Annotated in this window: 117 protein-coding genes and 11 pseudogenes (1 of these 128 running past the window's edge); 65 read left to right on the forward strand and 63 right to left on the reverse strand. The window is 59.1% G+C overall.

Features of this window, described 5'->3' with window-relative positions; translation table 11 throughout:
- Positions 1–305 (reverse strand): MarR family transcriptional regulator (locus CUR85_RS18680; protein WP_280323132.1); only part of this gene is annotated, 305 nt, incomplete at its 3' end.
- Positions 306–548: 243 nt separating this feature from the next.
- On the opposite strand from CUR85_RS18680, the gene CUR85_RS20460 reads away from it, so the two are divergent.
- The 4 genes and pseudogenes from CUR85_RS20460 to CUR85_RS18700 all read left to right on the forward strand — a co-directional run bounded on the left by CUR85_RS20460 (position 549) and on the right by CUR85_RS18700 (position 4,687).
- Positions 549–2,276 carry a cytochrome c peroxidase gene (locus CUR85_RS20460; protein WP_280323133.1) on the forward strand — a complete coding sequence of 576 codons (1,728 nt, stop codon included), beginning with the start codon at positions 549–551 and terminating at the stop codon, positions 2,274–2,276.
- On the forward strand, positions 2,276–3,151 hold the full coding sequence (locus tag CUR85_RS18690) for a phosphate/phosphite/phosphonate ABC transporter substrate-binding protein (RefSeq protein WP_067264393.1): 876 nt from the start codon (positions 2,276–2,278) through the stop codon (positions 3,149–3,151). The genes CUR85_RS20460 and CUR85_RS18690 overlap by 1 nt, the downstream gene beginning before the upstream one ends.
- Before the next feature lie 2 nt (positions 3,152–3,153).
- Positions 3,154–3,930, forward strand: a complete 777-nt coding sequence (locus CUR85_RS18695) for a phosphonate ABC transporter ATP-binding protein (RefSeq protein ID WP_280323207.1) — start codon at positions 3,154–3,156, stop codon at positions 3,928–3,930.
- A 269-nt stretch (positions 3,931–4,199) separates the two neighbouring features.
- Positions 4,200–4,687, forward strand: a pseudogene (locus tag CUR85_RS18700) (PhnE/PtxC family ABC transporter permease).
- A 3-nt stretch (positions 4,688–4,690) separates the two neighbouring features.
- Here CUR85_RS18700 and CUR85_RS18705 read toward each other — a convergent pair.
- The 6 genes and pseudogenes from CUR85_RS18705 to CUR85_RS18735 all read right to left on the reverse strand — a co-directional run bounded on the left by CUR85_RS18705 (position 4,691) and on the right by CUR85_RS18735 (position 9,567).
- Complete coding sequence (locus CUR85_RS18705; RefSeq protein WP_067264398.1) at positions 4,691–5,200, reverse strand: L,D-transpeptidase family protein; 510 nt, start codon at positions 5,198–5,200, stop codon at positions 4,691–4,693.
- A 66-nt stretch (positions 5,201–5,266) separates the two neighbouring features.
- Entirely contained in the window at positions 5,267–5,560 is a 294-nt protein-coding gene (locus tag CUR85_RS20675; RefSeq protein ID WP_280323134.1) for a hypothetical protein, read from the reverse strand.
- Complete coding sequence (locus tag CUR85_RS20680) at positions 5,560–6,429, reverse strand: heavy metal translocating P-type ATPase (protein WP_280323136.1); 870 nt, start codon at positions 6,427–6,429, stop codon at positions 5,560–5,562. The genes CUR85_RS20675 and CUR85_RS20680 overlap by 1 nt, the downstream gene beginning before the upstream one ends.
- Positions 6,405–7,661, reverse strand: a pseudogene (locus tag CUR85_RS20685) (heavy metal translocating P-type ATPase); the annotation flags it as partial. The gene CUR85_RS20680 and the pseudogene CUR85_RS20685, both read right to left, overlap by 25 nt.
- 517 nt (positions 7,662–8,178) lie before the next feature.
- Positions 8,179–8,832 (reverse strand): annotated as a pseudogene (locus CUR85_RS18730) (L,D-transpeptidase); the annotation flags it as partial.
- Positions 8,833–9,237: 405 nt separating this feature from the next.
- A complete protein-coding gene (locus tag CUR85_RS18735; RefSeq protein WP_231886347.1) occupies positions 9,238–9,567 on the reverse strand; it encodes an ArsR/SmtB family transcription factor in 330 nt (109 codons plus the stop codon).
- Between the two features lie 72 nt (positions 9,568–9,639).
- Between CUR85_RS18735 and CUR85_RS18740 the strand changes: the two genes are divergently transcribed.
- From CUR85_RS18740 to CUR85_RS18750, 3 genes are all read left to right on the forward strand, one after another.
- Positions 9,640–10,488: a cation efflux transmembrane domain-containing protein gene (locus tag CUR85_RS18740; RefSeq protein ID WP_067264414.1), complete on the forward strand. Its 849-nt coding sequence runs from the start codon at positions 9,640–9,642 to the stop codon at positions 10,486–10,488.
- Positions 10,485–10,985 (forward strand): signal peptidase II, encoded by a 501-nt coding sequence (gene lspA, locus CUR85_RS18745; RefSeq protein ID WP_035714444.1) that lies wholly within the window; start codon positions 10,485–10,487, stop codon positions 10,983–10,985. Before CUR85_RS18740 ends, lspA begins: the two co-directional genes overlap by 4 nt.
- A 144-nt stretch (positions 10,986–11,129) precedes the next feature.
- The gene (locus CUR85_RS18750) at positions 11,130–12,236 is read left to right on the forward strand and encodes a cytochrome P450 (protein ID WP_280323137.1); all 1,107 of its coding nucleotides are present in this window, start codon (positions 11,130–11,132) and stop codon (positions 12,234–12,236) included.
- Here the strand turns inward: CUR85_RS18750 and CUR85_RS18755 are convergent.
- From CUR85_RS18755 to CUR85_RS18795, 9 genes and pseudogenes are all read right to left on the reverse strand, one after another.
- Positions 12,220–12,879 carry a cation diffusion facilitator family transporter gene (locus CUR85_RS18755; protein WP_280323138.1) on the reverse strand — a complete coding sequence of 220 codons (660 nt, stop codon included), beginning with the start codon at positions 12,877–12,879 and terminating at the stop codon, positions 12,220–12,222. The genes CUR85_RS18750 and CUR85_RS18755 overlap by 17 nt on opposite strands.
- Positions 12,880–12,990: 111 nt before the next feature.
- The gene (locus tag CUR85_RS18760; protein ID WP_067631010.1) at positions 12,991–13,605 is read right to left on the reverse strand and encodes a class I SAM-dependent methyltransferase; all 615 of its coding nucleotides are present in this window, start codon (positions 13,603–13,605) and stop codon (positions 12,991–12,993) included.
- Between the two features lie 4 nt (positions 13,606–13,609).
- Positions 13,610–14,311 carry a cytochrome c biogenesis CcdA family protein gene (locus CUR85_RS18765; RefSeq protein WP_348348220.1) on the reverse strand — a complete coding sequence of 234 codons (702 nt, stop codon included), beginning with the start codon at positions 14,309–14,311 and terminating at the stop codon, positions 13,610–13,612.
- A gap of 115 nt (positions 14,312–14,426) precedes the next feature.
- Complete coding sequence (locus CUR85_RS18770; protein WP_067631003.1) at positions 14,427–14,948, reverse strand: TlpA family protein disulfide reductase; 522 nt, start codon at positions 14,946–14,948, stop codon at positions 14,427–14,429.
- Entirely contained in the window at positions 14,945–15,472 is a 528-nt protein-coding gene (locus CUR85_RS18775) for a DsbE family thiol:disulfide interchange protein (protein ID WP_067631000.1), read from the reverse strand. The genes CUR85_RS18770 and CUR85_RS18775 overlap by 4 nt, the downstream gene beginning before the upstream one ends.
- A gap of 364 nt (positions 15,473–15,836) precedes the next feature.
- On the reverse strand, positions 15,837–16,532 hold the full coding sequence (locus CUR85_RS18780) for a hypothetical protein (protein ID WP_276155423.1): 696 nt from the start codon (positions 16,530–16,532) through the stop codon (positions 15,837–15,839).
- Positions 16,533–16,637: 105 nt separating this feature from the next.
- Positions 16,638–17,638: pseudogene (locus tag CUR85_RS18785) on the reverse strand (IS30 family transposase).
- Positions 17,639–17,739: 101 nt separating this feature from the next.
- Positions 17,740–18,732 (reverse strand): IS30 family transposase, encoded by a 993-nt coding sequence (locus tag CUR85_RS18790; protein WP_067629841.1) that lies wholly within the window; start codon positions 18,730–18,732, stop codon positions 17,740–17,742.
- A 258-nt stretch (positions 18,733–18,990) separates the two neighbouring features.
- Positions 18,991–19,359, reverse strand: coding sequence for a winged helix-turn-helix transcriptional regulator (locus tag CUR85_RS18795; RefSeq protein WP_240312930.1), 369 nt, complete (start codon positions 19,357–19,359; stop codon positions 18,991–18,993).
- 137 nt (positions 19,360–19,496) lie between these two features.
- Between CUR85_RS18795 and CUR85_RS18800 the strand changes: the two genes are divergently transcribed.
- The 5 genes from CUR85_RS18800 (at position 19,497) to CUR85_RS18820 (ending at position 23,118) form a co-directional block, all read left to right on the forward strand.
- Positions 19,497–19,901, forward strand: coding sequence for a hypothetical protein (locus CUR85_RS18800; protein ID WP_280323141.1), 405 nt, complete (start codon positions 19,497–19,499; stop codon positions 19,899–19,901).
- A gap of 128 nt (positions 19,902–20,029) precedes the next feature.
- Positions 20,030–20,788 carry a DODA-type extradiol aromatic ring-opening family dioxygenase gene (locus tag CUR85_RS18805; RefSeq protein ID WP_280323143.1) on the forward strand — a complete coding sequence of 253 codons (759 nt, stop codon included), beginning with the start codon at positions 20,030–20,032 and terminating at the stop codon, positions 20,786–20,788.
- Between the two features lie 56 nt (positions 20,789–20,844).
- Positions 20,845–21,744, forward strand: coding sequence for an SDR family oxidoreductase (locus CUR85_RS18810; RefSeq protein WP_280323144.1), 900 nt, complete (start codon positions 20,845–20,847; stop codon positions 21,742–21,744).
- Between the two features lie 10 nt (positions 21,745–21,754).
- The gene (locus CUR85_RS18815; protein ID WP_280323145.1) at positions 21,755–22,390 is read left to right on the forward strand and encodes a glutathione S-transferase family protein; all 636 of its coding nucleotides are present in this window, start codon (positions 21,755–21,757) and stop codon (positions 22,388–22,390) included.
- A 239-nt stretch (positions 22,391–22,629) separates the two neighbouring features.
- Entirely contained in the window at positions 22,630–23,118 is a 489-nt protein-coding gene (locus CUR85_RS18820) for a luciferase domain-containing protein (protein WP_280323146.1), read from the forward strand.
- On the opposite strand, the gene CUR85_RS18825 is transcribed toward CUR85_RS18820, so the two are convergent.
- The 5 genes from CUR85_RS18825 to CUR85_RS18845 form a co-directional block, all read right to left on the reverse strand.
- Entirely contained in the window at positions 23,003–23,398 is a 396-nt protein-coding gene (locus CUR85_RS18825) for a CoA transferase (protein WP_280323147.1), read from the reverse strand. The two genes, CUR85_RS18820 and CUR85_RS18825, sit on opposite strands and share 116 nt — an antisense overlap.
- A gap of 178 nt (positions 23,399–23,576) precedes the next feature.
- Positions 23,577–25,751, reverse strand: a complete 2,175-nt coding sequence (locus CUR85_RS18830; RefSeq protein WP_168610332.1) for a xanthine dehydrogenase family protein molybdopterin-binding subunit — start codon at positions 25,749–25,751, stop codon at positions 23,577–23,579.
- A 1-nt stretch (position 25,752) separates the two neighbouring features.
- Positions 25,753–26,211, reverse strand: coding sequence for a (2Fe-2S)-binding protein (locus tag CUR85_RS18835; protein ID WP_168610331.1), 459 nt, complete (start codon positions 26,209–26,211; stop codon positions 25,753–25,755).
- An 18-nt stretch (positions 26,212–26,229) separates the two neighbouring features.
- On the reverse strand, positions 26,230–26,862 hold the full coding sequence (locus CUR85_RS18840) for a glutathione S-transferase family protein (protein WP_280323149.1): 633 nt from the start codon (positions 26,860–26,862) through the stop codon (positions 26,230–26,232).
- Positions 26,863–27,218: 356 nt separating this feature from the next.
- Entirely contained in the window at positions 27,219–28,178 is a 960-nt protein-coding gene (locus tag CUR85_RS18845) for an MBL fold metallo-hydrolase (RefSeq protein WP_280323150.1), read from the reverse strand.
- A 101-nt stretch (positions 28,179–28,279) separates the two neighbouring features.
- Here CUR85_RS18845 and CUR85_RS18850 point away from each other — a divergent pair, with 101 nt between their 5' ends.
- From CUR85_RS18850 to CUR85_RS18860, 4 genes and pseudogenes are all read left to right on the forward strand, one after another.
- Positions 28,280–28,771 carry a MarR family winged helix-turn-helix transcriptional regulator gene (locus CUR85_RS18850; RefSeq protein ID WP_280323151.1) on the forward strand — a complete coding sequence of 164 codons (492 nt, stop codon included), beginning with the start codon at positions 28,280–28,282 and terminating at the stop codon, positions 28,769–28,771.
- 125 nt (positions 28,772–28,896) lie between these two features.
- A complete protein-coding gene (locus tag CUR85_RS18855) occupies positions 28,897–29,565 on the forward strand; it encodes a cupin domain-containing protein (RefSeq protein WP_216338372.1) in 669 nt (222 codons plus the stop codon).
- Positions 29,566–29,606: 41 nt separating this feature from the next.
- Positions 29,607–29,846 (forward strand): annotated as a pseudogene (locus CUR85_RS20470) (NAD(P)-binding protein); the annotation flags it as partial.
- 15 nt (positions 29,847–29,861) lie between these two features.
- The gene (locus tag CUR85_RS18860; protein ID WP_343245501.1) at positions 29,862–30,662 is read left to right on the forward strand and encodes a flavin monoamine oxidase family protein; all 801 of its coding nucleotides are present in this window, start codon (positions 29,862–29,864) and stop codon (positions 30,660–30,662) included.
- Positions 30,663–30,695: 33 nt separating this feature from the next.
- Here the strand turns inward: CUR85_RS18860 and CUR85_RS18865 are convergent, their stop codons facing one another.
- A complete protein-coding gene (locus tag CUR85_RS18865; protein WP_254693865.1) occupies positions 30,696–31,466 on the reverse strand; it encodes an efflux RND transporter permease subunit in 771 nt (256 codons plus the stop codon).
- Positions 31,467–31,699: 233 nt separating this feature from the next.
- A pseudogene (locus CUR85_RS18870) lies at positions 31,700–32,701 on the reverse strand (sulfatase); the annotation flags it as partial.
- A 129-nt stretch (positions 32,702–32,830) separates the two neighbouring features.
- Between CUR85_RS18870 and CUR85_RS18875 the strand changes: the two are divergent.
- The 11 genes from CUR85_RS18875 to CUR85_RS18920 all read left to right on the forward strand — a co-directional run bounded on the left by CUR85_RS18875 (position 32,831) and on the right by CUR85_RS18920 (position 43,576).
- Positions 32,831–33,712, forward strand: a complete 882-nt coding sequence (locus CUR85_RS18875; RefSeq protein WP_280323152.1) for a LysR family transcriptional regulator — start codon at positions 32,831–32,833, stop codon at positions 33,710–33,712.
- 278 nt (positions 33,713–33,990) lie between these two features.
- Positions 33,991–34,101 carry a CoA transferase gene (locus tag CUR85_RS20660; protein WP_366142360.1) on the forward strand — a complete coding sequence of 37 codons (111 nt, stop codon included), beginning with the start codon at positions 33,991–33,993 and terminating at the stop codon, positions 34,099–34,101.
- A gap of 254 nt (positions 34,102–34,355) precedes the next feature.
- Entirely contained in the window at positions 34,356–35,168 is an 813-nt protein-coding gene (locus CUR85_RS18880; RefSeq protein ID WP_280323153.1) for a patatin-like phospholipase family protein, read from the forward strand.
- An 11-nt stretch (positions 35,169–35,179) separates the two neighbouring features.
- Complete coding sequence (locus CUR85_RS18885) at positions 35,180–35,509, forward strand: hypothetical protein (RefSeq protein ID WP_280323154.1); 330 nt, start codon at positions 35,180–35,182, stop codon at positions 35,507–35,509.
- Between the two features lie 63 nt (positions 35,510–35,572).
- Positions 35,573–36,235 (forward strand): plasmid pRiA4b ORF-3 family protein, encoded by a 663-nt coding sequence (locus CUR85_RS18890; protein WP_114865613.1) that lies wholly within the window; start codon positions 35,573–35,575, stop codon positions 36,233–36,235.
- A gap of 116 nt (positions 36,236–36,351) precedes the next feature.
- The gene (locus CUR85_RS18895; RefSeq protein WP_114865614.1) at positions 36,352–36,933 is read left to right on the forward strand and encodes a recombinase family protein; all 582 of its coding nucleotides are present in this window, start codon (positions 36,352–36,354) and stop codon (positions 36,931–36,933) included.
- A gap of 23 nt (positions 36,934–36,956) precedes the next feature.
- Positions 36,957–38,342 carry an ISKra4 family transposase gene (locus CUR85_RS18900; protein WP_280323155.1) on the forward strand — a complete coding sequence of 462 codons (1,386 nt, stop codon included), beginning with the start codon at positions 36,957–36,959 and terminating at the stop codon, positions 38,340–38,342.
- A gap of 375 nt (positions 38,343–38,717) precedes the next feature.
- Positions 38,718–39,419, forward strand: a complete 702-nt coding sequence (locus tag CUR85_RS18905; RefSeq protein ID WP_065331824.1) for an IS6 family transposase — start codon at positions 38,718–38,720, stop codon at positions 39,417–39,419.
- An 843-nt stretch (positions 39,420–40,262) separates the two neighbouring features.
- The gene (locus CUR85_RS18910; RefSeq protein WP_009827245.1) at positions 40,263–42,248 is read left to right on the forward strand and encodes a multicopper oxidase domain-containing protein; all 1,986 of its coding nucleotides are present in this window, start codon (positions 40,263–40,265) and stop codon (positions 42,246–42,248) included.
- A 26-nt stretch (positions 42,249–42,274) separates the two neighbouring features.
- The gene (locus CUR85_RS18915; protein WP_065335300.1) at positions 42,275–42,994 is read left to right on the forward strand and encodes a copper resistance protein B; all 720 of its coding nucleotides are present in this window, start codon (positions 42,275–42,277) and stop codon (positions 42,992–42,994) included.
- 84 nt (positions 42,995–43,078) lie between these two features.
- Positions 43,079–43,576, forward strand: a complete 498-nt coding sequence (locus tag CUR85_RS18920) for a cupredoxin domain-containing protein (RefSeq protein ID WP_009827247.1) — start codon at positions 43,079–43,081, stop codon at positions 43,574–43,576.
- Positions 43,577–43,953: 377 nt separating this feature from the next.
- Here CUR85_RS18920 and CUR85_RS18925 read toward each other — a convergent pair whose 3' ends face one another.
- Positions 43,954–44,655 carry an IS6 family transposase gene (locus CUR85_RS18925; RefSeq protein ID WP_065331824.1) on the reverse strand — a complete coding sequence of 234 codons (702 nt, stop codon included), beginning with the start codon at positions 44,653–44,655 and terminating at the stop codon, positions 43,954–43,956.
- Positions 44,656–45,008: 353 nt separating this feature from the next.
- On the opposite strand from CUR85_RS18925, the gene CUR85_RS18930 reads away from it, so the two are divergent.
- Positions 45,009–47,099 carry a protein-disulfide reductase DsbD family protein gene (locus tag CUR85_RS18930; RefSeq protein ID WP_394377334.1) on the forward strand — a complete coding sequence of 697 codons (2,091 nt, stop codon included), beginning with the start codon at positions 45,009–45,011 and terminating at the stop codon, positions 47,097–47,099.
- Positions 47,100–47,101: 2 nt separating this feature from the next.
- On the opposite strand, the pseudogene CUR85_RS18935 reads toward CUR85_RS18930, so the two are convergent.
- From CUR85_RS18935 to CUR85_RS18950, 4 genes and pseudogenes are all read right to left on the reverse strand, one after another.
- Positions 47,102–47,822: pseudogene (locus CUR85_RS18935) on the reverse strand (MauE/DoxX family redox-associated membrane protein).
- Between the two features lie 68 nt (positions 47,823–47,890).
- Positions 47,891–48,841: a DUF305 domain-containing protein gene (locus tag CUR85_RS18940; protein WP_050686576.1), complete on the reverse strand. Its 951-nt coding sequence runs from the start codon at positions 48,839–48,841 to the stop codon at positions 47,891–47,893.
- A 119-nt stretch (positions 48,842–48,960) separates the two neighbouring features.
- Entirely contained in the window at positions 48,961–49,350 is a 390-nt protein-coding gene (gene cueR, locus CUR85_RS18945; RefSeq protein ID WP_005619161.1) for a Cu(I)-responsive transcriptional regulator, read from the reverse strand.
- A 9-nt stretch (positions 49,351–49,359) separates the two neighbouring features.
- On the reverse strand, positions 49,360–51,870 hold the full coding sequence (locus CUR85_RS18950) for a heavy metal translocating P-type ATPase (RefSeq protein WP_280323156.1): 2,511 nt from the start codon (positions 51,868–51,870) through the stop codon (positions 49,360–49,362).
- A 149-nt stretch (positions 51,871–52,019) separates the two neighbouring features.
- Here CUR85_RS18950 and CUR85_RS18955 point away from each other — a divergent pair, with 149 nt between their 5' ends.
- Positions 52,020–52,214 carry a heavy-metal-associated domain-containing protein gene (locus CUR85_RS18955; RefSeq protein WP_037953528.1) on the forward strand — a complete coding sequence of 65 codons (195 nt, stop codon included), beginning with the start codon at positions 52,020–52,022 and terminating at the stop codon, positions 52,212–52,214.
- Between the two features lie 8 nt (positions 52,215–52,222).
- On the opposite strand, the gene CUR85_RS18960 is transcribed toward CUR85_RS18955, so the two are convergent.
- The 10 genes and pseudogenes from CUR85_RS18960 to CUR85_RS19005 all read right to left on the reverse strand — a co-directional run bounded on the left by CUR85_RS18960 (position 52,223) and on the right by CUR85_RS19005 (position 60,264).
- Entirely contained in the window at positions 52,223–52,942 is a 720-nt protein-coding gene (locus CUR85_RS18960; protein WP_067264438.1) for a DsbA family protein, read from the reverse strand.
- Positions 52,942–53,436 carry a c-type cytochrome gene (locus CUR85_RS18965; protein ID WP_005619169.1) on the reverse strand — a complete coding sequence of 165 codons (495 nt, stop codon included), beginning with the start codon at positions 53,434–53,436 and terminating at the stop codon, positions 52,942–52,944. The genes CUR85_RS18960 and CUR85_RS18965 overlap by 1 nt, the downstream gene beginning before the upstream one ends.
- Positions 53,433–54,821 carry a multicopper oxidase family protein gene (locus CUR85_RS18970; protein WP_050686572.1) on the reverse strand — a complete coding sequence of 463 codons (1,389 nt, stop codon included), beginning with the start codon at positions 54,819–54,821 and terminating at the stop codon, positions 53,433–53,435. Before CUR85_RS18970 ends, CUR85_RS18965 begins: the two co-directional genes overlap by 4 nt.
- A 16-nt stretch (positions 54,822–54,837) precedes the next feature.
- Positions 54,838–55,728, reverse strand: a complete 891-nt coding sequence (locus CUR85_RS18975; protein ID WP_067264441.1) for a c-type cytochrome — start codon at positions 55,726–55,728, stop codon at positions 54,838–54,840.
- Positions 55,729–55,732: 4 nt separating this feature from the next.
- Positions 55,733–56,332 (reverse strand): c-type cytochrome, encoded by a 600-nt coding sequence (locus CUR85_RS18980; RefSeq protein WP_009824484.1) that lies wholly within the window; start codon positions 56,330–56,332, stop codon positions 55,733–55,735.
- A gap of 5 nt (positions 56,333–56,337) precedes the next feature.
- Entirely contained in the window at positions 56,338–56,796 is a 459-nt protein-coding gene (locus tag CUR85_RS18985; protein WP_005619178.1) for a c-type cytochrome, read from the reverse strand.
- Positions 56,796–57,367 (reverse strand): annotated as a pseudogene (locus tag CUR85_RS18990) (L,D-transpeptidase). The gene CUR85_RS18985 and the pseudogene CUR85_RS18990 overlap by 1 nt, the downstream one beginning before the upstream one ends.
- Positions 57,368–57,495: 128 nt before the next feature.
- The gene (locus CUR85_RS18995) at positions 57,496–58,089 is read right to left on the reverse strand and encodes a L,D-transpeptidase (protein ID WP_005619183.1); all 594 of its coding nucleotides are present in this window, start codon (positions 58,087–58,089) and stop codon (positions 57,496–57,498) included.
- Between the two features lie 17 nt (positions 58,090–58,106).
- Positions 58,107–59,549, reverse strand: a complete 1,443-nt coding sequence (locus tag CUR85_RS19000) for an ATP-binding protein (protein WP_050672446.1) — start codon at positions 59,547–59,549, stop codon at positions 58,107–58,109.
- Positions 59,452–60,264 (reverse strand): response regulator, encoded by an 813-nt coding sequence (locus CUR85_RS19005; protein ID WP_280323157.1) that lies wholly within the window; start codon positions 60,262–60,264, stop codon positions 59,452–59,454. Before CUR85_RS19005 ends, CUR85_RS19000 begins: the two co-directional genes overlap by 98 nt.
- 125 nt (positions 60,265–60,389) lie before the next feature.
- On the opposite strand from CUR85_RS19005, the gene CUR85_RS19010 reads away from it, so the two are divergent.
- The 3 genes from CUR85_RS19010 (at position 60,390) to CUR85_RS19020 (ending at position 61,907) form a co-directional block, all read left to right on the forward strand.
- Positions 60,390–60,836 (forward strand): DUF411 domain-containing protein, encoded by a 447-nt coding sequence (locus CUR85_RS19010; RefSeq protein WP_043847208.1) that lies wholly within the window; start codon positions 60,390–60,392, stop codon positions 60,834–60,836.
- 1 nt (position 60,837) lies between these two features.
- Complete coding sequence (locus CUR85_RS19015; protein WP_240094385.1) at positions 60,838–61,476, forward strand: hypothetical protein; 639 nt, start codon at positions 60,838–60,840, stop codon at positions 61,474–61,476.
- A gap of 119 nt (positions 61,477–61,595) precedes the next feature.
- Complete coding sequence (locus tag CUR85_RS19020) at positions 61,596–61,907, forward strand: DUF2933 domain-containing protein (protein ID WP_037953520.1); 312 nt, start codon at positions 61,596–61,598, stop codon at positions 61,905–61,907.
- A 280-nt stretch (positions 61,908–62,187) separates the two neighbouring features.
- Here CUR85_RS19020 and CUR85_RS19025 read toward each other — a convergent pair whose 3' ends face one another.
- The 5 genes and pseudogenes from CUR85_RS19025 to CUR85_RS19045 form a co-directional block, all read right to left on the reverse strand.
- Positions 62,188–63,072, reverse strand: coding sequence for a tetratricopeptide repeat protein (locus tag CUR85_RS19025; RefSeq protein ID WP_280323158.1), 885 nt, complete (start codon positions 63,070–63,072; stop codon positions 62,188–62,190).
- On the reverse strand, positions 63,072–63,344 hold the full coding sequence (ccmI, locus tag CUR85_RS19030; protein ID WP_280323159.1) for a c-type cytochrome biogenesis protein CcmI: 273 nt from the start codon (positions 63,342–63,344) through the stop codon (positions 63,072–63,074). Before ccmI ends, CUR85_RS19025 begins: the two co-directional genes overlap by 1 nt.
- Positions 63,341–63,811, reverse strand: a complete 471-nt coding sequence (locus CUR85_RS19035) for a cytochrome c-type biogenesis protein (RefSeq protein ID WP_009824475.1) — start codon at positions 63,809–63,811, stop codon at positions 63,341–63,343. Before CUR85_RS19035 ends, ccmI begins: the two co-directional genes overlap by 4 nt.
- Positions 63,808–64,374, reverse strand: coding sequence for a DsbE family thiol:disulfide interchange protein (locus CUR85_RS19040; RefSeq protein WP_009824474.1), 567 nt, complete (start codon positions 64,372–64,374; stop codon positions 63,808–63,810). The genes CUR85_RS19035 and CUR85_RS19040 overlap by 4 nt, the downstream gene beginning before the upstream one ends.
- A gap of 2 nt (positions 64,375–64,376) precedes the next feature.
- A pseudogene (locus tag CUR85_RS19045) lies at positions 64,377–66,376 on the reverse strand (heme lyase CcmF/NrfE family subunit).
- Between the two features lie 196 nt (positions 66,377–66,572).
- On the opposite strand from CUR85_RS19045, the gene CUR85_RS19050 reads away from it, so the two are divergent.
- From CUR85_RS19050 to CUR85_RS19085, 8 genes are all read left to right on the forward strand, one after another.
- On the forward strand, positions 66,573–67,118 hold the full coding sequence (locus CUR85_RS19050; RefSeq protein WP_043847211.1) for an EF-hand domain-containing protein: 546 nt from the start codon (positions 66,573–66,575) through the stop codon (positions 67,116–67,118).
- Positions 67,119–67,157: 39 nt separating this feature from the next.
- Positions 67,158–67,625: a rhodanese-like domain-containing protein gene (locus CUR85_RS19055; RefSeq protein WP_043847215.1), complete on the forward strand. Its 468-nt coding sequence runs from the start codon at positions 67,158–67,160 to the stop codon at positions 67,623–67,625.
- Position 67,626: 1 nt separating this feature from the next.
- Entirely contained in the window at positions 67,627–69,078 is a 1,452-nt protein-coding gene (locus CUR85_RS19060; protein WP_043847217.1) for a multicopper oxidase family protein, read from the forward strand.
- Between the two features lie 70 nt (positions 69,079–69,148).
- Positions 69,149–69,292, forward strand: a complete 144-nt coding sequence (locus CUR85_RS19065) for a hypothetical protein (RefSeq protein ID WP_009824469.1) — start codon at positions 69,149–69,151, stop codon at positions 69,290–69,292.
- A 73-nt stretch (positions 69,293–69,365) separates the two neighbouring features.
- Positions 69,366–69,956, forward strand: coding sequence for a TVP38/TMEM64 family protein (locus tag CUR85_RS19070; RefSeq protein WP_227512171.1), 591 nt, complete (start codon positions 69,366–69,368; stop codon positions 69,954–69,956).
- Positions 69,957–70,037: 81 nt separating this feature from the next.
- Positions 70,038–70,595: a ubiquinol-cytochrome c reductase iron-sulfur subunit gene (petA, locus tag CUR85_RS19075; RefSeq protein ID WP_009824465.1), complete on the forward strand. Its 558-nt coding sequence runs from the start codon at positions 70,038–70,040 to the stop codon at positions 70,593–70,595.
- Between the two features lie 122 nt (positions 70,596–70,717).
- Complete coding sequence (locus CUR85_RS19080; protein ID WP_043847221.1) at positions 70,718–73,063, forward strand: heavy metal translocating P-type ATPase; 2,346 nt, start codon at positions 70,718–70,720, stop codon at positions 73,061–73,063.
- A gap of 85 nt (positions 73,064–73,148) precedes the next feature.
- The gene (locus CUR85_RS19085; RefSeq protein WP_276153439.1) at positions 73,149–74,021 is read left to right on the forward strand and encodes a cation diffusion facilitator family transporter; all 873 of its coding nucleotides are present in this window, start codon (positions 73,149–73,151) and stop codon (positions 74,019–74,021) included.
- A gap of 117 nt (positions 74,022–74,138) precedes the next feature.
- Here the strand turns inward: CUR85_RS19085 and CUR85_RS19090 are convergent, their stop codons facing one another.
- The gene (locus tag CUR85_RS19090; RefSeq protein ID WP_280323160.1) at positions 74,139–74,780 is read right to left on the reverse strand and encodes a Crp/Fnr family transcriptional regulator; all 642 of its coding nucleotides are present in this window, start codon (positions 74,778–74,780) and stop codon (positions 74,139–74,141) included.
- A gap of 137 nt (positions 74,781–74,917) precedes the next feature.
- Between CUR85_RS19090 and CUR85_RS19095 the strand changes: the two genes are divergently transcribed.
- Positions 74,918–75,301: a hypothetical protein gene (locus CUR85_RS19095; RefSeq protein ID WP_009824461.1), complete on the forward strand. Its 384-nt coding sequence runs from the start codon at positions 74,918–74,920 to the stop codon at positions 75,299–75,301.
- A 113-nt stretch (positions 75,302–75,414) separates the two neighbouring features.
- On the opposite strand, the gene lgt is transcribed toward CUR85_RS19095, so the two are convergent.
- Positions 75,415–76,299 (reverse strand): prolipoprotein diacylglyceryl transferase, encoded by an 885-nt coding sequence (lgt, locus tag CUR85_RS19100; RefSeq protein WP_280323161.1) that lies wholly within the window; start codon positions 76,297–76,299, stop codon positions 75,415–75,417.
- 393 nt (positions 76,300–76,692) lie between these two features.
- On the opposite strand from lgt, the gene CUR85_RS19105 reads away from it, so the two are divergent.
- The 7 genes and pseudogenes from CUR85_RS19105 (at position 76,693) to CUR85_RS19135 (ending at position 80,716) form a co-directional block, all read left to right on the forward strand.
- Positions 76,693–77,424, forward strand: a complete 732-nt coding sequence (locus CUR85_RS19105; protein ID WP_236629003.1) for a DUF3047 domain-containing protein — start codon at positions 76,693–76,695, stop codon at positions 77,422–77,424.
- 327 nt (positions 77,425–77,751) lie between these two features.
- Positions 77,752–77,805: pseudogene (locus tag CUR85_RS19110) on the forward strand (hypothetical protein); the annotation flags it as partial.
- A gap of 52 nt (positions 77,806–77,857) precedes the next feature.
- The gene (locus tag CUR85_RS19115) at positions 77,858–77,971 is read left to right on the forward strand and encodes a multicopper oxidase domain-containing protein (RefSeq protein WP_233152357.1); all 114 of its coding nucleotides are present in this window, start codon (positions 77,858–77,860) and stop codon (positions 77,969–77,971) included.
- Positions 77,972–77,997: 26 nt separating this feature from the next.
- On the forward strand, positions 77,998–78,549 hold the full coding sequence (locus CUR85_RS19120) for a hypothetical protein (RefSeq protein ID WP_280323211.1): 552 nt from the start codon (positions 77,998–78,000) through the stop codon (positions 78,547–78,549).
- A complete protein-coding gene (locus CUR85_RS19125) occupies positions 78,546–78,836 on the forward strand; it encodes a multicopper oxidase domain-containing protein (protein WP_280323162.1) in 291 nt (96 codons plus the stop codon). The genes CUR85_RS19120 and CUR85_RS19125 overlap by 4 nt, the downstream gene beginning before the upstream one ends.
- Positions 78,837–79,005: 169 nt before the next feature.
- Positions 79,006–80,250, forward strand: coding sequence for a sialidase family protein (locus CUR85_RS19130; RefSeq protein ID WP_093743753.1), 1,245 nt, complete (start codon positions 79,006–79,008; stop codon positions 80,248–80,250).
- Positions 80,251–80,446: 196 nt separating this feature from the next.
- Positions 80,447–80,716, forward strand: coding sequence for a hypothetical protein (locus CUR85_RS19135; protein ID WP_167356449.1), 270 nt, complete (start codon positions 80,447–80,449; stop codon positions 80,714–80,716).
- Between the two features lie 505 nt (positions 80,717–81,221).
- On the opposite strand, the gene merA (CUR85_RS19140) is transcribed toward CUR85_RS19135, so the two are convergent.
- Genes merA (CUR85_RS19140) through CUR85_RS19160 form a run of 5 tightly spaced genes read right to left on the reverse strand, consistent with a single transcriptional unit; the run spans position 81,222 to position 85,269 of the window.
- On the reverse strand, positions 81,222–82,673 hold the full coding sequence (gene merA / locus CUR85_RS19140; protein WP_280323163.1) for a mercury(II) reductase: 1,452 nt from the start codon (positions 82,671–82,673) through the stop codon (positions 81,222–81,224).
- Positions 82,674–82,732: 59 nt separating this feature from the next.
- Complete coding sequence (locus tag CUR85_RS19145) at positions 82,733–84,082, reverse strand: dihydrolipoyl dehydrogenase family protein (protein WP_280323164.1); 1,350 nt, start codon at positions 84,080–84,082, stop codon at positions 82,733–82,735.
- Positions 84,066–84,506: a mercury resistance system transport protein MerF gene (gene merF, locus CUR85_RS19150; RefSeq protein ID WP_280323165.1), complete on the reverse strand. Its 441-nt coding sequence runs from the start codon at positions 84,504–84,506 to the stop codon at positions 84,066–84,068. The genes CUR85_RS19145 and merF (CUR85_RS19150) overlap by 17 nt, the downstream gene beginning before the upstream one ends.
- Positions 84,507–84,543: 37 nt before the next feature.
- Complete coding sequence (locus CUR85_RS19155) at positions 84,544–84,849, reverse strand: heavy-metal-associated domain-containing protein (protein WP_093743749.1); 306 nt, start codon at positions 84,847–84,849, stop codon at positions 84,544–84,546.
- 12 nt (positions 84,850–84,861) lie between these two features.
- Positions 84,862–85,269, reverse strand: a complete 408-nt coding sequence (locus tag CUR85_RS19160) for a mercuric transporter MerT family protein (protein WP_208597590.1) — start codon at positions 85,267–85,269, stop codon at positions 84,862–84,864.
- 96 nt (positions 85,270–85,365) lie between these two features.
- On the opposite strand from CUR85_RS19160, the gene CUR85_RS19165 reads away from it, so the two are divergent.
- Entirely contained in the window at positions 85,366–85,767 is a 402-nt protein-coding gene (locus CUR85_RS19165; RefSeq protein WP_093743748.1) for a MerR family transcriptional regulator, read from the forward strand.
- A gap of 69 nt (positions 85,768–85,836) precedes the next feature.
- Here CUR85_RS19165 and CUR85_RS19170 read toward each other — a convergent pair whose 3' ends face one another.
- Positions 85,837–86,829, reverse strand: a complete 993-nt coding sequence (locus tag CUR85_RS19170; protein ID WP_093743747.1) for an arsenic resistance protein — start codon at positions 86,827–86,829, stop codon at positions 85,837–85,839.
- 298 nt (positions 86,830–87,127) lie between these two features.
- Entirely contained in the window at positions 87,128–88,195 is a 1,068-nt protein-coding gene (locus CUR85_RS19175) for a hypothetical protein (protein ID WP_093743746.1), read from the reverse strand.
- Positions 88,196–88,421: 226 nt separating this feature from the next.
- On the opposite strand from CUR85_RS19175, the gene CUR85_RS19180 reads away from it, so the two are divergent.
- Positions 88,422–89,318 carry a recombinase family protein gene (locus CUR85_RS19180; protein ID WP_057796634.1) on the forward strand — a complete coding sequence of 299 codons (897 nt, stop codon included), beginning with the start codon at positions 88,422–88,424 and terminating at the stop codon, positions 89,316–89,318.
- Here the strand turns inward: CUR85_RS19180 and CUR85_RS19185 are convergent.
- Together CUR85_RS19185 and CUR85_RS19190 are read right to left on the reverse strand one after the other, a co-directional pair.
- On the reverse strand, positions 89,302–89,697 hold the full coding sequence (locus CUR85_RS19185; protein WP_280323166.1) for a PIN domain-containing protein: 396 nt from the start codon (positions 89,695–89,697) through the stop codon (positions 89,302–89,304). The genes CUR85_RS19180 and CUR85_RS19185 overlap by 17 nt on opposite strands.
- On the reverse strand, positions 89,687–89,914 hold the full coding sequence (locus tag CUR85_RS19190; protein ID WP_009815510.1) for an AbrB/MazE/SpoVT family DNA-binding domain-containing protein: 228 nt from the start codon (positions 89,912–89,914) through the stop codon (positions 89,687–89,689). The genes CUR85_RS19185 and CUR85_RS19190 overlap by 11 nt, the downstream gene beginning before the upstream one ends.
- A gap of 313 nt (positions 89,915–90,227) precedes the next feature.
- On the opposite strand from CUR85_RS19190, the gene repA reads away from it, so the two are divergent.
- The 3 genes from repA to repC all read left to right on the forward strand — a co-directional run bounded on the left by repA (position 90,228) and on the right by repC (position 93,841).
- Positions 90,228–91,415, forward strand: a complete 1,188-nt coding sequence (gene repA / locus CUR85_RS19195; RefSeq protein ID WP_027263652.1) for a plasmid partitioning protein RepA — start codon at positions 90,228–90,230, stop codon at positions 91,413–91,415.
- Positions 91,412–92,428: a plasmid partitioning protein RepB gene (repB, locus tag CUR85_RS19200; protein ID WP_280323167.1), complete on the forward strand. Its 1,017-nt coding sequence runs from the start codon at positions 91,412–91,414 to the stop codon at positions 92,426–92,428. Before repA ends, repB begins: the two co-directional genes overlap by 4 nt.
- A 177-nt stretch (positions 92,429–92,605) precedes the next feature.
- Positions 92,606–93,841: a plasmid replication protein RepC gene (gene repC / locus CUR85_RS19205; RefSeq protein ID WP_057796632.1), complete on the forward strand. Its 1,236-nt coding sequence runs from the start codon at positions 92,606–92,608 to the stop codon at positions 93,839–93,841.
- A 131-nt stretch (positions 93,842–93,972) separates the two neighbouring features.
- Here repC and CUR85_RS19210 read toward each other — a convergent pair whose 3' ends face one another.
- On the reverse strand, positions 93,973–95,175 hold the full coding sequence (locus tag CUR85_RS19210; protein WP_057796631.1) for a Fic family protein: 1,203 nt from the start codon (positions 95,173–95,175) through the stop codon (positions 93,973–93,975).
- An 89-nt stretch (positions 95,176–95,264) separates the two neighbouring features.
- Here CUR85_RS19210 and CUR85_RS19215 point away from each other — a divergent pair, with 89 nt between their 5' ends.
- From CUR85_RS19215 to CUR85_RS19225, 3 genes are all read left to right on the forward strand, one after another.
- Positions 95,265–95,390, forward strand: coding sequence for a hypothetical protein (locus CUR85_RS19215; RefSeq protein ID WP_268793849.1), 126 nt, complete (start codon positions 95,265–95,267; stop codon positions 95,388–95,390).
- Between the two features lie 62 nt (positions 95,391–95,452).
- Positions 95,453–95,938, forward strand: a complete 486-nt coding sequence (locus CUR85_RS19220; RefSeq protein ID WP_057796630.1) for a hypothetical protein — start codon at positions 95,453–95,455, stop codon at positions 95,936–95,938.
- Positions 95,939–95,979: 41 nt separating this feature from the next.
- Entirely contained in the window at positions 95,980–96,918 is a 939-nt protein-coding gene (locus CUR85_RS19225; RefSeq protein WP_057796629.1) for an ArdC family protein, read from the forward strand.
- A gap of 213 nt (positions 96,919–97,131) precedes the next feature.
- Here the strand turns inward: CUR85_RS19225 and CUR85_RS19230 are convergent, their stop codons facing one another.
- Genes CUR85_RS19230 through CUR85_RS19265 form a run of 8 tightly spaced genes read right to left on the reverse strand, consistent with a single transcriptional unit; the run spans position 97,132 to position 101,846 of the window.
- A complete protein-coding gene (locus tag CUR85_RS19230) occupies positions 97,132–97,458 on the reverse strand; it encodes a YnfA family protein (RefSeq protein ID WP_040546036.1) in 327 nt (108 codons plus the stop codon).
- 56 nt (positions 97,459–97,514) lie between these two features.
- On the reverse strand, positions 97,515–98,867 hold the full coding sequence (locus tag CUR85_RS19235) for a dihydrolipoyl dehydrogenase family protein (RefSeq protein WP_017467591.1): 1,353 nt from the start codon (positions 98,865–98,867) through the stop codon (positions 97,515–97,517).
- A 22-nt stretch (positions 98,868–98,889) separates the two neighbouring features.
- Positions 98,890–100,320, reverse strand: a complete 1,431-nt coding sequence (gene merA / locus CUR85_RS19240) for a mercury(II) reductase (RefSeq protein WP_057796628.1) — start codon at positions 100,318–100,320, stop codon at positions 98,890–98,892.
- A 1-nt stretch (position 100,321) separates the two neighbouring features.
- Positions 100,322–100,459 carry a hypothetical protein gene (locus CUR85_RS19245; protein WP_007803572.1) on the reverse strand — a complete coding sequence of 46 codons (138 nt, stop codon included), beginning with the start codon at positions 100,457–100,459 and terminating at the stop codon, positions 100,322–100,324.
- Positions 100,456–100,842: a mercury resistance system transport protein MerF gene (merF, locus tag CUR85_RS19250; RefSeq protein WP_280323168.1), complete on the reverse strand. Its 387-nt coding sequence runs from the start codon at positions 100,840–100,842 to the stop codon at positions 100,456–100,458. The genes CUR85_RS19245 and merF (CUR85_RS19250) overlap by 4 nt, the downstream gene beginning before the upstream one ends.
- Positions 100,839–101,090, reverse strand: a complete 252-nt coding sequence (locus CUR85_RS19255; RefSeq protein ID WP_072629817.1) for a hypothetical protein — start codon at positions 101,088–101,090, stop codon at positions 100,839–100,841. Before CUR85_RS19255 ends, merF (CUR85_RS19250) begins: the two co-directional genes overlap by 4 nt.
- Before the next feature lie 30 nt (positions 101,091–101,120).
- Positions 101,121–101,423 carry a heavy-metal-associated domain-containing protein gene (locus CUR85_RS19260; RefSeq protein ID WP_040545980.1) on the reverse strand — a complete coding sequence of 101 codons (303 nt, stop codon included), beginning with the start codon at positions 101,421–101,423 and terminating at the stop codon, positions 101,121–101,123.
- 15 nt (positions 101,424–101,438) lie between these two features.
- Positions 101,439–101,846: a mercuric transporter MerT family protein gene (locus tag CUR85_RS19265; protein WP_007803565.1), complete on the reverse strand. Its 408-nt coding sequence runs from the start codon at positions 101,844–101,846 to the stop codon at positions 101,439–101,441.
- Positions 101,847–101,922: 76 nt separating this feature from the next.
- Between CUR85_RS19265 and CUR85_RS19270 the strand changes: the two genes are divergently transcribed.
- The 9 genes and pseudogenes from CUR85_RS19270 to CUR85_RS19310 all read left to right on the forward strand — a co-directional run.
- Positions 101,923–102,336, forward strand: coding sequence for a MerR family transcriptional regulator (locus CUR85_RS19270; protein WP_153218054.1), 414 nt, complete (start codon positions 101,923–101,925; stop codon positions 102,334–102,336).
- Positions 102,337–102,518: 182 nt separating this feature from the next.
- The gene (locus CUR85_RS19275) at positions 102,519–102,908 is read left to right on the forward strand and encodes a DUF3768 domain-containing protein (protein ID WP_057796627.1); all 390 of its coding nucleotides are present in this window, start codon (positions 102,519–102,521) and stop codon (positions 102,906–102,908) included.
- A 156-nt stretch (positions 102,909–103,064) separates the two neighbouring features.
- Entirely contained in the window at positions 103,065–105,047 is a 1,983-nt protein-coding gene (locus CUR85_RS19280) for a ParB/RepB/Spo0J family partition protein (protein ID WP_280323169.1), read from the forward strand.
- 76 nt (positions 105,048–105,123) lie between these two features.
- Positions 105,124–105,716, forward strand: a pseudogene (locus CUR85_RS19285) (regulator).
- Positions 105,716–106,372, forward strand: coding sequence for a DUF6927 domain-containing protein (locus tag CUR85_RS19290; RefSeq protein WP_280323170.1), 657 nt, complete (start codon positions 105,716–105,718; stop codon positions 106,370–106,372). The pseudogene CUR85_RS19285 and the gene CUR85_RS19290 overlap by 1 nt, the downstream one beginning before the upstream one ends.
- Before the next feature lie 104 nt (positions 106,373–106,476).
- A complete protein-coding gene (locus CUR85_RS19295) occupies positions 106,477–106,776 on the forward strand; it encodes a type II toxin-antitoxin system RelB/DinJ family antitoxin (RefSeq protein ID WP_044353023.1) in 300 nt (99 codons plus the stop codon).
- Positions 106,763–107,038: a type II toxin-antitoxin system RelE/ParE family toxin gene (locus CUR85_RS19300; RefSeq protein ID WP_071974127.1), complete on the forward strand. Its 276-nt coding sequence runs from the start codon at positions 106,763–106,765 to the stop codon at positions 107,036–107,038. Before CUR85_RS19295 ends, CUR85_RS19300 begins: the two co-directional genes overlap by 14 nt.
- A 106-nt stretch (positions 107,039–107,144) precedes the next feature.
- Positions 107,145–109,655 (forward strand): strawberry notch-like NTP hydrolase domain-containing protein, encoded by a 2,511-nt coding sequence (locus tag CUR85_RS19305; RefSeq protein ID WP_280323171.1) that lies wholly within the window; start codon positions 107,145–107,147, stop codon positions 109,653–109,655.
- A 122-nt stretch (positions 109,656–109,777) separates the two neighbouring features.
- Positions 109,778–110,618, forward strand: the 5' portion of a protein-coding gene (locus CUR85_RS19310; protein WP_280323172.1) for an integrase. Its footprint extends 320 nt past the window's final position; only the first 841 of its 1,161 coding nucleotides appear in the window; it begins with the start codon at positions 109,778–109,780; the stop codon falls past the right edge of the window.

The following is a 110,618-nucleotide window of genomic DNA, read 5'->3' on the forward strand; positions in this document are numbered from 1 at the left end:
CTCGGCCAATTCTCGGCCGCATCGGTTAGAAATATTGCGCGGTAACGCTCCCGCCGCACCAAACCAGCAGCCTTGAGTCGGGAGATGTTCTTGGTCACTGTTGGAGATTTCACGCCAAGCCGCTCGGCGATTTCGACCGGCCTAGCCCCCCGCAACTCGATCAGCTCTGCGATCAGTTCCACATAATCCTCCGCCATTTCGCTTTCATGTGCTCGGCGCACAGTCGCGAAACCCTTAGCCTGCGCTTCGGGAGCTCTCTCGACAGTCTCGAACGCCTCGCGTTCGTATGATTGTAGCTTCGACATGTCCGGACATTGCAACGAATAACTAAAATTGACAATCTAATTAGCCTAGAATATCTAAGTTAGACGAGTCTAAGTTTTAGCGCTGGAGGCTATGGTGATAAAAAATCTTTCGAGGCTGCTGCTAACCGCTGCAAGCGCGGTCCTGCTGTCCGGACCCGGGGGGCGACGCCTGTCAAAGAGGCTCCGTGGCTTCCTGAGGCGGCAGCCTATCGGCTGACACTTTTTCTTGGGAATCTCGCGCCAGTGCCTTGGGACGACATCGAGACCGCTTGGACAGAACCTCACCGGGGTTCGGAATTCTCGACCGGCGCGTTGGAGTGGGTGGACCGCAAAAGCGGTATCAAGCCGGATGGTATCCTTGACGCCGTGGCACGTGAAGACCGGCAAGCAGTTTTCACAGAGGCCACTCGTCTTGTAGCGCTTAGGATCGAAGAGGAATTGGACCGGGCTCTCGCAGCCGAAGAACCTGCAAAGGCGCGCCAGGCTCTGCGAACGGCAGGCGAGCTCTACCGTGCGTTTGAGGATGGTATCGCGGCAGCCGACCCCGAAGCAGCAAGACGTATCGGCCTCGCTTGGCTGGAACTTAACAGCAGCACGGGGTCCGCTGGTCTTCTCGGCGCTGGCGCCTTTTCCGCGGATCGCGACACGCTGGGGGCCGCGCGCGCAGTCATTTCCAGCTATCTCGCGGAAAATTACCTCTTAGCCAACTATGCTCCACGTCAGACACTGAGTGCCCTGCCCGAAACCGCTGTGTTCAGCCGACGCACTATCGAGGTGCCGCCAAGCTTGCCGCCTGGCTCCGACATCTTCGATCAGGACCCGCTGCCATTGCTTGTCCTCAACTTCGAGGAACAAGGTATCGACGAGACCGATCTGCCCTTGGTGGCTTATGGCGACATGCTTTTCGACAGCCCGCAGATATTCGGAAATCCTGCGCGAAACCTCGGGATCGCCTGTTCGACCTGTCACAATCGCTCGGATGTGAACCAGCGCCTCTTCATCCCGGGCGCCAGCCACCAACCCGGTGCCATCGACGTCGATGGCGCGTTCTTTAATCCTATCTTCAACGACCGGCGCGACGACCCGATCGACATTCCGAGCCTGCGCGGGCTGCGCTTCACCGGGCCTTATGGTCGCGATGGGCGCTTTGCCTCTCTGCGCGACTTCAGCCGGAACGTGATCGTCAATGAATTTGGCGGCGCGGAGCCGACGCCCTTGATGCTCGACGCGCTGGTAGGATACATGCTCGAGTTCGACTTCCTACCAAACTCTAAGCTGAATGCGGATGGTACGCTGTCCGAGGCAAACCCGGACGCGGCGCACCGAGGCGAGGCTATTTTTAATCGGCCTTTCGCTGGGCTAGGCGATCGCTCCTGCGCTAGTTGCCACGTGCCTGACGCAAATTTCCTCGATCGGCAAGCCCATGACATTGGATCGGTCTCGCCGGCATATAGTGGCGCGCGCGCAGGCGCGCTGGATACGCCGTCCTTGCTGGGAACCGCATATACCGCCCCCTATTTTCACGACGGTTCGCTGTCGACGTTGGCCGCCGTTGTTGAGTGGTTCGATGAGACGAAATCGCTCGGGCTATCAGAGACGGAACGGACTGAACTGACCGCGTATCTGGAGACTGTAGGGTCGGCAGACGAGCCTTACGAGAAGTTCGACGCAGAGAACACCGCCTTTCGCCTGACATTTGCCGAATTGGCGACATTTGCATCGACGCTCGACACGCTTCTGCCCCGACGTGACGCAGAGCACATCCTGCTGCTGACCGATACTGTCGCTGCGGACCTCGCCGCAGACGCGAGCACCATGTCGAACCTGACCGCACGGCCCGAAGTCTATGCCTTGGCCGAGCGTCTTGCCGCAGTCGGCGATGCAGCCCGTGACGACGACTGGGAGGCCGCCGAAGCAAGTTGGACCGCGTTCAAGACCGAAGCCGACGCGATCGAAGAGAGGGCATTCTGATGGAATTCTACCTAACCCGCAGAAATATGCTGGCCTTGGCCAGTGCAGGCGCGATCTCGCTGGCCTCCCCGCTGATCGCACAAGACACTCCCTTGCGGCTTGCTTTCATTCCGCAGGAGAATCCCGACAAGCTCTTAGGCGACATTGAGGCCATCACAAGATGGCTATCCGAACAGATTGGCGTTCCCGTGGAAGGCTTCGTCACCATCGACCATGCTGCGGCTGTCGAGGCACTTCGCAACGGAGATGCAGACGTCTCCTTCATGGGCGCGTTGCCTTTCGTTCTGGCGGAGGCGGAAATTGGCGCGGTACCTCTCTTGTCTGAGGTCTACCGGGGCGCGTCAAGTTACACAGGACGCATTTTTGTCCGCCGCAACAGCGGTATCGATACGCTGGCAGACCTGCGCGGGCGCGATATCGCCTTTGCCGACCCGATCTCTGAATCAGGTTATCTTTATCCTCTTTCCGAATTCGTTAAGGCCGGGCTAATTGAGGGTCCTGGCGCAGCGGAGAAATTCTTCGGCCGCGTGTTCTTTGCGGGAGGCTACCAGCAAGCCATGCAGGCTATGGCCGAAGGTCTGGTCGATGCCGCCGGTGCCAGTCAGTATGCGGATTTGTTGTTGACCCCACAACAGCAGGCCGAGGTGACTTGGCTCGTAGAAAGCGCGCCGATTCCAAGTCACCTTGTGATCGCACGCCCAGAACTCGATGCCGCCCTGCAAGCCCGTTTTGTTGACGTCATGCTGAAGCTCAACGAACCGAAGCACCGCGACAAATTGAGCTATCTTTACGGACCAGATGGCTACGTCAGGGCAGACGGCACCGCGTATGAAGGCGTACGCGATATGGCAAAGAAATACGGGCTGTTACGATGAGCATGGCTATCGAAATAGACGATCTGAGTTATGTCCATAAGGGCGCACAGCTACCAGCGTTGGAACGAGTCTCATTTCGGCTCCCGGCGGGCGAGTGTGTCGCTTTACTGGGCCCATCCGGGGCGGGCAAAACGACGTTGCTGGCGCTGCTCGACGGTAGGATTCAGGGATGGCGCGGGCGCGTTTCTGTCTTGGGTGCGCCGCTCAATCCCGACCGCCCACCACCCCGAGCTCGCCGTCCTGATACCGGTTTCGTGTTTCAGGAATTCGCCCTCGTAGAACGCTCCACGGCACTACGCAACGTGCTCAACGGCCGCCTGGGGCGGATGTCACCTTTCCAAGCAGTACTGGGATCGCCAATGGCTCACGATCTCGATATTGCCCGCACAGCACTCGCCGATTGCGGCATCGCAGAACTCGCGGAACGCCGTGTCGACAGTCTCAGCGGAGGACAGCGACAGCGCGTGGCTATTGCGCGATGTCTGGCGCAGGAACCACGGCTGATCCTCGCCGACGAGCCAGTGAGCAACCTCGACCCCGCCCGCGCTGGAGAGGTTCTGGGGTTGATGACCAAGGCGGCGCGAGCGCGTGATGCAACAGCGCTATTCTCCTCGCACCAACCCGATCTGGCGCGGCGTTTTGCAGGGCGCATCATCGGCATACGAGAGGGGCGGATCGCGTTTAACGTGCCAACGTCCGAGTTGAAAGACGATGCGACTGCCGAACTCTATCGGGGGTCAGGACCGACGCCGGAACTCGGTCCCCGGGCGGTGTTATGATGGCCCCCCGCGACTTCGGCGGCTTCGTCACCAGTTCGCTGATCGCTATTGCCATCCTATGGTCCCTCGTCACAACCGATGTCGAGTTGTCGCGTCTTGCTTCGGCCGGTCCACGGATTACCGACTTTATCGGCCGGATGTTCCCGCCCGATCCGACAGTGATGACCGAGATCAAAAAAGGCAGCGCAGAGACACTAAGAATAGCAATCCTCGGCTCCCTCGGCGCAGTGCTGCTGTCGACCCCTCTGGCTATTCTCGCGTCCGAAACCATGGTTTCGCGTGCGGTGTTCGGGCCGGTCCGCGCGCTGCTGGCCTTTATCCGGGCGGTACCGCTGATCCTCGTGGCCATGCTCATGGTGGGCGCGGTCGGGCTCGGGCCGCTGCCCGGCATCATCGCAGTTGCCTTTCATGCCACTGGGATGCTCGCTAAATTCTATGCCGAGGCGATCGACGGCGTATCTCGCGCCCCATCGCAGCACTTGAAAGTGCAGGGGCTGGACCGCTCGTGCGGCTCAGACATGCGATTTGGCCACAGATGGCCCCAGTCATCGCCCGCGACACGATTTTCCGGTTCGAACTGAACCTGCGTGAGTCGTTGGTCCTCGGCATCGTCGGCGCGGGCGGGATCGGCTTTTACATCCAGACCTACATCCGCTCTTTTCAGTATGACAAGGCGGCCAGCGTCACGATTGCCGTCGTCGGCCTAGTCATCGTCATCGAGGCGATCAACATCACGCTGCGTCGTCGATTTACCTAACCATCAAGCATAAATGTCGATCGGTGTTCCATTTTTCACCATTGCGTAGATTTCCTCGATCTGACGGTCCGTTACGGCGATGCATCCTGCGGTCCAGTCACGCTTGTTCATCGGGTCGATCCCCTTGCGTGGCCCACCGTGAATAAAAATATCGCCACCCGGCGACTTTCCTTGGGACTCAGCAAAGGCAATATCCGCCGCGTTGGGATATGAGATGCCGATGGAGAGGTGGAAGAGGCTGTCCGGGTTGCGTCGGTCAATCACGTAGGTGCCTTCTGGCGTACGGCCGTCTCCCTCGAACTGTTTGTGACCCTGGGGCGCGAAGCCCAATCCGATGGGAAATGTACGCAAAACGCCAGCCTTCCCGTCAAGGACGAGCAACCGCTGTGCCTTGTACATGCGAAGACGGGTTACTTTGGGTCCGTTGTAGGTCCGGAACTTATCTGCACAGCCTGACAGGAAGGCAGCCAACCCACTTAGAATAAAGACCCGTCGTGGAAAATTGGTAGTCATTACTGCTTGATGCCCCTTTCGTGAGGTCTGATGTGTTTTAGGCGTTACTTAACCGCAAATGCCGGATCAATGACCGTGCGCCAGTGCTCCCTTTGCCATATTCTCGCCCACCGGTTCACCGCCCGAAGGCCCGCCCTTGATCTGATAGCCGTTCAAAAGCCGCAGTGCATTGGCGACCACCAACAGGGATACGCCCACATCCGCAGCGATGGCGCCCCACATAGAGGCCATGCCGAACGCGGTCAGCCCGACGAACAGCGCTTTGGTCGCCAACGATATACCAATATTCTGGTGGATGATCGACATGGTCCGGCGTGAATGACCAATAAGCCAGGGCACCTTGCCGATATCGTCAGTCATCAGCGCAATGTCGGCCGTCTCGATGGCCGCATCAGATCCGACAGCCCCATGGCAATGGCATAATGCGCCCGCGCCATGGCCGGTGCGTCGTTCACGCCGTCACCAATCATCGCCACCATGTCGTGGATTTCCACCAGTTCTTCGATTGCCGTCACCTTATCTTCTGGCAAAAGTTCGGCGCGCACTTCGTCGATCCCAACTTCGGCCGCGACGGCACGCGCGGTGCGTTCGTTGTCGCCCGTCAACATCACGATCGTCTCCACACCCTGCGCATACAACTTTTCAACGACCCCCTTAGCATCAGGGCGGATGCGGTCGCGCAGCTCTAGTATGCCGACCACGGCAGTCTCGTCACCCACTACAACTAAGGTGCTCCCTGCTCCTTCTATTCGATCTCTCAAATCTGTCGGAATGTGATTGCCAAACCCCTTCTCCTCAGCGAACCGATCCGAGCCGAGCCAGATTACACGCCCGTCGGCGCGCCCTTCCAGCCCGCGTCCAGGCACGGTGCGTGTATCCTCTGCAGCAGTTATGGAAACACCATCAGTTTGCGCGCGCGCGAGAATGGCCCGTGCCAGCGGGTGCGAAGACCGTGCCTCCAAACTCGCTGCCAGCGTTATGAGATCGCCCGCGGAGGCTTCGCCCAATGCGTGAACTGCTGCAACCTCGGGTTCGCCCATAGTGATCGTTCCCGTCTTATCCATCGCCAGCGCAGTGGTGCGACCTGGCGCCTCAACATAAGCGCCCCCTTGATAAGCACCCCTGCTCGCGCCGACGCGGTCAGCGCTGCCACGATCGAAACTGGTGTTGAGATGACAAGGGCACAGGGGCAGGCGATTACCAGCAGCACCAACGCATTGTAGAACCAATAGTCCCAGGCACCGCCCAGGAGGAGCGGCGGCACCAGCGCAAGGGCGACCGCCAGCGCCATCACTATGGGGGTGTAGATGCGTGCAAACTTCGCGACCCATTGCTCGACCGGGGCGCGACGGGCATGGGCATCGCCGACCATGCGAATGATTTTCGCGAGCACCGTGTCCGAGGCGGCCTTCGTAGCGCGCACCGTCAGTGTGCCCTCACCATTGATTGTGCCGGCATAAACCTCGTCGCCGAGTTCCTTCGGAACCAGTGCGCTTTCGCCAGTGATCGGGGCCTGGTCAACAGCCCCGGCCCCCTCTACGACCTCGCCATCAAGTGGGATGCGATCGCCGCCGCGCACGATGAAACGATCATCCACGGCAACTTCTGCCGCTGGAACATTCGCCTCGCTACCATCCGGCCGAATGATCCTGGCTGTCGGCGGTGCTAAATCCAGAAGGGCCGACACCGCATTGCGCGCCCGCCCCACACTCCAGCTCTCAAGGTAGAGCGACAGTGAAAAGAAAAACGCAACTGTCGCTGCCTCGAAGAATTCGCCCAGCCCGATAGCACCCGCCACGGCCACCACCATCAATAGATTCATGTCAGGGCTAATTCTGCGTGCTGAAGACCAGGCCTTTGGTGCAACGAGCCAGACGCCAAAAAGGATTGCGACGGCAAACAGCCCGGCTTCCGCGATGGGCATCGGCGCCGTGCCATGCCCTGCAAACAGACCAAGCGCACCACCCATGCCCGTTTCGACGATATGGTAGAGAAATCCTGCCGCCCAAAACCCGCCGCTCAGCGTGGTAAAACGCTTTTGACGTGCCAAATGCGCTGCCTGATTTTCGGCCGCGTTGTCGGCATCCCACGGTTTCGCGCTCATCCCCGTGCTCGCGACCAACTCAGCGACCTCATCATCTGAAATCTTATCCGCAGTATCCAGAATCGTCATTCGTCCATTAATGACATCAAACGCCAGATGCTCTGTCCCGCCAACTGTTGGACCGACAGCCCTATTCAGGATCGCCACCTCTTCGGCACAATCCAGACCAGAGACCTGGAAACTTCGTCCGGTCGCGGGGATGGGTTGTGCTGGTTCCGTGTCGGCTCCAGCACCGCAGCACGTACCACCTTCTCCATGAGAGTGGGAAACTCCTTTCGGATGCTCTTGATAATCACTGTGCTCGCGATCGCGGTCAGATTTGTGTTTGTGGTCGCGGCGGTGGTCATGGATAGACATAGATTGACCCTAGGATTAGATTGATTCAACTCTGACATAGCCCCTACAGTTACTAGAGGTTCAATAGAAAAATTGCGTTTCTTTTTATGAACTCTTTTGAAGATGCCGCGCTCCGACCGCCCCAGGGTGGTTCTTGTGGACCTGTGCCCGGTATGCAAGATTGTTGGTGAAAACCAAAGTAGGACAGGTCAGAGGACTGAATGCAAACACGACATATGATGATTGGAGCGGCCCTGCTGCTCGCAAGCGGATGTGCCGCACCAATGGCTAACTCCCGCGCGCCGGTAGACGCGGTTGGAAACCTTCCCGAACAAATCGTTAACCTAGCTGCACCTGGTCAGGACCTCACAACAGCTCGGCTTCGTTCCGAGGATGGGTGCTACTGGTATGAGCACAGCGGTCCAGTAGAAACGACACTGGTGCCGCTCCGCTCAATAGGTGGCAACCCGATCTGCACCACGCGCTCGGCGTGACTAATTGACCAGTGCAGACGGGTTGGGCGTAGATCACGTTCGCGGGTCACGCTTTCTTCTGCCGAATACAGGAACGCCGTCGAACCAGTTTTGACGTTCGGGTATAGATGGTTGATATGTGCCATGACCATGCGGACACACCCCGAACTCGCGCGCCCGCCGATGCTTCTTGGTTCGGGCGTCCCGTGAATGCGAAGATAGGTGTCTCGGTTGCCTTCAAAAAGGTAAAGCGCCCGCGAGCCAAGAGGGTTTTCTGGGCCAGGGTCAACACCGTCGGCAACCGGGCCATAGAGCTCGGGATCGCGTGCGATCATGTTTTGGGTCGGCGTCCAGTTTGGCCATTCCACTTTTCGCTGGATCGTATACGTGCCGGGCTCGTACAGGTTACCACGGGCGATCGCCACACCGTAACGCATCGCAGTTCCCCCTTCTTCGATGTGATAGATGTAGCGCGCTACGGCATCAACGTGGACGTCTCCCGGAACAAGCCCGTCCTTAGCGTCCACCCGCTGGGGCAAAAAGCGCGGGTGCAGGCCCCACGGGTTTGACGTAGTTGGATCAAAAGCGGGAGGTGTGACCTGCGCGTCCCAGGCGGCCTTCTCCTCCTTGGTGGGCCGGGTGGCTGCCAGTAGCGGGCCAGCGATTGGAGTAGAAAACAGCGCACCGCTGGTTTGGAGAAAATGTCGTCTTGTCAGCATCATTCTTATTCCTTCAACGTTAGGTAGGCAAACTAAGCTCAAACAAAACCGCTCTGCCGTTCATTAAGGAAAGCCTGAAGCAGTATGGCCTGTTTGAATCGAATGCCGTTCTTCGCCTGCGGTCCTAACTCCTAAAGCTACTATAGGTTCAAGAAAAATATTGAGGTCGAACCGGGGCTTTCGTGTTCTTACTTAGACAAGAACAGACCAGTCCGCCAGCAATTCGGTCGTGGCCCGTCACCGCAGGACTATCCGATATTCTGGGTGCGGGGCCGATGTTCGCCATTGGTTGAAAAAACCTTCGCGGTAACATCTCGACTGTGTCTCACGTCGAAAGAACTACATCTAAAGAACGACCAAACCGGAGCGATGTAACGACCTGGCCGAAGGCCGCGACATCTTGAATCACGTCTCGCGATAGTTGTCACAAGCCTCAACCCCTTCTGCGACGACATCAAGAAGAGCATCTACATCGCTCAATAGCGTTATGATACGTGAATTGCTGATACGGTAGCGAACAAACCGTCCATCTCGATCGCTGGCGACAAGCCCGCACTCCAGCAGGCATCGCAAATGATTGGAGATATTGGGCTGAGTTAGTCCCGTGTGCGCGACGAGCTCCTGAACGACGAACGGACTTTTTGCCAAGGCGTCCAAAATCGTCAAACGACTGGTATCTGCGAAGCCGCGAAGCAATTTCGCGCGCTGTTCAATAGTGGTGGTCTTGTTGTCCATAACGATTTGCGCCATATCATTTCTCGCTGATATATGGAATCTTCTATCCACTTTAGCAGGAAAGCCGCGATCATGGCCAACACAGACAACGAGATAGCAGATGCGCCATTGTTTCGATACCGGGTTTCCGGCATGGATTGCGCGAAGGATGCTGCACAGATCGAGCGGGCGGCACAGTCGGCCGGGGTAGCGCCCGGCGATGTGAAAGTGTCGGCCGCAACCCACATCATGACACTGGCTGCACCCGAAGGGCGCCTGCCGGACATCGAAAAGGCCGTTGCGGTGACTGGTTACAGCTTCGACCGGATCGAGGACAATGCAGACATTCCGCCAAATCCGGCCCATCAGGACCCGGCCTACCGCCGTGCCCTCTGGATCGTCGTGATCCTGAACGTGGGATACGGGGTCCTCGAAATGATCGGCGGTTTCATTTCCGGATCGCAGGCCGTGAAGGCCGATGCGCTCGATTTCATCGGCGATGGCGCGATCACCTTCCTCGGCCTGCTGGCCATCGGCTGGAGCCTCGCTTGGCGGGCACGGTCGGCTCTGATCCAAGGCATCTTCCTCGGGCTCCTCGGTCTTGGCGTCCTCGGCACAACCATCGTTCGGGTCTTCGAACAGACGACGCCGGATGCAGGTCTCATGGGCCTGCTCGGTATGATCGCCCTTGTCGTGAACGTCGTCTCCGTTCTGCCGCTGCTGCGATTCCGCAAGGGCGACGCGAACATGCGGGCTGTCTGGCTGTTCTCGCGCAACGACGCTATCGGCAATGCGGCGGTCGTCATCGCCGCCGGTCTCGTGGCGTGGCTGGGCAGCGCGTGGCCCGACCTTATCGTCGCCTTCGGTATCGCCGGACTGTTCCTGCACTCCGCTTGGGCCATCATCCGCGACGCGCGGGGCGATCTGAAGGCGACGGCATGAACGGTCGCGTTCTCGGTGGGCTCTGCGCAATCGCAGCGCTCGGTCTCGATCAGGGCACCAAGGCGCTCGCCCTGACCACACCGGCGCTCGAGAGCGGGGTCGAGGTTTTACCCTTTCTTAACCTCGTGCGGGTTCTGAACGATGGGGTCAGCTTCGGTATGCTCGGCGGGTTCGTACCGTGGTGGGGTCTCATCGCGCTTGCTGGCGTGATCGTGGCATGGCTATTGATCTGGTTATGGCGCGCGCCGGACAGGCTGACAGCTGCCGCTCTCGGTCTGATCATCGGCGGCGCACTCGGCAATATTCTTGACCGCGTACGCTATCAGGCCGTTCCTGACTTTCTCGACTTCCATTACGGATCATACCACTGGCCGTCCTTCAATCTCGCGGACGTAACGATTTTCTGCGGTGCGGCCCTGCTGTTCTGGGACAGCTTCCGCTCTGCGAAGGACAAGCCTGGTCAGAGTGAACGCAAGGAAAACACAACGGGGGTGTAACCCATGTTCGGCATACCATCTGCGAAAGGCTTTGACAGCACACTGGCCCTGCTGCGCAACCCATATGGGTTCATCTCGGAGACCTGCCGCGCACTCGACACAGACCTGTTCGAAACCCGCATCCTCCTTCAAGAGACGATCTGCATGACCGGCGCGGCGGCAGCGAAAGTTTTCTATTCCGAGGATAAACTGATCCGCGCGGGCTCGATGCCGGGCCGCATACAGAAGACCCTGCTGGGCGAAGGCGGCGTTCAGGGATTGGACGGCGCTGCCCACCAGCACCGCAAGAAGATGTTCATGTCACTCATGGGGACCGAGCGGATCGCCGCGCTTCAGGGCACGTCGCTTCACATGTTGGACAAATATGCGCCGGACTGGGAGGCGAGGAACGAGGTCGTCCTCTATGACGAAGTGCGCGAAATGCTCACAAGAGCTGTTTGCGCCTGGGCCAGGGTGCCGCTTGATGAAGCTGAGGTGGCGACCCGAACGGCGCAGCTTACAGCGCTTTTTCAGGACGCCGGTGCCATTGGCCCGAAACATTGGGCCGCGCGACTGGCGCGCCACCGCCTGGAAAAATGGGCAGCACGGATGATCCAACAGGTCCGCGATGGCGAGCTTCAGCCGACGCAGGAAAGCGCCCTTCATTTCATCGCGACATGGCGCGATCTCGATGGGGAGTTGTTGACCCCCAGGGTGGCCGCCGTAGAGCTGTTGAATGTCCTGCGCCCGACCGTCGCGGTATCCGTGTTCATAGTTCAGGCGGCGCATGCTTTACATCGGCATCCCGAGTGGCGGCAAAAGCTGAAGGACGACGAGGGACAGCTCGAACCTTTCGTGCAAGAGGTCCGCCGTCTGTATCCGTTCTTTCCCGCGGTTGCGGCACGGGTGAAGAGCGATTTCGAGTGGCGCGGACATCGCTTTCCCAAAGGGTACAGGGTTCTGCTCGACCTCTACGGCACGAATACCGACGCTCGTTCGTGGGACGCGCCGCAAGAGTTCCGGCCCGAGCGGTTTCACGATCGGGAGGTCACTCCCTACGAGTTCATTCCGCAGGGCGGTGGCGATCACCACAGGAACCACCGTTGTCCGGGCGAGTGGATCGCGATCAGCCAGATGAAGGCGTTTTGCAGTTTCTTCGTGAACGCCATCGACTACGAAGTGCCGGATCAGGATCTGGATCTGGAAACCGGAGAACTGCCGCCCATGCCCAAATCTCGGTTCATCATGCGTAACGTCAGGCCTCGGCAGTAGCTTCGCCCTCGTCCGGATCGACCGACCGCGCATCCTTCGTGGCCTCGAACGCCTCCCATGCAACGTAGGGCACGATCAGAAGCGCCGCCACCGGGTCGGCCCACCACCAGCCCATCCATTGCGTCAGACCGATCCCGGCCAACACCACGATCGTCTGATACTGGCAGATCATGGTGTCCTTGGCATTGTACTTCAGGGCGGGCGCATCGAGCCGCTTGCCGTAGCGATACTTGCCCCAGGCGAGGAACGGGTTGGCCACGAGCGAAGCACCCAGAATCGCGATACCCCACCAGTTGAAGCCCGGCGCCTTCTGCGAAATGAAGGCGGAGACCGCCTCGTAGAGGATCGCCGCGACGACGATCCAGAAGGCACAGGCAACCACGTAGAGCGCGACCTTCTTGCGGTGCAGGACCGTGCGCTTGTCGGCACCGTCCACCTCACTCTTCAAGCGCCAGATCAGAGTCGCAGCCGAGGTGGCCTCGACCGTACTGTCGAGGCCCCAACTCACCAGCGCTGCGCTGCCGGTCAGAAGTCCCACGGTGACGGATACGACGACCTCGATGATGTTGTAGACGAGGCTGGCGATCTCGACCCGGATGCCGCGCGTCAGATTGGCCTGCCGGTTATCTTGATGACTGCTCATAACATCTCATCACCGCAAAATTTTCGGCGAAAGTTCGAGGCGAGAATTGGCTACCTTGCCATCAGTTGCGCCACGGATCGAAAGCCGAGATTGTCCTGTTTCCAAGCTTCCTCAGTAGAGGCGAGCTTGTCCCTCATACATGAAAACCAAGGGCTTCGGACCTGTCGCGTAACCGGTGTTGAGCCGCTCCATGCGGAAGCCGCTTGTCTCGATCAAGTCGGCCGTCGGGCGGTCAAGATGGCAGTTCCCGGCGCAGTGTTTCCAGACAGGCGTCAGCCAGCGTTGCCAGCGCCGGATACGGGGTCCGGGCGCCAGGCCATGCTCGACGAAGCGGAAGACGCCATCCGGCTTGAGAACGCGCCGGATCTCGGCGAGAGCCTTCTCCGGTTCCGAAACGCTGCAGAGTGTCCAGGTGGCGACGACGCAATCGACGCTGCGATCTTCGAGCGGCAATGCTTCGGCCACGCCCTCGATCATCTCGGCCGCGGGCATCAGTCCATGGGAGGTTTGCGCGGCCCGAGAGAGGAGTTCGGGCGACGGATCAATACCGATGATCTGGCGCACGGCCTCGGGGTAGAGCGCAATGTTCAGGCCCGAGCCGATTCCGATCTCCAGCACACGCCCATGCAGGCCGGAGATGGCGCGGCGCCGGTAGGGAAGAAGTTGATCCTGGCCCATCGCCAGATGCGTCAGCCGAGGGAGGATATGTTTCTCGTACAGTCGCATCTGTTCACCCGATCCGCGCAAGGACAGGGAAGGTGTCCAGCAGCCAGTAGGCCAGTGCGCTCAACCGCCCGGTCATCATCGCCAGGCCCATCAGGATCATGACGCCGCCCGCAGCCTGATGCAGGCGGCGACCCCAACGACCGATGCCGCGCAGCCTGCCGGCAATACTGTCGGTGAACCCCGCGACGACCAGAAACGGGATCCCAAGGCCGGCCGAGTAGACGGCAAGCAATGCGACGCCCTCGCCAATCGTCGCGCTTGTCGCGCTGGCGGTTAGGATGGCACCGAGGATCGGCCCGATGCACGGTGTCCAGCCGAAACCGAAGGCGAGTCCGAGCACGTAGGAGGCGACCGGTTGCCCGCCCGGCAGGTCGAGATGGAAACGCAGGTCGCGCTCCATGGCCGACAGGCGCGCTGCCCCGATCATGAACAGACCGAACAGGATCACGATCGCGCCGCCGACGAGGTTGAGTTCGTAGCGCCACTGCAGCAGCGTCTGACCGAGCGCGGTGGCAGAGGCCCCAAGCGCGATGAATATCGTGGAGAAGCCAAGGACGAAACAGAAGCTGAGCCAGACGGCCCGCCCCTTCGAAGGCGCTGCACTGCCGGTGACCGTACGTCCGGCAACGTAGGATACGTAGCCGGGCACGAGCGGCAGCACGCAGGGCGACAGAAAGGAAACGGCACCGGCCAGCAATGCCGCCATTAGTCCAAGAACGGAAAGTTCAATCAAATCCACATCTCCAAACTGATCGGTAGACCGCCACCACGTGTGCGCACGGAGCGGAACGGCTGGCGCGGTCGTCGTGCTTTTCCATGTCCTATTGCTTACGTTCGTCAATAAGAGCGCTTATCTGCGCAACGGCTTCGGGGCTGTTCCATTCGGCCGGGCCTGCGAGGCGCCCCCGCTCGCGCCCAATGCGGTCGATCAGAATCGTTGTCGGCAGACCCACCACGGCCAAGGCCAGCATCGCGCGCGTATCCTCCGCGATATAGAGATCGAGGTTGCGAATGCCGGTCTCTCGGTAGAAGCGGCGCACAGGTTCGAGACCGGCCCGATCGATCGACAGCGGCAGAACATGAAAATCCGATCCGCCGAGGCGCGCTTGCAGCGCGTCGAGCGTCGGCATCTCCTCGCGACAAGGCGGGCACCAAGTCGCCCAAATGTTCAGAAGCACGACACGTCCCTCGAAGTCCGCCAGCGTCAGATCCCGTCCATCTCCATCCACGAAAGGCGGCGACAGGAGATCACGCGGAGTCCCGTGATTAGGGATCGGTGGTCGGGCGGAGGCAGGGCTTGCCGCAAGCGCCAAGACTCCGGCAAGGACGTCACGTCGCCTCACGGGTCGCTCTCAGCCTGCAACCGGCGCACGACCGGCAGAATGTCCTCCTCAAGCGAGGCCTGATCAAAGGGGCCGACATGCTTGTATGCAATGCGCCCCTCGGCGTCGATTATGTATGTTTCCGGCACTCCATAGACGCCCCAGTCTATCGCAACGCGGCCTGATCGGTCCGCGCCGATGCGGGTGAAGGGATCGCCGAGCTCTTCGAGGAAACCCAGCGTCTCCTCGGCATCGTCCTTGTAGTTGATACCGTAGATCGGAACGGTGCCCGCTTCGGCAAGATCGACGAGAAGCGGGTTCTCCGTGCGGCAGGGGACGCACCACGACGCCCAGACGTTGACGAGAGAAACCTGGTCTTGCAGGTTCGCCGAGCCTAGGCCGTCCTGCCGCCCTTCGATGGGCGGGAGCGCGAATTCCGGGATTGGTCTTCCGATCAGCGTCGAGGGCAACCGGTCGTCGTTGTTCCAGAGGCCCCAGTAGAAGACTACGCCCAGCAACCCAAACAGAAGAATAGGCAAAATCATGAGCGGCCGTCCGCTCCGGCGCCGCTTTTCTTGGTTATCCTTCGAACTCATAGCCTGCCATCAATGCTTGGAAGGAATAAGGTATCAGCAACCGCTGATATGAAGCAAACCGTCGCCGATCACAATGCCGAACGATGGGGGAGGCTTGGCCGCGGCTTCGCAGACCCGAGCCATACTTACTGTTTAGATTCGTAAGAAATCAGTGAAAGGTCGGTATCTGAAGAGGCCGTTGAATTCAGACCTCTGAACGGCCCCTTCGTCCGCTCTCCGGACATGCGCACCGAAAGCAGCGAAAAGCCGGTATTTGAGCAACTCAGCACGCTCAAATTCTCGCAGCATGATGGCAAAGCTGTCTTTGCCAGCGCTAGTAGTTCACCTGTTCGAAGTCGTAGTTGCCATCATAGTCACGCCAATCGACGAAGACAGATCGGTGATAGATACCCGGGCAATTCTGGCCCCAACGTTCAAGTCCCACATGGGCCTCAGGCAGGGCAGTTATAGAAGATCGCTGCCATGAGAAATCGCCTTGGGTTCCATAAGTGCCGAGGACTACAGTGGCGTAGCGTTCGCAGTCTCCTTCGCTTCCTGCTTCGTATTGCCGCGCGTAACGAACATCAAAGACACGGATGGATCGTACGAAATTGAACTCAGGTCCGCTGATATCGATGTCCGCCCGATCTTGAACGAGCCGGAGGGCCTGGTCGGCGGGAACGAATTTGTCTCTTGGCAAGGATTGGAGCGGTCGATGGCTGTCGGGCCGGTACAAGGCTTCAAAGATACGGCCAGCGTTGTTTGGTGGCCGATCGCCCTCATAGGAGGCGCCCATGGGACAGCGCCAGATTTGCAGCGGCGGTTCCACTGGCCAAGGCGTGATACGCCTGATGAATTCGGCGCGAGCTCGGGCGCAAGGGACGGAAGCGGGCCAGCCGCCAGACAGACACAAGAGGATCGCGCAGTCGATCGGGTATGTCTGCGCTCGGGCGGACATTGGTAGCGAAAGACCAGTCACGGTGAAAGCGACTGCAACCGAGGGGAGGAGCTTCTTGATCAGATAGTGCATGCTGCGGAACCTCCGTGAGAGGAGTCCAGCATATATACGATAATATACTATCGCAATGTGAGCGATACCTGAACTGCGACTCATGTTGGGATCAGGGTAGGGGCGTCATCGCATTTCCTCCAACATCTTTTCGCGGAAGACCTCAGCTGGCGTTTTCCATCCAAGGCACTTGCGCGGCGTATTGTTGAGGCGATCACAGATCACCTTCATATCGTGATCTGTGCATTGCCGGATATCGCGTTTGCGGGGCAACCACCTTCGAAGGCGTCGGTTAGTGTTCTCGACTGTGCCTTTCTGCCAGGGGCTGGAGGGGTCGCAGAACCACGTCTGGGTTCCGATCTCGGCTTGCAGGTGGGGCCAACTGACAAACTCGGTTCCGCGGTCAAAAGTGTTGGACCGACGGGCGACGAGGGGAGGTCTTTGATGGCGCTCATGATCTTGGCCATGACCGGCTTGGTGCGCTTGTTCGGGTTTTTCAGGATCACAGTGAAGCGGCTGACGCGCTCAACCAGTGAGGTAACGTTGGACTGGCCAAGCTTTTGTTTAAACAGCATCAAATCAGCTTCCCAATGACCGAACTGACGGCGATGAGCGACATCATCGGGTCGGAACAGAATGCTGACATCGCGGTGGAATTTGGGTTCTCTGCGCCTTCTGGTGCGACGTGGTCTGCGGGCGACACGGTGGGTCGGTAGATACCACCACAGGTCTTCGCGCTGACCTTCCTTGGAGTAGATGTAACGATAGATGGTTTCCTGACAGACCCTGAGAGGAGCGCGTTCGTGAATCATACGGTTACTGATCTGCTCTGGTGTCCAGCCGTTCTTGATACGCTCGATCACGCACTTGCGAAGCTCAGGATGTTTGATCAGTTTGCGCTCTCGAGCACGACGTTCCGCTTGCATCAGGTGAGCAGCGGCACCGTAATAGCCATCGCAACCCGGCATGCTTTCGTCCGAAAAATGGTTGCGCTTTAGCTCGCGAAATATCGTTGATCTGCAGCGCTTCAGAACGCGCGCCATCTCATCAACTGGGACCTTAGCGTGTCTCCAGCGTTCTATCTTGCGTCGTTCTGTGATACTCAGTTGGTCGTAAACGGCTCCCATACCGATTCCTCTCATTAGATAAACTACTGTTTTCTAACAAGAGTCGCGCTTGAGGGTAGCGCGCGCCAATGGTGTCTCAAGGGTCGTTGCGACAGTTTCCGCTATCTCAGTTTCCTCAACTCTTCCCTGAACGCTTCCGTCGGTGTGCGCCAACCAAGGCACTTTCTTGGCGTGCCGTTGAGGCGGTCACAAATCGCCTTCATATTGCGATTTGAGAGCGCCGCGAGCTGGGTGTCACGGGGAAGATATCGCCGTGCGCGTTTGTTGAGGTTCTCGACCGAGCCTTTTTGCCAGGGTGCTTGTGGGTCACAAAACCAGCTGTCAGTGCCGATGCCCGACTTGAGCTTTCTCCACTCCCGGAATTCGAAACCACGGTCAAAGGTGATCGATTTGCGGGCCGGCTGGGGTAGGGGTTCCATCACATCCATCAGCTTGCGCATGAAGTGGGTCGAACTGCGGTCGTTGTTGCGAAACAGGACGGCGAACCTGGTCTTGCGTTCGACGAGCGAAGCCACGTTCATCTTGCCATTGGCACGTTCAAAGATCATCAGATCGCCTTCCCAGTCACCGAACGCCTCGCGTGTCTTCACATGTTCAGGGCGCTCGTGAATGGACCGATCCAGCGGGAATACCTGGTCTCGGGGGCGTCTGGCATACCGGGACCGTCGTTTCTTGCGACGACTTGGAAGGTATCTGGCTAATTCTTCGGATTGTCCCTCAGCGCTGTAAACATGGGCGTAGATCGTCTCATGGCTGACGCGAATGGCATGTCCTTCGAATGTAAGCCGACCGGCAATCTGCTCGGGCGACCAGCCTTCTTTCAACTGAGTGATAACAGCCTTCCGAAGCTTAGGGAGACGGATCAATTTCCGCCGCCGCGCACGTCGAGCTTCTGCCTTCCGCTGTGCAATCACACAATAGTAGCCACTGAGATTTGGCATTTCGCCATCAATGTAAAAATTCCGCTTTATGTCGCGATAGACTGTTGAGCGGTGTCTCCCAAGCTCAGCGGCTATTTTGTTGATCGAGAATTTTGCTCTGAGCATGTCCTCGATGATGCGTCTTTCACGCAAATCCAGCTCTGTATGTGCCATGTCTGTTCTCCTTGCTTTTTCAGCAAGATACCGGAGGTGTCGCAACCCAGTTTAGAATGTGCCCAACACTAAGTATAAATACGCATAATGAAGTTTATGTTAAAAAATCTTCCAGTACATTCTCGGAAAATTGAGAGTCAGTCTTATATTGAAGGATAGCCTGGCAGACTGGATGTTGGGCAAGTAATCTTGGCTCAAATCGGCTAAGTTTCGCGGCAGCAGGTAACAATTGCGTGGACCACTACATCATCGAGTTGATCATTTTGCTGCCACTTCGATCTTTTCAAACGCACCTTCGGCCTGCCAACGCTGCGCGATTTCGCCCAAGGCTTCGAGTACCTGGCGCAGATCGTCGCCGCGTTCTGTCATACCATAGGTGACAGCGGGCGGGATCGTTTGCGTCTGGTCGCGCCAGATTACCCCGGCCGCCTGAAGCATTCGCAACCGTTCCGTCAGCATACGGGTCGAAATTCCCGGCACTGCCCGTTTCAGTGCCCCGAAACGTTGCGGCCCTCCGTCGCTTAGAACCCAGAGAATATAGGTTGTCCACGGCCCCATCAGCAGGCGCAGAATGGAGTCCATGGGACACGCGGGCGGTGTTTTCTGTTTCATCTTGAGGCTCTCCAAGAGTGGTTACTTTTCAGTGCCTACTTTTCAATATGAACTAGGACGCTTTATAATACTAGGAAGAAAAGCAAAACCTGGCAAGCCTGAGCAATTCGGAAGAATGCCCGGGCAATTTGTACAAAATAGGGGACGTCCAAATGAGCAGAAAATCTGCAAAAATCTCCTACTGGGTGGCAACCGGGCTGGTTTCGTTGGTCTATCTGGGAGGGGCGACATTCTACATCACCGCGCATGACATGGTTGCCGGAATGTATGAGGGCATCTTGAAATTTCCAACCTACATAATTTGGCCATTAGCCATCCTGAAAATCGTGGCGGTCGTGGTGCTCCTCTGGCGTCCGTCAACGTTTTTGTCCGATTTCGCCTATGCGGCGATGTTCTGGCACCTGTTGCTGGCCGCCTCGGCGCATTTGGCTGCGGGCGATCTGGGTTGGCCACCGGCCATTGTCGCCTGGCTTGCGCTGATCGTGTCGTTCCTGACGCAAAACCGAGTGCGCGAAAATAAATCGCCCTACGGAAATCTGCTGAACAGCGCGGCATAATCGGCCCTCGGGGCAACCAAACACGGGTTGGGTCGTCAGGCCTCGCCCGCGATAAAGACGAAAGGATGCAGTACATGACCCGAATGCCGACGATGTTTCTTCCACACGGAGGAGGCCCGTGTTTCTTCATGGACTGGGATCCGCCGGAAACCTGGGATCGGCACCGCGCGTTTCTGGCGCGTGTACCGGATACATTGCCAGAAACCCCCAAGGCGTTGCTGGTGATTTCCGGCCATTGGGAAGAGCCACAATTCACTGTGCAAAAGAACAAAGCCCCGCCGCTCCTGTTCGATTACAATGGGTTTCCTCCGCATACGTATGAACTGACTTGGCCCGCGCCCGGCGATCCTGCGCTGTCGGACAGGGTAAAGGCGCTGCTCGAAGGGGCCGGGTTCCCCTGCTCCGTCGATGAGGCGCGCGGGTATGATCACGGCGTGTTCATTCCGCTGAAGGTGGTCTTTCCGCAGGCAGACATTCCTTGTGTGCAGCTCAGCCTGCGCAGCGACCTTGACCCGGCTGCGCATATTGCGGTCGGGCGGGCACTGGCGCCGTTGCGCGACGAAGGTGTTCTGATTATCGGTTCGGGCAACACCTATCACAACATGCAAAAGATGATGCAGGCGATGCGGGGTGGCGCTGCGGGTGCCGTGAACGGGCAGGAATTTGACCGCTGGCTAAGCGATGCCGTGACCCGCCCCGATCCTGCAGAGCGTGATCGGATGCTGGCACAGTGGGACGCCGCCCCCGGTGCCCGCGAGGCAAACCCGCGCGAGGAACATCTGCTTCCGCTGCATGTGGTCGCGGGGGCGGCCCTTGCCGACAAAGGCGTGAAAACGCTGGAGGATCACGTGCTCGGCGCCGTCGAAAGCGCGTTCACCTTCGGCTGAATCCCATCCAACGTTTGAACATCCAAATCCAACCCCAAAAAATCTAGGAAAACCCAATGACGAACATTCAAGACGGTCCTTTCATCGTCACCGGTGCATCCGGCCAGCTTGGCCGACAGGTTATCGACAATCTGCTTGCGGCCGGGGCCAGCCCGATCATCGCCGTTTCCCGTTCGCCGGAAAAGCTGGCTGAACTGGCTGACAAAGGTGTCGAGGCCCGCAAGGGTGATTTCAACGACCCTGCGTCGCTGACGGCGGCTTTTTCAGGTGGCAAGCGTCTGCTCATCATCTCGACCGACGATCTGGAACCAGGCAAGCGGTTGGTAGCGCATAAAAACGCCGTCGCCGCCGCGACGAAAGAAGGTATCACGCATATCGTCTATACATCGCTGACGAACCCGGTTGAGGAAAGCCCGATCACGTTCTCCAAGGATCACAGCGACACCGAGGCGTTGATCAAGGAAACCGGTGCCAACTATACCATCCTGCGCAACAACCTTTACACCGATCTGGTACTGATGGGTGGTGGTCAAAGCATCGGCATGGGGCAACATTTTGCCGCTGCTGGCGAGGGAAAAACCGGATATGTCACCCGCTCCGACTGCGCCCGCGCCGCCGCGGCGGCCCTGATGCAGGAAACCGGTTCAAGTGTTCTGGACATTACCGGACCGGAGGCAGTTTCCCAAGGTGACATCGCGGCCATCCTGTCGGAACTATCGAGCAAGGACATTCCCTATATCCCGATCTCAACCGACGAACTGGTCCAGGGCATGATCGGCGCCGGTTTGCCCGAGCACATGGCAAAGGTCTTTGCGTCCTTCGACGAGGCGATGGCGAAGGATTATCTGAGCGTTGCAACGGACGATCTGGAAAGCCTGACCGGGCAAGCGGGGCAGTCGGTGCGTGATTTCCTGATTGCCAACAAGCCTGCCCTGCTGACCCCACAGGCGCAATGAGGAAAGCACGATGAAACTTTACAACGCCAATTTCTCGCCAAACGCCCTTCGCGTGCGCGCGGTCGCCCTGGAACTGGGGATCGATCTTGAAATCATCGAGGTCGATCTCCAGGGCGGCGACAACCGAAGCGCGGAATTCCTGTCGATGAACCCCAACGGCAAGGTGCCTGTGCTTGTGGACGACGATTTCGTGATCTGGGAATCGCGTGCCATCAATTCCTATCTTGCCAGCAAGAAACCCAAGCGCGGTCTTCACCCGGATGATCCGAAGTCCCGCGCAACGGTGGACCAGTGGTTATACTGGCAGACAATTCACCTTGGGCCAGCGATGCAAAAGCTGTCGTTCGAGCGGTTTCTGAAAGCGAAGTTCGGCATGGGTGATCCGGACCAAGGCGTCATCGAGGCGGAACTGAAAAACGTAGATCAATTTCTGGCGGTGCTGGAAATCGGCCTTGCCGGCAAGGACTGGATCGCGGGCGATCTGAGCGTCGCGGATTTCGCACTGGCCTCGACATTCATGTACCGTGCGCAGTCTGACATATCGCTTGACGATCTGCCAAATGTCGCGGCCTGGATCGAACGGCTGGAGGCGCGCCAGTCGTGGAAAGATGCGTTTGCACCCGTTCGGGAATTGCTTGGCCTGTAGAAATTGCAGAAGTGCTTTCGGGGGCGAGCCAGTCGCCCCGCCACAGTGAAGGACATATCGTGCAAATCGTGCCATACACGCGCGCGGGGACGGCGGCAGGACGGGATTGCCATTCTAATGGCGATCGGGATGCTTAACCCCGAGCCTTTGAACGAAGCGATCGAAATCTCACTGATTGAGGCCGATCCGGATCAGCGCGGAGCTTTGGGATATAACCGAACGAAACAGAAAGGCAGGAAATGTTTGAACTGACACCCCGCATCGGTCCAAGACCAGAAACCACCGACTGCGCGCCGCATGAGCAGGTAAGCCAGAACCCCGACGCAAGTACCTATCAAAAGCTCAAGGAACGGGCCTTTGACTTTCCTTTCGTGGAGCGCCGCCCCAGTATCATCTCTGTTCCCGGTGCCGAGGCTCTTTGGCTGGCACACGATCACGCGCACGGTTGTCAGGAATCCTTTATGGTGGGAAACGAGTTCGCGCATGTGCATCCGCAATATGATGGTTCGATGCATCTGATGCTCCCGCTCGAATGCACCCGCGAGCTCTTCGCCAAAGGCTGGGGCGAGCCACACCCGATGGCGGCTACTGGCATGATCCCGGCGACCGCCGTCATGGTGTTTGCGCCGCGTAATTTGCAAGAGATCGAAACAGCTTTGCAAATTCTTGCCGTATCTTATGATTTTGCGTCTGGAAAACTCTCGAATCCCGCCCCGATCCTGTTGTGAAAATGAGTGAACGGAATGTGTCGCGACACAACGGTATTTCCCGGCCTTCGTCCGACTTCCAGTCGAGGCCCAGCGTCTTTTTGTTGCGGCCCAGCGTTTTCCACCAGACACCCACTCCGTCCTCGGCCTTGGGTCCAAGGTCACGCATCATGTCGGTTCGGTTCGGTGCCTCGATCTTGATGACATCGGCACCGAAGTCGGAAAGCAACGCAGCCGAAAGCGGCCCCGCAATCACATGACCGAGTTCGATGATTTTCAGGTGATTAAGTGGTCCAGTCATACGCTTTCATCGCTGATAACCTAACACATGTTAGATTATCAGCGATGAGGAAATCAATCCTAAACACGCGATACTGGAAATCGGACCGCTGCGTTCAGGCACTCCGCATCCATCCACGTGTCAAAGCAAGAACGCGCGCGCGCCAAAGGACTGCGCGCGCCAACGGAACCTACAATTGTCAGGCCAATCCTTGACGCGAAAATGGTAACTCGCGAACTGTCTTGCCGGTTGCCCTGCGGACTGCATTCGCCACGGCGGGACCAATTGGCGGTGTACCGGGCTCGCCTATGCCTGTCGGCGCCTCGGTTGATTGGACGATGTGAACGTCCACCCGTGGCATGTCGGCGATCCGAAGCGGCATGTAGTCGTAGAAATTCGACTGGTCCACCTCGCCTGCAGTCATCGTGATCTCTTCACGCAGGATCGCCGAGAGGCCGTAGCCCAGGCCACCTTCAATCTGCGCCTCGATGTTCGAGGGGTTTATCGGGACACCGCAATCGACACCACAGGTCACACGCTCGACCTTGACGGTGCCATCCTCGCGGATCCTAACATCCGCGATTTCGGCGACGTAGGAACCGAAGCTTTTGTGCACCGCGATGCCCCGTGTCAGGCCGGCCGGTATCGTACCGGCCTTTACGGCTGCCAGTTCCAGCACGCCACGCGCGCGCGGATCGGTGAGGTAGCGCAGACGGAATTCCACCGGATCGGCACCCGCCGCCTCCGCCAACTCATCCATGATCGTCTCGACGACATAAGCCGTGTGCGTATGCCCGACCGACCGCCACCAGAGCACGGGAACACCGACAAGCGGATGATGAACATCGACCGACCAGCCCGGAATGGTGTATGCCGAGTGCTGCCCAAGGCCCTCAACAGAAGACGCATCGACGCCGTTGTTCACCATGAACTGTTCGAACGCGGTTCCGATGGCGATACCCTGCCCCACCACGCGCTGTTTCCACGAAGTGATATTGCCCTCTGCATCAAGACCGGCACGCACACGGTGCATGTGCATCGGGCGATAATATCCGCCGCGCACATCGTCCTCGCGGGTCCAGACCAGCTTGATCGGGCGCGCCTGCCCATGGGTTTGCAGCCACGCTTGCGCAATCATCGCCGCCTCGGCCACATAGTGGCTGTCATAGATCGCGCGGCGCCCGAATGAGCCACCGCCCCAAAGGGTCTCGATTTTCACTGAACCGGGATCAATGCCAAGGACCTGAGCACCGATGTTCTGGTCCAGGGTCTGGATCTGCGATCCGGTCCAAAACGCCGCCTCGGTCCCGTCGAACAGAACGGTGACGTCTATCGGCTCCATCGGGGTATGCGCGAGATACGGGAAGAAGTAATCGGCTTCGACCACCTTCGCCTCTTCGGCCTCCGAGACTGCGGCGCTATGGAATGCGATGCCATCTTCATCCAGCAATGCGGTGTACTCTGCCCGCAAATCCTCTGTGCCCCGATTTTCAGCGTTCGAGAAATCCCATTCGGCAGCCAGAGCGTTACGCGCCTGAATGGCCTGCCACGTGGATTCAGCGATGACTGTGGCCCGATCCGGCAGGCGGATCACGTCGATCACGCCGGGCATTGCCCGCGCCTCGGCTTCATTCAGTCCGACCAACACGCCACCAAAGCGCGGGCTGCGGAGGCTAACAGCGTACATCAGCCCGTCCATCGCGACATCCATGCCGAACATGTCGGTGGCACCTTGGGTCTTGGGCGCAACATCCACCCGCGGAAAGGACTTGCCGATATACACCCACTGGTCGGGCGTTTTCAGCGTCACGCTGTCTGGCACGCCCTGCCTGGCAGCAGCGGTGGCCATGTCGCCCAGCGTAGCTGTGTTCGGGCCACCACTGATCTCACCTTTTGATATGGTGACGTCCGAAGGATCGACGCCCCAGGTCTCGGCTGCCGCGGCGACAAACATTGCGCGCGCCGTCGCCCCCGCCTCACGGTATTGCTGCCATGAGTTGGGCATCGCAGTCGATCCACCTGTGCCCTGCACACCCAGGAGCGTGTTGGCATAAAGACCCGTGTTGGCAGGTGCAAATTCTGTGGTGACCTGCGCCGCATCCGCATCAAGCTCGTCCGCAATCAGCGTTGCCAATCCCGTGGCGGTCCCTTGGCCCATGTCCAGATGTTTGACGATCACGACAACAGTGTTGTCAGGACGAATATGGACAAAAGGCGTGGCCAGACCGTCGGTACCAGCTTGTGCAGCTGCTGCGATCGGCTGAAGCGCACCACCCAGAATAAGGCCACCCGCAGCGCCCGCGCTCAGTTTGAGAAAGCCGCGCCGCGTTGTAACCGTTGCTGGGACGGCCTGTGAGATAATCCTGTTCAGCATGTTAACCCTCCACAATTTCGGATGCGCGATGGATCGCTTTGCGGATCCGTGCATAGGTGGCACACCGGCAAAGGTTTCCATCCATTGCCGCGTCGATGTCTTCGTCGGTCGGTTTGGGCGTGTCCCGCAACAGCGCCGCCGCCGACAGGATTTGGCCTGACTGGCAATAGCCGCATTGCGGCACCTCCAACTCGACCCACGCCGCGCGGATCGCTTCGGTGGTCTCATCCAGCGCGCCCTCGATCGTAGTCACGGTAGCGCCGTCGATGTCGCCCACATACGTCTGACAAGAGCGTACAGGCGCACCATCGACATGCACCGTACAGGCCCCGCACGAGGCAACCCCGCAGCCGAATTTGGTGCCGGTCAAGCCCAGCTCATCGCGCAGCGCCCACAACAATGGTGTATCCGGACTTGCCGCGATCTCGCGCGGCTCACCGTTCAAGGTCAGTTTGATCATCGCTCACTTCTCCATTTTTCAGCTCAAGTCCGGTGCGGTGGACGCAAAGGTCTCATCCGCGCTTATTCTGTCCCACCACTCTTGCACGCCGTCGATCGACAGGATCGCCGGGCCATCTTCGGTCATGGTCGCATAGGCGATGAGCGGCCCAAGCAGATAATCGGCAAACCCGGGTGTATCCCCGGCGAGAAACGGCGCGTCGCCCCTATTCTCCATAACAAGGCTGACCAGCTTCTTGGCCTGATCAAGGCAGGATGTGCGCATTTCTTCATCCTTTCCACCAACGAAGTCGGGAAACAGATGGTAGGCCACGAACCCGATGATCGCACCGTAGCCGTAATTGCCGATCAACGCCGCGTTCTCGTCAGCTTTCGCACAAACCTTTGCGTCGGCAGGAAACATCGAAGGCTTCGGGTCGCGCGCTTCGAGGTATCGGACGATTGCATCGGTTTCACGCAGGCGCAGTCCGTCGATATCAAGAACAGGCACCTTACCGAAAGGGTGGCGCTCAAGATGCTCTGGTTCCTGCGGCTCGCCCTCCAAGACGTTGACAGGTACCTGATCGTAAGGAACGCCCTTGCTCGCCAATACGCAGCGCACGGTGCGCACATATGTTGAACCGTCGAAACCAAAGAGAGTTGTTTTTGTCATAGTATCCTCGTTGTTTTATTTGTGAGTTTGAGAGATATCGGCGTTCAGATACCCAGCAGATAGGGTGACAAGTTCGCGCAGTCTTTCAGAGCCCTGCCTCGAAGTGTCGGATGCACACTGACGTGGCGTTGGTCGGAGCGGTCACGGTTTCGCGTCCGCAATCCGTGATCTTGCGTGTGCCTCAGGAATTCACCATCTCCGTTCTACACGAGACATGCGACACCATAAGTGCATGGCAGCTTGACGATGCAGGTCCGAAGAAATTGTTTAATGTGCACCGCATTGAATCTCATGTCGCTTTGCCGCCAACAACCTGCAAGGGAGCGCCGTCGGGTGCCCCCTTGCAGTGCCAAGTATTACATCCAGGTCGACGGGAGATAGCGATAGGCTTCACCATCCCGCAGAATACGGCCAAAACCCGGGAAGTGGATGTGGCTGCCCGCGACGAGCATCTTGTCGGCCGACACCATATCAAACACTCGGCGGCGGGATTCTGCGGCTTGAGCGGGATCAGAGTCGAAACCAAACCCGACATCCGGCAACGCCGTATGCACATCCGCCGAGTGCAGCGTGTCGGCAATCATCAGCAATTGGCGATCCCCGCCGTCTATCATTACAATAGAATGACCGGGCGAATGGCCGGGAGACAGCATCATCGACAGACCCGGAGCAGCATCGCCACCGTCGGCGATGCGGGTCACTCTTGTGCCATAGGCATTCAACACGGTTTGTGCCAGTTGGAACAGGCCTTTCGCTTCGTCGGGGGCCTGCGCCATCATCGCCTCATCGGTCCAGAAACCCGCCTCGACGTCGCCAATCGCGAGTTCGGCGTTCTGGAACACCGCGTCACCACCACGGATCAACCCGCCAAGGTGATCGGGATGCGCATGCGTCAAAACCACCAGATCAACGTCATCCGACGCGACACCGGCTGCGGCCAGAGCAGGTGTTACCCCACCAAAGCCCGGCCCGAGCAGTTCTTGCTCGCCCATACCCGCATCGATCAGGATCGTGCGGTCGTCTGACTGCAGAAGGAACGCCGACACAGGCGCGGGCAAGGCATCTGGTCCGATGCCAACCTGCTGCATGACAGGGTCAATTTCGTCGCTGCCGAAGAAAAAACCACGCCCCAAAGGTGCGATCCCGTCGAGCAGAGCGGTGATGCGGTATTGTCCGAGCGGAGCAGAATAAAGCGCCGCCTCTTGCATCGCGCTATGCCCTGCGGCCAGCGCCGGAGTTGCAGCCCCTGCGAGAGCAGCGGTTGCAGGCAATGCGGCAGCACCTTTGAGCAGGTTGCGTCGGTTGATCTTGGTCACAGTAAGTCCTTTCGTGTTGGATTAATTCGTACCCGAAGTTTATGGTCGCAAATGTGGCTTTGCCGCATTGCATTTACGACTGATGTGGATACTTAGCGTGCATGGAAAAGAAATCCAACCTCAATGATCTGGCCTGCTTTCAGGTCTACACGCTGCATCATGCGTTTGGCCGCTATTATCAGGCGGCGTTTGCAGAAAGCGGCCTGACCTATGCAAAGTACATTATCTTGAAAGCTCTGGATACGCAGGCACCGATGTCCCTTTCTGAGCTCTCGCAACATGTAGGTGTTGAACCAAACACGGTCTCGCCTCTCGCCAAAAAAATGGCGACCTATGGCGTGATCGAGCGGGTGCGCGACGCTGAAGACGAACGCCGCATTGTTTTACGTCTCACGGAATATGGCTTCCAGGTCGTGAAAGCCGCCGATCAGGTTGTGGCGCAAAATTTCGCAGATCTCGGGATCTCGGATGATGATGCCAGTCAAGCGATTGCTCTGATATCACGCCTCCGTTCGGCGGTGGAAAAAGCCAGGCCGGTTCGGTTCGATTTGCCTCAAGCGCCTCCAAGAGCGCAAGACAGCCTGCCGGATTGAGGCGCTGCAGCAGGCATGGACGCAGCGTTTTCCCGGTTGATCCCATACTAACACCAGATGGTGTCAAGGGTAAAACCTGGACGACATACCGCCCCCTTTGCAGGGTACGAAAAGGATTGAAACAGATGGAACTGAACGCTGATTTTTCTCAGAAGGTCGTTGTGGACACCGATAGTCTCGAGTGGCAACCCTCGCCCATGAAGGGCGTGGACAGAAGGATGCTCGACCGGATCGGGGACGAGGTTGCCCGCGCCACAACCATCGTGCGCTATGCGCCCGGCAGCAAATTTTCAGCGCATAGCCACGGGGGCGGCGAAGAGTTCATCGTGCTCGATGGTGTCTTTCAGGATGAACATGGCGATTATCCTGCGGGGACTTATGTGCGTAATCCGCCAACGACCTCTCATACCCCGGGATCGGATGCGGGTTGCACGATTTTCGTCAAACTCTGGCAGTTCGACACGGATGACCGCACCCAGTTTCACAAAGATATGGAAGCAGAGCTTGGCGCGCCCGAAAATGGTGTGGCGACCGCTATCCTGCACCGCGATATGCGCGAGACAGTGACGTTCTCCAGTTTGGAGGCGGGCGCGACCATGACATTGGATGCAACAGGCGGCGCCGAGGTATTGGTCATCAGCGGGACCGCAACGGTGAATGGAGAAGCCCTGAGACAAAACGCTTGGCTGCGTCTGCCTGATGGCAGTGCCTTGACAGCCACAGCTGGGGCTGAGGGCGCAACGCTTTGGATGAAAACAGGGCATCTGCCCTATGCCAAAGCGCCGCAGGTTTGACGAAAACGGGCCGAACCACTGCGCACAGGGAAATCTGAACGATGCAAACGCAGACCCTTATCATCGGTGGCGGGCTTTCAGGTCTGGCGCTCGCCGCGCGGCTATCGGCCGAGGAGCAAGATTTTCTGCTTGTCGAAGCCCGCGAAAGATGGGGCGGACGTATCCTGAGCGAGCAGTGCAATGCGGGCGCCTTTGATCTTGGCCCCTCGTGGTTCTGGCCCGGCCAACCCCGTATCGCGGCGCTGATCGATCGTCTTGGGCTCACACGGTTTGAGCAGTTTTATCAAGGCGAACTTTTGTACGAAGACGAACGTGGCCATGTCCAGCGCGGGCGCGGCTTTGCGTCGATGCAAGGCTCATGGCGGTTGCAAGGCGGTCTCGCAGCCTTCATCGACAAGCTGTTGCTTGAAATTCCGTCAGACAAACGCATCTGCGCCACGCCAATCAACGCGCTGCGAAAAAAGAGCGATGGCGTCGCCGCCCAAACGGTCGCGGGTGCGCAGATCATGGCAAAAAAGGTCGTTCTGGCCTTGCCACCGCGCATTGCAGCGCAGTTTTCCTATAAGCCTGTGCTGCCCACAGACGCCCTGACTGCGATGGAGGGTATTGCGACCTGGATGGCAGGACAGGCCAAAGTCGTTACTGTGTTTGACCGCCCTTTCTGGCGTGATAATGGCCTGTCGGGCGATGCGATGAGCAGGGTTGGCCCGATGGTTGAATGTCACGATGCCAGCCCGTCTGAGGGTGGTCCCTATGCCATCTTCGGCTTCATCGGGATCCCGCCAGATTTGAGGCGCGACACCGCGGCCCTGCGCGAGCAGGTGCGCATGCAATTGGTGCGGCTCTTTGGCCCCGAAGCACAAAATCAAAAGCGTCTATACATCAAGGACTGGGCTGTAGACCCATTCACAGCGACTTATCTTGACCAGCGGACCGTTTATGCCCACCCCGATTATGGTTTGCCGCGCGCTTTGTCCGGTCTTTGGGACAATGCGCTCATCTTTGCCGGCACCGAAGTGGCCCCCACGTTTGGCGGCTTTCTTGAAGGCGCGCTTGAGGCGGCGGATCAAGCCTACACTGCTCTCACGACAGGCTAACTGCGGTAGGCGCGCCCGTGCGCCAGCCTGACTTTAGGCGGGTGCCGCAGCACCGGACGTAGCGCTGTCTTTCTTCGGCGGTCTGATCCGGAAAAACAGCGCATACAGCACGGGCACTGCGATCAAAGTCAGAATCGAAGCGAACGCGAGGCCGCCCATAATTGTCACCGCCATTGACGCAAAAAATGCATCCGGCAGCAGCGGGATCATGCCGAAAATCGTTGTCCCGGCGGCGAGAATAACGGGTCGCAAACGGCTAACAGATCCGTCAACAACCGCCTGATAGTCCGGCACCCCGTCGGCACGCTGAAGATCGATCTCTTCAACCAGAACAATCGCGTTCTTCATCAACATCCCCGACAGTGACAGGAACCCAAGCAATGCTGTGAAAGTGAAGGGCAAGCCCGTGAACAGCAGCCCCAAGACCATGCCCGTCACTGACATCGGGACGACGAGCCACAGGATCAGGGGTTGCCGGACTTTGTTGAACATCAATATCGAAATCGTCAGCATAACAAGGAAGCCCAAGGGGAGCTGCTTGCCAAGACTTGCCTGCGCATCTCCGGCGCTTTCGAATTCGCCGCCCCACTCCATCATGTAACCCTCAGGCAGCGGAATGGCTTCGATATCCGACCGGACACTTCGGAAGGCTTCGTCCGCAGTCAGATCGCTGCGAGAACCGCCAAGCGCAGTGATTGTGCGCTCCCGGTCCCGCCTGTGAATGAGCGCCTCGACAAGGCGTGTCTCGAAACGGTCCACGAGGTTAGCCATGGGAACGTAGGACCCTGCCCCGTCGGACCACACCGACAGGTCCTGAAGGCGGTCAATGCCGTCGCGCTCACGCTCAGGGAGGCGCGCAGGCCCTCCGCCCGCCAGTCCGGTGGATAGTAATATAGAACATGGCGACCGTCGGTGATGCCGATCGGCCCGCCGAACAAGCCGAATACCGCCTCGCTCCGTCCCGGACGGGTCGGATCGGCGAGGACCTCGGCCAGGTCTGTCGCGCGCGCCTCGTCCGGTGGCTTCACGCCATGCAAACCGAGCAACGTGGGCATCAGGTCCGCCGTCTGTGTCAGTGCATCGGTTCGCTTTCCGGCTGCCTGCGGATGCCGGGGGTCGTGGATCATCAGAGGTATATGACTGACTTCCTCGTAGTAGGGCATCCGGCACTTGCCCCACCAGTCGTGCTCGGACAGCAGGAAGCCGTGATCCGTGCCGAGGATCAGCGCGGTGTCTTTCCACATTCCATGTGCGTCGAGATAGTCGAGCAAACGGCCGAAATAGTCGTCGCACATCGCGACCAAGGCGGCATAGTTTGCCCGGATCGTCTTGATGTCCTCGGGGCTGTCGAGCACACGCTCGTAGTGAGGCCAGTCGAGAATGCGACGCGTCGTTTCAACATAGGCGTTCTGGAAGCGGTCCGGTGCATGGAAGGGTTCGTGCGGATCGAAGCATTCCAGCATGAGAAGCCAATCGTCGGCCTGCCTGTTGCGGTCGAGGAAATCGAATGCGGAGGCAAAACACCTGGGTCCGGGGAAGTCCTCTTCGCTGCGAAGTTCCTCGCGGTTTATCATGGCCTGAAAGCGCTTGCTGTCTCGGGTCATCGGGTAGTGACGCTCGTCGAACTTTTCGCGAAAGCGTTCGACTGGGGGCTGAACCATCGCGACACAGGGGTCGTATTCCTGCCCGCGGATGAAATCCCAGGACGAGAAACGTGTATGAAATCCGGATCCACCATCTTCGAAGTAGTGCAGATGATCACTGACGAGATGCGTGTAGATGCCATGCGATTTCAGGCTTTGTGCGAAAGAATTGTCAAATGGTTCCAGCGGCCCCCAGCTTCTGTGGGTAAAGTTCAGCCGCCCGGTGTGCATATCCCGCCGTGCAGGCATGCAAGGCAGCGACCCGACATAATGACGGTCGAATGTCATCGCACGTTTGGCAAATCTGTCGAAATTCGGTGTCCGGACAGAGGTTCCATGGTAGGCGCCAATAGCGCTGCGATTCAGGCTGTCGAAAAGAACAAAAATCGTACGCATGTTTCCCCCTCCCGAAAGGCACAGAAACACGCACGACAGATAAAGAATAATATATACTTTCCGCTCAAAGATCAGCAGAATTTATCTATGACGGCGCCCTCAGCAATAGCAGTCCTGAGCCGAAGAACGATGCAGTTTCTCGCAATCTTCGAGACCGGCAACGTACACCGGGCAGCCGAACAGTTGGGTATTTCGCAGCCCGCGCTCAGTATGAGCCTCAAGCAATTCGAGGATGAACTCGGCGTTCCGCTCTTCCGGAGATTGCCGCGCGGAGTGGTGCCGACTGAAGCTGGCGAAATTCTTTATCGCTATGCGGCCAGTGCCCGGCATTCGGCACGCCTTGCAACAGAAGAAATAGCGGCGCTCGCCTCCGGCACAGTCAGCAAGCTCCGCTTGGGTGCCGGCGTCGCTTGGACGACGACTGTCCTGCCATCCGTGCTCAGCGATCTTCATACGCGCTACCCGGGGATGTTGATCGACGTTGTCACCGGCGTCGGGGATCAGCTTGCGGCTCTCTTCCTGGCCGGAGAAATAGACGTACTCCTGGCTGCTGGGTCGATGAGCGAGCTCGATGCGCCTGACATAAAAAGGGAGTTTGTGGTCAACCTCGCAATGCGTGCAGTGGCGGATCCAGACAATGAGCTGGCGCGGCGTGACAGAGTTGATCCGGCCGATCTCGTGACTGTCGAATGGGCCGGCTTTTACGAAGATGAAGGCTTCCTTCACCTTGTGCAACACTACATGGCCGAACGCGGACTGGGCGCACCGAAAATTGCGCTCAGAACGAATTCGGCTGCGGCTCTCACTTCGCTTGTCAAACGCACGAACCTCATCACGATCCTGATCTCTCCTTTGGCGGAGGCGGCGCAAGAATCCGGATTGGTAGAGCTTCAACTCTCGGAGAATCTCTGGGAGATGCCGGTCAATATCTACTACCGGAAAGTGGCGGCCGATCTTGGAGCCATTCGCGCTTTCTGCGAGCGGGTGCGGGAAGAGATTGTCACCATTTGAACCGGGCTCCGGATAACTTCCACCAGAGTCGAGACACAACCATTTGCGATTTTTAATTCGCCTGTATAACAGCCACAACATGCGCGATCAAAAAGATGGAGGCGGAGCGCCACAAGCTATCAATGCTTGCAGCCTGATTTAGCAACTTATGTGTCTATGTAATTGCCGTGCGAGCCTGGTCAGGCCGCTATTCCGACCGGAGACTGCCGGCGCGCGTATGTGACCTGAAACTGGAGGAAAACACGAGCAATTGCTCTCGGACCTGGGGAATAATCGCCGTGGGCCGCATCGGTGCGGCGCCGTGGTGTAACCAGACGCTGGCCGATCTATGGGCCGACATAATCAAGATCGAGCGCCCCGGGCTTTTCGGTGATGGGCCGCTCACATGAGGAATGAACAGAGTTGGCATAGGGGTCATGTAACGGCTACACACCGTATACCTGACTTCTGATCTGGCCGACACCGGGTGCGGCCGCTTTGGCCGCCCGTTTAGGTAAGATTTGAAGGGCGCGAGCTTTGAGACGAGGGCCAATTCCGCACGCGGCTTCGACCACGTGCCTCAGCAGATTTCGAAAGTGGAGAAACGTGCATGTATGATGACAATGTTGCGGGCCGACGCGGCCCGATCTCAAGACGGGGTGCGATGATCCTGCTCGGCTCCGGCGTGGTCGGCGCCTGCACCGCCTCGCCCCGCATCCCCTACCGCCCGGACGACGGGGTTTCGACCCGGCTTCTGGGTGCCGATTACCGCGTCAGGGCCGATGCCCTTGCGGAAGATTATCCCGTCGATTACGCGCCGCGGTTCCGGGACGGAAATCGGTCGCATTATCTGGCGCTGTCCGGCGGCGGTGCCGACGGTGCCTTTGGGACAGGCGTGCTGGCGGGCTGGACCGCGGCGGGAACCCGTCCGACATTCTCGGTCATCAGTGGTGTCAGCACCGGCGCGCTGATCGCGCCTTTGGCCTTTCTCGGTCCCGATCAGGATGACACCCTGCGCAATCTCTATACCAGCGGTGTGGCCGAGGGAATCGGCGGACGACCTTCGCTTCTGACGGCGCTGACGCGCGGGGCACTTTTCGACCGGCAACCGTTGCGCCGCCTTGTTGCATCTTTTGTAACACCCGACCTGCTCGCTGCCATTGCCGCCGAGCACCGTCGCGGCAGGCGCCTGTTCGTACTGACCACGGATTTGGATTCGCAGGTCGGAATCATCTGGAATATGGGCGCGATCGCGGCCAGTGGCGATCCGCGCGCGGCGACGATGTTCGAGGATGTTCTGTTAGCCTCGGCCGCGATACCCGGTGCATTCCCGCCGATCCGGATTTCAGGTCAGACCGCCGCTGGCCGACCGTTCGAGGAAATGCACGGCGACGGGGCCTTGATCTCGCATATTTTCACCCTGCCCGAGGCGGCGATGGTTTCATTCCGGGGGAACTTGCAGCAGAAGCGTCTCTGACCGACATCCATATGTTGATGAACCTCCGTCTTGAGCCCGAATTCGATCTGGTGGAAGAAAATCCCGGCGCAATCGCGGCGCGCTCGGTCTCGACCCTTCTGAAGTATCAGGCGCGGGGCCAGGTCAACGCGACCTATGATTTCGCCCGCGACGCAGATATCGGCTTCAACGTCACCTCGATCGAAACGCCGGTATCCGAGGATGTGGAGTCATTCGAGTTCGATACGACATATATGCGCCGCCTGTACGCCGAGGGTTTCTCACGGGCACGCGACGGGGCGGCCTGGTCACGGGTTCCGCCTACCCTGACGACCCGGACCATACTTGCAAGCGCGGGCTAGTGGGAGAGTACCGCAAAGTGTGGGGCAGTTGCTCGGGGCAGGCGTTGATGGCAAGTTCGGGTCATGGCCCTTACAGGAGAAATCGTTCAGTTGAAAGTCCGGCTGCTCGGGATCAGTCCCATGATCTGGCGGCGGTTGCTGGTGCCTGCATCGATGACCTTGCAGGAGCTTCACGGCGTTTTGCAAGTCGCGATGGGGTGGGAGGGTATCCATCTTTTTTCGTTCGATATTCATGCAGTGGGGTACGGGTCATTCGAATTGTCGTTGGCGGATCCCCGTGTTGCTCTCGGCAGCTTTGATCTTCGCAAAAATGACAAGGTCTCCTACGTTTATGACATGGGTGACCACTGGGAGCATGAAATCCGAGTTGAGGAGTTCGGAAAGTCTGCGCCAAAGAAATCTTACCCCATTTGCATCGGCGGATCCGGCACGTGTCCGCCCGAGGATTGTGGCGGACCGCATGGCTTTCTTGAACGTCGTGACGAGGCGGACGGCTATGACGCATGGCAGGATATGGGCCTGATGGTGGAATGGCTCGATGATGTGATGCAAACTGCGAACCCACACCAGACCGTTCGCGATGTGCTAACTGACGACATCGAGGCGGCTATGCATCGTGTCATCGCGCGCGAGCCGTATCAGACAGGCAAGTTTTCCCGGAAACTGGTCAACGAGGCATTTCGCGCCGAGCGACACCGCGAATTGATGCATCAGCAGCTTGCCTGACCTGTTCAGAAAGGACCGGTTACGTACATGTGCCCCCGATATATCCTAAAATTATATTGACGGCATATTGAACATGCCTATGGTTCTGGACACCCATTTCTTTACAGTGTGCGTCCATGTCCAGAACCTTTGCCTATACCCGGGTCTCAACCACAGAGCAGACCCCGGAAAACCAGCTTCAGGAGATCGAAGCGGCGGGTTTCAAAGTCGAGCCGCACCGTGTTGTTACGGAAACCGTATCCGGGTCCGTGGCTATTGCGCGCCGCAAAGGGTTCAGCCGGTTGCTGGACAAGATGGAACGAGGTGATGTGCTGATCGTAACCAAGCTGGACCGCCTCGGCCGGGACGCCATCGATGTCAGCACAACTGTGGCCAGGCTCGAAGATATTGGTATCCGAGTTCACTGTCTTGCCCTAGGCGGCGTCGATCTGACCAGTTCGGCGGGAAAGCTGACCATGGGTGTGATCAACGCTGTAGCCCAGTTCGAACGTGATCTCTTGATTGAGCGCACCCAATCCGGTCTGGCGCGCGCCAAAGCGCAGGGAAAACCACTCGGGCGACCGACAGCGCTGACGACAGATCAGCAAGCCCATGTGCGTGAACGGATCGCTGCTGGCGAAACCGTCTCGGCCATAGCCCGCGACATGGGCACAAGCAGGCAGACGATCATGCGCGCAAGGGATGCGCAGCCGACATAAAATAAGAGCAGGCAGGAAAACACATGGACATCGAGATCGAGGTCAAGATCACCGGGCCGGACGGCATGGCACATACGGAGAAGATTGCGACTTTCAGCAAAGGCGCCGAGACCATAGGCGAAATCGGTCTCTCAATCGCCGAAAGCAAAGACCTTTTGTTGCAGCTCCAGCAGGAGATCGTATCCGCGCAATGCGCGGCTCACTGCGCGAAACGTTCCTGTTGTCCGAGTTGCGGGAGAAAGCTGCGGTGCAAGGGGCGCGGGCGTATCCGGTATCGCACGGTCTTTGGAGATGTCACCGTCCCGAGTTCACGCTTCTACCATTGCCAATGTCACGATGGCCCGGCCAGCACCTTCAGCCCATTGACTGAACTTCTGCCGGACCATGTCGCGCCGGAGCTGCTCTGGCTGGAAACAAAATGGGCATCTTTGGTGTCATTCGGCGTGACGGCTGACGTTTTGAAGGACGTCCTGCCGATCGATGCGCGGCTCAGCCCGGACACCATCCGCAGGCACCTTGGCCGCGCCGCGACACGGATGGAAGGTGAGTTGGCCGAGGAGCGGTTCAGTTTCATCGAGACCAGCGCCGTATTGCGGGAGCAGCTTCCCAATCCGGAAGGACCGATCACCGTCGGGATCGACGGCGGGTATGTGAAGTCACGGGAGGAAGGGCAGTCCCACTTCGAGGTGACAGTGGGCAAATCGGTCCCCACGGATCGCCCGAGCCGATATCTCGGCCTCGTCCAGAGCCAAGACGCCAAACCCAAACGCCGGCTACATGAGGTGCTGAAGGACCAGGGTTGGCAGGAAAACCAGCCAGTGACCTTCATGACCGACGGCGGCGACACCGTGATCAACATGGCCCTGCACATGGCTCCGGCCTCGGAGCACATCCTCGACTGGTTCCACATCACCATGCGGCTTACGGTCATGCAGCAATACGTCAAAGGCCTGGCCCACCATAACGAGGCGGATGCCGAGAAGCTGGCCAGGTTGCTCCGCCAGATCAAAGGCTTCCTGTGGAACGGGAACCTGCACGACGGGCAACTGGTGGTCGAGGATCTGGTCATGGACCTGGACGAAATCGAAACGGATTACGCCAGCATCAAGGCGCTGCGCAAAACGGCTACCGAGTTTGAAACGTACATCGCCAACAACAAGGATATGATCCCGAATTATGCGGAGCGCCGACGCTACGGCGAGCGCGTATCCACCGGCTTTGTCGAAAGCACTGTCAACACTGTCGTCGGGAAGCGCTTTGGCAAGAAGCAGCAGATGCGCTGGTCAAAACAAGGAGCCCACCTCATGCTCCAAACCCGGGCCCGCGCGCTTGACGGGACTCTCCGCGCCAAGTTCGAGCAGTGGTATCCCGGTCTGAAATCTCACGAAGAAACGCAAATGGTGGCCTGATTGCCCCGCACTTTGCGGTGCTCTCTTTGCGTAGGTTAAGGCTCGCTGTTTAGCTGAAAAAGTGCAACGGGTAGGTAATGCTGACGGATTTTGAACCCGTCCTCTTTCGTACCCTTAGGTGCTGTGATTGGGCGGATCGTTGCCCTGACGTTCTGCAACGAGAGCCTTCCTCGAAGGCTTTGGCCAAGATTTCTTCGCTGCAGAACTGCGACCTAGCCAGATTGGCCAAACGGTAACGCCTCTGCCCTTAACAAAATGCCGCCCCCAGTCGGAGGCGGCAGATGTCGTTTCAAAAATGGAGCTTACTTCTGCTGGTGTTGTCACATTAACGGTCCTGAGGTTGCTGGTTCATTGATCTGGGCGTAGGCGGTGTCGATGCAGACACAAAAGATCAGCTACAAACGCCACCGGTTTCCGCCTCAGATCATCGCTCATATTGTCTGGCTTTACGTCCGGTTCAACTTGAGCCTGCGCGAGGTCGAAGAGCTGATGCTGGAACGTGGCGTCGACGTTTCGTATGAGACAATCCGGCGCTGGAGCGTCAAGTTCGGCCCCCTGATCGCCCACGTTCTACAGCGACGGCAGCCGCGCCCCGGCGATGTCTGGCATCTGGACGAAGTCGTTGTGAAGATCGCGGGTCGGTCATACTGGCTCTGGCGCGCGGTCGACCAACACGGCTTTGTTCTTGAGGAAATTCTCCAATCGAGACGAGACAAGCGCGCCGCAAAGCGGCTTTTGGTCAAGCTGATGAAACGTTGGGGCTTCGTGCCAAAAAGGATCATTACGGACAAGCTGCGCTCCTATGGTGCCGCAAAGCGCGAGGTCGCGCCTGGCCTTGATCATTGGTCACACAAGGGACTCAATAACCGCGCAGAAAACAGCCACTTGCCCTTCCGAAAACGAGAGCGGGTGATGCAAGGCTTCCGATCGCCGGGTGGATTACAACGCTTCGTATCTATGAAGTCTGCAACCCGCAATAGTTTCTCTGTCCCAGCCCGCCGCCGCTCTGCGCTCACCATCCGCTACCATCGGCTCGAAGCATTCGAGGCGTGGAAATCCGCGGCACAGGCCGCTTGATCAACGAACAGCTTGCCAACTTGCAAATTCGGCGAGTTAACGTGACAACACCCTGTGGAGTTCTACGGCTTGGTATGAGTTCCGTCCCAAACACTTGCATTTAGCGGATATTCCGAATGAACTGGCTTACAAGGGCGAAGCTTGGAAAGGCTGTAGCCTCAGAGCGCACAGCGAGAGTTTTTGCAATCCGCTGCATTAATAAATCTCAGAAAAACACAAGCATGTCTGATTGGCACACGATCTCGCTTTCTGACGCTGCACGCAGGTTATTTCAGGGATGTATTGCTGCAGCGAGTAAAGTCCTCCGAACCAGGTCCGCGATAGCCTCTATCAACGTCTGATCGCTATCTCCAGATGAGTTGTTGATCAATTCTTGGATGAGCCTGTCTTTCGCCGATCATCTCTGGAAACCGGGCATAGCAAGCGAAAGATGATCTACATCAAGCGCGTTCGCGAACCTTCGGGCAACTGCGTAGGCGCCCCTTCGCCCTTCCCGAACCAAAGCAAATCACATCAGCAACCACCCACCCTACCGACGGTCAGCACACCCTAACCCCATATGTAACCATATGTATTCTTGATCCTTTGCAGGCGTTCCGGCGATAAAACCTCCAGTTCCACGGAGGGCACGTGAATCATGGATCCGACAAATTCAGAACTCGAAACAGGCCCCGCGCTGACCCTCGCAAGTTGCAAGGCAGAACCGCGCGTAAACGCCCCCGGCACGTGCCGTGTTCGAAGCGAACTGTGCCGAGCCGGGTGCGACTGACCTCCAAAACGCCGTCGAACCCTTGAGCACGCGCGCTGCGGCACCTTTCAGACAGACTAATACAAGGAAAACGAATGCAATTCTTCAATAGAAAGCAGCTGGCCCTCTGGGATACGGCGCTCAGTACCTCTGAAGAGCTGGCGAAGGGGTTGTCGCGGCGTCAGTTCGGCTTGGCTGCGGCTGCGGCTTTTGCGATGCCCAAAGCGTTGAGCGCGCATGGCTCCACGCAGGTGACCTCTCAGGGAACCTACAATATCACAGTCGACCCGGTGCGCATCAACACGGGCGATTTTCAGAAGATGGGCGTGGGCTACAACCGCAGCCAGATTCCGACGATCCTGCGCTTCAAGGAAGGTGAGGAGGTTACGATAAACGTGACCAACAACCTCAGCGAAAGCACCTCGATCCACTGGCATGGACTTATCGTGCCCTTCCGTCAGGACGGCGTTCCGGGGATCAGCTTCAACGGCATCGCCCCCGGTCAGACCTTTACCTATCGCTTCCCGATCCAGCAGGCCGGGACCTATTGGTTCCACAGCCATTCAGGCCTTCAGGAGCCGGATGGCGCCTACGGTGCGATCGTGATCGAGCCGCGCGGCAGGGAACGCATACCAGCGCACCGCGACTATGTCGTTCAGCTGGCCGACAAACATCCCCATCCGGGCAACCGCATCTTGCGGAACCTCAAGATGCAGTCCGACTACTACAACCGTTCGCAGCGCACTTTTCAGGACCTGATCCGGGACGCCCGCATGGACGGTCTCAAGGCGACGCTGAAAGAGCGCCGCATGTGGGGGCGCATGCGCATGCTGCCGAGCGACGTCGAAGACGTGCAGGGATTTACCTCGCTGATCAACGGTCGCAGCACGTCGCAAAACTGGACCGGTTTGTTCCGGCCCGGTGAGAAGGTCCGCCTTCGGATCATCAACTCCTCCGCGATGACCTACTTCGACATGCGGATACCGGGACTGAAAATGGTCGTCGTGCAGGCTGACGGCAACGATGTGGAGCCTGTCGCCGTGGATGAACTGCGGGTCGCGGTTGCCGAGACCTATGATGTCATCGTCCAGCCTACGCAGAACAAGGTCTATAGCATTATTGCGGAATCCATGGGCCGCAACGGGCTTGTTCGGGGCACCCTGTCACCCAGAGAGGGCTATGCCGGTGCCGTGCCCCGTCTCAGACCCAAGCCCTTGCTCACCATGGCCGACATGAGCGGCATGATGGGCGGTATGGGTATGGATATGGGCATGGGTATGGGCGACCACGTCATGCAGAACATGACCGGAATGAACCACACCGACATGACAGGCATGGACCATTCAAACATGCAATCCAGCCAGCAGCCCCCGATGCCTGCGATGACCCCGTCAGAGGAAAAGCCGAAGAAAAAGACTTCGATGGCTGGGATGGACCATACGCAGATGCAAAAGCCTGCGATGGACGGCATGGACCACACGCAGATGCAGCAGAAGAAAAAGGCACCGATGTCAGGCATGAACCATGCCCAGATGCAGAAGCCCGCAATGGACGGTATGAGCGGCATGGACAGTATGAGCGGAATGGCAATGTCTGATGGCGGCGATCCGTTCTATGTCCCGGGCAGCGGACTGACGCCTGTCGCGTACAACGGCGGCAAGTTCCTGTCCTACGCAGACCTGCGCGCCGCCAGCCCTCGTTACCGTCACCGCGCACCCTCACGCACCATCGTGTTGCGGCTGACCGGTAACATGGAGCGCTACATCTGGTCGATCAACGACGTGAAATACGACGATGCCGCCCCGATCACGCTCCGATACGGCGAGCGGGTGCGCATGCGGTTCATCAACGAAACGATGATGTCGCATCCGATGCACCTGCACGGGATGTGGTCGATCATCGATGCCGGTCACGGTCCGCGCAATCCCATCAAGCACACCGTGAACATCAATCCCGCCGCCACGACGGACATCGAAGTCGAGGCCGACGCCCCCGGTCAATGGGCGTTCCACTGTCACCTCAGCTACCACGCGCGGGCGGGAATGTTCCGCAAGGTCGTGGTCAAGGGACGCGCGGCTTGAGCCGGGAAATACAAAGGACGAACGTAATGAAATACAGTCAACTCGCCGGACTGGCCGGCCTCATCCTTCCTTGGGCCTCGCTCGTGCAGGCTCAGCCCGTCAAACAAACCGAACAGCTGATCTGGGGCGTGCAGGCGGAACAGTTGGAAATTCGCGCACTGGATGACGAAGAGGTCCTTGTCTGGGATTTCGACGCCCTCATCGGCACGGATGAGCTCAAGCTGGTGTGGCGCAGCGAAGCTGAATACGGTCTTTCGTCCGATGAGTTCGAAAGCCTCGAAAACCAGCTACGTCTCCGGTTTCCAATCTCGACCTTCTTTAACGGCGTGGTCGGAGCCTATGCCAGCACACCCGAGGGCGTTCCGGAACGCTACGCGGCTGTCGTGGGGGTAAAAGGGCTCGCGCCGCAGTGGTTCGAGATCGACGCCGATCTCTACCTCTCCGACTATTCGTTCTTCAGTTTCGAGGCGGAATACGAACTGCTCCTTACCAACCGTCTGATCCTGACCCCGAACATCGAGATCGATATGCCGCTGAAGGATGACATCGCCCGGGGGCGGGGTGCGGGTGGCGCAGTCATGGAGATCGGTGCGCGGCTGAGTTACGACCTCATCGACCGTGCGGTCTCACCCTATATCGGCGTCAACTACGAGACCTCGTTCGGCGACACGCGGGACATCACCCGCGCGGCCGGTGGGGATACAGATGAGTTCTCGGTCGTGATCGGTACACGCCTTCAATTCTGAGATTTGTTCCTGCGGGAGCAATCCGGAGGGCTGATGAGTCCTCCGGCCAATACCTGAACCCAAAAGCAACCAAGGACTAAACAGATGAAACATCTACTGCTGACAATCGCACTGGCTTCCTCCTTTGCGGCACCGGGGTTTGCCGGCGAAGCGGCTCACGGAAACAAGTCCGGCGACACCCATGGAGAAATGAAGATCGGCATGCCCGGCGATGCCGCTGCGGTGGACCGCACGGTCGAGATCGACATGGTCGAAACAGACGACGGCGAAATGCTGTTCAAGGGCGGCGATCTGGATTTCAAAGAAGGCGAGACCGTCCGTTTCGTCGTCCGCAACGAGGGCGAGTTGGACCATGAGTTCATTCTCGACTCGCAAAAGAAGAACGCCGCGCACAAGAACGAAATGGCGGATATGAGCGGTATGAATATGGGTCATAATGAGCCCAACCGCATCCGGCTCGCGCCCGGCGAAGATGCCGAAATCATCTGGACATTTGCAAATAACGGCACGTTCGAAGCTGCTTGCCTGATCCCCGGTCATTACGAATCCGGCATGTTCCGCGAAGTCTCCGTTACTCACTAAACGGTCAGTGCGGATCGCGAGCACCGCCTTGCGATAACGTTAATACCAGAACGGGCGTACACCGCGCCCGTTCTTTCCCCCGTTGGGCGCCCGTCTGCGACGATGGTGTACCGCGCCAGCGGCGGTAGTACCCAGATCCGACGTTTGCAGCAACGCCAGATCGAAGCTGAAAGCCGGGGCCTGACGAAGGCCGAACGCAGAACCCGTGAAAGAAAAGGGACATTGAAGGGCACGAACTCGGCCGTCTCGACAACCGAAGGGCTGCGCCCGATCGATACGGGTGATACATCGCGCCCATTGTTCAAGGTGGAGAGATGGTGAATTGAGGTGTTGTCACGTTAACTCGCCGAATTTGCAAGTGGCAAGCTGTTCGTTGATCAAGCGGCCTGTGCCGCGGATTTCCACGCCTCGAATGCTTCGAGCCGATGGTAGCGGATGGTGAGCGCAGAGCGGCGGCGGGCTGGGACAGAGAAACTATTGCGGGTTGCAGACTTCATAGATACGAAGCGTTGTAATCCACCCGGCGATCGGAAGCCTTGCATCACCCGCTCTCGTTTTCGGAAGGGCAAGTGGCTGTTTTCTGCGCGGTTATTGAGTCCCTTGTGTGACCAATGATCAAGGCCAGGCGCGACCTCGCGCTTTGCGGCACCATAGGAGCGCAGCTTGTCCGTAATGATCCTTTTTGGCACGAAGCCCCAACGTTTCATCAGCTTGACCAAAAGCCGCTTTGCGGCGCGCTTGTCTCGTCTCGATTGGAGAATTTCCTCAAGAACAAAGCCGTGTTGGTCGACCGCGCGCCAGAGCCAGTATGACCGACCCGCGATCTTCACAACGACTTCGTCCAGATGCCAGACATCGCCGGGGCGCGGCTGCCGTCGCTGTAGAACGTGGGCGATCAGGGGGCCGAACTTGACGCTCCAGCGCCGGATTGTCTCATACGAAACGTCGACGCCACGTTCCAGCATCAGCTCTTCGACCTCGCGCAGGCTCAAGTTGAACCGGACGTAAAGCCAGACAATATGAGCGATGATCTGAGGCGGAAACCGGTGGCGTTTGTAGCTGATCTTTTGTGTCTGCATCGACACCGCCTACGCCCAGATCAATGAACCAGCAACCTCAGGACCGTTAATGTGACAACACCTCTTCTTCCTTCTCTCAATTGCTAAGCGTTCAACTAAGTCATCCGCATTTGGTTTCAATTTCCAGCGCTGGAAGGTTGGAGGCCGCGGTTGCGATTGAAATGTTCAATGAAGAAAAAAGCTTCTATTGGCCTTCCTGCTACGAACGCGGACTTCGTCGCGTTATTCTCGCAGCGGGATGGCTTCACAAACGACATTGTATCCGTTTGTAAAGTTGACCAACCGGGAGATGCAGCCATAGAGGTGCTTCGGATTTCGATCTCGGGACAAGGGTGGAAGCGAGCCAAAAGATGATGCGAACCACGTTGCGCCTATTCTTCCTTCTCATGGCTTGCCTTTGGGCCTCCATGGGCTTTGCTGCATCGAGCGATACCTACGAGAATTCAACAATCACGGCCCGGCTCATCTCCGTTGAAAATGGGGTCGCGGAAACCTCCAGAACCCTTTCCCTTGGCCTGGATGTCGAGCTGGCCGAGGGCTGGAAAGCCTATTGGCGTTCGCCCGGCGAGGTGGGTCTGCCGCCTGAAATTTCATGGGATGGATCGGAAAATCTGGTGAGCGCACAGATGCTCTGGCCCGCGCCTGAGCGCTTCACGGCATTCGGCATCGAGAATTTTGGCTACAAGACCCGTGTCGTCCTGCCCATTCAGGCAGTTCTCGAAACTGCGGGCCAGTCCGCAACATTGCAGGCGCGTGTTTCATTGCTGGCGTGCTCGACTGTCTGTGTGCCGCATGATTTCGATCTCGCACTGACAATTCCGGCGGGCACCGGGATTGACGCGAAGGCGGCGGGCCTGATTTCGGAGTATGCCCAGCGGGTGCCGCTTGGTCCCGAAGAGAGCGACATCATTGTCGAAACGGCGGTGATCGCGGATGATGCGCTTTATGTGACGGCGCGCAGTGCGAATGCCTTTGTGAAGCCGGATATCTTTCCGGAACTGGGGCCGGAATTCACCTTTGGCAAACCGGACATCCGAACCGATGATGCGGGAACAGCCCTTTGGGCCAAGCTGCCTCTTCTCGCGCAAGGGGAGGATCCGCCGCCCCTGCAACTGACTTTGACCGATGGATCACGCGCGGTGACAGCGCAGCCCGCTTGGTCAGACCGCATCCCGGGTGCACCATTCGAGGTTATGGCGAACCTGCCGGATCTGACGCAAATCCTGGCGATTGCGGCCTTTGCCTTTCTTGGCGGTCTGATCCTGAATGTCATGCCCTGTGTTCTGCCTGTCCTGTCCATCAAGCTGACATCGGTTCTCAATCATGGAAACAAGCCAGCGCACGAGGTCCGGAATGGGTTCCTGATGTCGGCGCTTGGCGTTCTGGTGTTCATGTGGGCCCTCGCCGCAATCATTCTGGTTCTGCAATCCGTCGGCGTCACCGTTGGGTGGGGCCTGCAATTCCAAAGCCCTGTTTTCCTGACCGTCATGTTTCTGGTGCTTGCCGTGTTCTCTGCCAATCTGTTCGGGGTGTTCGAAGTTTCATTGCCCTCCGGGTTGCAGTCACGGCTGGCCAGATCAAGCGGTCGCGACGGGTATGGCGGAGATTTTGCAACAGGCGCCTTCGCGGCGGTGCTGGCCACGCCCTGCTCGGCCCCGTTTTTGGGGACAGCGGTTGCCTTTGCCCTGTCCGGGCGCCCGATTGATGTCATTCTCGTTTTCACGGCTCTGGGGCTTGGGCTCTCCCTGCCCTATCTGGTTCTGGCGGGGAAGCCTGGTCTGGTCCGGTTGTTGCCCAGGCCGGGACGTTGGATGGTTGTCGTCAAATGGGTGCTTGCCGGTCTTCTGGCCGGGACCGCGATCTGGCTGCTCTGGGTACTGATAGGGGTGGCGGGTGGCCGGGTGGCCATGACCGTGCTGCTTATGACGAGCCTTTTCATTCTTCTCGCAACAATACGTTTGCCGGGCAGATTGACGCGCCCGACAGCGCTGGTGGTGGTTGCTGTTCTCAGCCTTCTGGTGCCGACGGCGCTGACAATCCCGCCGCAGACGAGAGCGGTGGGCCAGGACTGGGTCGCGTTCGATCGCTCCGAGATACCGAAACTGGTGTCGCAGGGAAAAACCGTCTTTGTCGACGTGACCGCAGACTGGTGCCTGACGTGCAAGGCCAACAAGACGCTGGTGCTGGACCGTGCGCCCGTGGTCGACCAACTGCGGGGTGATAATGTCGTTGCGATGCGGGCAGACTGGACTAGGTCCAGCACTGACATTTCCCGGTATCTGGAAAGCCACAACAGGTTTGGCATCCCGTTCAACATCGTCTACGGGCCAAACGCGCCAGACGGGATCATCCTGTCCGAGGTTCTGACGTCCGAAGCCGTTCTCGACGCGCTGAGCAGGGCTGCACTTGGCGACCCTGTGACCGCTTTGAAAACGGATGGTTAGGCCTAAAAGAGGCCCATCGCACGCGCCGACATCCAGACGCCCATGAATATCATCATCAGGTTTTCGGTCAGGGACACGAAACCCAGCGGCACGTTTGAACCGCCGCCCACGCAGGCGCACTTGATCTCGCGCTTATCGATGTAGACGGCCTTGAAAACTGAAGCCGCTCCGACCGTACCGATGAACAGTGCAACAGGCGCGCTGATCCAGACCAAGGCACCGGCGACCATGAGAATACCGGCAAGTGCTTCGCCGAAGGGATAGACATAGCCATAGCGCACCCATTTCTGGGCAAGCAGATCGTAGTTCAGAAACATCGTGGAAAACGTCTCGACGTCCTGCAGTTTTTGAACAGCAAGAAAGCTCATCGAGATCGCGATGAACCACTCGAATGCCCGCAGCGTCAGGATCGAACCGTAAAACGCCCAACTGAGACCAAGCGCCATAAGGAATGCGACCGCGAATATCGCAATGACGGGTTGATAAGTCGTCTCGTCGTCATCCTTTACGTCCTGGCCGAAAAATTCCCTCAGCGCGTCATAGCCACCAATTCTTTCATTGCCGATAAAGGTCTGCGGAGTCGTTTCGACACCGTGTTCTTCCATGAAAGCATCCGTTTCCTCGCGGGTGTTCAGAGGCCGGTCCTCAATCGAATACCCCTCCCGCTCAAGCAGGTCCTTCGATTTTCAGCCCATAGGGACAAACATGCTCCTCCATCACCATTCGGTACAAAACCGCCGTCTTCGGGGTGGATTTTGCCTCTCTCGTCATGACGCGTTCCTTTAAATCCTTTAACCGTTGCAGGTCCAATACCCGGTAAATCCGACAGTCAGAGGCGTCTCTCCCGTCAATTCAAACAGCAGGGTGGCGTCTTCACCGTCCGCGTCACCCGGCGCCAGCGTGAATTGGCCACCATCGGCAGACAGGACGCCACCGGACGTCACTGTGTCTTGCGACGTGAAGTTGACCAGCGATCCGGATATCTTGGCGACGCCGTTCCCCGCCCCGTCCGTGACCAGAATGGGATCGGCGTTCACGGCGCGAATGAAACGGCATTGTCCGTCGGACCCCAGTGCGCGTGTTATTTCTTCGGCTTTGAGCGGTGCAGGACGGATTCCGGCAATCACCGGGGTTGCAATCGCTTCTTGAAGCCCCTCCATTTCAGCCGGACCGTCCGCTTCACCAAGTGGCCATTCAGGACCGGCTTCGCCATTTGCCTCAATGTCATCTATGAGGAAACGCATTTCGGAAATTTCGCGGTTTTGCGCCGTCACAATTTCCGAAGCCAGCGCCTCGACCCTTGGATCTGTCAGCTCGGCCCGTTCGCTTGTCATGATCGCAATGGAGTGGTGCGGAATCATCGCGCTCATCCAGCTTTCGTCCTGAATGGTCTCCTGGCTTCTCACGAGCCAGAGCGCGCCGGCGAACATCACGACAGACCCGAGAATGATCGCGGCGTTGACGCCCTTGTTCTTGTACATGTTCAACATGAAAAGGAGCATCACGGTCGCCATCGTCGCGCCCATGATGAACGTCATGTAAAATCGGGTTTCGCTCCAGTAGACATGTTCGAAGGAGTACGAGTTGATGTACATCAGGCCGAACATGATCGCAGTCGATGTGCCGACCATCGCCAGAAACCGGCCATAGGATGAACCTGAATGGCCTCCCGAATGTGCTGCACCTTCACTTGAACGGGTATCGGACCCGCCACGAGATTTCCCGATCGCATCTTCAGACATCTGATCTCTCCATCATGGATTCTATTTGTGGAGGAACAACATTCCAGCGCTGGAGGGTTTCAAGACGATATATCGAAACGGCATGAAACCCCATAAATGTCTGGCCCAGGCATCGTGCGTTACGGGTCTTTGGCCAGATCTTTCAGGATTGGACAATCGGGGCGGTGATCGCCCTGGCAGGCGTCAACGAGGTGAGCCAGGGTCTCTCGCATCGACTTGAGCTGGGCGATTTTTTCGTCAACGGCGGCCAGATGCTCTTGAGCGACAGCCTTGACCTGTGCACTTTCCCGCGTCTCATCTTCATAGAGATCAAGCAGCGTGCGGCAGTCTTCGATCGAGAACCCGAACGTCCTGGCGCGACCGAGAAATGCGAGCTTGTGGATGTCGCTGTCGCGAAAGGCGCGATAGCCGTTGTCGCTGCGCAAAGGCCGGACAAGGCCGATGTCTTCGTAGTAGCGGATTGTCTTCGCTGGCAAACCCGCGCGTTCTGATACTTCTCCGATGTTCACACCTGTCTCCTATTCTGCGGGCTGCGTTGCGAATTTCGTCTCCGCGTCGTGGGGCGGATCCTGTTCCGACATCGTCGCCTTGATCCGTCGCAGCCGCAGCGCGTTGGTCAGAACCGACACGGAGGACAGCGCCATGGCCCCGGCGGCAAACACCGGCGACAGGAGCAATCCAAAGGCCGGGTAAAGCGCGCCCGCCGCCACAGGGATCAGCGCGACGTTATAGCCAAAGGCCCAGATAAGGTTCTGCCGTATGTTGCGCATGGTCTTGCGCGACACGTCGATGGCATTCACCACGCCGCGCAGGTCGCCCGACATCAACACCACGTCGGCGCTTTCGATTGCGACATCCGTGCCGGTTCCGATGGCGATGCCGACATCGGCATGGGCCAGCGCTGGCGCGTCGTTGATGCCGTCTCCGACAAAGGCGATCTTGCTGTTCCCTTGCCGCAATTCGTCCAGGGCGGCGACTTTTCCATCCGGCAACACCCCTGCAATGACATGGTCGATCCCGACCTCGCGGGCGATGGCATCTGCCGTGGCCTTCTTGTCTCCGGTGATCATCGCGACCTTGATCCCTCGATCATGCAGAGCTGCGATCACTTCGGCGCTGGAGGATTTGACCGGGTCTGCCACGGCAATCACGGCCGCCAGGGATCCGTCCACCGCAGCATAAAGCGCGGTGCGTCCCTTTTCGGCCAAGGCCCTTTCGCGGTCTTCCAGCGGGCTGGTGTCAATGCCCTGCTGCACCATGAAGCGATCCGCACCGACATGAACCTTGCGGCCCTGGACAAGCGCCTCGACACCGTAGCCGGTCACGGACCGGAATTCCGTCGCATCGGGCCAGGACAGGCCTTCGCTCTTTGCGGACTGCACAATGGCCTCTGCCACCGGGTGCTCAGACTGCGCCTCGACAGATGCGATGAGGGCGAGTGTCTCTGCCCGGTCAAAGCCGTCGGCCGTGATGAGGTCTGTCAAACTGGGTTGCCCTTGCGTGACCGTCCCGGTCTTGTCCAATGCGACAACGCCAACTTCATCCAGATGTTGCAGCGCATCTCCCTTGCGGAAGAACACCCCCATCTCAGCCGCGCGTCCTGTCCCCACCATGATCGAGGTGGGCGTGGCCAACCCCATGGCGCAGGGGCACGCAATGATCAGAACGGAGACACCCGCCACAAGCGCAAAGGTCAGAGCCGGATCGGGACCGACCAGCAGCCAGACAACCACAGTCGCAAGCGCCAGAACCAGAACGGCAGGCACGAACCACATGGTCACGCGATCCACTAGGCCTTGGATCGGCAGCTTGGCCCCCTGAGCATCTTCGACCATGCGGATAATCTGCGCCAGCGTGGTATCCGCCCCGACTCGCGTCGCCGTTATGGTCAGGCTCCCGGTGCCGTTCACCGTGCCGCCGGTCACCGGTTCGCCAGCAGCCTTTGGCACGGCGAGGGGTTCACCGGTGATCATGCTTTCATCGACGTTGCTTGATCCTTCTGTGACCTCGCCATCGACAGGCAGCCTTTCACCGGGACGCACGAGGATCTGATCGCCGATCCGAAGTTCCTTGATGTCAACCTCGGTCGCCTGCCCCTCGCGCAGGACCCTGGCTGTCTTTGCCTGCAGACCAAGAAGGGCCTGAATGGCTGCACCGGTCTTGCCCTTGGCCCGCGCTTCAAGCCAGCGACCCAACAAGATCAGAACGACAATAACCGCCGCTGCTTCGAAATAGACGGCGCGCACACCGTCAGGCAGCACCTGTGGCAGGAAGGTCGCGACTACGGAATAAGTCCACGCCGCCCCGGTTCCCAGCGCGACAAGGCTGTTCATATCCGGAGCACGCTTGATCAACGCCGGAATGCCCTTCGCAAAGAACCTCCAACCCGGTCCGAACAGAACCACCGTGGCAAGCGCGAATTGGATCAGCCACGACGTTTGAATGCCGATTGTGCTCTCAATCAGGCCCTCAAAGCCGGGTATGGTGTGTTTTCCCATTTCCAGAACGAACACCGGAACGGTCAGGATCGCGGCAAGGATGACACGGCGCGCCAGCGCGTCGGCTTCTTCTGCCTTGCGGTCCGATCGGTCCTCGTGCGCATCGCTCTGCGCAATCTCGGCCGGGTATCCCGCCTCCGTACTGATCCGGGCAATCTCTTCCGGGGTGATGGCATCTGAAAGATACTCTACCACAGCCGTTTCGGTTGCTAGATTGACCGCCGCATTCAATAGGCCGGGTGTCCGTACAAGCGCCTGTTCAACCCGACCGACACAGGACGCGCAGGACATGGCGTCTACGTTCAGCGTGACGCGCGCCGTGCTTGCCGGGTAGCCGGCCTGCGACAGTGCCGCAACCGCTGCGCCCGTCGTGGCTGCATCATCCGTCTGAAACTGTGCCGTTTCACTCACCAGATTGACACTGACGTTCGAAAGGCCTGGAACCTCGCCGAGAGCCTTTTCAACCCTGCCCACACAGGACGCGCAGCTCATGCCGGAAACGGACAGACGTATCGTATTGGGGTCGGTCATGAGAGACTCCTCGGTTGAACTTACCCTGATATAGGGCTTCCAGTTGCTGGAAGCTCAAGAGAGTATCTCATTTATTTTTCTGATATTTGCTTGACCTTCCTCCCGATGGAACGACCAAGTCTGAGGTTGTACCAAAAATGGAGGCCTTCATGATTTTTTCCGTCCCGAAAATGAGCTGTGGACACTGTACATCCGCTATCGAAAGCGGCATCAAGGCAAAGGATCCATCAGCCGTTGTCACGTCCGATCTGGACCTTCGCCTTGTCACTGTCCAAAGCACATTGGAACAGGCCGCTGTGCGGCAAGCCATCGTTGACGCTGGCTACGACGCTTCAGCCGCGTAAGCTTGTCCTTATTCGGCGGCCCGTGCCTGATCGACAAGCTCGATCATCTGGTCCGCCTGGATCAGGCCCGGCGCAAGACTGTCGCCGATCACAAATGAAGGTGTGCCACTGAACCCCAGAGATTGCGCAAGCCGCATGGAAGTCTGTATGTGTTCTTCTATTTCCGGTCCGTTCATGTCGCTACGCAACTGTGCAACATCGAGGCCGATGTTTTCCGCAGTGCGGAGAATCGATGCTTCCTCTGCGCGTTCCTTCAGTTGCATCATGGCCCAATGAAACTCTTCATATTTGCCCTGGTTTCGGGACGCCAGCGCCGCGCGGGCGGCAAAAACCGACCCGTCCCCCAGAATGGGCCATTCCCGGTAAACGACCCTGACGTTGGGATCAGCGGCAAGCAATGCCTCCATTTCAGGTTTAACCCGGCGGCAATAGGGGCAGTTGTAGTCGAAGAATTCGACAACCGTGACATCGCCATCCGGATTGCCCAGAACGGGCGCATTGGGATCATTTTCAAGCGTGGCTTTTTCCGTATCGAGAACCTGCGCTGCGGCTTGCGCCTGCAACGCCTGCTGTTGCTGTTCGAACAACTGCGCGGCCTCGAACACGATGCCCGGATTCTCGCGGATGGCTTCCAGCACCAGTTCCTTGATCCGGTCTTCGTCCATGCCGTCTGCCGTCGCAGCGATGGGAAGCATTAACAGTGCGGTGGTAGCCAAGAATCTTTTCATTATCCGTCTCCTTGTGAGGCAATATCCTGGGCCGTGCGCTCGGCTTGCGTGGCGCGTTCACGCTCCGGCCATGTTGACTTGATGTATGCGAGGATGTCCCAGATTTCCCCGTCGCTCAGTTGGTCGCCGAAACCGGGCATGCCGCTGTTGAAGTCAACGCCTTGCGCCGCGAGAACCTCGGCGCCCCCCAGCTTGGTGTAGGCGAACAGCATGCTGTCCGCGTGGTGCCAAGTGTGGCCGCTTGCATCATGCGGCGGTGCGGGCAGGCTTCCGTCATCACGCGGACTGCGCCAGTTTTCTTCACCTTCCAGATTTGCGCCATGGCACGCGGCGCAATTTTCGGCATAGAGGACTTCGCCCGCGGCCACATCGGCTGAGGAGTTGATGAGGTTTTCCGCCGTATGGTCGGTTCCGCCGGACCGGGTCCACAGGAATATGGTAGCCACCGCAACGGTAACTACGCCCAACGCAAGATAGACGGATCGCGGGGTCATCCAACGACGATCTTGGTCATCATGCCCGAAGCCGCATGCGACAGCATGTGGCAATGTAGCAGCCATTGGCCCGGGTTGTCCGCCACAAAGGCAATCTCGCGCGTCTGACCCCGTTCAAGAAGGGTCGTGTCACGCAGCGGTCCGAGGGTGCCGTTTTCGGCGACCTCGTGGAAGTGAATGCCATGCAGGTGCATCGCGTGCGGAAACGCCGTGTCGTTCACGATCTTCAATCGTACATTCTGGCCGCGGTCCAGCCGCGCAAGGGGATCACCGTTGATCCCGTCCACTTTGCCGTTGAACGACCAGAAATACCCGGCCTCGACGATCTCGCCGATCGGCTTGAGTTCGCCCCCAAGGGAAGCGGACCTCATCCGCCCCATGGCACCGCCTTCCATACTCAGGCTGAGCATCGTGGCTTCACTCAAGTCGACCATCCTGTGGTCGTTCGGCGGCAAGGCCAAAGGCGCGTCTCGACGATTTTTCGAGCCCCACTCAACGACCTCGAATGTAACCTGGCTGAAGGCCTCTTCCCGGCCGAACTGAAGAATATGAGCCGTTTCACCAACATCCGCGACCACATCGACGATCAGGTCGATCCGTTGAGCCGGAGCGAGGATCATCGGCTCCGTCACCTTAATGGGTGCAGCCAGGGGCATGCCGTCCAAAGCAACCGCCCAACCGTCAAGGCCTTCCAGCCCCAGTTGGAAATTGCGCGCATTGGCAGCATTGATCAGCCGCAAGCGCAGTCTTTCGTTCTTGCGTGCACTCAGGCCCAGATTGAAGGTTCCATTGGTCGTCAGCAGGTTGCCGATGCGCCCTGCGTGGCTGAGATCATGAGGCGCTCCGAAGTCGTCTTTGATCTGCGCGGTTTCGGGGTCAATAAGCCAATCATCCAGGATCAGGACTTCCTCGCGATCAATGTCGAGAGGCTCGGCCTCTTCCACGATCAGTGCACCGTAAAGCCCTCTGCCCACCTGCTCAAACGACCTATTATGGGCATGGTACCAATAGGTCCCGGCATCCGGGACAGTAAAGTCATAGTCGAATGTTTCCTCCGGCTGGACCACATCCTGTGTCAGGCCGGAAACGCCATCCATCGCATTGTCGATGCGGATGCCGTGCCAATGCGTCGACGTTCCCTGAGAAAACCGGTTGACCAATCTGCGCTGGACACGCCCCCCCTGCGCCACGCGAATCTCCGGACCGGGTGAGCCGCCGTCAAAGCACCAAAGCGATGTCTTGCCATAGTTGCCGGGCAGCAGCTGCACGTCGCTTTGCTGGGCTGTCAGGGTCGCGAATGGCGTGCCCGCAAATCCAGTGCTGGCCGACAGACCACTGAACGCAGCAGATGTTGCCAGAAATTGGCGGCGATTGAGCGTGATCATTCGTGGGTTCCCAAGATTATGATTTGTTGTCCAGCAGGTAGGTGGCCATCGCATTCAGGTCTGCGTCGCTCAGAAAGCCCGTGCCATAGCGCACGGCTTCGGCCATTGATCCACCAAATACGTCGCCAGACGGCGTTATGCCAGATCGCAATGCATAAGCCATATCGTCTGTTGTCCAGCCTTCGGACACAAGATCGCGCGTCCGGATCGAAGGTGCTTTGCCACCTCCCGGCAAGGCGTCGTTGCCGGAAAACCTCTTCGATACTATGCGTGCGCCTGCAAAGTTCCGCGTTGTGTGGCAGGCAGCACAATGTGCCGCCCCGTTGACCAGCAGCTTGCCCCTGTTCCAAGCATCGCTTCGGTCCGCCTCTGGTGCGGTGTCAGGCTTTGTCAGAAAAGCCGCCCGCCAAAGTTTCATCCCCCATCGCTGATCGAACGGAAAAGGCACCTCATGGGACGGGGTCGGCACATTCACGGCTGGCACGGTCTGGAACGCGGCCCACAGATCGGCAATGTCCTGATCCGTGTAGTTTGCATAAAACGGGTAGGTGAAGGTGGGATAATAGGGGTCTCCGTCCGGGGAAATTCCCTGCCTTACCGCTTTTGCAAACTCTTCTACTGTCCAGCCGCCAATCCCGAATTCGACATCGGTGGTCAGATTTGGCGGATAGAATGTCCCGAAATCGGTCCGGAGCGGCGCTCCTCCTGCCAATGGCGCCCCGCCAGCTTCAAAGTTGGTGTGGCACGCAATGCATCCACTGGCGCGCGCCAGATACGACCCCCGCTGGGCATCGCCTTGCAGGGTCAGGTCCGAGACTGGCGCACCGATCGGCCAGGCTATCGTTGCCGCGACAACGCCGATGCCGCCGACGACCCCCGCACCGATGATCCAACGCCACCACCGCATCTGATCACTTGTCCTCTTTGCGGAACTTCTGGTGGCAGGCCGAACAGGTCTGGGCGACCATCGCGAACGCACGGTCGGTCGGCATGTCCGCAAACATCTCGGTCGTCATGGGAAGGTCCGATCCCATCATGCCCCCTCCCATTGCAGGCGCGGACCCGCCACCCATCATCCCGTCAGTGGCGCCGCCCATCATTGATTCGCTACCGTTGCCCTGTGCTGCGGCCAACCCATTGCCTGCGCTCAACTTCAATCCTTCGGCGGCTGTTCTCAACTCTTGCGCAAGGGCCGCGAACTCTTCGCTGTTTTCCCAGACCGACGGCAACGCCTTGGACACTCCGCCACCCGAGCCTTCAGGAAACAGTCGCGTCATTTGCTCACCGGCATGGCCGATCATCGCGCCAGCTTCCCTGCGGACGACATCGGCGTCATAAGGTACCTGACCCCGCATCATGGGTGATAGCGTCTTGAGTGTTTTGGCCATCGCGGACATGCCCTGCATCCGCTCCAGCACCACGCCGGTTGCTCCGGAATGCGCCAAGGCAGCAACGCCGGTCGTCCCGATCGCAATGGCAGTAATCCATATCTTCATGTTCAAGTTGGTCATTCCTGTCAATTGATCCCGTTGGCGCGCTGAAGTTCCCGCACATATGCAACAACCATCTTCACATCGCCGGGCGTGACGCCTTCAACTGGCGGCATATTGCCAAACTTCCAATGGTGCGCTCTGACACCTTGTTTCGCGGCAAGCAAAAAAGCGGCGTCACCGTGATGGCTCGGTTCATAGATCTTGTGGACAAGCGGCGGTGCCACGCCATTCTGTCCGGCAGCATTCGCACCGTGACAAGCGGCGCAAGCGCCATCGAAAACACGCTTTCCCAATTGGGCATTTGCTGAGAATTCAGCAGGCACAACCACGTCTGCAATCGGCGCGCCCTCTTCCGTCTGCGAAAGATCAGGCGTTGTCATTGTGTGGCCGGGCATCGAAGACGATGGCTGCAATTGCTGCCAGATCACAACCGCGCCACCGACGACAAAAAACGCCGCAATCAGGATGCCGGACTTCGACATCAGATTAATCGTACCTGCGTGCCGACCGGTGTCCTTTCGAACACCTCGATGATTTGCTCGTTGTAGAGACCGATACACCCGCTTGAAGAGCGTCTTCCGATCTTGCGCGTATCATGGGTGCCGTGAATCCTGTAGTACGTCCAACTCAGGTGCAGGGCACGGACGCCCAACGGGTTATCCGGCCCGGGCGGCATATAGGCTGGCAAAGACGGGTCACGTTCGCGCATGGAGGGTGTAGGGGTCCAGTCAGGTTCGGGTCCTTGAACGTGACTGTCGTGTAGCCGCGCTTTGTCAGCTCGTCAGACAAGGGAACCGATGTCGGATAAATGCGCATTTCGCCATCGGCCGTCCAGTGTTGCATCACGCGGGTAACGGTGTCTGCGATGATGATACCCTTGTCCAAAGCGTCAAAGTGGTCTTGCCAAGCGTGTGTACGAAACGATGAGATATTCCTTCGGACACTGGTTTGATCCACCTGCGCACGCAGGATGGACGGGGCCGCGAAAGCTGCCGATGCGGCACCTGCCGTGAATGCTCGACGCGTTACACGTGTTTGCTTGCGGGTCATCATATGGCCTCATGTTGTTGTCTGCCTATCCACTAGACTACCCGCCTGGTCGCATTTCATGAACAGTCCGGGGCCTGATATTATGTAACGATATGTATCCCGGCCAACGGACACGTCTTCGCGCTGCTGCCTCAAACCTCGATGGGTTTCAGGACAACACGCGTGTCGAGCGGGACCTTCTCATAGAGTTCGATGATCTGATTATTGGTAAGCCTTGCACAGCCGTTTGAGACACGTCGACCAATCGTCTTCGGATCCGTTGTGCCGTGAATTCTCAGGTAGGTGTCCCCACGCCCTGGCTGGTAAAGATACAAGGCGCGGGCACCGAGTGGATTGTTCAGCCCACCGGGCACACCGCCCGCAAAACGAAGATATCGGTCAGGATCTCTGGCTATCATGGCGGGTGTGGGCGTCCACCGCGGCCACTTTTGCTTGCGCGCGACATAGAACTCGCCGGATTCATAGAGCCCCTCCCGGCCAATTCCGACGGTATACCTGATTGCCCGATTGTTCGGCAAAGTCCAAAATAAAGCGAACTGGTTCGGATCGACATGTATTTCTCCCGGTTTGTCTGCCTCGGTGAACGGAACCTGGCGCGGCAACTGCTCCGGGGGCACCACAGATGGCCCGACGCGCCGGTCGTGCTCTGCGTCACTATGCGCGAATGCTGTTTTTCCACTCACCGAAAGAGCTGCAACAGAAGTCAGGAAATATCTTCGTTTCATATACTTGCCTCACTAAACTAGTCGGGTTTGAGGTGACGAACAACCCGCGCCATATGTGGCGAGCCTTCCTCTTTCGGGGCTGACTCGGCGCTTTGTTTGACGGGCAGCGTGATTTCAGCGCGCAGACCCCCATCAGTGCGGTTTTTCAGTTCGATAGAACCACCGTGCTCAAGGATGATGCTGCGCGCAATCGACAGCCCCAGGCCATGACCGCCGGTATCCTGTGATCGCGACGTCTCGAGCCTGACATAGGGTCCGAAAACAGCCTCCAGCTGATTGTCGGGAATACCGGGCCCCTGATCGTCGATGGCGACCACTACCTCACTGCCCATGCGTTGCCACGAAACCCTGGCCTCACTCCCGTAGCGGATCGCGTTCTCAATCAGGTTTCTCAACGCGCGCCCCATCGCGCTTGGTTTCACGGATACGATGAGTGGACCTTGGCTGGTCACCTGAACCTTGTCCAAGCCCATACCAGTGATCAGATCGTGCAAATCAACCGATTGGACCTCTTCATGCTGTCCGACGCCCTTCGCGAAATCGAGGGTCGCATCGACCATCCGTTGCATCTCTTCACTTGACGCCACCAAGGACGTGCGCGTGTCTTCGTCGTCCACCATTTCGGCCCGCACCCTAAGCGCCGTCAAAGGCGAGCGCAGATCATGCGCAAGCGCTGCAAGCATCTGGGTCCGGTCACTGACAAATCGCGTCAGGCGATCCTGCATGATGTTGAATGATCGGGTCAGATCCCGAACTTCCTTCGGCCCTACGACCGGCAGATCGCCCTTGGCGGCGCCGCGACCCAGACGTTCGGACGCAGTCGCGAGATCGTTGAGTGGTCCGGTCAGTCGGGACAGGAGAAACCAGAAACTTGCAACCAGCAGAAGTCCCGCAGTCAGTGCAAAGGATATGTTGGACGCCAGCGACCTTTGCAGAGGCGGCCGTTCGAACCGCGTCTCGATGTTGAGCCAATTCCCACCGGACAGCGCAATGGACAGCTCCATCTCGATGGCCGCAAGGCTGCCCTGCATCATTTCGGCGTGCATTTGCGCCATTTCCGGTGACAGGTTCGGAAGGGGCAGCAGACCTCCCTCGATTTCATGAACCTCAACCCGGATATCCCGGCTGTAGCTTTCCTGAAGCAGTGCCCGTATCCGCGCTTCGACCGCTCCACCGTCATCGTGTTGTCCGTGTGCAACCGACGGCTCGTCTGTAAGGTCGAACCGTACGAGCGGAGACGTTGCCGCGCGGACGATCTGGGCATGCAATTCCGGGGGTGCGCCTTCAATCAACTGTGCGACATTTGCGGCCCTTCCGGCGGCTTCGGCACCGATGGCGGCCTGAATGGCTAACGAGCGTTCATCAACGAAAAACCAAAGACTCAGAGCTTGCGCGAGGATCAAGACACCGAGGACCAGAAGGGCAATCTGTGCACGCAACGTCCGCGGAAGCAGCTTCATTCGCAAATCTCGACATCGCAGGAAAGACTATACCCCCATGCCGGACAGTCGCGATGATCTTCGGGCGCAAAACGTCCTCTTCCATCTTCCGGCGCAACCGGCTCACCTGATTGTCGATGGTTCGGTCCAATGGACCGGCGACCCGGCCGGTGCTCAATTTGAGCAGCTCCTCGCGGCCAATGACCGTCCTTGGCCTTTGCAGGAACAGGGTCAGGAGTTTGAGTTCACCGGATGTAAGTTGCGTACGCGAACCGCCTTGGTCAATCAGTGTGCGGCCATCGAAATCCAGCTTTAGGTGTGCAAACTTCAACGTTTTCCCCGCAAAACCATTCGGTTTTGGGATCAGCTGCGTCCGACGCAATATCGCGTTGATCCGCGCCACCAGTTCCTTGGGATTAAACGGCTTGGCGAGATAATCGTCTGCCCCGCCATCCAGACCCGCGATGCGGTCTTCGTCGTCACCCAATGCGGTCAGCATCAGGATCGGAATATGCCCTTCCTTGCGCAATCGCCTGCACGCGGACAGCCCGTCTTCCCCCGGCATCATCACATCGAGGACAATCAGATCGAAATGCGCTTCCGCCAGCCTTGCGTCCATCTCAACTGCATTTTCCGCCGCTGAAGCACGCATGCCGTTGCGTTCCAGATAACTGGTGACGGATTTCCGAATCTCTGAATGGTCATCGACGACAAGGATGCGTGGCAGATCGCTCATGCCGCCAACATAGTCATTTTCACCAAGGGACGCCCATCCCGTGTTTGTAGCCAAATGTAACAGCGCGGGCAGTCGACTTCGGGATACCGAGCAACTATTTAAGGAAGAACAACGAGGAGTTTTAAGTGAACCGACGTGAATTTGGCCTTACGGCACTCAGCCTGGCCTTGGCCGGGCCTGCTTTGTCGCAAACCGCCGCACCCACGTTGCAGGTGACAAAGACACCGACCTGCGGCTGCTGCGGCGCTTGGGTAAATGAGATGATCGCTGCCGGTTTCAAGGCATCGGTCGAGGACGTGGATTACGACACGCTTCAGGTTCTGAAGCAGAAACACGGCATCGCGCCGGAACTGGCAGGATGTCACACTACGTCCGTGGGCGGATATTTCGTCGAGGGTCACGTGCCTGCGGCTGACATCGGGCGGTTGCTGAGCGAAAAACCTGTCGCGCGCGGACTGACAGCACCGGGAATGCCCATGGGTTCGCCCGGCATGGGCCCCCAAGGTGATCCCTATGATGTGCTGCTTGTACTGATGGATGGGTCGACGCAAGTCTTCGCAACCCACGGCTGACGTGTTTGCCCGCGATACGTTCCGACAAAGTTTTTCGCCGACCTTACCATTCGGCAGATTTTGTTGGAACGTATCCGTTCTGAGCTTGGCAAGCATATTGCCGTTCCTGCTTGTCTACATCCTCGCAACGCCTGGTTTTGCGACGCTGCTGCTGACGAATGGGACCGCGCTCTCGCGCTTCCTCCGGCAGGTCTTTACCAATGGGTTTGTGGTCGTTTTCCTCGTGAATTACTTGGGGTTCGTTTCCGCATCGGTCGCGCTGAAGCAGTACCAGCATCGGCCGATTGTTTACCTGGTTTTAGATGGCCTGCTGCGGAGTGTCGCATTCATTGGGGTTCACATTGCCGTCTATGTGATGTCGGCCGATCTGTTCGGCTCGTTCAACGGCAGCCGTGCAACAGCTTTGAGCGTGGTCGGACCAACGCTCGAGCGGTCGTTCATGTTTGGGAACATCTCGGGCGTATATCTCTATGCCCTGGCGCCCGGCACCTTCATCGCGCTTCTGGTGGTTCTGACAGAACCTTCTGGCGAGGCATCGAAGCCTACCATGTTCAGGACAATGAGCATGGCCTTGCTGTTCAGCCTGACCCCGATCCCCCTCGTCACATTCCTGTCCTATGCGTTGGATCTGGCAACCTGACGGGCCAACTTGGTCAACGACCCGCAGGCTGTCATCTGATCAAATTGTATCCGAATGTACCCTTGACCTTGCCTCACTGGAATGTCGCAGAAGAACACGAGCATATTCTGGAGAGCTACATGTCTGACAATCAAAGTCAAAAATCCACCGGTTCATCGAAACTGATGCAGTATGGTATGATGGCCTGTTGTGCCGTTATGTTGTTTCCAGTCGCCGCATTCTTTATTGCAGGCGGCACGATCGCGGGTCTGTGGGGCAACGTCGGCCTTTTTGCGCCGCTCGCACTTTGTCTTGGTGCGCATGTCGTCATGCACAGGATGATGGGAAAGTCGTGTCACGGGTCAAGAGTTGAACAGGCGAACGAGGCGACTGTGGATGCAGAATTTGAAGATGGCCAAGCTCCCGAACGAGAACTGGTACGCGCCCGCTAGAACGCGGCTGACAATCGGAATTCCGATTGCAGGTATTCTGGCCCTCGGCGGTTGTGCCCAGTCGGCCTCGGGCAAGCTTTGCCCACTTGAGCCCCCTTCCGTGACACGGGATGCGGCACACGACGTCATGCTTCCCGTAGGATGTCGCTTGGTCGGTCAGTCTGAAGGTACTACCCACGAAATAGTCTGTGACGACGGCCGGACCGGATGGGCTTTCGATTAAGCGCCAAACCTTGATCCTGCCTCACATTCACCTGCACAGCGACGGTCGCCCACGCCACTACGGGCGCAACCGTTCCAACGCGCTTTGCACGGCTTGACGGCGCGGGTCATCTCCCGGCACCTCCGACAACAGGATTTCAGCGTGTTCAAACGCCGCGATTGCCGGCGCGGTATCACCCAGAACCGAATAGGCATTGCCAAGCCGCATCCATCCATCAAGATCGTCAGGCTCATCTTCCAGCCGCGTGGCCAGCCGTTCGACCATCGAGCGGATGAAATCCTGTCGTTCCTCCACACTCATGTCCTGCGCGTTTTCGATGTCTTCCTGTGTCGGGCCGGACGCACTGGTCTTCGGGGCATAGTCGGCCAGCGAGATCGGAGCCTTGCCGATCTTCGCGCCAATCCGGTTGGCTTCGCCAACAAAGCTTTCCATCCACGGGAAAAACCTATCCGCATCGTCCAGCCGGGCCACCAGCGTTTCGTGAGCCCGAGCCTCATCGCCCTTCTGCTCGAGCGAGACTGCCTTGAAAAAGGCAGCACCGGGATTGGAAGGATCCAGTTCGTACGCCCGATCAATCGCGGTGTCCGCTTCAGGTGTCACCACACCTTGCTCTGCGTAGATCAGAACCTCGGCCAACATGGAGAAGACGGCGGAATCGGCCTCCGGTCGTTGTGCGACAACTCTATATGCATCGGCTGCATCCGCATACCGGCCCATTTTCGAATAGGTTTGCCCCAGCAGCATCCAGCCTTCCGAAGGCCCGCCTTCGGGGTCTGAACTGAGCCGGACGTACAGACGATCTGTCAATTCGGCGATTTCCGCCGCTTCCTGCCGTTCAGTGGCACGTTCGGCAAAGGCGACACCTGGGATCTCTGGCGAGCCCATTGCGGAGTAATATCCAAAAGCGAAGACCGGCACGAACACTGCGCTCAGAACGACCATCAAGCGGCCCCTGCCGCCGGTTTCCCATCTGACAGAACGGACCGGCGCGACTGCACGAGGATCCGTCTCTTGATCTCCTGCTCCGCCGCCGTGGCCTCGGTGTCGGAAATGACACCGCGCTCAAGATCCCGCCGAACCTCATCCAACTGATCCATGAGGACCGCATCCGTGGCGTCAGCCGGGACGGGTGTCCGCGACGACCGATGGCGCAGCGGCAGGCCCATGAAAAGCAGACCTACAACGGATAACAGGGCGAAAACCAACCAGATCATGAACCGTCCTTTGAAGCGTTCTCTTCAATGAAACGCGCAATTTCCGCTTTTTCGTCATCGGAAAATCCCGTTGCGGCAGCCCTGCGCCGGCTTCTCGAAATGACGGTCCAGCCGACAAGCAGCGAAACAAGCGCAAACACGAAGGGCGCCATCCAGAGCGCGAGAGTGGCGCGATTCAGGGGCGGGCGCATCAGGACATAATCGCCATACCGGGCGTGGATGTACGCGATGACCTCCTTGTCGCTGTCACCGGCAACAAGCCTTTCGCGCACCAGTATGCGCAGGTCCCGCGCAACCCCGGCGTTGGAGCTGTCGATGTCCTGATTCTGGCAGACAACGCAGCGCAGTTCCCGTGATATTTCACGGGCGCGTTGCTCCAGTACAGGATCCTGCAACATCTCGTCTGGCTCGACCGCCAAGGCCGTCACCGGAAGCAGCAGGAGGAAAGCAAATGCGATATACCTCATCCGTTCTGGCCCCTTGCTAACGCGCCAGCCTGGATCAATGCTTCCCTGAATGTGGAAATCGCCGTTTCGCCCACGACGGGGCCGACATATCTGAACAACACCGTCCCGTCAGAGCCGACAATGAATGTTTCAGGTACGCCCGAAAGGCCCCATTCAATCCCCACTCTGCCGCTCAGATCAGACCCGATCCTTTCGTAGGGATTGCCAAGCTCAGCAAGCCATTTAGTCGCATCCTCCGGCTTGTCCTTGTAATTGATCCCGAACAACGTCAGCCCGTCCTTTTCGACCATCTGGGTCAGAACCCCGTGTTCGGCCCGGCAGGGCACGCACCACGAGGCAAACACGTTCACGATGACCGGTCGCGGGTTCCCGACCAGATCGGCGCGGGAAAGCCCTGGCGTCTCCAACCCGTCGACAGCGGCCAGATCGAATTCGGGTGCCGGCTGCGAGATCAGAACCGAAGGAATGTTGTTCGGGTCCCGGTCCGGGTTCAAGCCCCACAGAAAAAACCCCCCGAAAATGGCCGCGATTGCCAGCGGAATGAATGCCAGTATACGTCCCATGCCTACTCCGCAGGAAGTGCTGCGGGCGCTGTCGCCTTGCGACGGGGTGCCCCGACGCGCAACCGCCGGTCAGACAGCGAAAGACCCCCACCAAGCACAAGCATCGCCGATCCGATCCAGATAAAGTTGACCAGAGGTTCATACAGGATGCGCAGGGTCCAAGCCCCTTGCGTGCTCTCGTCCTCGGCGGCCGGATTTGCGATGGACGCATAGAGATCACCGGCCATTGTCGATCTGATGGCGCTCTCTGTGGTGGTGGTTTGCGCGACCGGATAGGTACGCCGCTCCGGGAAGAGATCGGTGACATAGTTCCCCTCCCGGGCCACACGAAGCGTGCCACGATCCGCGAAGTAATTTGGCCCACGCACACGTTCGGCCCCCTCAAAGGTGACATCGAACCCACCAATGCTGACCTCTGTACCGGGCCGGACAAAGATGATTTCCTCGGATTTCCAGACCGTCGAGCCGATAAATCCGAACATCGCCATCGCGAGCCCCGCATGAGCCAGTGTCATCCCATGAGAGGATCTGGGCAGGTTGCGTGCACGGCGCACCGATTCCGGGAACGGTGCCTCAAACAGCTTTATGCGCATCGCCCATTCCCGCAGGGTTGAGAAAAACAGCCAGAATGCAAGCATCAGCGACAGATACCCCAACACCGGACCGCCCTCGGCGAGATACCAGGTCACCAATGTCGCGAGCACGGCCAGAACGACCACGAAACGCAACCGCTGCAGAACGCCCGCCAGATCGGCACGTTTCCAGGACAGGTAAGGCCCCAGCCCCATCGCAAAGACGAGCGGCAGCATCACGGGAATAAAGGACGCATTGAAGAAGGGCGGCCCACCGACAGTTTTTCACCGCCCGTCGCGGCTTCGTAGAAGAGCGGGTACAAGGTGCCGAACAGCACAATGCCGGTGGCCGTGGCCAGCAGCAGGTTGTTCACCAATAGCCCCGCTTCCCGGCTGATCGGCTTAAACAGGCCGCCGGGCTCCATTGTCGGCGCGCGCCAGGCAAACAGAGCAAGGGAACCGCCGATCGAAACGGCCAGCAATCCAAGGATATAAAGTCCCCTTTCCGGGTCGACCGCGAATGCATGCACAGAGGTCAGCAGGCCCGATCGGACAATGAACGTGCCCAAGAGCGATAGGGAAAAAGTCAGGATCGCCAGAAGGATTGTCCAGCTTTTGAACGCATCCCGTTTCTCCGTCACGATTGCGGAATGCAGCAGTGCCGTGCCCATCAGCCATGGCATGAAACTGACGTTCTCAACGGGATCCCAGAACCACCAGCCGCCCCAGCCAAGCTCATAATAGGCCCACCAGGATCCCAGCGCGATGCCTGCGGTCAGGCTCATCCAGGCAGCCAGCGTCCACGGACGTACCCACCGTGCCCAGGCCGCGTCCACCCGCCCTTCGATCAGGGCGGCAACCGCGAACGAAAAGACAATCGAGAACCCGACATACCCGAAGTAGAGAAGCGGCGGGTGCATGGCGAGACCGACATCCTGCAATAATGGGTTGAGGTCCTGACCGTCGTCTGCCGGAGGGAAAACGCGGTCGAAGGGATTGGACGTCAGCAGCATGAAAGTCAGGAAACCGACACTGATCCAGGCCTGCACCGACAGCGTTCTTGCCTTCAGCGACAGAGGAATGTTCGATCCGAAGAGGGCGACCGCCGCACCAAACACCGTCAGGATAAGGGTCCACAGCAACAGGGATCCTTCGTGACTGCCCCAGGTGCCTGCCACCTTGAACAGCATCGGTTTGAGTGAATTGGAATTCTCCACCACGTTCTTGACCGTGAAGTCGCTTGTGACGAAGGCTTGCATCAGCGCCAGAAACGCGATGCCGACAAAGAAAACCTGACCGAACGAGGACCATCTGGCAGACTGCATCCACAGGATGTTTCCGCGCCCCGCACCGAGGATGGGCAGCACACTTTGAACAAGCGCCATGGCCAAGGCCAGTGCCAGCGCGAAATGACCGATTTCAGGTGTCAAAGGATCATCAGCCTCTTCAATGAATTCACTGGATCGACGTCTGTCTAGCAAATCGTCCGGCGAACTGTGAGTGGTTGCTTTGTCACCGTTTGTAACAGGATGCTGTGACAAATGATTACAAAACGGCCCGCGCTTGGCCTTTAATCAAAGCGCTATAACGCCAATGTATCTAGGGTAAGTCTGAAAGGAATGAGAAATGAAAAAACAAGAAATTATTGCGCTTGGCGTGGTGATCGCGGTTGGCATGGCGCAAACAGCATTTGCGGAATCCGACGGGGCTGCCGACAGCAAGCCTGACAGCGGGAATATGTCCGGCATGGCGATGGGCGATGGCGACAATCAGATGGGCATGATGGGCGGGGACATGATGCCGATGATGCGAAAAATGATGAAGATGCATGCCGCTATGATGGGTGGCCAGGGCAACATGATGGGAATGATGGATCGGGACATGATGTCGACAATGATGTCCGGTGGACAGCCTCATGAAATGGCCGCGCAGATGTCCGAAAAAATGCGGGAGTTCGATGCGAATTCCGATGGAGCGTTGACACTTGACGAGTTCGAAGCCTTGCATATGGACGCAATGCGCGCGCGCATGGTAGATCGCTTTCAGCATCTCGATGCGGACGGTAACGGCCAGATCTCTCAGGACGAGATGGAAGATGCCGGTACACGGATGAGCAAAATGAACGGTACTTCCACCGGAACGGACATGGAAGGTCATCATGACAGCGAATAAGGGTCAAGCCTGCGGCACTCAGCTTGATGGGGGCAAATTATGGCCTTCTTTCTGACGCGCCGCGGCGCAAGCCTTGCGATGTTGGCCAGTTCCGTTGCACCTTTCTCGGCTGTCGCCCAGACCGCCGAGGTCTGGTCGGCGGACATGGCAGCAGATGCGCTGCAACAGGACCTGATCCGGATGATCGACGTTCGGTCGCGACCGGAATGGACCGACACCGGCGTTGCCGACGGTACCTGGCCCATCAGCCTGCATGAGGACCGTTTCGCCGAGCGGCTTTTTGCCGCCCGGGAACGGGCCGAAGGGCGGCCTGTCGCGCTCATCTGTGCGACAGGCGGGCGGTCTGGCCGCGTCATGCGAAGTCTTCGGCAGGCTGGCTACAGCGGCTTTCTTGACGTATCCGAAGGCATGCTCGGTTCTGCCGCCGGACCGGGCTGGATCGCGGGCGGTTATCCGGTCGTCAGTGTCGATATGGCTCTGGCGGCGCTGCCAGAGGAATTGAGTTGAAGTGAAACTGTTGAACCGTCGAGAACTGTTGGGCCATGCCGCAGGCTTTGGGGCTGCATTTGCCCTGCCATCGGCTGCATTCGCGGCATCGGACAAGAGGCTCGCGTATCCTCCCCTTCTCGATGCGACGACATCCCGGCTTTTTCAGCTGGAAGCCCGCACGGGCGAGACCCGTTTTGACGACGGTGCCGCCAGCGAAACGTTCGGCTACAACCAGGGATACCTTGGCCCGACGATCCGGGTGCAGGCCGGGGTCGAGACACGGGCAGAGGTGCACAACACGCTTGGCGAGCCGATGTCGGCGCATTGGCACGGGTTGGTTGTTGCCGGTGAGTTCGATGGCGGACCACATCAGGCCATCGCACCGGGAGACACCTGGAAGCCGGTGCTGGACCTTGACCAGCCCCCGGCAACGGCCTGGTATCACAGCCACATTCACGGCGCGACGGCACGGCAGGTCATGCTGGGGCTGGCGGGTGTTCTGCAGGTGACGGATGACGCGGATGACGCCCGTGGATTGCCATCCGCCTACGGGGTCGATGATCTGACCCTTGTATTGCAGGACCGTCAGTTCAACTGGCGCGGACGCCTGAAATACGATCCCGGCATGCACCAGTCCATGAACGGGTTTCAGGGCGACACAATGGTTGTGAACGGTCAAATCGGCGCGTCGGCAGCGGTTCCGAAGGGGATCGTGCGGTGCCGTGTCGTCAACGGCTCGAATGCGCGGGTTTACCGCCTGTCCATGTCTGACAGCCGGTCGCTTCATCTCATCGCGACAGATGCCGGATTTCTGGATCGACCGATTGCGCTGAACCGCCTGACCCTTGCACCAGGAGAGCGCGCAGAAGTGCTTGTGGATTTCACAAGCGGGCGGGACAGTGTTTTGAAGTCCGACGATATCATTAATTCGGCCATGGGCGGAATGATGGGCGGCGGCGGTTCCGGCAGTCCATTCACCGTGCTGCCTTTCGCTGTCGACACAACCCTTCCGGTTCGCATCGACGCCCTGCCCGGCTCTCTGGACGGGCAGTTGCCTGATCTTGCGGTCAAGGACGCGCCAGTCCGACGTCTGTCACTGGATATGTCGATGGGCATGGGGATGATGTTCTCGCGGTCCGGTAACCGATTTTCGATCAACGGCGCGTCATACGATTCGGGAACGCTCAATTTTTCCACCAAACTCAACAGCATCGAGCGTTGGATTGTGCGTGGGGCCATGATGATGCACCCGTTCCATGTTCACGGCGTCCGGTTTCAGGTCCTGTCGGAAAACGGTACGGCACCGCGTGCAGAGAACAGGGGTTGGAAGGATACGGTACTGGTGGATGGTGAAGTGGAGCTTGCGATGAAATTCGAAAAACCTGCCTCAGCGGCTGCGCCCTACATGTATCACTGCCACATTCTGGAACACGAAGACGGCGGCATGATGGGGCAATTCAGTGTTGCTTAGCGCAGAAATCCCTTTACCCTCCGCTGACAGGAACCTTTAGGGGAATCCTATTCCTCGATAGAGGTTTGAGATGAAAACCGAATTGCACATCAAGCGGCTGACCCTCGCCGGCGGGCTGTTGATCGTCATCTCTGCGCCTATGCATTTCATCTTGCCCGAGCAAAGACCAATTGTCTTCGCAGCTCTCTTTCTTTTGGTGCTCCATGCCGCTTAGCAAACCGCGCCTGCATCGGGTTGGGCTATGGTTGGTGGTTGCGCTTGGCGTACTTTTGATAGCCATATGGGCAATGGGATATGGCCCGGCGATAGCCCGCGAGACTATCGAGGTCTGGATAGAGCGGGCCGGCGCTTTGGGACCGTTGCTCATCATCGTGCTCATGATGGTTTCGATCGTGGCAAGCCCCATTCCAAGTGCACCGGTCGCACTGGTGGCAGGCGCGGCGTATGGTCATGTTGCCGGAGCTGTCTATGTCGCCATCGGGTCGGAACTGGGTGCACTCGTGGCATTCATCATCGCCCGCTATATCGGGCGCGACCACGTTGAGCGCTGGCTTGGGGATAAGGCCGGTTTCGGGTTATTGGGCTCTCAAAATCTGTTGATGTTGACGGTGTTCGCGTCTCGCCTCTTGCCCTTCATCTCGTTTGACGCAATGAGCTACGCTGCCGGTCTCAGCCGCCTGCGCCTTTGGCGGTTCCTGATCGCAACTCTGGCAGGCATTCTTCCAGCCAGTTTCCTGCTCGCGCATTTCGGAGCAGAGGCCATGTCGGGAGATTTCGGCACTGCTGAGTGGATCATCATCGGTCTTGGATTGATGACTGCCGCACCGTTGCTGGTCGCAGCGCTCTGGCGAACAAATCGGTCAACCAACGCTTCCTAAGTCTGTCAGCAAAAATGAAAACCGTGATTGCCTACTTTACCATTGACCTTCCCCCACAGGAAGCTGCGACCGTGAATCGCTATGGATACACAAACACCACAACTCCGCCGGGATTTCCTGTACTACGCCACCGCCGGAACGGGCGCGGTTGCCGTAGGGGCTGCGGTCTGGCCATTGCTCAATCAGATGAACCCATCCGCCGATGTCCGCGCGCTGTCCCAGATCCGCGTCGATATCTCCGGTGTGGAACCCGGAACGCAATTGACTGTCAGTTTTCTCGGCAAGCCGGTGTTCATCCGGCACAGGACCGACGCGGAAATCGCGCAGGCCCGTTCGGAAGATGTGCTTTCCCTTCCTGATACCGTCGCCAGAAATCCCAACATATCCGGAGATGACCTGGCCACCGATGCAAACAGGGCAGTGGCGGGAAATGAGAATTTCTTGGTCATGATAGGCGTTTGCACGCATCTGGGATGTGTACCACTTGGTGACGGAGCCGGCGATTTTGGTGGTTGGTTCTGTCCCTGTCATGGCTCCCATTATGATACAGCAGGACGCATTCGAAAGGGTCCGGCACCGGAGAACCTGCATATTCCCACGATGTCGGTTTCGGAAGACATGATACTGACCCTGGGCTGACAGGAGCTTCGCGCATCGCGAAGGCCCATACAAATTCATACGCAGCGTTGTCGGAAGAGTCTTGACCCTCCAGTAACTGGAAGGGTTATGTGTTCAATTGTCTTGAAAACGGGAATTAGAAGATGGCCACGGACCAAGAACATCATCACGACATGACGCGCACCTCGACCGCATCAGACCCAGATACAGCGACCGACCCGGTGTGCGGCATGACCGTCGAGATAGACGAAGACACGCGCAGTGCCGAGTATGATGGAGAGGTCTTTCATTTCTGCTCGGAAAACTGCGAAACCAAGTTTGGCAAAGACCCATTTTACTATGCGTCGGGAAACGCCCAAAAGACACCAGCACATGGCGAGGCCGGTACGCAATGGACCTGCCCGATGCATCCGCAAATCCTGAAGGATGAGCCCGGGTCCTGTCCGATCTGCGGCATGGCGCTTGAACCGATGCTTCCATCGGACGAGCCGTCAGAAGAGTTGTCCGATTTCACAACACGCATGTGGATCAGCGCGGCAGCCGCCGTTCCGCTGGTTATCCTGACGATGGGTGAACTGGTCGGCCTACCTGTGCGGGAATGGATCGGACATCAGACGGCTGTCTACATCGAATTCGTCCTCGCAACCCCGATCATTCTCTGGGCGGCTCTTCCCTTCTTCAAAAGGGGGTGGGAATCGATCAGGAATATATCGCCGAACATGTGGACCCTGATCGCGCTTGGCGTCGGGGCTGCCTATATCTATTCGCTTGCCGCAACATTCCTGCCCGGCATTTTCCCCGAAGCGTATCGAAACGGCCAAAGCGTCGGGACATATTACGAAGCTGCGGTTGTGATCGTTGCGCTGATCTTTGTCGGTCAGGTGCTCGAGTTGCGCGCCCGCGAACGGACGGGTGATGCCATCCGTGCATTGCTCGATCTCGCACCAAAAACGGCGCGGCGGATCCTGCCGGACGGGACGGAATATGACGCACCTCTCGAACACATTGTTGAGGGTGACAGGTTGCGGGTACGCCCCGGCGACAGCATACCCGTCGATGCCGAGGTCCTCGAAGGGCATTCATCTATCGACGAAAGTATGATCACCGGAGAGCCGTTGCCGGTCGAGAAAACACAAGGCGACCGGGTCACAGGCGGCACGATCAACAAGAACGGCACATTGGCGATCCGGGCCACACAGGTCGGTGCGGACACGGTCCTGTCCCAGATCGTGGACATGGTGGCAGGTGCAAAGCGGTCGCGCGCGCCGATTCAGGGTCTGGCGGACCGGGTATCGTCCGTCTTTGTTCCGACGGTTGTCGTCATTGCGATCATATCCTTCGTTGTCTGGCTGTTCTTAGGGCCCGATCCCGCGCTCGCCTTCGCTGTTACTGCAGCCGTATCCGTTCTTATCATTGCTTGCCCCTGTGCCTTGGGCCTTGCGACGCCCATTTCGATCACAACGGCGGCGGGCCGCGGGGCACAGGCTGGCGTTCTGATCAAAGACGCCGAAGCACTGGAACGCATGGCGCGTGTCGATACCGTCATCGTTGACAAGACCGGAACACTCACCGAAGGGCGCCCCAAGCTGACAGACGTGGTGCCCACGGGGGACAAGGCTGAAAATGACCTGCTGACAATGGCTGCGGCCCTCGAACGGGGCTCCGAACATCCGCTGGCCGAAGCAATAGTCGAGGGTGCGCTGGCACGGGGGCTGACGCTTCCGAACGCAACGGAATTCGAAGCCGTGACTGGCAAGGGCGTGAAAGGCATGGTCGATGGCCAGGTCGTGGCACTTGGGAATCCCGCCATGATGGCAGAGATCAACGTTGACGCTTCGATTGCGGAATTTGCTGCGGACGACCTTCGTGAATCTGGAAAGACAGCAATGCTTGTGGCGATAGATGGCACTTTTGCCGGCATTGTCGCTGTTGCCGATCCCATCAAGGAGTCCACGGCAGACGCCATCGATGACCTTCATCGCCTCGGTCTCAGGGTCATAATGGCAACCGGTGACAATCAGAAAACCGCCGAAGCCGTCGCCGCAAAGCTGGGTATTGATGAAGTCCACGCAGGCGTCTTGCCCGAAGACAAGAAGGCATTGGTGGACTCCCTCAGACAAGAAGGGGCCCGGATCGCCATGGCAGGAGACGGCGTGAACGATGCCCCTGCCCTGGCGGCGGCTGATGTGGGCATTGCGATGGGCACCGGTGCCGACGTTGCCGTGGAAAGCGCAGGCATCACCCTTCTGGGTGGTGATCTTGTCGGCATCGTGCGTGCGCGCCGATTGGCAAAGGCAACGGTGCGAAACATCAAGCAGAACCTGTTTTTTGCCTTCGCCTACAATACCGCAGGTGTGCCCATCGCGGCTGGTATTCTCTACCCGTTTTTCGGCCTTCTTCTGTCGCCGATGATCGCCGCCGCCGCGATGAGCCTGTCTTCGGTCTCCGTCATTAGCAATGCACTGCGGCTGCGACGGGTACGGCTTTAGTCGCAAACTAAGGAGATAGATGATGGCAGGCGGACATCAGGGGCATATGCCGTCCGGCGGCAAGGGGCTGGCGATATCAGCCTAGTTGACCGGCATCTATTTTGTGATTGAACTGGCGATTGGCCTATGGACAGGGTCAATCGCGGTCATCTCCGACGCGTTCCATACCTTTTCGGCCGTGGGCGGTGTGCTGGTCGCCATTGTCGCGGCGCGTATGGCGTTGCGTCCGGCGGATGAAGAGCGGAGCTTTGGCTGGGCGCGCGCCGAAATCATCGGCGCCCTTGTGAATGGCGGCTTCTTGCTGGCCATGGCGGTTGTTGTCATCGCGATGGCTGCCATGCGCATGTCTGCGCCAATTGATCTTCCAACGGGTCCGATGCTGATTGCGGCTGCCGGGGGGCTCTTTACGGAGTTCATTTCGCTTGCGCTGATCTGGAAGCAAAGCAAGGAAGATCTGAACACGAAGGGAGCGTTCTGGCATATCATCCAGACCTTTGTTGGCAGTCTGTTGATCATCGTGACCGCCCTCGCAATCGAATTCACCGGGTTTCTGCTGATCGACCCGCTGCTTGGCATGGCGTTCGGGTTTGTCCTGCTATGGGCGAGCTGGGGATTGCTGAAAGAAGCGGCGCATCTTTTGATGGAAGGCACGCCTCCCGAAGTGAGTCTGCCTGAAATCAAACGTACCCTTGAAGAACTGCACGAGGTTTCCGATGTTCACAATATTCATGCCTGGGCGCTGACAAGTGGCAAGCATGTCTTCTCCGCGCATCTGCGTGTCACAGAGCAAGCAGATCAAGAAGAGGTCCTGCAAACCGCCTACGACATGCTGCGTAAGGACTTCGGGTTCTTTTTCGCAACTCTGCAGATCGAAACACGGTGCTTCGACGAAAGCGGCGCTGAGGCAATCGACCTTTCAGCGGCGAGCAGTAAGACAGGGCATAACGGCGATCTTTGAAAACAGGTCATCGTCGCGGGCAGCAATTCTCATTGTTATCGGGCAAGCGAAATACCCGCCAAGCTTTGCTACCGCACCTTTTGTTATCTCGAACCGGGCATGGTCCGGCTGATCCATTCAGGGGCGCAAATGATACGTTCCCCGGGTCGGATTTGCGATCCGGCCATCATTCACAAGCTTTCGCAAGGCCCGATAGGTGGCCTCGTGCGAAAGGTGCAGCGCGCTGGCAAAATCGACAACGGAGCTTTCAAGCAGGCCCGCCACCATACCGGCATAGACCCGTTCTTCTGCGCGGCGGATGCCTACGATCTCAAGCGCCTGACGTTGCGCTTGTATCTGCTGGGCCGCTTGCCGCGCATAGGCGCGTGCAAAATCCGGATCTGCAAAGGCAGACAAGACCGCCGCTTTGTCGATCTGTACAAACGCCCCAGCCTCCGCCACGACCGCATCGCAGTGGTATCTATCCGAAAACACCGATGCTTCGGCAAGGCTCATCCCGGGCTCGGCACGGTAGATGATAAATCGTTCGCCATCCGGGCCGACACGCTCAAGATGAACGCGCCCGCACTTAATAACATAAAGGCCGCAGGTCCGCGCGCCCTGACGAAAGACCGTATCCCCTGCGGCCCTCGTCAGCGGACGCAAGGCGGAGGGCGGTATGAGATTATAGGGTTCAGGCATCATATGATCCAAATCATATTTCAGGGTCCGATCAGGTACTAGGCTGAATCCGAATACACTCAGGAAAGGCTGGTCCATGCGACTGATACCCGTTCTCTTCGCTGTCTTGCTTGCGACACCCGTTACGCCGCAACAAATGCATTCATCCATGGGTCACGCGTCCGACGCCCCAGGAAACCGGCCAGTCCGCCTTCGCCGCATTGGCCGAAATAGTTGTGCTGCTCCAGGCCGATCCCGAAACCGATTGGGGCGCCGTCAATATCGACAAACTGAGGGACCATCTGGTCGATATGGACCTTTTGACACGAAAGGCAGAGGTCACCCGCATTCTGCGGCCCGACGGGGCACGGTTCGAAGTGCGTGGCAGCCCGCGTGTCCTGTCGGCCATCAACACAATGGTTCCCGCCCATGCACCGTTCCTTGCCGGTGAAACAGGCTGGAGTGTTGCGTCAGAAGAAATGGAGGATGGTGTCGCACTGATCGTGGGTGGCGATGGTGAACAAATACAGGGCCTTGGTTTCTTTGGTCTGATGACAATCGGTGTACATCATCAAGAGCACCATCTGATGATTGCGAAAGGACGCAAGCCGCATCATTGAGCACGCGCCCAAGGCTCATATGCGGACCCAGGCCGCAATGGTCACTTCGCCAACACTACGCTCGGATATTCACAAAGAATCTGATGTCGACACCAGATCCGCAGAATTAACCGTCACACGCCTGCGGACCATACGATCAGGGCCGCGCCAAGGATAATCATCGGCAACGACAGCAGTTGGCCCATTGTCAGCCCATAGCCCGCCCAATGAACCGCATGTCCAATCGGGTTGTCCTGCGTGACGAACTGCATATCAGGCTGCCGGAAGAACTCGACAAGGAACCTTGCGCTTCCGTATCCCGCCAGGAACAGGCCAGTAAGGCTTCCGGGAAAGCGCAGCCAACCGCGTTTCCAGGCCAGAAAGATCAGGACCGAGCCAAGCAGGATACCCTCCAGAAGAGCCTCATAAAGCTGGGACGGATGGCGGCCACACAGGCCCACGACGCCCGCACAGGACTGGGCCGCCTCGCCGGGGAATGCCACCGCCCAGGGCACATCGGTCGGACGGCCCCAAAGCTCGTTATTGGTGAAGTTGGCCAGCCGACCGAGGAAAAGACCCGGTGGTGTTGCAACAGCGAGCAGATCCGCCGTTGATAGAACGGGTGCGCCGTTGCGATAGCAAAAAAGCAAGGTGGCCACGACCACGCCGAAAAAGCCGCCATGAAATGACATACCACCCTGCCAGACCATGAAGATTTCGACGGGGTTCTGAAAATAGTACTGAGGTTGATAGAAAAGCACGAACCCCAGCCTGCCCCCCACGATCACGCCCAGAATGATCCATGTCAGCAGGTCTTCCAGTTGCTTGGGTTGCAGCGGCGGCGCCCCGGCCCCCCAGACTGACGAAGAGCGGACCAATGCGACACAGATGCGCCAGCCGATAAGGAGGCCAACAATATAGGCCAGCGCATACCAACGCAGGGCAAAGCGGAACGATCCGATATCAACGGCAAAAATCTCTGTTCCGATGTCAGGAAATTGGATAATCGAAGTCAGCATTCTTTGTTACCTTTGCCTGTTTCACACAAGGCCACATTTTGTTTCCCGCAACGGACGTTGGCGCGTTCAACCCTGTTGTCCCCAGCCCAAAGCGCTGTGGTGAATGTGCCATCCTTGCGTGCGGGAGTCGGTTCCGTTGAACCAGAGATGACGCACATCGCCACCCGCGTCCATGTGTTCAGGCGCTTGTATCCCATGAGTTTTGTACTTGTTTGTAACGGTTGGAAGCTCCGCCGCCTACTGGATCCGTCCGTCGCGGGAAATCAGCCGATCAAGGTCGCGCTCCATGATCTGAATTCGCTCCCGCGTCCTGCAACGACCATTGCGCAACCACATCTATGATCACGGATATGTTCATTGAAGTTGCGCGCGCCCGGCACAATTCAACGGATCATGACGGCACATAATGGTGATAACCGGGATCAAAGCAGGACCAGCGGCATCGCAAAAGGAGTTCAGATGTTTATACGGTCCCTCGCAGCGACACTTTTCATCGCTTTTGTTGCATTAGCTGCAAACGCCCCGCCCCTCTATGCGCAAGGAAAGACAATTCCATTCGATGGAAGCTGGAAAGAACAGGGCCTCTTGCGGCTCTTTTCGAACGAGTACGGCCTGCAAGGTCGGCGGCTGGACGTGATTTCCGATGGCACGGTTTCGGTTCTCTGGCGTCCGGTCAGCGCAGCCCTTGGCACCGCAAAGGCAGCAATGTGGGAATGGTCCGTCACGCAGGGTGTTAAGGGAACCGACCTCACACGGCGCGGCGGCGATGATCGCAATCTTGCTTTGTACTTCATATTCGTCGATCCGCAGACCGCAAGCACGCTTGGCCGAACAACGGCGCGCAAATTGCTGCGTGATCCCAATACGCGGGCGCTGGTTTATGTCTGGGGTGGCAATCATGCGAAAGGCGCATTGCTGAACAGCCCCTACTCGACGGGTCTCAAATCGAAAATTCTGCAAACGGCGCAAACCGGCAACTTCACCGAGAATGTGAACCTGGATCGCGATTTCGTGCGTGCGTTCGGGGACATGCCAAAGGTTCTGGTCGGTCTTGCGGTGACAGCCGACAGCGATGATACCGACGGAAAGATCCTTGCGGCCATTCAGGACCTGCAGATACGTTAGGTGCTCTCCGGTATTCCGCCAAACCTGGGCGCCAATCTGCAATGTATCAATATATCTCGCCGGGACGCCCTTCCGCAACGGTGGGGGATGTGGGTTGCAGGCCCCAGAAACGGAATACACGGAAACCCATGCTTAAGCGTCTTCAGATGATGGTTGCGCTTGGCGCAGCCACGCTCCCCCTGCCCCTGAGTGCGGCTTCGGTGCCTGTCACCCTGACGCCCGGCCTTCACCCGGATCGGGTCGCGGGACATTGCAATGCTTGGATTCAATGGCACCTGTCCCGGCCCCGAAATCAGACAGCGCTAGAACGATATTCTGCGGGCGCGGGTGGAAAACGGGCTGGAGGACGGGACCCTCGTACACTGGCATGGCATTCGGTTGCCCAACGCGATGGACGGCGTAAACGTGCTGACACAGGATGTCATCATCCCGAATGAGGGTTACGAGTACCGGTTTCCGGTTTCCGGTTCCCGATGCCGGAACCTACTGGTATCACTCCCACTACCTTTCCTACGAACAGGTCGCCCGCGGACTGTTCGGCCCCTGATCGTCGAAGAACCTGCCCCGCCAGACGTGGATCAGGACATCACGGCCATCCTCTTCGACATTCGGCTTGATGACACCGGCCAGTTCGACATGGAATTCGACCGCGCTGATTTCATAACAGCAGGTAGGCTGGGGGACTTGATGACCACCTTCCTGTCGTCTGAGCAGGCGCGGCTGGGGGATCACATCCGGTTGCGTCTGATCAATCCGACACCGGATCGCATTTTCGAGATACGTATCGACGGGCTGACGGGCTTTTGTGTGGCCTATGACGGGATGCCGCTGCCCGAGCTGGTTTCGCTGGGCAATCTAAAACTCGCACCGGCGCAGCGCATCGACATCATCGCAGATGTGACGGGTGATGTGATCCTAAGAGAAACCGTGCCTTCGGGTGGCGAGGAACTGGGGGGCATTATGTTGAACGGTCAGCGACAAATCCGGTCTGCGCCGATAGCTCCCCTCCCCGCGAACCTCGTGCCCGCGCCCGGAGAGATCACGCAAACGGCAGATCTCTTCATGCAAGGCGGTGCCGGGGACGGCGCGCACGGCGGGTTCGGGGCTGGGCCTTCAACGACGTGAGCGGTCTGCCGAACAAACCGCTGATTTCGGCAAGACGTGATGAAGCAGTGCAGGTGCGGATGGTGAACGACACTGCTTTTCCGCACGGTATCCACCTGCATGGCCACCATTTCTGGGAAACCGATCAGAATGGTGCGCGAACCCACCTTCGCGACACGACCCTCGTAGCGCCGGGCAAGACGATGACGATTGTGTGCGTACTCGACAATCCCGGCGCGTGGATGCTGCACTGCCATATGCTGAGCCATCAGGCTGATGGCATGGCGACCTGGGTGCAAGTCAGCTGAGGTCGGAGCGGTGGTTGCGCCAACCGTTGACGCGAAGCTGTGCCACAACGGGATATCGCTCTTAACAACAAGCACAGGCCCGTCATACAAAAGTTTACATGGCACTCGCCAAAATTTGCCTATGCTCAGGTTGTGAATGACGCTGGTCTGATAATCGGAAAGGTGCGCAATGCCATCAAAAATCCATTCTGTTTTGAGTGTTGCGTATCTGTTTGCGGCCATGACGGCAAACATTGCCCTTGCCGAGCCGTTGGAGTTCTCCGACCTGGCCCCACCGGTCGGGAACAATGCGCAGGAACCCACCCTGTTCGCACTGCAAGATGATCGGGTCCTGCTGGGTTGGACCGAACCACACCCTGACGGGTTTGCGGTAGAATTGTCGGTCCTTGAAAACGCAGAATGGAGCGCGGCCCGCACTGTTACCGTGTCCGACGAACTCTTCGTGAACTGGGCCGATTTTCCGTCCGTTGTTGCGCTTGATGACGGTACCTTTGCGGCTCACTGGCTGTGGGAAAATTCCAAAAACGACTATGCCTATGACGTCAAGATCTCTCTTTCGCCGGATGAGGGCCTGACATGGAGCGCTCCGATAACGCCACATGATGATCGGTCGGTCAGCCAACACGGTTTTGTCACGCTCCAGCCGCTCGAAGACGGTTCCTTGATGTCTGTCTGGCTTGACGGACGCGCATATGACAAGCCGCTTTTCACCAGCGCAGCCAGCAACTACCCGGATGCCATGCAGTTGCGCGCAACCCGGATCACGCCCGAAGGCACGCGAACCGATGATGTTCTTGTCGATGCGCAGACCTGTTCATGCTGCCAGACGTCCGCCGCATCGCTGGACGATGGCACCGTCCTTGTCGCATACCGCGACAGAACAGATGCGGAAATCAGGGATATATCTGTCGTAAGACACCAAGGCGGCATGTGGTCAGAACCAACAAACGTCCACAATGACGGCTGGGAAATCTCCGGCTGCCCGGTCAATGGCCCCGCCATCGCGACCGCCAGCCAAACAGCCGCCGTGGCCTGGTTCACGGCTGCAAATGACAAGCCGGAAGTCAAGGTTGCGTTCTCTTCCGACGGCGGAAGGAATTTTGGCGATCCGGCGAAAGTCAGCCTGGGCATTGCTGCCGGTCGGGTAGATGTTCTCATGCTGGACCCTCAGACTGCGTTCGTGACGTGGGTCGAATGGGCAAATGAGAGCGAGGTGATCCTTGCTTGCCAGATCACAACCGGTCAGCAGTGTAAGGACCTGCAACTGATTGCGCGAAACAACGGCGCAGGTTCGGTCAACTTCCCGCGCACGGCGCGAACGAATGAAGGGGTTTACCTGTCGTGGACACAGCCCAGCAACTCGGATGATCCGGAACCGAGTTCGACTATACGCACGGTTTTCGCTTCCTATTGAAGGTTTCCGGACGAAAGCCGATGGTTCTTTCGCTTGGCTCACATCAGGAGTGGGTCCATCGATCACCGTCAACACGAATTGCATTTCCTGCAATAGGGCTACCGGCAAATGACGGTGATTTCTCATCCATAGTGACTGGTCTCTGGCCCGGAAATTGTAGCGTGCCACGCTTTTTCATGATCCCGGTCCCGAGCATATGACCCACCAGCGCTACCCAGGTAATGCCGGTGAAATTCAGAAAGAAAGGAAGACCTGCGACAGACGTAATGCCGCCGATGGCGAACACCCACAGGCCGAACCCCTAAATCGCCGAGGGCAAAAACCAGTTCGTCTGCCCCGCGATGCGGTGCCAAACTGGTCTAAAGACGAACAACCAACCGACGGGATAGCCAATCAGGCCAACAAGACAAAAATGTACGAAATATCCCGCGAAATCACCGCTCGGCAGACCAAGGCTGCCGAGTAAGCTCCTCGCTAGCCCGTGCGGTGACAACCGCGAAAAGCCCAAGCCCGGGCTGATGATCTGACCCAACAGATCGAACGCGACGGTTGCAAAAAAAACCTGCGACGAACATTAACCCTAATGTTCGGGCGTTGAATGCGGGTAGTGAACCTGTTGTGCGAGAATCAGTGTCAACTGTATTCATGGCGATTCTTTCTTTGTATTGCGGGCGATCAAATAGACAGGGGCTAATGTAATCACCAATTGTTGACCCAGCGACGTTCTCGGCAACTCCCGATCACTTTCCATCTTGATGAGATCGGTCTGTTTATGAACCCCGCCACAATAACCAACCTAATGACAAAACGATGGGATGTGCACTGCTGGCTCTAATATGTGATTATCCGTTACCGCCGTCAGCCTCCATGCCGAGAGAATGCTGACCGCCACAAGCACTTTGTGGCTTTGTACGCGCTGGTTCACAATGAGCGCTGCTTATGAGTCGGTGTCGCCGGAATTTCTCGTCTTTTCACCCCGCGCAGCAGCTGAGTTTGGCTACATCCTTGTCGAAGGTTTGTGCGGCGAGTTTCAGCCCTTCAACCGTGGTCAGATATGGGAAGATCGTCTCTCCAAGTGCCTTGGTGGTCATGCCGAATTTAAGCGCCATTGCCAGTGTCTGAATCGTGTCCGATCCCTCTGGTGCCGCGATCTGACCGCCCAGCAGGCGGTCGGTCTTGACGTCGGCCACCAGCTTAATCACGCCGCGGGTATCGCGTGCAGCGACGGCGCGGGGCACGTTGTCGAGCGTGATCACACTGGTTTTGACCTCGTGCCCCGCCGCCCTGGCCTCAACCTCCGAAAGGCCGACGCCGGCCACTTGCGGGTCGGTAAACACGACCCAGGGCATCGCCGCATTCTCATAGCGCATCGGCTCCACTCCAAGGGCGTTGTTGATCCCCACCTTGGCGCCATAGGCCGCCATATAAACAAACTGGTCACGGTCGGTGACATCGCCTGCCGCCCAGACGCCGGCCCGTGTGGTGGCCATGTCGGGGCCGACCTTGATCAAGCCGCGTCCGTCAGTCTCGATCCCAAGCTCTTCCAAACCAAGGTCCTGGGAATTGGCGATCCTGCCGGTGGTCACAACCAGCCGCTCGGCGGTCAGATCCTCGGTCTTGCCACCCCGTTCGACAGTCAGACTGACGCCGCCCGCAGCTTTCGCGACCGAGACGTAAGCAAGACCGGTCTCGACCGTGATGCCCTCGACCTTCAGCGCCTCCGTCAGCGCCTCGGTCACCTCCGGCTCGGCACCCGGCAGAAGGCGCGAGCGGGTCACTAGCGTGACCTTCACCCCCAGTCTCGAGGCCATTTGCGCCAGCTCGCAGCCGATATAGCCGCCGCCCAGCACGAGGATGCTTTCGGGCCGGTCAGGCAGGCTCAGAAGGCCCCAGGAATCAAGTGCTTCCACGGCGTCGATACCCTCGATCGCGGGCATGTGCGGGCGCGAGCCGGTGGCGATCAGGATGCGAGGGGAGGAAATGACCCGCTCGGTGACAGCGACTCCACCCTCGACCAATCGCGCCGGGCCTTCGTCGATATAGGTGACGTTCTCATAGGCGGGCAGCAGGTCGATATATTTCTTGTGCCGCATCTCCGCGACCAGATCGGCGGTGCCTTTCACCACGCCACCCCAATCCACGGCATGGGCGCAAGGCGAGATGCCCGGAAACCGGGCAGCGGACGTGCCACCGTGCACCGCTTCGGCGGCGCGGATCATTGCCTTGGACGGTACGCAACCGACATTCACACAGGTGCCGCCGATGGTGCCGTGCCCGATAAGCGCCACGCGCTTTCCGGCATCGGCTGCCGTGATCGAGGCAGAAAACCCGGCCGAGCCGGCACCAACGACAATGAGGTCATATTGGTCGCCGCTGACCTCTTTCGATGAGCAGCAATCCTTTTTCTTGACGGTCTGGTCCATGTCTTCTTCCTTGGCCTGCGACCGGACATCGCGACGGTCGCCCGGCCAAAATTCTGAAATTACACCATCGACCCGATGTCGGAGGCATAGCTCGGATAAGCGAAAATCATGGCCTTGATCTGATTGGCGGTCTGTCCGGTGCCCATGGCCATTGCGAGCAAGTTGATCTGTTCCTCGGATCCCGGCCCGATCAAATGCGCGCCGAGGATTTTGCCGCTGCCCTGTTCGACAAGAACCTTGAATCCGGTGTGTTTAGCGCCGACGCGCAGCGACGAATACCAGCCTTCGATCTTCTCGAATTGCACATCGAATTTCAGCCCCTGCTCCCTGGCCGCCGCTTCCGACAAGCCTACCGTGGCCACCATCGGCAGGGTGAAGACCACTGACGGGATCGGCGGGTATTTGATCTCCCTAGCGTCCTCTCCGGCGAGAAGATTTTTGCCTGCGATGCGCCCCTCTGCCGCCGATACGGGAGTGAGATTGAGGCCGCTGTCGGCGCAGTCGCCGGCCGCGAAAATGGCCGGGTTGGTGGTGCGCATCGCGTTGCTCACCTTGATGCCGCGGCGCGAGTATTCGACGCCAGCGGCCTCGAGGTTCAGCCCGTCTATGTTGGGCACGCGGCCGGTGCCATGCACCACCAGGTCGCAAGTGATCGTTTCGGTGCCGTCGGGACGTTCCACGGTGACCACGAATTCGTCGCCCTGCTTCTCGATCTTCGCCACCTTCGCATTGGTGCGCAGATCAATGCCAAGTTCCTCGGTGCCTTCGACCAGCATTTCGACCAGGTCGGGATCGAAATTGCCCAGGGGACGATCCATCATCTCCAGCACGGTCACTTCGCTGGCCCCGGCGCGCTTGACGATATGGGAGAATTCCATCGCGATGAAGCCACCGCCGACAAAGGCGATGCGGTCGGGCCGCTCGGGCAGTTCAAGAAACTCGGTGCTGGTGGTCAGATGCTCTTCGCCGGGAATGTTCAGCGTCATCGGCCGCGCGCCCGTGGCGATGTGGAAATGCTTCGCCGTCAGGGTTTCGCCGTTCAACTCGATCCCATCGGGGCCGGTAAACCGCGCCTCTCCGTGCAAGACGTCGATCCCGGCCTTTTCCAGCCCGCCTTCAATGCGAGGCGGCATGTTGTCGGTGAAGCTGCGCTTGAAGGCGATCATGTCGGGCCAGTTGACCGAAGGTTGCGCCTCCAGCCCCTTGCCCTTCATGTTTTCCGTCCATTCAACGCCCTCGGTGACCGCGATCAGCATTTTCTTGGGGTCGCAGCCGCGCAGGGCGCAGGTGCCGCCATGGGGCTCGCTGTCGATGCTGGCGACGCTCCAGCCGGCATTCGCCGCCATCCGGGCGACGCCATTTCCAGCAGTGCCGCCGCCGATCACGATGAGGTCATACGTCTTGGTCATACCTGTTCCTTTCCTTGTGCCAGCTTCTCTTGATCTGGCTCACTGCTGAACTGCCTGATTTTCTAAGCCAGAGCGCATATCCCGCCACCGCCAAAGCGGCGGCAACCGAGATCCGGAGAGCAAAGCGGAACTCCAGCCAGAACAGCAGAGCCGAAAGAACAACCGCCAAGCCGATGAGAAGGGCTTTCGGACTGTGCCCTGGTCTGCCGGCTTGCTGCCACAGGGCATATGCAACCACACTCAGCGAGGCAAAGAGCATCGGGAAAAGCGCGTAGTCGAACCAACCAACAATGGCAGAAAGTCCGAACCCGGCGACGATCAGCACTAGGAACGGCGTGAAGCAACAGATCGCCACAACGACGCTGCCGATGAGGCCGCGCCGCAAAAGGGTCGTGGGTTCATTGTTATTGTTCATGTTTGTCATGCTGTCTCCAGCTTCGGGTGCGGGTCGGCGAATGCCATCAGGAATCGCCGGACTCGACGATGTCCGCCGGATAGCCGGTGGCGCGGATTGCTTCGACGATCATGTCCTGATCGGCGGCCTCGTCATCAAAGGCGACGATGTAGGTGCCGGTGCCAAAGTCCTCTCCCTCCGTGAAGTCGATGATCTCGACCGAGGGAACGCCCCGCATGGCCACCGCCACCGTGTAGGAGCAGGTCGGGCATGTCAGTTCGCCGACCCCGATATTGATGCGCTGTTCGGCGGCGCTGGCGGGGAAAGTTGCGAGAGTTCCAACGACCGCAAGGGCAAGATGAAGTGACTTCATGGGTTCGGCCTTTCAGTAGGACAGAAGGTAAGGGGTGAGATAGGGAAAGATCATCGCGACGGCGACGATGGCGGTGGCAACCCAAAGAATGGATCGCATGAGTGTCCGGTTCATGGGACGCGCGCAGGTGCCATCCGCGCAGACTGCGGCCGGGATCGGACGGTAGGCCTTGTAAAATCCATAGCCGATAAAGGCGGCACTCAACGCGAAGGTGATCCATTTGTACTGGTAGAGAACGCCCAGCTGCGCAATGAACACGCCGGTGACGCCGAAGCTGACCAGCACCAGCGGCAGGATGCAGCATGAGGTCATGGCCAGCGCGCCAAGCGCGCCGAGCCAGGTTGTCGCCCATGCTTTTTTGTCGGCAGCCGCTGTTTCGTCCATTGCCGTCTGCCAGCCCGCGAATGTGGTCTCAGTCATGGTTCGAATCGTCCTTGCCTCAGTGATGATCTGAGACTAGGCTCTGTAGTTGATACAGGCTCAAGGGGGTATGGTGTGAAAAATCATCACAGATCGGTGAAGATCCTGAGGCGCGGAGATCTCGCCAAGCTGACCGGATGCAACCTCGAAACCATCCGCTACTACGAGAACATCGGCGTCATGCCCGAGCCGCCGCGCACGTCGAAGAATTACCGGGCCTATGACGAGAGCCATGTCGGGCGCCTGCGCTTCATCATGCGGGCGCGCGAGCTGGGGTTCACGCTGGACGAAGTCCGCGATCTGCTCGCATTGGTCGATGGCGGGGTCCAGACCTGCGGAGAGGTGCAGGGTCTTGCAATTTCGCATCTCGCCTCGGTCCGCGCCAAGATCGACGATCTCAAACGCATTGAACGCGTGCTGTCTTCCACCGTAGCGCAATGCACCGGTGACGATGTCCCTGAATGCCCTGTGATCGACGCGCTGACGGAGGTGACCTGAAGGGCCATAGTTGAGGACGCCCACGCATGTCAGCCAAGCGTACAATGGTGCCAGCGCCGTTGTTTGCGATCATTCGTTCCCCGCGGAGTCCTGCGTGTTCGCCGCGTGTTCGGGGACCAGATAGCGCGGCACGATCCACAGATAGGCGACCATGCCGAAGAGCTCGACGAGCGACTGGAAGACGATGACAACGGCCGCCACGTTCCACTCCGGTCTAAGCACCAGCACCAGCGGAAGTACGACGAAGGAGTTGCGGGTTCCGAGCGAGAATATGACCGTTCGTCGCCCGCTAGCGGGCAATCCGGCCGCCCGCCCGGTCGCCGCACCGAGAAGAGCTGCGGCGACGAGGTAGGCGACGTAGACGCCCGCCACCTGCGCCAGAACCGGCAGCGCATCCCTTACCGCGTCGACTTGCGAGGCCGCGATCAGGAACACCACGACAGCCAGAAGCGGAACCGGCAGCCAGGCGAGGCGATTTACTATCACGGCCCGCTCCGGGCGCGCCTCTGCCCAACGCTCCAGCAGGAAAGCCGCTGTGAGCGGCAGCAGGACAAGCGCCGCAAAGACGGCGGCAATGCGGTCGGCGGCGAGAAGCTCAAGGAATGCCTCGCCGAGAAAGAGCCAAAGGAAGAGCGGCAGACAGGCGAACTGAACCGCGAGGAGGATCGGTGTCGCGGACGCGGCACGCACCGCATCGCCGCGACCGAGATGGGTGAATGTGATGAACCAGTCGGTGCAGGGCACCAGCAGCACGACAAGCACCCCGAGCCGAAGCGCAGGATCGTCAGGCAGGAACGCGATCAGCCCCCAGACCAGCAGCGGCACCAGGACGAAATTGCCGATCAGCATGGTGCCGATGAAACGCCGGTCGCGCGTCGCGCGCGGCAGGTGCGCGAGCGGCATCTGAGCGAAGGTAGTGAAAAGCATAAGCCCCAGCACCGGCCACAGCAGTGCCTCGAACACCCCCGAGATACCGGGGGCGAGCGAGCCCAAGACCAGACCGGAAAGGATGGCAGCGAGGTAGATCCAGGCTTGATGGCGTTCGAGATTTTGCAGCTTCATGTCCTGCCCCTGCTCTTTCCGAAGGCAATCTTCAAGAAGACATCACTGGACAGGCCATTGCGACAACGGCTCGTTCGTCGCTTGGAGCGTTGTATGGTCTGTCCGGTTTATATTGGTAGACCGGTCACGACCCAGTCGACAATGCTTTCATGGTAGTTGGGGACGCTGCGATAGCCGAATTGTCTCAGCCGATCAGCCGAACTCTTTGACCTCGAGCATCTGCAAAACGGTGCTCCTCACCGTTTCAGCCGTGCTGCGGATAGACGCGACATGGGCGCCGCACAGATCGCTTCGACAGTCAGTTTGTGGCGCGCCACATTCGGAACCGTCCTTGCCCTGTTAGCTCGCGGACCAGATTCCGCGCTTCCATCCAGGCGAGGTTGCGCTGGACAGCGGCGCGGCTGGCTCCGGTCAGGGCCTCGGCCATGGGGGCAGAGACCAGGGGCCAGTCGGTCAGCACTTCGCGCAGGGCTGGTGGCGTCTTGCCCGAGAGCGGGCTCATCTCGGCTTCCGCCCGCGCCGACCATGTCTCAATATCGTCGAGGTGACGCATCGCGGTCAGGCATGCCGTTTCCATCCCGTCGAGCCAGCGCGCCAGGCGGTTAGCGGGTGGGCCGCCGGTGCGCAGTGCCCCCGCCCCACCCATGGCCAGGGGTGCGAATATCGCCCCCTCGCCCTCATGCGCGGCAATGCGCGACGCCGTGACCGCCGCTTCCATTCCGTCGCTCTGCTGTCCGAGGCCCGCGAGGCTCCAGAGGTGAAACCCCATGCAGGCACGCGTGATCGGGTGCAGGTCGGCGGCTTGTGCCATCAGGTCAAGCCACCCGCCCGCGCGATCCGCGAAGGGCTCGGCTTCATCCACCATGTTTTCGGGGTCACGGCGATCGAGGAAGGCGGACAGGTCCACCTCTGGGCCGGGACCGCCTGTAAGACGCCGCACCGCCCATCCGACACGTGCATGCGCTGCGGTGTCGTCCTGCACGCCGGACAAGCGCATGGATATCCAGAGCGCCAGCCGATCCGGGCCAATTCGGTCGCCTGCAAACCAGCTGAGGTCTGCCGCCTCGATCAACGCAAGCCTGTGCCGCCAGCCTTCCGGGCCACGCTTCAGACGGTCGTCTAGCGCCCCGACGCGACCGGCCACACGGGCAAGATGCGCGACATGACCCGCCTCTGCTTTCCGCCAATCGTCGAGAGCCTCAGCTTCACGCGGCTCGGCCCGTGGTCCGGGGGGCAGATAATCCGGCTCCTCTTCCATGGGACCGGGCAGGAACCAAAGATCGTTCTCGGGCGACTGTTCCACCTCCTCAGCGTCGAGGAAGAGAGCATCAGAATCATCAGAGTTGGCGGGCGCTTGAGGCTTCATATGCGCAAAATACTGCCATTTTGCACTTTACCCAAGAGTTTTGTCAGAGTGCTCCCTCGCTACCTATATAGCACGCGCGGGCGATGGTCGGGGAGGGCTCTCTGATCGCGCTCGCTGTATGGAAACCAAGGGTATTCCAGTAAACAGCGCCACAGAGAGCGCCCTTGCATCCGTTTACAAACGGTCGTTTATTGGAGATATCTTAAATTGCAAACGGCCGGATTTCATGCCCCTGATTGGCTATGCGCGCGTATCGACAGAGGATCAGACACCCCTGCCCCAGTCTGAGGCCCTGCAAATCGCGGGATGCGTCGAAATCTTCGAAGAACACGCCTCAGGCGGCAATCGCGCGCGGCCAGTGCTTGCGCGCGTTCTCGAACGCGTTCAGATCGGCGACACGCTGGTCGTCGTGCGGATCGACCGGCTTGCGCGGTCCTTGTCGCATCTTCTCGAGGTGATCGAGAGTCTGGAGGCGAAGGGTGCCTTCTTCCGCTCCCTGCAAGACCCGATCGACACGTCCTCACCGCAGGGCAAGTTTACGCTGCAGGTTCTGGGCGCCGCAGCCGAGTTCGAACGCGCTCTGATCCGCGAACGCACAAAGGCCGGGCTTGCCTCTGCGCGCGCCAAGGGTCGCGTTGGTGGCAATCCTGGGCTAAGCGCCAAGGATCCCGTCGCGCTGCGCAAGGTGCGGCTGGCGCGACAGGACGGCTACATGGAGCGCCTGAACGAGACCGCGCAGGATTGGGTACCCCATGTGCGCCGCTTGCGCCCCGATATGGCTTGGGAAGACGTCTTGCAGATTATCAATGGCCCCCTGCCCCATGATCGACGCTGGACGCAAAGCCGCTTGCTTCGCGCCGTAAAGGCATATGTGCGCGACGGGTTTCTGCCCGATGAAGTGCTTGGCCGCGCCGGACGCCGCGAAACCGACGATCGCCTGCCTGCCATCGTGGCGGCCATCAAAGGTTCGGACCCCGATATCACGCTACAGGCGATCTGCGACCGATTGGAATCCATGCGTGAGCGGACACCACGGGGACGTACAAGCTGGCAACCGTCCTCCGTCAGGATGCTGTTGGAACGGGCGGAGCGACTTGGGTTGCTGATCAGGCAAATGGATTGACGACGCGCAGCCGATCTTCGACCAGCAATCCGTCGTGCATGTCCTCAGTCCATAACGTCGTGCACCCAGCGATCAGCGCGGCAGACACGATCATCGAGTCATAGACCGATAACTGGTACTTCGCTGCCAACGCGCGACCCACTTGATGGGTTTTAATCGTGAGGTCCTCGACAGGGCATAAGGACTTAATACCCTCAAGAAACGCTCCGGTATCTTCCCAACTGAGACCAGCTTTCCGTCGGCAATTTACCATCGCTTCGTTCAGGACCTGAAGGCTGATCCGGGGTCCCTGCCCCAGAATTTCCTCCGCCCTCTCAGCCTTTGGACCATCGTCGAGCAGGTAGAGCACAACATTCGTGTCTGCGAATTCAGCGCTCATGCGCGGCGTCGCGGCTTAGACGCGCGTCCTTGGGCAGTTTTCCGCGAAACCGCCTTAGCCCTTGTAGAACTTCATCGGCGCGAGGTTGGCGTCTCACAAGAATGGTTCCATCGTCCTTTACCAGGTCGACCTGATCGCCTTCCTTTAAGCCGAGTTCTCTCACAAGATCCGCGGGTAGCCGGACGGCAAGGGAGTTTCCCCATTTGGCAACTTGCATCTTGTCCTCTCATGCATGGATAAACATCCAATAATGTATATCCAGAACTGCCAAAAGGCAAGCTCTGGTGCGCTCAAAGCCATGCTGGAGCCCTCCGACAAGAGTTCTCCCCTGTCCCTTTTCGTGAGATGCGGTGCGTTACACCATGCAGCAGGAAGCCTAACAGCCTTGTGTTCGGTGACGACCCGCCCACTAGATGTGGAAAAACCTTGCGCGAATCCGACTCTTGCGCCAATAGTCACGGAAACGAGACAAAAAACGTCAATTTCCGTGAACACGCCAAAGACGCGATGTCTCGGAAGCGAGAGGGCAGATGGATAATACCTTTGTGCATGAGGATCTCAACGCGGTGATCCGCCAGCATTCGGAATGGCTGGCGAACCAGTTGCATTCGCAACGTGAGAGCCTGTTTCCACCCGATGCCGAGAAGACCATGCGCAAATTCACCTCTGGTGAGGCTGCGGCGCTGCTCGGCGTAAACGATTCCTATCTTCGCAAACTCAACTTGGATGGCAAAGGGCCTTCTCCCGAGCTGACCGCCGGCAACCGTCGTCTTTACTCGGCGCAGGATATCCAAGCGCTGCGTGTGCTCCTTGAAAAAACCGCTCGCAAGCCGGGCGATTACGTTCCCGGACGACGAGAGGGTGATCATCTTCAGGTCATCGGCGTGATGAATTTCAAGGGCGGGTCCGGAAAAACAACAACCTCTGCCCATCTCGCCCAACGGCTTGCCCTGCGCGGATATCGTGTGCTGGGCATTGATCTTGACCCACAAGCTTCCTTCACCGCGCTGCACGGCGTTCAGCCGGAATTGGACCTCGAAGATGGCGGCACTCTCTACGATGCGATCCGCTATGAGGACCCGGAGCCGATCCGGTCGGTCATCCGCAAGACCTATATCCCCAATTTGGACTTGATCCCCGGCAACCTCGAATTGATGGAGTTCGAGCACGACACCCCGCGCGCGCTGGCGCAGGGCAATGCCGGACTTTTCTTCTTCCGCGTGAAGGAGGCGCTGGCCCAGGTCGATGAGGACTACGACGTGGTCGTCATAGATTGCCCGCCGCAGCTTGGCTTTCTGACCATGTCCGCCCTGTCCGCGGCCACGGGCGTTCTGGTGACCATCCATCCAGAGATGCTCGATGTGATGTCCATGTCGCAATTCCTCCGCATGACAGCCGACCTCATGGACGTGATTGCCGAGAGCGGCGCTGACATGTCTCATGACTGGATGCGCTATGTTTTGACCCGCTACGAGCCGCAGGATGCGCCGCAGAACCGCATCGTGGCTTTCCTGCGAACAATGTACGGCGAAGCCGTGCTGAATTCGCCCATGTTGAAGTCTACAGCCATCTCAGATGCGGGCCTGACCAAGCAGACACTTTATGAAGTGGAACGCAGCGCGTTCACGCGTTCCACCTATGATCGCGCGATTGAGAGCCTGAATACGCTAAATGACGAGATCGCCGACCTAATCCAGAAAACCTGGGGGCGCACATGACCAGTGGCAAGAAGAAGCGCATGTCAATGCTGGACAGTCTCGCGGCAGCTGGGGCCCCCTCCCCTGCCCCTCAGACAGGTGCTGTGACACCGATGATGACCTCGAATCGCGCCCTTCGGTCCGCCCGCGACGCGGTCGATTCCCATCATGTTTGGGAACTGGACCCGGCGAGCATCGAAGACGGGCGTATGGCGGACCGGCTTGACCCGGCCGATGTAATGGATTTGCGCGATGCGATTGAGGCGAACGGTCAGACTGTTCCGATCCTCGTGCGACGTGCGCCGGGTGAAGATGATCGCTACCTTTTGGTCTATGGGCGACGCAGGCTGGAGGCGATCCGTCAGTCCGATAAGGTTACCAAGGTTCGCGCGTTAGTCACCAACCTGGATGACGACAGCGCTCTGCGTGCTCAGATTTCGGAGAACATGGGTCGGCGCGATTTGTCTTTTATTGAAAAGGCCCTGTTCGCAAAGGACCTTGTGTCGTCCGGCTTCGGAAATCAATCTCAGGTTGCAGAAATTCTTACCGTCACGAAGTCGTCCATATCTATGGCGATCGCGATCGCGGACATGGTCGGGCCGGATCTGGTACGCGCCATTGGCGCCGCCCATGGCATTGGCCGACCCCGATGGGAATCCCTTGGTCGGGCCATCGACGAGAATGGTCTGGACCGCGAGGACCTTATCGGGATCGCGAAAGAGGCACGTGAAAATGCCGAGACCTCCATGGTGGTGGATGACATTGCCTCTACCAATGACCCGTCCATCCAATCGTTCCTGGCCGTAGAAAAGGCTGTGACCAAGGCGATTAAACCGGCCAAGTCGCCCTCCCCTGCCCCACCTTCCAGCGTCCCGCTGAAGATCGGCGGCAAACGCGGCGGCACGGTCAAACGCACTGCCAAGGGCCTATCGATCGAGTTGGCGGATGGAGACTTCGCCGATTGGGTCGAGACGCAAGTGCATGACATGATTGAAGACCTTCACGAACGCTGGAAGCAGCGGTCGGAAGACTGAGGAAGAGCAGAAATCAAAGAAGGAGGCACGAAAAGGCAAAAGAAAAGGTCCCGCAAAGCGACCACTCCACGAGACCCTAACTTGTTTCTAGCACCTTCAAGGTAGTGTCCGGAGCTACTTTCCGCAAGTCCAAAGTGATTCGCGGACCGGGATATTTTTGTCTTCGTGAATGACAAAATGGACTACACGCCCGTAACGCCGTTCCGGCGAACGATAGATGCTGCCATCCTGAAACATCAGGCAGCGACCCAGGAAGACCTGCCCCCAGTCGGCGCCAACAAGTGGGAGGTCCTGAGGGAGCTCGCTGCCGCTCGAGTCGCGTTCGGCTTGTCCGATCGGGATTTGACGGTGCTTCAGGCGCTGGTCAGCTTTCACCAAGCGACAATTCTCGGAGGCAATGACAGCGAATTGATTGTACATCCGTCCAACAAGGCGATTTGCGAGCGCCTGAACGGCATGCCCTGCTCGACGATGCGGCGCCACCTCTCCAACCTTGTGCAGACTGGCTTTGTTGTCCGGCGCGATAGCCCCAATGGGAAGCGCTATGCCCGCCGCTACGGCGACGAAAAGGTTGCGTTTGGGTTCGACCTCTCTCCGCTCGTTCGACGCTTCCAGGAGGTTTGTGAGGCCGCTGAGACCGTCCGGGCCGCAGAAGAGCGGTACAAGCGCCTACGTGCCACTGTGAGCCTCATGCGGCGTGACCTCGCAGGGCTGGCCGAGTACGGGCGCTCACTTCGTCCGGATCAGGGCGTCTGGGACCAATTCTCTGATCTTGCGGTCCTAATGGCCCGAGATCTTCGCAGAAAACTCGAAATGGAAGACCTTAGGCGCATCGAAGACTCTTTGGGGTCAGCCTTAGATCACGCCAGAAACCTTCTGGATGGCTGTGAAACAGAAAATATGAGCACCAATGATGCTGTTTCTGAGCAGCACTATCAGAATTCAAATAAAGACTCTTATGATCTTGAACCTCGCTTAGAAAAAGCGCGGGGCGGAGGCGTTGCGCGCGATATTCCAGAAGTTGCCGATAGCCCTCTGTGTTCTGAAGATGAGGCGAACCCAACGGCAATTACTGACGATCAACTGATGCCGAATATACCGCTTGGTCTCGTCCTCGCCTCCTGTCAGGAATTCAAAGCTTATTCCGAGCAGCCTGTTCGCCACTGGCACGATCTGGTCCGTGTAGCTGATGTGGTCAGGCCCATGATGGGTATTTCCCCGTCCGCGTGGGACGAGGCGAAACGCTATATGGGTCCCGAAGAAGCGTCTGTTGTGATCGTTGCAATGCTTGAACGGTTTGCGGATATCCGATCACCTGGAGGCTACTTGAGAACCCTATCTTCAAAGGCAGCAATTGGGGAGTTCTCCTGCGGTCCGATGATCATGGCCTTGATGCGGCGGGATGCTGCATGATGAGTTCACAGCTGTGAACTCGGCTGACAAGTAGGATAGCTCGGGATAGTTCACAGCTGTGAACTTCTTTCCAACACGGTCAGAGGCAGCGCTCGCGGACTTGGCCAGAAACAGGGTGCTTCGGTTGCCAGTCACACGGGCATGTCACCGTCTCCAAAGAGGTTTGGAAAGAGCCGCTCTCGATAATCCAACGGAAACGCCAACCGAACCGGCGTCTTCGGCGAGACGGACGTCATGTATCCGGCGGCGGTCAGTTTACTCAGCGTGTTGCGAGCAGTACGCTCGGACGTCTTGAGCACAATCTGCGCATCGCCTCGTTCCAGTGCCCCATGACGAAGAACCGCCGAGATTAGTTCCGGCGCTCGCTTGTCATCGATGGTATCTGCAACAAGACGACGATACCGTTGGTCCAATCCGCCGAGATCGAACAATCTTGCTGAGAAGCTGATCTGGTCGAGCGTCACCTTTAGGAACCATTCACTAAACGTCTTCAGTGCCGCTTCTGACAGGTTCCCCCGTCCGTCGCGGTCTCCGCGGCGTGGACTGTCGGCCAGATCCATCATCCGTTTGTACTCGCCCCGATCGGTTAGCCCGCGGGCCAGCCCACGTGATACGGACCAGAGCCCTTGGCCACCAATCCCCGCTGTGAGGGCCATGGCATGAGACATCAGTCTGCTGACACGGCCGTTACCATCCGGGAAAGGGTGGATGTAGTTGAGCCGGTGATGCGCAGAGGCGATCGCAATGATCCGTCCGCTCGAAGACCGCGCCGCAATCTGAAATCGTTTGTCGAAGTGGTCCATGAATGCCGCGACGCGCGACGATGAAGGAGGTAGGTGGCGCCCGACCACAACTTCCCGATCATCATCCTGGCGCATGCGTCCCGGAACGATGGGCTCTTGTGTGCCGTCGGGATGTTCGATGACCCGAAACTCATTCGGCATCTCGTCGTAGAAGCTCTTATGGACCCAAGTCAGGAATTCGACGGATGTGGGGCGGGGCAGGGTGCCCTTGCGATGCATCTCGTCGATGGCCCGTTGAACGATGACGTGCGCCCGGGCCTCAAGGGCGAGGGGACGGGTTTCTTCCTCAAGCTCGGCACCAGCCAGCGCCCTTTCGATATCGCGGGGGCGCGTGTTGTGTCCTTCGATCAGGTTGGAGTAATAGCAGTTCATCACACGGACGAGATCGGCAAGCTCAGCTGCGCTGTCAGGATGCAACCCTTGTCCCAGCCCGGTGGCTTCCCTCTGGATGTCGACCGAAAGGTCTGCCAGTTCTGTAGGAATATGCTCCTCGAAGAAGCAGGGTTCGATCCTGGCGGGTGTTTCCAGCATTTTGCCGATCTTCCATGTTTGCAAAGTATTTGAAAAATAAACACATTTCGTACTTTCAAGCAAGGTTTTGCCGATATGCGTTGCCGATCTTGCCTGCCGATCTGGAATTGCTGCATGAAATCAATGGCTTCGGCAGAAGGGCCGGGCTTTTCGGTTTTGTTGTGTGCCCAAAGGGGCCGGAAAAAGAGAAAGTGTTCTTCGGGTTTTGTGACTGACGGATGAGGGCCTTTGGGGTCCCTCAGATGGGTCCGGGCCGGGTTCCGGTCTGCCGTTCCGGATGAAGGGCATTCCTATGCAATCAGGTGTCTTGCGCGTGCTCCGCGCAACCGCCGCCTCCTGGTGGCGGCATAGAGAGCTGCGCCGAACTGGCCAGAGGGCGCTGGCACAGCGGCTCGAACGCCAGACCGTCCTGCGTGATCTCGGCTATCTGAAGCAGGCGGCGTCATTGCCAAACGCGCATGTGATCTGCGGGGAGGGTGGGACATTCCTCCATCTCGGTTGGACCACCGTGTCGACCTTCGCGCCGATCGAGCGCTTTCCCTTGGCCACTCTTGCGGTCGCACGTGGCACGCCGTTCATCGATATCCGACTCGTCACTGATGTCATCGCCTTCGCGAACCTGCCGCGGGTGACGCGGGACGGATCGGTCGACCCTGACTCTTCGGGTCCCGGCAAGTCCGTGTCGCTGACCACCTACATCGACATGGTCGAAGCCCTCGGTGGCAGGATCGCCAACGATCCGCGCCCCTGTCGGTCAACCTAGTCACCACTCCCTCTCACCAAAACTCGAAAAGGAGGCCAGCCATGGCCCGATCCCGTACGCCCAAATTCGATGCCTCAGAGGTCATCACAAACGAAATCATCCGCATCATCGAGCGCGGCGTCCTGCCATGGCGCAAGCCCTGGACCGCAGGCGGCAGCTCACGCCCCCTGCGCGTGGGCGGTGAGCCCTACCAGGGGGTGAACAACTTCCTGCTGACCATGCGGACCGTGATGGCGGGCCACAGCTCTCCCTTCTGGATGACGCTGCCGCAGGCCAATGCCTTGGACGCAAAGGTTCGCAAGGGCGAGAAGTCCTCTGTCGTCGTCTATTACGGCCAAAGCCAGAAAGGCGCCGACGGCGAGAACGACGGCAGCGACGGGGATGTTCGCTCCGAGCAAGCCCGCATCTTCCGCTTTCAGAAATCCTACCGCGTGTTCAATGCCTGCCAGATCGAGGGCTTGCCCGACAGCTTCTTCCCCGACCCGGAGCCCGTGCCCGAGCATCCGCCGTCCGAGCCCATCCCGCATATGCAGGCGTTTTTCGACGCCATCGACATCACGACCGTCTTTACCGGCAGGGAAGCCTACTACCTGCCGCCCGTGGACAAGGTCTACATGCCGTCCATCACGCGGTTTCAGGACCCGCGCAATTTCTACGGGGTCTGGGCCCATGAGCTGGCCCATGCCACAAAAGCCCCCCATCGGCTGAACCGCGATTTCGGGTTCTCGAAGTTTGGCAACACGTCCTATGCTCGCGAGGAGATCGTCGCGGAATTGACCTCGGTGTTCCTGGGTCAGACGCTGGGCTTTACCGCGCATACGCTCGAGATGAATGCCGCCTACCTCCACAACTGGTTGCGCGTTCTTCGGTCGGACAAGGGCGCAATCTTCCGGCACGCCGCGGACGCGCAGCGGGCCTGCGACTATCTGATCGCCAGATCGGAGGCGTGCAGGGCAGGGGAGGGCGCTGAGGCAGCATGACCTATGCTCTTCCGCAACGCAGAAAATGGCAGCTTCGAGCCCACTTTGACCGATGCTGCGTAAAGGATGTATCGCTGCTTTCGAGGGCGGTAGAAAACCTGCTTGATCGCAGCCGCGATGCGGAGGGAAAGCAGCGCCGAGTTGTCGGAACGCGTGAACCAAAAGGCGATCTAATCGAACGATTCAGCGCTTCACCCCGTCTGCGGCTGCCTCTCAAATACTGCGCGGTGCCCAGAGAATAATACCCGCACCGACAAGGCAAATGACCGCTCCAACTACATCCCATTGATCCGGGCGATGCCCTTCTACGCCCCATAGCCACAGCAGGGACGATACGATGTAAACGCCACCGTAGACTGCATAGGCGCGGCCCGCCTGATCGGCGGGGCTGAGCGCCAGTAGCCAGGCGAAAGCGGCAAGGGACAGCATGCCCGGTGCCAACCAAAACACGCTCTTGTCCAGCCGGAACCAGGCCCAGAAAGCAAAGCATCCGGCAATTTCGGCCAGCGCAGCGGCGAAGTAGATAAGAACCGTCTTCATCGGGCCAGACATACGTTCCGAGGAGGATCGGGTCTATTGCGAAAAATCTTTCAAATTCAGAGAAGCGAGCCCAAATCCGATCCAACACTTGGATAGGCCGCCGTCATCGACTTAAGTTGCTTGGCCGCCAGGCCCAGCTTGATTGCCAGCCCGAAGAAATTGATCAGTTCGCCGTATTCCGGGCCGAACAGGTGCGCGCCGAGGATCTTGCCGTTCGACTTGTCCACGAGGACCTTCGCGGCAGCAGAGGTCTCGCCGATCCGGTAGTTCGAATACCAATCGCCAGTGTCGGTGAACCGAACATCGACATCATACCCGGCGTCCCTTGCCTCACTTTCCAACATGCCGACACGCGCCACTTCCGGGACTGTGAAAACGGCTGTAGGAATACCGGCATAATCCGGTGCGGTCTGAGTGTCTTTGAGCATGTTGGAGGCCGCGACCTTCCCTTCGATCACTGCGACTGGCGTCAGCGGCATGCCATCGGTGTCGGCGGAATCTCCGGCGGCAAAGACCGCGCTGTTTGTCGTGCTTTGCAGATGCGGGGCTACAACGATGCCCTTGTCGCTGTAATCAACACCAGCCGCCTCAAGATTCAGATCGGCCAGGGCTGCCACACGGCCCGCGCCATGCACGACCAGATCGGTTTCGATTGTTCGGGTTTCATCGCCCGACTTCACCTCGACAGTGAATGCTCTACTGGCTTCCGAGACCGATACGATTTCGGTTTCGCGCATCAGGTCCACGCCGATACCGCCGCTGCGGTCGATCAGCATTTCGACCAGATCGGGATCGAAGCCGCGTAAGGGCCGGGCGCCACGATCCACGATGATCGGGTTGGCTCCGGCCCGTGCGGCGATATGCGCAAACTCGAAGGACACGAAGCCGCCACCGATAAAAAGAACCCGATTGGGAAGGGCCTCCAGGTTGAGGAAATCCGTGCTGTCGATCACGAGATCGGCCCCTGTGAAGCTCAGCGGCCTGGGCATGGCACCGGCGGCCACGAGGAACCGTTCCGACTGATATGCCGTTCCATCGACCTCCAGCGTGTTGCTTCCCGTGAACCGCGCGGCTCCATGCAGGGTTTCGACGCCGTTGCCCGACAGGCCCTTTTCCATCTTGTCCGGCACGGGATCGGTGAAGCCACGCTTGTGTGCCATCAGATCGGCCCAGTTGATCGACAGATCACCGGGATCGATCCCCTTGCCCTGCATGAGCCGTGCCGCGTCCATGATTTCCGCACCGCGCCGCAGGATTTTCTTTGGATCGCAGCCGCGCAATGCGCAGGTGCCGCCGTAGGGCAGCGCATCGACAATGGCGACACGCCATCCTGCCGCGCCACATTTGTTGGCCGCGGCCACGCCCGCCATGCCCGCCCCGATGACGATCAGGTCGTAGTCTTCATTCATTCTCCGGTCCTTGTCCTGATCTTCATCCGGCGCAGCAGCTCAACTTTGCCACGTCCATATCGAAGGTTTGCGCCGCCAGCTTCAGCCCTTCCACGGTCGTCAGATAGGGGAAGATCGTCTCCCCGAGCGCCTTTGTGGTCATGCCAAACTTCAGCGCCATAACGAGGGTCTGGATCGTATCGGACCCCTCGGGCGCGATGATCTGGCCGCCAAGCAGCCGGTCGGACTTTCTGTCCGCCACCAGCTTGATCAATCCGCGCGTGTCGCGTGCGGCCAGTGCGCGCGGCACCTGATCGAGCGGTACGATGGACGTCTTGACGTCGAGGCCCGCGTCCCGCGCCTGGGCTTCACCGAGACCGACGCCCGCGACCTGCGGGTCGGAAAACACCACCCAGGGCATCGCGGCGTTGTCGTAGCGATGGTCTTCGCCGAGAACCGCATTTTTGGCCGCGAGCTTTGCACCATAGGCCGCCATATAGACGAACTGGTCGCGGTCGGTCACATCGCCTGCGGCATAGATGCCGCGCACCGATGTCTGCATGTCCTCGCCGACGACGATGGACCCACGCGCGTCGGTTTCCACGCCGATTGCGTCCAGGCCCATATCTTTGGTATTGGCCCGCCTGCCAGCGGTCGAAACGAGGTGATCCGCCGTCACTTCGACAGGCTTTCCGTTCTGGATCACGCGCAGTGTCACGCCCGCGTCGTCGCGGCGCACAGTGTCGTAGCTTAACCCGGTCAGAAGGGTGATGCCTTCGGCCTCGAACGCCGCCGCCAATGCCTCCGAGACCTCTGGTTCCGCGCCGGGCAACAGATGCGAACGGGCGACAAGCGTGACCTTCACGCCCATGCGGCTCATCATCTGGGCCAGCTCCGCGCCGATGTAGCCCGCGCCGATGAAGATCAGGCTTTTCGGCAGTACTTCGAGTTCCAGAAGACTGGTGCTGTTGAGCGCGCCGATTTCCTCGATGCCGTCGATGGTCGGCAGAACGGGACGCCCGCCCGTGGCGATGATGGTCCTCGGTGCTTTCAGGGTTCGCTCACCGACTGTCACGCCACCTTCGATCAGCCGCGCGGGACCGGCGTCGATGTAATCGACATCCTCATATTCCGGCAGAAGGTCCGCGTATTTCTTCTGGCGCAGGGTCGTGACCAGATCGTCCTTGGACTGAACGAGCGTCTGCCAATCATCCACTTGTGCCCGTCCCGACAGGCCGGGGAACCGCTTGGCAGCCCCCGCACAGTGCACGGCCTCTGCCGCACGGATCATCGCCTTGGAGGGCACGCATCCCACGTTGACGCAAGTTCCGCCGATGGTGCCATGTCCTACGAGGGCGACACGCTTTCCGGCATCCGCGCCGGTAATTGCGGCGGAGAACCCCGCCGATCCGGCCCCAAGAACGATCAGGTCATAGCCGCCCTGTTCATCGTCGTTTTTGTTCAGGTCTTTCATCTCAGCGCGCCTCGCCATGTTCGGGGTCTTTTGGTCTGGCGGCGAGCAGATATATGACCGCGCCGATGGCGATCAGCGGTGTCAACATGCCGAGGAGGCCGAAGACCATGCCGGTGGCGGTGCAACATCCCATCATCATAAGAGCGATCCTTTCTTTTGCGCACGGTTCAGGAGAACCGCGTAGAGTGCTGTGGCGGCGAAAACGCCGATTGTGATCCGTATTGCGAACCTGAATTCGAGAAGAATGATCAGGATCGACAGGGCCACCGCGAGGCCGGTGGCCCAAAGTTTCGGGGCCGGTCCCGGTTTGCCAGCGCGCAGCCAAAGGGCCTGTGCCACCACGGCGAGGCTGAAAAACAGCAGCGGGAACAGGGCGTAATCGAGCCAGCCCGTGAGGGCCGACAATCCGACGCCAGCGACGATGACGACCAGAAGCGGTGTAAAGCAGCAGAGCGCGGCGAAGAGCGCACCGCCAAGCCCCCATTTCAGCAGACGGTCGGAATTTTCAGGTGTGTTAGTCAAGGAGCCGTCTTTCTTTGTGATGGGTCGGGGCCGGAGGCGCGTTTCATTTGCGAACGACGCAGTGCGCGGACGATCAGGTAGGTCAGACCCGCCAAAACCAGCACGGCAATGCCACTCATTCCAGAGAGCCAAGCCCCAACGCCGCCGAACAACGCTGCAAGCACGGCAGTTCCGCCGCCGCAGCAGACGACCACGACCGGAGCTGCTATTCCGAAGGCCAGCAGGCCACCCATCAGATTGTCACGCATTGCAGGAGATTGTCACGCATTGCAGGCGGCTCAGGAGGCTGTGTCGGGCAGCACCTGCGCCGGATAGCCATTGGCCGTCACCGCGCCGATGATGCTTTCGATGGAAGTTTCGGCGTCATCGTAGGTCACGCTGTAAACACCCTGCCCGTATTCGGGGCCGTCCTCGAATGCGGCGATCTCGACCGACGGAACACCGCGCATCGAGCTGGCAACAATGAACGAACAGGACGGGCATGTCAGTTCGCTGACGGCGATCTCGACCTGGCGCTCTTCAGCGAGGGCCGGGGTCGAGAGTGCGACGATGGCCAGGGCGGATAACAGGAGATGCTTCATGGTCATGGTCCTCGTTCAGAATTTCAGGATGAAGGGGGTGATGTAGGGAAAGATCATGGCGACAGCGACAATCGCGGAAGCGGCCCAGAGGGTTGCGCGCATGATGCGGCGGTCGATGGGGCGGGCGCAGGTGCCATCGGCACAGGCCTCGGCATCTACAGGCTTGTAAGCCTTGTAGAAGCCGTATCCCAAAAACGCGGCGCTCAGCGCGAAGGTGTACCATTTGTAGGCATAGAGCGCCCCGAGCTGCGCGATGAACACGCCTGTCACGCCAAAGCTGACCAGCACCAATGGAAGGATGCAGCAAGAAGTCATCGCCAGCGCACCGAGGACGCCGAGGCCGGTCACGCCCCATCCCTTGGTGGTTTCGTCGCCAATTTTCTGCGACTGAGATTGCGGAAGTTCCGCCAAATGTTGTTCCATCGAATCTTCCTTGAACAGATGTTTCCACCGTTCTAGGGTCTGTAGTTGATACAGGCTCAAGGGATTTTTCGGCACAATGAGTAACACAAGCGTGAGATCAATTCGGCGGGGCGATTTGGCCCGCGCAACGGGCTGCAACCTGGAAACCATTCGCTATTACGAGAAAATCGGGATCATGCCGGACCCGCCGCGCAGTACGAAGGGCTACCGAAGCTACGACGATGCCCACGTCAAGCGGCTGAAATTCGTCATGCGGTCCCGCGATCTAGGCTTTTCTCTCGAAGAGGTTCGCGGGCTGCTTGGGCTGGTCGATGACCGATCCCGGACATGCGCCGAGGTGCAGATCATCGCCGAAGATCATCTGACTGACGTTCAGGCCAAGATTGCCGATCTGCAGCGCATCGAGCGCGTCCTGTCGGACACTGTTGCGCGATGCACCGGCGATGCTGCCCCAGAATGCGCGGTGATCGATGCGTTACTCGATGCTTAGTCCACCCTAAAGAAGAGGGGCAACGGACCTTCGTGAACGGCGCAGCGAAAGCCCGAAAAGTCCGCAGAGCGGACTATTGGAACTGTTTGGTTCGGGCAGGTTTGGACCGGGTTCCTCCGCCAAGCGGAAAAGGAAAAGTGGGCTTTGAGAAGGGTGTTTCAAACCTCTCAAAGGAGATCCCCATGTCCATGAATGTTCAACCCCAGCCAGACCGTCCGGATCCGACCGTGATCGCGGCGCAAAACGACGCGTTTCGCAAGCTCGCGTGCCTTGGGGTGCCGCCCGCGCAGCCCATCCAGGGCCGCATGCATGTCACCCGCGCGCTTATGGAGGCCGGTGACGGCTTCATGGCCGAGGCGGTGAAGGCGACCGGTGAGTTCGAGACATTCGAGCCTGAGAATGACCCGGAAGGCTGGCACGATTTCGGGGCGGTCGAGATCCGGGGAGAGACCGTGTTCTGGAAAATCGATCTCTATGAGGCAGATTCGGATTTCCGCTACGGGGCTGAGACCCCGGACAATCCCGCCACCACCATGCGCGTGCTGACCATCATGCTGGCGCGCGACTGGTAGGGCAGGGGACTCCTCCCCCCTGACATCTGAGACGATGAAGGCCCGCTGACCCCTCAAAGGGAAAGTGGGCCTTTTGTCGTAGTGATCCCTGAAGCCGGGGATTGGACACGCGCGTGAAGGCGCGGGCCCCACCTCACCCACCTGGAAGGATACCCCATGACCACGAACTTTGCCCCTCTCACCGTCGCCATCGGCGATCTGGTCCCGCATCCTGCCAATGTGCGCAGCAACGCGCCGGAAACCTATGACCCCGAAAACATCGCCCATCTGAAGGCCAGTATCGCTGTGCTGGGCCTGCTCCAGCCGCTCATGGTCCAGAAGCTCGACGGCAAATACGCCGTCCTGGCCGGTGGCCGACGCCATGCAGCCCTGAAGGAGCTGGTCGCAGACAAGGCCGCGAAGGGGTTCACGGCGAAAACCAAGATCGACTGCCGCCTTGTGCCGGAAGACTGCGACGTCACCACGGCCCTGTCGCTGGCCGAGAACATCACCCAGGCCCCCATGAACGCGATTGACGAGTTCGAGGCTTTCGCCCGGATGATGGAGGTCGACGGCCAGACGCCCGAGACGATCGCAAAGACCTTCGGCACCACGGTGGCGGCCGTGAAAGGCCGGTTGCGTTATGGCCTGATCCACCCCGACATCCGCGCCGCGGCTCGGGGCAAGGTGATCACGCTCGACACGATGAAGGCCTTTGCTGAGCATCCAAGCCAGGAGGCGCAGCGCGAGGTCTTCGAGGCGCTCACGAAGGACGGCGGCTATCTGCAGGCCTATACCGTCCGTCAGGCCCTCAAATCCCGCGGCGTGCAGGTCAGCGACGATATCGGGGCTTTCGTGCGCGCGGACTACGAGGCGCGTGGCGGTGCCGTCGCAGCCGATCTGCTGGATGAGCATTCCGTGCTTGAGGATGCGGCTCTGGTCGAGACCATCCTGCTCGAGAAGCTCGGTGCCGCTGCCGAAGAGGCCCGTATGAGGCTGGGCTTTGCCTGGGCCGATGCGATGGTGCGCTATGATTACGCGACCATGGCCGACTACGGCCGCGTCTATCCCGGCCCGATCGAGCCGGATGAGGCTGCCCAGAAGCGCATCGATGAGATCACCGCCGAGCTTGAGAAATTGCAGCTCGAGATGGAGGATGAGGGGCTCGAGGACGGTGCCTACAACGCGCTTTACGATCGCGTGGATGCCTTGGAAGAGGAAGCCCGCGATCTGCAGGAGGCCTACAGCGCCGAGGACCTCGCGCGGTCTGGGGTGATCGCCTCGTGGCAGGGTGGGCAGATCACGCTCCATGTGGGCCTCGTCCGCCCGGAAGACACCGTCAAAGAGGAGGGCGCGCGCGGCTCCTCGGCTAGCCCAACCGGGGAGGAGGCCCCGGACCCGGGCGAAATCAGCTACCCAGCCTCGTTGGCTGAAGACCTCAAGACCGAGCGGGCCATGGCCCTTGGCGCCGCGATGGCGCTGCATCCCGAGGCCACGCTCGATTTGACGCTCTTCAAGCTGGTCAGTGACGTTCTGGCCAGCGGCATGAGTGTCACGCAGGCGATCAAGATCGAGGCCCGCAAGGAATACCGCAGCCATGCCAAGATGGACGAGATCGACGAGACCTCGCTCGAGCAGGTGGCGGCGGCGCATGATGCGCTCGATCTGTCCTGGCTCGATGACACCCGCGCGCCCGCCGATCAGTTCGCGGCGTTTCGCGCGCTGGAGGCCGGCGAGAAGGCCAAGCTCGTCGCCTTTGCAACCGCCAGCACCACGCAATCCTGCTTCGCGCGGGACCGCCAGCGCGACAGCCTGATGCATGACTTCGAGATCGAGATCATGCCCGACATCCGCGCCCACTGGACGCCGAATGCGGCGCTGTTCAATCGCTTCAAGAAGGCCTGGCTCCTGAAGATCCTCGGCGAGGATCTGGGTCTGACCCAGGAGGCGGTGACGCTGGCCTCGTCGAGCAAGAAGGAGATCGTCGCCTTTTGTGACAAGCTCTTCGCTGAACCCTTCGCCACGCTGACGGATACACAGCGCGCGGCCGTGGCCGCCTGGTGCCCGCCCATGATGCAGACCGCCGGTGGCGCCTGTGATGAGACGGTGCCGATCACGGAAACCCCGGAACCTGACGGCGAGGTCGCGCAAGCGGCCTGAGCCATCAAGTGACCCGCGCGTGGACCATGCCACCCGCGCGGGTCGACCCTCCCACACCCAACGGAAAGACATCCCCATGGCTATTCTCAAGTTCTCTGCCTCCGCAGTTGCGGCGCAGATTGCCCATGCGCGCGCCTGCAAAACCTTCCTGCCCAACTGGAACGGGCCCGTGGACAGGCCCGCCCTGATCCTCATCGTCGGCAATGGTGTGCATCTGCGCTCAAACGGCATCGATGGCACGACCACCCGAATCGTCACCACCGAACAGGCCGATCCCTCTTTCGCCTTCGCCGACGGCATGAACCCGTTTCGGGACACCGACTGGATGGCGCAGCGCCGCATGGCGTTTCGCGATCTGACCGGCCAGTTCTACACCGACATCCTGGATGACGTGCAGGTTCTCATCGACCGGGGCGGGGGGCCATCCGGCTGGCCACCGATGGCCACAGCATCCGCGTCTTCGTGCGCCGGGCCTCGGACTATCTCATCGGCGGGACCTACGAGGTGCCCTCGGGCCTCGGCGGCACCTTCCGGGTCATCCTCAAGGATGCCTGCGACACCTTCGCGATCGTGCAGAACTGCGGCAATTGCGAGGATTTCGACGCCATGCAGCCCTACCGCGTGCCGCTCGATGCCCTAATGGAACTCGATGACCGGAGGGTGGCGTGATGGGTTGGCTTTTCTACACCGATCGCCGCGTTCAGACCTACGCGGATGAGAAAGCGGAAATCGCCAGGCTCTGCACCTCTCATGGCGACACGCGCAAAACTGAACTGGTCAAGGCCTGCAAGGTCGGCTCAACCTGGTATGCGGCGGCAAAGGTCACCAATCTCGACGGCACCCCTGTCGAAGACACGACCTATGTCACCGATGCGGATGGCTCCATCACTTTCGGGGCTGTCTTCCTCACCCGATACGATGACGGCTGCTGGGGCTACAAGGACATGGAGGAAAGTGCTGGCCCGAACGAATCTCGTGCTCCGCTTGGGCTGATCGAGCTTCTCTCCGACCTGAAAGACCCGGACAGCTACGCCCAGGACTGGCGTCAGCGCTGCCGGAATTGGGCTGCGATCCCGGACTACGAGGAGGGCGACAAGATCAGGCTCGCCACGCCCGTGACGCTCACCGATGGCAGTACATGCCAGATCGTCACCGCGACGCACTACAAGCGGGGGCGGCAAAAACGCCGCTGCTACCGCATCGAGGAAACCGGCGGCCTCGTGCGCCTGTCGAAAGAGACGCTTGTGGGCTCGGAGTTGCTCAGCTCCGCAAAAGGCGAGGCCAGTCCTGTGCTGGCGGAGTTCCTGGCGGGGCAGGGTGGCTGAGTTTCCCGCTGAGACAACACCACGGGACCACGCGCGCACATACTGCCGACTTGAATTCGTATCTCAAATGAGATACAACACTTCCATCAACTGGAGGACCATCCATGCCTGCCCAAACATCCATGCTTCATGTCCGTGTTGACGATCAGCTGAAAGCACAGGCTTCGGACGCACTTGCGGGCGTCGGTCTGACGCTCTCCGACGCGGTGCGTATTCTTCTGACCCGCGTGGCCGCAGAAGGCGGCTTGCCTGCCGGATTGACCGCTGATCCGGATGCCTATGACGCCTGGTTCAGGGCGAAGGTACAGGAAGCGCTGGACGATCCAAGGCCCACAACGCCCCATGCCAAGGCGATGCAAGACGCCCAGGCATTGATTGACGGGAAGCGCCTTGCCAAATCTTGAATGGAAAGCCACGGCCATAGCCGACTTGCTGGCAATCATTGACTACATCTCTGACGACAACCCGGATGCCGCCCAAGTTCTCAAAGACGAGATTGAACACAAGACGTCCCTCCTTCCAGAACGCCCTCAGATGTACCGCGCGGGCCGTGTGGACGGGACTAGGGAGATGGTTGTTCGGCCGAACTACATCGTGGTTTATGCTGAAAGCCCTGAGATGGTGACCATTTTGCGCGTTCTTCATGCTGCGCAGCAGTGGCCATGATCGGGGTGCAGGCCCCCCGCTAAGAAATTGCCCGCTCTACGCCTTCAAAGTGTAGAGCGGGCTTTTTGTCCTTTGGAACTCAGCCCCTGATCCAAAGGAATTTCCCATGTCCAAGCCTCTCTCAACGCTCCCCAATCCTGTTGAATCCGACGCTAACCTCACCTCTGCCCTCGCGCAGATCGGCGCGGAGGTCGACAACCAGCCCCTGCGCAGTTCAGCGCTCGCGCGTATCATGCGCGAGACGTTCCATGGCAGCGATGCCGGCGGTGCCTGGGACTGGCGCATGGCATATGACCTGATGCAGGCCGCGGCTGTTCAGGTGCTGCTGCGTGGGGACGGCGCGGCAGGTGACATCGCCGCTGCAAAGCTGCTTGCCTCGCGGCTCCTGACGGAAACCCGCCGCTCCGAGCAGCAGATCCGGCTGCAGCAGTTTTCCACGCCGCTGCCATTTGCGGCGCTGGTCTTGCAGGCCACGGCGATCCGCAAGGGCGAGACCGTTCTGGAGCCCTCGGCGGGCACCGGTGCACTGGCTGCTTTCGCCGCCCGGGCCGGTGCCACGCTTCTGCTCAACGAGATCGACCCCGTTCGCCAGCGCCTCCTGCGCGCGGTTTTCGGCGGCGAGGTCACAGGCCATGACGGCGAGCATATCGATGATCTGCTGCAGACGCCGGTTCTACCCGACGTCGTGGTGATGAATCCGCCCTTCGCCTCCTCGGTCGACCGATCCCGCGACAAGCACATCGCTGCCAAACATCTCATCGCGGCTGCAAAGCGCCTGGCACCAGGTGGGCGCCTGGTGGCGATCATGCCGCCGGGGTTCACGCCCGAACGCGATGCCGCGCATTGGTCCCGCGCCTGCGGTCTCCTGACGCCACGATTGGCGCTGACGATGCCGGGGCAGGTCTACCGCAAGCTCGGCACCTCTGTCGAAACCCAGCTGATGGTCTTCGACAAGGTGCAGGAGGACGGCGAAATGATCCGCGTCCCTGTGCGGGATCTGGATGAAGCCTTGGCATATGTTGATGCTGTGGCCTCAACCCGGACCGAGATGCGCCCCGTACAACAGGCAGCGGCGATCCCTAACGGGCGGCCGACCGTTCCATCCTCTGCTCCGCGCAAGACCGCCGCTGCGCCTGTCGCCGCCTCCAAACCCCGGGCCAATGCCGTTGTCCCGCTAGTTTTCACGAGCCTTGATATCCCGCGCGACAACACGCCGATCTCGGACATCTATGCGCGCTACCGTCCGCAGCGGATCGAGATCGCGGGTGCGCAGGAACATCCCACCCCGCTCGTCGAAAGCATCGCCATGGCCTCGGTTGCCCCGCCCATGCCCTCAAACACGGGCAGTGATGACTTGCGCCTGCCCACACGGTTGATCGAGGAGGGAGATCTCTCCGAGGCGCAGCTCGAGACCATCATCATGGCGCATGATGCCCATGGGCGTGATCTGCCCGGTCGGTTTACCATCGATGACGACCAGACCAAGCTGACGCGCGCCGATGATGACCCGGATGCACGTGCCTATCGCCTTGGCTATTTCCTCGGCGACGGCACCGGTTGCGGCAAGGGCCGCGAATGCGCGGGGCTCATTCTCGTGAACTGGCTTTCCGGGCGCAGGAAGGCGATCTGGGTCTCCAAATCCGCCACGCTTATCGAGGACGCGATCCGCGACTGGACCGATCTCGGCGGCTCGCCCGCCGACATTCAGCCGCTCTCCAAATGGAAACCAGACCAGCCGATCCCGATGGGCGACGGTATCCTCTTTGTCACCTACGCCACGCTGCGGTCCGCGGGCAAATGCGGTACCACGCGACTGAGCCAGGTTCTCGACTGGATGGGTGAAGACTTCGAAGGCGTCCTCGCTTTTGATGAGGCCCATGCCATGCAGAACGCGGCCGGGTCCGAGCAGGGCAGGGGGGTCAAACCCTCGCAGCAGGGCCTTGCGGGCCTGCGGCTGCAACTGGCAGCACCCCGCGCCCGCGTCTTCTACATCTCGGCCACGGGTGCCACGAGCGTGCACAATCTCGCCTATGCCGCGCGGCTAGGGCTCTGGGGGCAAGGCCCCGAATACCCCTTCCCGAGCCGCGAGGGTTTCGTTTCAGCGATGGAAGCCGGCGGCGTGGCTGCCATGGAGGTGGTCGCGCGTGATCTCAAGACGCTCGGCCTCTACACGGCACGTGCCCTCAGCTTTGATGGGGTGGAGTATGACGTACTCGGACACGCGCTCACCCCGGCCCAGATCGAGATCTACGATGCATACGCGGGTGCGTTTCGGACGATCCACCACAATCTCGAAGCCGCGTTGACTGCGACCGGCGTCAACGATGCCTCGGGCGAGACCAATGCCTCGGCCGCACGCGCCTCGGCCAAATCTCGCTTCGAGAGCACGAAACAGCGCTTCTTCAACCATCTCCTGATGGGCATGAAGGCTCCAAGCATCATCCACGCCATCAAGGACGATCTGGCGGCGGGCAAGGCTTGCGTCATCCAGGTTGTCTCGACAGGTGAGAGCCTGCTGAAGCGCCGGCTTGAGACGATGGACCAGGAGGACGAGCTGGTCGAGGGCGCGCTAACGCCGCGCGACTACGTGTTATCCCAAGCTTGGGATAAAACATAATATGCCGCGTCACCGTTATGCGGAGTTCTGGGTTTCAAGTTGTTGTTCTGGTGATTCATTTTCGGGTTTCCGCTTTGGATAATCATGATGCCTCTGCTCTCAATCGCAGAAGGATATCCCCCATGAACACTCCCTCAAACTCTCCGCGCCGTGCGCGCGACGGCGTCGACAACCTCGCTCTGGTCGTCGCGTACCACGCCGACAATCCAAGGCTTTCCCCGGGCGCGCTGAGCGCAGCCCGCCATTTTCTGAAGTGGGCGCATGCACGGAAAGTCTCTGTCCGTGACCTCGACGCGTCGGTTTTTGACAGGTTTCTTCGTCACCGCTGCCGCTGCGGTCGCTACAGCCCCAAACAATTGCGTAGCCCGATGTATGCCACCTATACCCGGCGGTTTCTTCGATATCTCGAGGAGACTGGCGTGGTTGTGATCCCCAATGACACCGCCCGGCTTGGACAGCACCTGGAGGCTTTTGCAGAGAAGCTCGACACCGCAGGCTACAGCAAGGTGTCGTGCACAACACTGCTCAGCCACGCCAGCCATTTTGCCGAATGGGTTTTCCAGCAGCGAGTTCCGGTGACCGCAATCGGTGACGGAACCATCGATCAGTTCGCGCGGCACGAATGCCGCTGCGGGGAAATGACCAAACATGGCAAAAAGGTTCTGGCGTCTCATTATAAGAACCGCAAACGAGGTGCCCTTGCGCTTGTCCGGCACCTGATCGCCGAAGGTCTGCTCTCGCCCGAAGCACCTGACAAAGTCTCCGCAGAAGATCCACGTCTGACCGGCTTTTCGGAATGGCTGCGAAGCGAGCGTGGGGTGACGCCCAAGACCGTACGGCGCTATTTGAATGAAGCGGGCCGCTGGCTGGAACGCCTTGGGGCAACTCCGAAGGATTACAGCGCTGCGTCCATCCGGTCGATCGTCCTGGACCAGGGCGAAGAACGCTCCCGATCATCTGTGC

It is taken from the genome of Sulfitobacter faviae, from assembly GCF_029870955.1.
Classification (GTDB): Bacteria; Pseudomonadota; Alphaproteobacteria; order Rhodobacterales; family Rhodobacteraceae; genus Sulfitobacter; species Sulfitobacter faviae.

What these genes read in the sequence shown, in the direction of transcription:
- CUR85_RS18690 (WP_067264393.1), top strand. Translation starts at nt 2,276, where the DNA reads ATGGAATTCTACCTAACCCGCAGAAATATGCTGGCCTTGGCCAGTGCA.
- CUR85_RS18695 (WP_280323207.1), top strand. Translation starts at nt 3,154, where the DNA reads ATGGCTATCGAAATAGACGATCTGAGTTATGTCCATAAGGGCGCACAG.
- CUR85_RS18705 (WP_067264398.1), bottom strand. Translation starts at nt 5,200, where the DNA reads ATGACTACCAATTTTCCACGACGGGTCTTTATTCTAAGTGGGTTGGCT.
- CUR85_RS20675 (WP_280323134.1), bottom strand. Translation starts at nt 5,560, where the DNA reads ATGACTGACGATATCGGCAAGGTGCCCTGGCTTATTGGTCATTCACGC.
- CUR85_RS18735 (WP_231886347.1), bottom strand. Translation starts at nt 9,567, where the DNA reads ATGGACAACAAGACCACCACTATTGAACAGCGCGCGAAATTGCTTCGC.
- CUR85_RS18740 (WP_067264414.1), top strand. Translation starts at nt 9,640, where the DNA reads ATGGCCAACACAGACAACGAGATAGCAGATGCGCCATTGTTTCGATAC.
- lspA (WP_035714444.1), top strand. Translation starts at nt 10,485, where the DNA reads ATGAACGGTCGCGTTCTCGGTGGGCTCTGCGCAATCGCAGCGCTCGGT.
- CUR85_RS18750 (WP_280323137.1), top strand. Translation starts at nt 11,130, where the DNA reads ATGACCGGCGCGGCGGCAGCGAAAGTTTTCTATTCCGAGGATAAACTG.
- CUR85_RS18755 (WP_280323138.1), bottom strand. Translation starts at nt 12,879, where the DNA reads ATGAGCAGTCATCAAGATAACCGGCAGGCCAATCTGACGCGCGGCATC.
- CUR85_RS18760 (WP_067631010.1), bottom strand. Translation starts at nt 13,605, where the DNA reads ATGCGACTGTACGAGAAACATATCCTCCCTCGGCTGACGCATCTGGCG.
- CUR85_RS18765 (WP_348348220.1), bottom strand. Translation starts at nt 14,311, where the DNA reads ATGGCGGCATTGCTGGCCGGTGCCGTTTCCTTTCTGTCGCCCTGCGTG.
- CUR85_RS18775 (WP_067631000.1), bottom strand. Translation starts at nt 15,472, where the DNA reads ATGATTTTGCCTATTCTTCTGTTTGGGTTGCTGGGCGTAGTCTTCTAC.
- CUR85_RS18780 (WP_276155423.1), bottom strand. Translation starts at nt 16,532, where the DNA reads ATGCACTATCTGATCAAGAAGCTCCTCCCCTCGGTTGCAGTCGCTTTC.
- CUR85_RS18790 (WP_067629841.1), bottom strand. Translation starts at nt 18,732, where the DNA reads ATGGCACATACAGAGCTGGATTTGCGTGAAAGACGCATCATCGAGGAC.
- CUR85_RS18800 (WP_280323141.1), top strand. Translation starts at nt 19,497, where the DNA reads ATGAGCAGAAAATCTGCAAAAATCTCCTACTGGGTGGCAACCGGGCTG.
- CUR85_RS18805 (WP_280323143.1), top strand. Translation starts at nt 20,030, where the DNA reads ATGGACTGGGATCCGCCGGAAACCTGGGATCGGCACCGCGCGTTTCTG.
- CUR85_RS18810 (WP_280323144.1), top strand. Translation starts at nt 20,845, where the DNA reads ATGACGAACATTCAAGACGGTCCTTTCATCGTCACCGGTGCATCCGGC.
- CUR85_RS18815 (WP_280323145.1), top strand. Translation starts at nt 21,755, where the DNA reads ATGAAACTTTACAACGCCAATTTCTCGCCAAACGCCCTTCGCGTGCGC.
- CUR85_RS18820 (WP_280323146.1), top strand. Translation starts at nt 22,630, where the DNA reads ATGTTTGAACTGACACCCCGCATCGGTCCAAGACCAGAAACCACCGAC.
- CUR85_RS18825 (WP_280323147.1), bottom strand. Translation starts at nt 23,398, where the DNA reads ATGACTGGACCACTTAATCACCTGAAAATCATCGAACTCGGTCATGTG.
- CUR85_RS18830 (WP_168610332.1), bottom strand. Translation starts at nt 25,751, where the DNA reads ATGCTGAACAGGATTATCTCACAGGCCGTCCCAGCAACGGTTACAACG.
- CUR85_RS18835 (WP_168610331.1), bottom strand. Translation starts at nt 26,211, where the DNA reads ATGATCAAACTGACCTTGAACGGTGAGCCGCGCGAGATCGCGGCAAGT.
- CUR85_RS18840 (WP_280323149.1), bottom strand. Translation starts at nt 26,862, where the DNA reads ATGACAAAAACAACTCTCTTTGGTTTCGACGGTTCAACATATGTGCGC.
- CUR85_RS18850 (WP_280323151.1), top strand. Translation starts at nt 28,280, where the DNA reads ATGGAAAAGAAATCCAACCTCAATGATCTGGCCTGCTTTCAGGTCTAC.
- CUR85_RS18855 (WP_216338372.1), top strand. Translation starts at nt 28,897, where the DNA reads ATGGAACTGAACGCTGATTTTTCTCAGAAGGTCGTTGTGGACACCGAT.
- CUR85_RS18875 (WP_280323152.1), top strand. Translation starts at nt 32,831, where the DNA reads ATGCAGTTTCTCGCAATCTTCGAGACCGGCAACGTACACCGGGCAGCC.
- CUR85_RS18880 (WP_280323153.1), top strand. Translation starts at nt 34,356, where the DNA reads ATGATCCTGCTCGGCTCCGGCGTGGTCGGCGCCTGCACCGCCTCGCCC.
- CUR85_RS18885 (WP_280323154.1), top strand. Translation starts at nt 35,180, where the DNA reads ATGTTGATGAACCTCCGTCTTGAGCCCGAATTCGATCTGGTGGAAGAA.
- CUR85_RS18890 (WP_114865613.1), top strand. Translation starts at nt 35,573, where the DNA reads ATGGCCCTTACAGGAGAAATCGTTCAGTTGAAAGTCCGGCTGCTCGGG.
- CUR85_RS18895 (WP_114865614.1), top strand. Translation starts at nt 36,352, where the DNA reads ATGTCCAGAACCTTTGCCTATACCCGGGTCTCAACCACAGAGCAGACC.
- CUR85_RS18900 (WP_280323155.1), top strand. Translation starts at nt 36,957, where the DNA reads ATGGACATCGAGATCGAGGTCAAGATCACCGGGCCGGACGGCATGGCA.
- CUR85_RS18905 (WP_065331824.1), top strand. Translation starts at nt 38,718, where the DNA reads ATGCAGACACAAAAGATCAGCTACAAACGCCACCGGTTTCCGCCTCAG.
- CUR85_RS18910 (WP_009827245.1), top strand. Translation starts at nt 40,263, where the DNA reads ATGCAATTCTTCAATAGAAAGCAGCTGGCCCTCTGGGATACGGCGCTC.
- CUR85_RS18915 (WP_065335300.1), top strand. Translation starts at nt 42,275, where the DNA reads ATGAAATACAGTCAACTCGCCGGACTGGCCGGCCTCATCCTTCCTTGG.
- CUR85_RS18920 (WP_009827247.1), top strand. Translation starts at nt 43,079, where the DNA reads ATGAAACATCTACTGCTGACAATCGCACTGGCTTCCTCCTTTGCGGCA.
- CUR85_RS18925 (WP_065331824.1), bottom strand. Translation starts at nt 44,655, where the DNA reads ATGCAGACACAAAAGATCAGCTACAAACGCCACCGGTTTCCGCCTCAG.
- CUR85_RS18930 (WP_394377334.1), top strand. Translation starts at nt 45,009, where the DNA reads ATGCGAACCACGTTGCGCCTATTCTTCCTTCTCATGGCTTGCCTTTGG.
- CUR85_RS18940 (WP_050686576.1), bottom strand. Translation starts at nt 48,841, where the DNA reads ATGTCTGAAGATGCGATCGGGAAATCTCGTGGCGGGTCCGATACCCGT.
- CUR85_RS18950 (WP_280323156.1), bottom strand. Translation starts at nt 51,870, where the DNA reads ATGACCGACCCCAATACGATACGTCTGTCCGTTTCCGGCATGAGCTGC.
- CUR85_RS18955 (WP_037953528.1), top strand. Translation starts at nt 52,020, where the DNA reads ATGATTTTTTCCGTCCCGAAAATGAGCTGTGGACACTGTACATCCGCT.
- CUR85_RS18960 (WP_067264438.1), bottom strand. Translation starts at nt 52,942, where the DNA reads ATGAAAAGATTCTTGGCTACCACCGCACTGTTAATGCTTCCCATCGCT.
- CUR85_RS18965 (WP_005619169.1), bottom strand. Translation starts at nt 53,436, where the DNA reads ATGACCCCGCGATCCGTCTATCTTGCGTTGGGCGTAGTTACCGTTGCG.
- CUR85_RS18970 (WP_050686572.1), bottom strand. Translation starts at nt 54,821, where the DNA reads ATGATCACGCTCAATCGCCGCCAATTTCTGGCAACATCTGCTGCGTTC.
- CUR85_RS18975 (WP_067264441.1), bottom strand. Translation starts at nt 55,728, where the DNA reads ATGCGGTGGTGGCGTTGGATCATCGGTGCGGGGGTCGTCGGCGGCATC.
- CUR85_RS18980 (WP_009824484.1), bottom strand. Translation starts at nt 56,332, where the DNA reads ATGACCAACTTGAACATGAAGATATGGATTACTGCCATTGCGATCGGG.
- CUR85_RS18985 (WP_005619178.1), bottom strand. Translation starts at nt 56,796, where the DNA reads ATGTCGAAGTCCGGCATCCTGATTGCGGCGTTTTTTGTCGTCGGTGGC.
- CUR85_RS18995 (WP_005619183.1), bottom strand. Translation starts at nt 58,089, where the DNA reads ATGAAACGAAGATATTTCCTGACTTCTGTTGCAGCTCTTTCGGTGAGT.
- CUR85_RS19000 (WP_050672446.1), bottom strand. Translation starts at nt 59,549, where the DNA reads ATGAAGCTGCTTCCGCGGACGTTGCGTGCACAGATTGCCCTTCTGGTC.
- CUR85_RS19005 (WP_280323157.1), bottom strand. Translation starts at nt 60,264, where the DNA reads ATGAGCGATCTGCCACGCATCCTTGTCGTCGATGACCATTCAGAGATT.
- CUR85_RS19020 (WP_037953520.1), top strand. Translation starts at nt 61,596, where the DNA reads ATGTCTGACAATCAAAGTCAAAAATCCACCGGTTCATCGAAACTGATG.
- CUR85_RS19025 (WP_280323158.1), bottom strand. Translation starts at nt 63,072, where the DNA reads ATGGTCGTTCTGAGCGCAGTGTTCGTGCCGGTCTTCGCTTTTGGATAT.
- ccmI (WP_280323159.1), bottom strand. Translation starts at nt 63,344, where the DNA reads ATGATCTGGTTGGTTTTCGCCCTGTTATCCGTTGTAGGTCTGCTTTTC.
- CUR85_RS19035 (WP_009824475.1), bottom strand. Translation starts at nt 63,811, where the DNA reads ATGAGGTATATCGCATTTGCTTTCCTCCTGCTGCTTCCGGTGACGGCC.
- CUR85_RS19040 (WP_009824474.1), bottom strand. Translation starts at nt 64,374, where the DNA reads ATGGGACGTATACTGGCATTCATTCCGCTGGCAATCGCGGCCATTTTC.
- CUR85_RS19050 (WP_043847211.1), top strand. Translation starts at nt 66,573, where the DNA reads ATGAAAAAACAAGAAATTATTGCGCTTGGCGTGGTGATCGCGGTTGGC.
- CUR85_RS19055 (WP_043847215.1), top strand. Translation starts at nt 67,158, where the DNA reads ATGGCCTTCTTTCTGACGCGCCGCGGCGCAAGCCTTGCGATGTTGGCC.
- CUR85_RS19065 (WP_009824469.1), top strand. Translation starts at nt 69,149, where the DNA reads ATGAAAACCGAATTGCACATCAAGCGGCTGACCCTCGCCGGCGGGCTG.
- CUR85_RS19070 (WP_227512171.1), top strand. Translation starts at nt 69,366, where the DNA reads ATGGGATATGGCCCGGCGATAGCCCGCGAGACTATCGAGGTCTGGATA.
- petA (WP_009824465.1), top strand. Translation starts at nt 70,038, where the DNA reads ATGGATACACAAACACCACAACTCCGCCGGGATTTCCTGTACTACGCC.
- CUR85_RS19080 (WP_043847221.1), top strand. Translation starts at nt 70,718, where the DNA reads ATGGCCACGGACCAAGAACATCATCACGACATGACGCGCACCTCGACC.
- CUR85_RS19090 (WP_280323160.1), bottom strand. Translation starts at nt 74,780, where the DNA reads ATGGACCAGCCTTTCCTGAGTGTATTCGGATTCAGCCTAGTACCTGAT.
- lgt (WP_280323161.1), bottom strand. Translation starts at nt 76,299, where the DNA reads ATGCTGACTTCGATTATCCAATTTCCTGACATCGGAACAGAGATTTTT.
- CUR85_RS19105 (WP_236629003.1), top strand. Translation starts at nt 76,693, where the DNA reads ATGACGGCACATAATGGTGATAACCGGGATCAAAGCAGGACCAGCGGC.
- CUR85_RS19115 (WP_233152357.1), top strand. Translation starts at nt 77,858, where the DNA reads ATGAGGGTTACGAGTACCGGTTTCCGGTTTCCGGTTCCCGATGCCGGA.
- CUR85_RS19130 (WP_093743753.1), top strand. Translation starts at nt 79,006, where the DNA reads ATGCCATCAAAAATCCATTCTGTTTTGAGTGTTGCGTATCTGTTTGCG.
- CUR85_RS19135 (WP_167356449.1), top strand. Translation starts at nt 80,447, where the DNA reads ATGACCCACCAGCGCTACCCAGGTAATGCCGGTGAAATTCAGAAAGAA.
- merA (WP_280323163.1), bottom strand. Translation starts at nt 82,673, where the DNA reads ATGGACCAGACCGTCAAGAAAAAGGATTGCTGCTCATCGAAAGAGGTC.
- CUR85_RS19145 (WP_280323164.1), bottom strand. Translation starts at nt 84,082, where the DNA reads ATGACCAAGACGTATGACCTCATCGTGATCGGCGGCGGCACTGCTGGA.
- merF (WP_280323165.1), bottom strand. Translation starts at nt 84,506, where the DNA reads ATGACAAACATGAACAATAACAATGAACCCACGACCCTTTTGCGGCGC.
- CUR85_RS19155 (WP_093743749.1), bottom strand. Translation starts at nt 84,849, where the DNA reads ATGAAGTCACTTCATCTTGCCCTTGCGGTCGTTGGAACTCTCGCAACT.
- CUR85_RS19160 (WP_208597590.1), bottom strand. Translation starts at nt 85,269, where the DNA reads ATGACTGAGACCACATTCGCGGGCTGGCAGACGGCAATGGACGAAACA.
- CUR85_RS19170 (WP_093743747.1), bottom strand. Translation starts at nt 86,829, where the DNA reads ATGAAGCTGCAAAATCTCGAACGCCATCAAGCCTGGATCTACCTCGCT.
- CUR85_RS19175 (WP_093743746.1), bottom strand. Translation starts at nt 88,195, where the DNA reads ATGAAGCCTCAAGCGCCCGCCAACTCTGATGATTCTGATGCTCTCTTC.
- CUR85_RS19180 (WP_057796634.1), top strand. Translation starts at nt 88,422, where the DNA reads ATGCCCCTGATTGGCTATGCGCGCGTATCGACAGAGGATCAGACACCC.
- CUR85_RS19185 (WP_280323166.1), bottom strand. Translation starts at nt 89,697, where the DNA reads ATGAGCGCTGAATTCGCAGACACGAATGTTGTGCTCTACCTGCTCGAC.
- CUR85_RS19190 (WP_009815510.1), bottom strand. Translation starts at nt 89,914, where the DNA reads ATGCAAGTTGCCAAATGGGGAAACTCCCTTGCCGTCCGGCTACCCGCG.
- repA (WP_027263652.1), top strand. Translation starts at nt 90,228, where the DNA reads ATGGATAATACCTTTGTGCATGAGGATCTCAACGCGGTGATCCGCCAG.
- repB (WP_280323167.1), top strand. Translation starts at nt 91,412, where the DNA reads ATGACCAGTGGCAAGAAGAAGCGCATGTCAATGCTGGACAGTCTCGCG.
- repC (WP_057796632.1), top strand. Translation starts at nt 92,606, where the DNA reads ATGGACTACACGCCCGTAACGCCGTTCCGGCGAACGATAGATGCTGCC.
- CUR85_RS19210 (WP_057796631.1), bottom strand. Translation starts at nt 95,175, where the DNA reads ATGCTGGAAACACCCGCCAGGATCGAACCCTGCTTCTTCGAGGAGCAT.
- CUR85_RS19220 (WP_057796630.1), top strand. Translation starts at nt 95,453, where the DNA reads ATGAAGGGCATTCCTATGCAATCAGGTGTCTTGCGCGTGCTCCGCGCA.
- CUR85_RS19225 (WP_057796629.1), top strand. Translation starts at nt 95,980, where the DNA reads ATGGCCCGATCCCGTACGCCCAAATTCGATGCCTCAGAGGTCATCACA.
- CUR85_RS19230 (WP_040546036.1), bottom strand. Translation starts at nt 97,458, where the DNA reads ATGAAGACGGTTCTTATCTACTTCGCCGCTGCGCTGGCCGAAATTGCC.
- CUR85_RS19235 (WP_017467591.1), bottom strand. Translation starts at nt 98,867, where the DNA reads ATGAATGAAGACTACGACCTGATCGTCATCGGGGCGGGCATGGCGGGC.
- merA (WP_057796628.1), bottom strand. Translation starts at nt 100,320, where the DNA reads ATGAAAGACCTGAACAAAAACGACGATGAACAGGGCGGCTATGACCTG.
- CUR85_RS19245 (WP_007803572.1), bottom strand. Translation starts at nt 100,459, where the DNA reads ATGATGATGGGATGTTGCACCGCCACCGGCATGGTCTTCGGCCTCCTC.
- CUR85_RS19255 (WP_072629817.1), bottom strand. Translation starts at nt 101,090, where the DNA reads ATGCGTGACAATCTGATGGGTGGCCTGCTGGCCTTCGGAATAGCAGCT.
- CUR85_RS19260 (WP_040545980.1), bottom strand. Translation starts at nt 101,423, where the DNA reads ATGAAGCATCTCCTGTTATCCGCCCTGGCCATCGTCGCACTCTCGACC.
- CUR85_RS19265 (WP_007803565.1), bottom strand. Translation starts at nt 101,846, where the DNA reads ATGGAACAACATTTGGCGGAACTTCCGCAATCTCAGTCGCAGAAAATT.
- CUR85_RS19270 (WP_153218054.1), top strand. Translation starts at nt 101,923, where the DNA reads ATGAGTAACACAAGCGTGAGATCAATTCGGCGGGGCGATTTGGCCCGC.
- CUR85_RS19275 (WP_057796627.1), top strand. Translation starts at nt 102,519, where the DNA reads ATGTCCATGAATGTTCAACCCCAGCCAGACCGTCCGGATCCGACCGTG.
- CUR85_RS19280 (WP_280323169.1), top strand. Translation starts at nt 103,065, where the DNA reads ATGACCACGAACTTTGCCCCTCTCACCGTCGCCATCGGCGATCTGGTC.
- CUR85_RS19290 (WP_280323170.1), top strand. Translation starts at nt 105,716, where the DNA reads ATGGGTTGGCTTTTCTACACCGATCGCCGCGTTCAGACCTACGCGGAT.
- CUR85_RS19295 (WP_044353023.1), top strand. Translation starts at nt 106,477, where the DNA reads ATGCCTGCCCAAACATCCATGCTTCATGTCCGTGTTGACGATCAGCTG.
- CUR85_RS19305 (WP_280323171.1), top strand. Translation starts at nt 107,145, where the DNA reads ATGTCCAAGCCTCTCTCAACGCTCCCCAATCCTGTTGAATCCGACGCT.